This is a genomic window from Edaphobacter sp., from assembly GCF_028283685.1.
In the GTDB taxonomy this organism is placed as follows: Bacteria; Acidobacteriota; Terriglobia; order Terriglobales; family Acidobacteriaceae; genus Edaphobacter.
Window position 1 is genome coordinate 285,898 of record NZ_JAPWKF010000008.1, and the last position, 115,343, is coordinate 401,240.

General features: G+C 61.0%; 86 protein-coding genes, 2 tRNA genes, 3 rRNA genes and 1 pseudogene (2 of these 92 only partly in view). 48 read left to right on the forward strand and 44 right to left on the reverse strand.

Going from position 1 to position 115,343, the window contains the following annotated elements:
* Positions 1-827, forward strand: the 3' portion of a protein-coding gene (locus PW789_RS16225; protein ID WP_299378503.1) for an MBOAT family O-acyltransferase. The gene continues 460 nt to the left of window position 1, outside the view; 827 of the gene's 1,287 nt are visible here — the last part of the coding sequence; its start codon lies off the left edge, out of view; the stop codon is at positions 825-827.
* A gap of 146 nt (positions 828-973) precedes the next feature.
* On the opposite strand, the gene PW789_RS16230 is transcribed toward PW789_RS16225, so the two are convergent.
* The gene (locus tag PW789_RS16230) at positions 974-2,488 is read right to left on the reverse strand and encodes an O-antigen ligase (protein ID WP_299378505.1); all 1,515 of its coding nucleotides are present in this window, start codon (positions 2,486-2,488) and stop codon (positions 974-976) included.
* Positions 2,489-2,690: 202 nt separating this feature from the next.
* Here PW789_RS16230 and PW789_RS16235 point away from each other — a divergent pair, with 202 nt between their 5' ends.
* Genes PW789_RS16235 through PW789_RS16245 form a run of 3 tightly spaced genes read left to right on the forward strand, consistent with a single transcriptional unit; the run spans position 2,691 to position 6,249 of the window.
* On the forward strand, positions 2,691-3,728 hold the full coding sequence (locus PW789_RS16235; RefSeq protein ID WP_299378507.1) for a hypothetical protein: 1,038 nt from the start codon (positions 2,691-2,693) through the stop codon (positions 3,726-3,728).
* A complete protein-coding gene (locus PW789_RS16240; RefSeq protein WP_299378509.1) occupies positions 3,725-5,077 on the forward strand; it encodes a glycosyltransferase in 1,353 nt (450 codons plus the stop codon). The genes PW789_RS16235 and PW789_RS16240 overlap by 4 nt, the downstream gene beginning before the upstream one ends.
* Positions 5,074-6,249: a glycosyltransferase gene (locus tag PW789_RS16245; RefSeq protein WP_299378511.1), complete on the forward strand. Its 1,176-nt coding sequence runs from the start codon at positions 5,074-5,076 to the stop codon at positions 6,247-6,249. The genes PW789_RS16240 and PW789_RS16245 overlap by 4 nt, the downstream gene beginning before the upstream one ends.
* A gap of 100 nt (positions 6,250-6,349) precedes the next feature.
* Here PW789_RS16245 and PW789_RS16250 read toward each other — a convergent pair whose 3' ends face one another.
* Complete coding sequence (locus tag PW789_RS16250; RefSeq protein WP_299378513.1) at positions 6,350-7,447, reverse strand: sigma-54-dependent Fis family transcriptional regulator; 1,098 nt, start codon at positions 7,445-7,447, stop codon at positions 6,350-6,352.
* A 558-nt stretch (positions 7,448-8,005) separates the two neighbouring features.
* Here PW789_RS16250 and PW789_RS16255 point away from each other — a divergent pair.
* Together PW789_RS16255 and PW789_RS16260 are read left to right on the forward strand one after the other, a co-directional pair.
* Positions 8,006-9,385 carry a sigma-54 dependent transcriptional regulator gene (locus tag PW789_RS16255; protein ID WP_299378515.1) on the forward strand — a complete coding sequence of 460 codons (1,380 nt, stop codon included), beginning with the start codon at positions 8,006-8,008 and terminating at the stop codon, positions 9,383-9,385.
* 8 nt (positions 9,386-9,393) lie between these two features.
* The gene (locus tag PW789_RS16260) at positions 9,394-9,894 is read left to right on the forward strand and encodes a hypothetical protein (RefSeq protein ID WP_299378517.1); all 501 of its coding nucleotides are present in this window, start codon (positions 9,394-9,396) and stop codon (positions 9,892-9,894) included.
* Between the two features lie 169 nt (positions 9,895-10,063).
* Here the strand turns inward: PW789_RS16260 and PW789_RS16265 are convergent, their stop codons facing one another.
* From PW789_RS16265 to PW789_RS16280, 4 genes are all read right to left on the reverse strand, one after another.
* Complete coding sequence (locus PW789_RS16265; RefSeq protein WP_299378519.1) at positions 10,064-11,014, reverse strand: NAD-dependent epimerase/dehydratase family protein; 951 nt, start codon at positions 11,012-11,014, stop codon at positions 10,064-10,066.
* 193 nt (positions 11,015-11,207) lie between these two features.
* Complete coding sequence (locus PW789_RS16270; RefSeq protein WP_299378521.1) at positions 11,208-11,969, reverse strand: SGNH/GDSL hydrolase family protein; 762 nt, start codon at positions 11,967-11,969, stop codon at positions 11,208-11,210.
* Between the two features lie 410 nt (positions 11,970-12,379).
* Positions 12,380-12,910, reverse strand: a complete 531-nt coding sequence (locus PW789_RS16275; protein WP_299378523.1) for a PEP-CTERM sorting domain-containing protein — start codon at positions 12,908-12,910, stop codon at positions 12,380-12,382.
* A 314-nt stretch (positions 12,911-13,224) separates the two neighbouring features.
* Positions 13,225-14,166, reverse strand: a complete 942-nt coding sequence (locus PW789_RS16280) for a branched-chain amino acid transaminase (RefSeq protein WP_299378525.1) — start codon at positions 14,164-14,166, stop codon at positions 13,225-13,227.
* A 216-nt stretch (positions 14,167-14,382) separates the two neighbouring features.
* Here PW789_RS16280 and PW789_RS16285 point away from each other — a divergent pair, with 216 nt between their 5' ends.
* The 8 genes from PW789_RS16285 to rrf all read left to right on the forward strand — a co-directional run bounded on the left by PW789_RS16285 (position 14,383) and on the right by rrf (position 24,356).
* Complete coding sequence (locus PW789_RS16285; RefSeq protein ID WP_299378527.1) at positions 14,383-15,378, forward strand: exostosin family protein; 996 nt, start codon at positions 14,383-14,385, stop codon at positions 15,376-15,378.
* Positions 15,379-15,441: 63 nt separating this feature from the next.
* A complete protein-coding gene (locus PW789_RS16290) occupies positions 15,442-16,146 on the forward strand; it encodes a MarC family protein (protein ID WP_299378530.1) in 705 nt (234 codons plus the stop codon).
* A 52-nt stretch (positions 16,147-16,198) separates the two neighbouring features.
* Complete coding sequence (locus tag PW789_RS16295; protein ID WP_299378532.1) at positions 16,199-17,698, forward strand: M48 family metallopeptidase; 1,500 nt, start codon at positions 16,199-16,201, stop codon at positions 17,696-17,698.
* 1,131 nt (positions 17,699-18,829) lie between these two features.
* Positions 18,830-20,329 (forward strand): 16S ribosomal RNA (locus tag PW789_RS16300).
* Between the two features lie 296 nt (positions 20,330-20,625).
* Positions 20,626-20,702 (forward strand) — tRNA-Ile (locus PW789_RS16305).
* A gap of 36 nt (positions 20,703-20,738) precedes the next feature.
* Positions 20,739-20,814 (forward strand) — tRNA-Ala (locus tag PW789_RS16310).
* A gap of 324 nt (positions 20,815-21,138) precedes the next feature.
* Positions 21,139-24,088: ribosomal RNA gene (locus PW789_RS16315) — 23S ribosomal RNA — on the forward strand.
* Positions 24,089-24,239: 151 nt separating this feature from the next.
* Positions 24,240-24,356 (forward strand): 5S ribosomal RNA (gene rrf / locus PW789_RS16320).
* The 16S, 23S and 5S rRNA genes sit together here with 2 tRNA genes alongside, the layout of an rRNA operon.
* Before the next feature lie 91 nt (positions 24,357-24,447).
* On the opposite strand, the gene PW789_RS16325 is transcribed toward rrf, so the two are convergent.
* The 3 genes from PW789_RS16325 to PW789_RS16335 form a co-directional block, all read right to left on the reverse strand.
* Positions 24,448-25,413: a DUF6607 family protein gene (locus PW789_RS16325; protein ID WP_299378534.1), complete on the reverse strand. Its 966-nt coding sequence runs from the start codon at positions 25,411-25,413 to the stop codon at positions 24,448-24,450.
* An 80-nt stretch (positions 25,414-25,493) separates the two neighbouring features.
* A complete protein-coding gene (locus tag PW789_RS16330) occupies positions 25,494-26,762 on the reverse strand; it encodes a DUF2961 domain-containing protein (protein ID WP_299378536.1) in 1,269 nt (422 codons plus the stop codon).
* 126 nt (positions 26,763-26,888) lie between these two features.
* On the reverse strand, positions 26,889-27,167 hold the full coding sequence (locus PW789_RS16335) for a hypothetical protein (RefSeq protein WP_299378538.1): 279 nt from the start codon (positions 27,165-27,167) through the stop codon (positions 26,889-26,891).
* Between the two features lie 38 nt (positions 27,168-27,205).
* Between PW789_RS16335 and PW789_RS16340 the strand changes: the two genes are divergently transcribed.
* Positions 27,206-28,093, forward strand: coding sequence for a hypothetical protein (locus PW789_RS16340; RefSeq protein ID WP_299378540.1), 888 nt, complete (start codon positions 27,206-27,208; stop codon positions 28,091-28,093).
* 49 nt (positions 28,094-28,142) lie between these two features.
* On the opposite strand, the gene PW789_RS16345 is transcribed toward PW789_RS16340, so the two are convergent.
* The 7 genes from PW789_RS16345 to PW789_RS16375 all read right to left on the reverse strand — a co-directional run bounded on the left by PW789_RS16345 (position 28,143) and on the right by PW789_RS16375 (position 35,976).
* Positions 28,143-28,517 (reverse strand): MGMT family protein, encoded by a 375-nt coding sequence (locus PW789_RS16345; protein ID WP_299378542.1) that lies wholly within the window; start codon positions 28,515-28,517, stop codon positions 28,143-28,145.
* 11 nt (positions 28,518-28,528) lie between these two features.
* Positions 28,529-30,031, reverse strand: a complete 1,503-nt coding sequence (locus tag PW789_RS16350; protein ID WP_299378544.1) for a sulfatase-like hydrolase/transferase — start codon at positions 30,029-30,031, stop codon at positions 28,529-28,531.
* Between the two features lie 139 nt (positions 30,032-30,170).
* Complete coding sequence (locus PW789_RS16355) at positions 30,171-32,144, reverse strand: DUF4097 family beta strand repeat-containing protein (protein ID WP_299378546.1); 1,974 nt, start codon at positions 32,142-32,144, stop codon at positions 30,171-30,173.
* A 4-nt stretch (positions 32,145-32,148) separates the two neighbouring features.
* The gene (locus tag PW789_RS16360) at positions 32,149-33,450 is read right to left on the reverse strand and encodes a B-box zinc finger protein (RefSeq protein WP_299378548.1); all 1,302 of its coding nucleotides are present in this window, start codon (positions 33,448-33,450) and stop codon (positions 32,149-32,151) included.
* Positions 33,447-34,379 carry a zf-HC2 domain-containing protein gene (locus PW789_RS16365; protein WP_299378550.1) on the reverse strand — a complete coding sequence of 311 codons (933 nt, stop codon included), beginning with the start codon at positions 34,377-34,379 and terminating at the stop codon, positions 33,447-33,449. The genes PW789_RS16360 and PW789_RS16365 overlap by 4 nt, the downstream gene beginning before the upstream one ends.
* A 61-nt stretch (positions 34,380-34,440) precedes the next feature.
* Positions 34,441-35,058, reverse strand: coding sequence for a sigma-70 family RNA polymerase sigma factor (locus tag PW789_RS16370; RefSeq protein WP_299378552.1), 618 nt, complete (start codon positions 35,056-35,058; stop codon positions 34,441-34,443).
* A 390-nt stretch (positions 35,059-35,448) separates the two neighbouring features.
* Positions 35,449-35,976: a superoxide dismutase family protein gene (locus PW789_RS16375; protein ID WP_299378554.1), complete on the reverse strand. Its 528-nt coding sequence runs from the start codon at positions 35,974-35,976 to the stop codon at positions 35,449-35,451.
* Positions 35,977-36,105: 129 nt separating this feature from the next.
* Between PW789_RS16375 and PW789_RS16380 the strand changes: the two genes are divergently transcribed.
* A complete protein-coding gene (locus PW789_RS16380; protein WP_299378556.1) occupies positions 36,106-37,677 on the forward strand; it encodes a tannase/feruloyl esterase family alpha/beta hydrolase in 1,572 nt (523 codons plus the stop codon).
* 11 nt (positions 37,678-37,688) lie between these two features.
* Here the strand turns inward: PW789_RS16380 and PW789_RS16385 are convergent, their stop codons facing one another.
* The 5 genes from PW789_RS16385 to trpD form a co-directional block, all read right to left on the reverse strand.
* Positions 37,689-39,044 carry an energy transducer TonB gene (locus tag PW789_RS16385; protein WP_299378558.1) on the reverse strand — a complete coding sequence of 452 codons (1,356 nt, stop codon included), beginning with the start codon at positions 39,042-39,044 and terminating at the stop codon, positions 37,689-37,691.
* A 17-nt stretch (positions 39,045-39,061) separates the two neighbouring features.
* Entirely contained in the window at positions 39,062-39,685 is a 624-nt protein-coding gene (locus PW789_RS16390) for a thymidine kinase (RefSeq protein WP_299378560.1), read from the reverse strand.
* An 89-nt stretch (positions 39,686-39,774) separates the two neighbouring features.
* On the reverse strand, positions 39,775-40,173 hold the full coding sequence (locus tag PW789_RS16395; RefSeq protein WP_299378562.1) for a VOC family protein: 399 nt from the start codon (positions 40,171-40,173) through the stop codon (positions 39,775-39,777).
* 378 nt (positions 40,174-40,551) lie between these two features.
* Positions 40,552-40,920: a YbjQ family protein gene (locus tag PW789_RS16400; protein ID WP_299378564.1), complete on the reverse strand. Its 369-nt coding sequence runs from the start codon at positions 40,918-40,920 to the stop codon at positions 40,552-40,554.
* Positions 40,921-41,017: 97 nt separating this feature from the next.
* Positions 41,018-42,061: an anthranilate phosphoribosyltransferase gene (gene trpD / locus PW789_RS16405; RefSeq protein WP_299378566.1), complete on the reverse strand. Its 1,044-nt coding sequence runs from the start codon at positions 42,059-42,061 to the stop codon at positions 41,018-41,020.
* A 119-nt stretch (positions 42,062-42,180) separates the two neighbouring features.
* Between trpD and sucC the strand changes: the two genes are divergently transcribed.
* From sucC to sucD, 4 genes are all read left to right on the forward strand, one after another.
* Positions 42,181-43,353, forward strand: a complete 1,173-nt coding sequence (gene sucC, locus PW789_RS16410) for an ADP-forming succinate--CoA ligase subunit beta (RefSeq protein ID WP_299378568.1) — start codon at positions 42,181-42,183, stop codon at positions 43,351-43,353.
* A 25-nt stretch (positions 43,354-43,378) separates the two neighbouring features.
* Positions 43,379-44,191 carry an FAD-dependent monooxygenase gene (locus tag PW789_RS16415; RefSeq protein ID WP_299378571.1) on the forward strand — a complete coding sequence of 271 codons (813 nt, stop codon included), beginning with the start codon at positions 43,379-43,381 and terminating at the stop codon, positions 44,189-44,191.
* A 10-nt stretch (positions 44,192-44,201) separates the two neighbouring features.
* Positions 44,202-44,543 carry an FAD-dependent monooxygenase gene (locus tag PW789_RS16420; RefSeq protein WP_299378573.1) on the forward strand — a complete coding sequence of 114 codons (342 nt, stop codon included), beginning with the start codon at positions 44,202-44,204 and terminating at the stop codon, positions 44,541-44,543.
* 93 nt (positions 44,544-44,636) lie between these two features.
* Positions 44,637-45,512, forward strand: coding sequence for a succinate--CoA ligase subunit alpha (gene sucD / locus PW789_RS16425; protein ID WP_299378575.1), 876 nt, complete (start codon positions 44,637-44,639; stop codon positions 45,510-45,512).
* A 169-nt stretch (positions 45,513-45,681) separates the two neighbouring features.
* Here sucD and PW789_RS16430 read toward each other — a convergent pair whose 3' ends face one another.
* Positions 45,682-45,843: a hypothetical protein gene (locus PW789_RS16430; RefSeq protein ID WP_299378577.1), complete on the reverse strand. Its 162-nt coding sequence runs from the start codon at positions 45,841-45,843 to the stop codon at positions 45,682-45,684.
* 118 nt (positions 45,844-45,961) lie between these two features.
* Here PW789_RS16430 and ndk point away from each other — a divergent pair, with 118 nt between their 5' ends.
* On the forward strand, positions 45,962-46,378 hold the full coding sequence (ndk, locus tag PW789_RS16435; RefSeq protein WP_299378579.1) for a nucleoside-diphosphate kinase: 417 nt from the start codon (positions 45,962-45,964) through the stop codon (positions 46,376-46,378).
* A 68-nt stretch (positions 46,379-46,446) separates the two neighbouring features.
* Here ndk and PW789_RS16440 read toward each other — a convergent pair whose 3' ends face one another.
* On the reverse strand, positions 46,447-46,908 hold the full coding sequence (locus PW789_RS16440; RefSeq protein ID WP_299378581.1) for a GNAT family N-acetyltransferase: 462 nt from the start codon (positions 46,906-46,908) through the stop codon (positions 46,447-46,449).
* 276 nt (positions 46,909-47,184) lie between these two features.
* Between PW789_RS16440 and PW789_RS16445 the strand changes: the two genes are divergently transcribed.
* Complete coding sequence (locus tag PW789_RS16445) at positions 47,185-47,934, forward strand: hypothetical protein (protein ID WP_299378583.1); 750 nt, start codon at positions 47,185-47,187, stop codon at positions 47,932-47,934.
* Here the strand turns inward: PW789_RS16445 and PW789_RS16450 are convergent.
* Positions 47,924-49,132 carry an SGNH/GDSL hydrolase family protein gene (locus PW789_RS16450; protein ID WP_299378585.1) on the reverse strand — a complete coding sequence of 403 codons (1,209 nt, stop codon included), beginning with the start codon at positions 49,130-49,132 and terminating at the stop codon, positions 47,924-47,926. The genes PW789_RS16445 and PW789_RS16450 overlap by 11 nt on opposite strands.
* Before the next feature lie 375 nt (positions 49,133-49,507).
* Here PW789_RS16450 and PW789_RS16455 point away from each other — a divergent pair, with 375 nt between their 5' ends.
* The 4 genes from PW789_RS16455 (at position 49,508) to PW789_RS16470 (ending at position 52,533) form a co-directional block, all read left to right on the forward strand.
* A complete protein-coding gene (locus PW789_RS16455; protein ID WP_299378587.1) occupies positions 49,508-50,785 on the forward strand; it encodes an RNA polymerase sigma factor in 1,278 nt (425 codons plus the stop codon).
* Positions 50,786-50,914: 129 nt separating this feature from the next.
* Positions 50,915-51,283: a YciI family protein gene (locus tag PW789_RS16460; RefSeq protein ID WP_299378589.1), complete on the forward strand. Its 369-nt coding sequence runs from the start codon at positions 50,915-50,917 to the stop codon at positions 51,281-51,283.
* Between the two features lie 107 nt (positions 51,284-51,390).
* Entirely contained in the window at positions 51,391-51,792 is a 402-nt protein-coding gene (locus PW789_RS16465) for a YciI family protein (protein ID WP_299378590.1), read from the forward strand.
* 159 nt (positions 51,793-51,951) lie between these two features.
* On the forward strand, positions 51,952-52,533 hold the full coding sequence (locus PW789_RS16470) for a dihydrofolate reductase family protein (protein ID WP_299378592.1): 582 nt from the start codon (positions 51,952-51,954) through the stop codon (positions 52,531-52,533).
* A gap of 92 nt (positions 52,534-52,625) precedes the next feature.
* On the opposite strand, the gene PW789_RS16475 is transcribed toward PW789_RS16470, so the two are convergent.
* Complete coding sequence (locus tag PW789_RS16475) at positions 52,626-54,371, reverse strand: oleate hydratase (protein WP_299378594.1); 1,746 nt, start codon at positions 54,369-54,371, stop codon at positions 52,626-52,628.
* A gap of 316 nt (positions 54,372-54,687) precedes the next feature.
* Between PW789_RS16475 and PW789_RS16480 the strand changes: the two genes are divergently transcribed.
* Genes PW789_RS16480 through PW789_RS16490 form a run of 3 tightly spaced genes read left to right on the forward strand, consistent with a single transcriptional unit; the run spans position 54,688 to position 57,206 of the window.
* A complete protein-coding gene (locus PW789_RS16480) occupies positions 54,688-55,767 on the forward strand; it encodes an aldose epimerase family protein (protein WP_299378596.1) in 1,080 nt (359 codons plus the stop codon).
* Between the two features lie 24 nt (positions 55,768-55,791).
* A complete protein-coding gene (locus PW789_RS16485; protein ID WP_299378598.1) occupies positions 55,792-56,517 on the forward strand; it encodes a CoA transferase subunit A in 726 nt (241 codons plus the stop codon).
* Positions 56,514-57,206, forward strand: a complete 693-nt coding sequence (locus PW789_RS16490) for a 3-oxoacid CoA-transferase subunit B (RefSeq protein ID WP_299378600.1) — start codon at positions 56,514-56,516, stop codon at positions 57,204-57,206. Before PW789_RS16485 ends, PW789_RS16490 begins: the two co-directional genes overlap by 4 nt.
* Positions 57,207-57,292: 86 nt before the next feature.
* Here PW789_RS16490 and PW789_RS16495 read toward each other — a convergent pair whose 3' ends face one another.
* Both PW789_RS16495 and greB read right to left on the reverse strand, forming a co-directional pair.
* Positions 57,293-58,294: a polysaccharide deacetylase family protein gene (locus PW789_RS16495; protein ID WP_299378602.1), complete on the reverse strand. Its 1,002-nt coding sequence runs from the start codon at positions 58,292-58,294 to the stop codon at positions 57,293-57,295.
* A 168-nt stretch (positions 58,295-58,462) separates the two neighbouring features.
* Complete coding sequence (greB, locus tag PW789_RS16500; RefSeq protein ID WP_299378604.1) at positions 58,463-59,032, reverse strand: transcription elongation factor GreB; 570 nt, start codon at positions 59,030-59,032, stop codon at positions 58,463-58,465.
* Between the two features lie 830 nt (positions 59,033-59,862).
* Here greB and PW789_RS16505 point away from each other — a divergent pair.
* On the forward strand, positions 59,863-60,822 hold the full coding sequence (locus tag PW789_RS16505; RefSeq protein WP_299378606.1) for a hypothetical protein: 960 nt from the start codon (positions 59,863-59,865) through the stop codon (positions 60,820-60,822).
* A gap of 201 nt (positions 60,823-61,023) precedes the next feature.
* On the opposite strand, the gene PW789_RS16510 is transcribed toward PW789_RS16505, so the two are convergent.
* The 5 genes from PW789_RS16510 to PW789_RS16530 all read right to left on the reverse strand — a co-directional run bounded on the left by PW789_RS16510 (position 61,024) and on the right by PW789_RS16530 (position 65,475).
* On the reverse strand, positions 61,024-61,551 hold the full coding sequence (locus PW789_RS16510) for a hypothetical protein (RefSeq protein WP_299378608.1): 528 nt from the start codon (positions 61,549-61,551) through the stop codon (positions 61,024-61,026).
* Positions 61,481-62,263, reverse strand: coding sequence for a hypothetical protein (locus tag PW789_RS16515; RefSeq protein WP_299378610.1), 783 nt, complete (start codon positions 62,261-62,263; stop codon positions 61,481-61,483). The genes PW789_RS16510 and PW789_RS16515 overlap by 71 nt, the downstream gene beginning before the upstream one ends.
* A gap of 116 nt (positions 62,264-62,379) precedes the next feature.
* Positions 62,380-62,697, reverse strand: coding sequence for a hypothetical protein (locus PW789_RS16520; RefSeq protein ID WP_299378612.1), 318 nt, complete (start codon positions 62,695-62,697; stop codon positions 62,380-62,382).
* A gap of 140 nt (positions 62,698-62,837) precedes the next feature.
* On the reverse strand, positions 62,838-63,815 hold the full coding sequence (locus PW789_RS16525; protein ID WP_299378867.1) for an NAD(P)-dependent oxidoreductase: 978 nt from the start codon (positions 63,813-63,815) through the stop codon (positions 62,838-62,840).
* Positions 63,799-65,475, reverse strand: a complete 1,677-nt coding sequence (locus PW789_RS16530) for an L-lactate permease (RefSeq protein WP_299378614.1) — start codon at positions 65,473-65,475, stop codon at positions 63,799-63,801. Before PW789_RS16530 ends, PW789_RS16525 begins: the two co-directional genes overlap by 17 nt.
* 148 nt (positions 65,476-65,623) lie before the next feature.
* Here PW789_RS16530 and larA point away from each other — a divergent pair, with 148 nt between their 5' ends.
* Both larA and PW789_RS16540 read left to right on the forward strand, forming a co-directional pair.
* Positions 65,624-66,898: a nickel-dependent lactate racemase gene (gene larA, locus PW789_RS16535; protein WP_299378616.1), complete on the forward strand. Its 1,275-nt coding sequence runs from the start codon at positions 65,624-65,626 to the stop codon at positions 66,896-66,898.
* A complete protein-coding gene (locus tag PW789_RS16540; RefSeq protein WP_299378618.1) occupies positions 66,895-68,217 on the forward strand; it encodes a DUF4147 domain-containing protein in 1,323 nt (440 codons plus the stop codon). Before larA ends, PW789_RS16540 begins: the two co-directional genes overlap by 4 nt.
* 12 nt (positions 68,218-68,229) lie before the next feature.
* Here the strand turns inward: PW789_RS16540 and PW789_RS16545 are convergent, their stop codons facing one another.
* The 3 genes from PW789_RS16545 to PW789_RS16555 form a co-directional block, all read right to left on the reverse strand.
* Positions 68,230-69,471 carry a PepSY domain-containing protein gene (locus PW789_RS16545; protein WP_299378620.1) on the reverse strand — a complete coding sequence of 414 codons (1,242 nt, stop codon included), beginning with the start codon at positions 69,469-69,471 and terminating at the stop codon, positions 68,230-68,232.
* A gap of 5 nt (positions 69,472-69,476) precedes the next feature.
* On the reverse strand, positions 69,477-72,575 hold the full coding sequence (locus PW789_RS16550) for a TonB-dependent receptor (protein ID WP_299378623.1): 3,099 nt from the start codon (positions 72,573-72,575) through the stop codon (positions 69,477-69,479).
* A 326-nt stretch (positions 72,576-72,901) separates the two neighbouring features.
* On the reverse strand, positions 72,902-73,612 hold the full coding sequence (locus PW789_RS16555; protein ID WP_299378625.1) for a hypothetical protein: 711 nt from the start codon (positions 73,610-73,612) through the stop codon (positions 72,902-72,904).
* Between the two features lie 172 nt (positions 73,613-73,784).
* Here PW789_RS16555 and PW789_RS16560 point away from each other — a divergent pair, with 172 nt between their 5' ends.
* The 6 genes from PW789_RS16560 (at position 73,785) to PW789_RS16585 (ending at position 86,780) form a co-directional block, all read left to right on the forward strand.
* Positions 73,785-74,216 carry a BlaI/MecI/CopY family transcriptional regulator gene (locus tag PW789_RS16560; protein ID WP_299378627.1) on the forward strand — a complete coding sequence of 144 codons (432 nt, stop codon included), beginning with the start codon at positions 73,785-73,787 and terminating at the stop codon, positions 74,214-74,216.
* Entirely contained in the window at positions 74,213-76,321 is a 2,109-nt protein-coding gene (locus PW789_RS16565; RefSeq protein ID WP_299378629.1) for a M56 family metallopeptidase, read from the forward strand. Before PW789_RS16560 ends, PW789_RS16565 begins: the two co-directional genes overlap by 4 nt.
* Positions 76,322-76,346: 25 nt before the next feature.
* Positions 76,347-79,439: a TonB-dependent receptor gene (locus tag PW789_RS16570; RefSeq protein ID WP_299378631.1), complete on the forward strand. Its 3,093-nt coding sequence runs from the start codon at positions 76,347-76,349 to the stop codon at positions 79,437-79,439.
* Positions 79,440-79,468: 29 nt separating this feature from the next.
* Complete coding sequence (locus tag PW789_RS16575; RefSeq protein ID WP_299378633.1) at positions 79,469-81,613, forward strand: VWA domain-containing protein; 2,145 nt, start codon at positions 79,469-79,471, stop codon at positions 81,611-81,613.
* Between the two features lie 167 nt (positions 81,614-81,780).
* Positions 81,781-83,007 carry an ROK family transcriptional regulator gene (locus PW789_RS16580; protein ID WP_299378635.1) on the forward strand — a complete coding sequence of 409 codons (1,227 nt, stop codon included), beginning with the start codon at positions 81,781-81,783 and terminating at the stop codon, positions 83,005-83,007.
* Between the two features lie 407 nt (positions 83,008-83,414).
* Positions 83,415-86,780 (forward strand): TonB-dependent receptor, encoded by a 3,366-nt coding sequence (locus PW789_RS16585; RefSeq protein WP_299378637.1) that lies wholly within the window; start codon positions 83,415-83,417, stop codon positions 86,778-86,780.
* Between the two features lie 111 nt (positions 86,781-86,891).
* On the opposite strand, the gene PW789_RS16590 is transcribed toward PW789_RS16585, so the two are convergent.
* Positions 86,892-87,914 (reverse strand): LLM class flavin-dependent oxidoreductase, encoded by a 1,023-nt coding sequence (locus PW789_RS16590; RefSeq protein WP_299378639.1) that lies wholly within the window; start codon positions 87,912-87,914, stop codon positions 86,892-86,894.
* 148 nt (positions 87,915-88,062) lie between these two features.
* Between PW789_RS16590 and PW789_RS16595 the strand changes: the two genes are divergently transcribed.
* The gene (locus PW789_RS16595) at positions 88,063-88,875 is read left to right on the forward strand and encodes a hypothetical protein (RefSeq protein WP_299378641.1); all 813 of its coding nucleotides are present in this window, start codon (positions 88,063-88,065) and stop codon (positions 88,873-88,875) included.
* A gap of 5 nt (positions 88,876-88,880) precedes the next feature.
* Positions 88,881-89,669, forward strand: coding sequence for a tetratricopeptide repeat protein (locus PW789_RS16600; protein ID WP_299378643.1), 789 nt, complete (start codon positions 88,881-88,883; stop codon positions 89,667-89,669).
* Positions 89,670-89,820: 151 nt separating this feature from the next.
* Here PW789_RS16600 and PW789_RS16605 read toward each other — a convergent pair whose 3' ends face one another.
* Genes PW789_RS16605 through PW789_RS16615 form a run of 3 tightly spaced genes read right to left on the reverse strand, consistent with a single transcriptional unit; the run spans position 89,821 to position 95,703 of the window.
* Positions 89,821-91,314: an efflux transporter outer membrane subunit gene (locus tag PW789_RS16605; RefSeq protein WP_299378645.1), complete on the reverse strand. Its 1,494-nt coding sequence runs from the start codon at positions 91,312-91,314 to the stop codon at positions 89,821-89,823.
* The gene (locus tag PW789_RS16610; RefSeq protein WP_299378647.1) at positions 91,314-92,534 is read right to left on the reverse strand and encodes an efflux RND transporter periplasmic adaptor subunit; all 1,221 of its coding nucleotides are present in this window, start codon (positions 92,532-92,534) and stop codon (positions 91,314-91,316) included. The genes PW789_RS16605 and PW789_RS16610 overlap by 1 nt, the downstream gene beginning before the upstream one ends.
* A gap of 1 nt (position 92,535) precedes the next feature.
* Positions 92,536-95,703, reverse strand: coding sequence for an efflux RND transporter permease subunit (locus PW789_RS16615; RefSeq protein ID WP_299378649.1), 3,168 nt, complete (start codon positions 95,701-95,703; stop codon positions 92,536-92,538).
* A gap of 282 nt (positions 95,704-95,985) precedes the next feature.
* Here PW789_RS16615 and PW789_RS16620 point away from each other — a divergent pair, with 282 nt between their 5' ends.
* Positions 95,986-97,008 carry an ATP-binding protein gene (locus PW789_RS16620; protein WP_299378651.1) on the forward strand — a complete coding sequence of 341 codons (1,023 nt, stop codon included), beginning with the start codon at positions 95,986-95,988 and terminating at the stop codon, positions 97,006-97,008.
* Positions 97,001-97,642 carry a response regulator transcription factor gene (locus PW789_RS16625; protein ID WP_299378654.1) on the forward strand — a complete coding sequence of 214 codons (642 nt, stop codon included), beginning with the start codon at positions 97,001-97,003 and terminating at the stop codon, positions 97,640-97,642. Before PW789_RS16620 ends, PW789_RS16625 begins: the two co-directional genes overlap by 8 nt.
* Positions 97,643-97,763: 121 nt before the next feature.
* On the opposite strand, the pseudogene PW789_RS20215 reads toward PW789_RS16625, so the two are convergent.
* From PW789_RS20215 to PW789_RS16635, 3 genes and pseudogenes are all read right to left on the reverse strand, one after another.
* Positions 97,764-97,955, reverse strand: a pseudogene (locus PW789_RS20215) (DoxX family protein); the annotation flags it as partial.
* 106 nt (positions 97,956-98,061) lie between these two features.
* Complete coding sequence (locus PW789_RS16630; protein ID WP_299378656.1) at positions 98,062-98,781, reverse strand: LamG-like jellyroll fold domain-containing protein; 720 nt, start codon at positions 98,779-98,781, stop codon at positions 98,062-98,064.
* A 122-nt stretch (positions 98,782-98,903) separates the two neighbouring features.
* The gene (locus PW789_RS16635) at positions 98,904-100,118 is read right to left on the reverse strand and encodes an MFS transporter (protein WP_299378658.1); all 1,215 of its coding nucleotides are present in this window, start codon (positions 100,116-100,118) and stop codon (positions 98,904-98,906) included.
* Between the two features lie 199 nt (positions 100,119-100,317).
* Between PW789_RS16635 and PW789_RS16640 the strand changes: the two genes are divergently transcribed.
* Positions 100,318-100,998, forward strand: a complete 681-nt coding sequence (locus PW789_RS16640; protein ID WP_299378660.1) for a GAF domain-containing protein — start codon at positions 100,318-100,320, stop codon at positions 100,996-100,998.
* A gap of 136 nt (positions 100,999-101,134) precedes the next feature.
* Here the strand turns inward: PW789_RS16640 and PW789_RS16645 are convergent, their stop codons facing one another.
* Positions 101,135-103,342, reverse strand: a complete 2,208-nt coding sequence (locus PW789_RS16645) for a hypothetical protein (protein ID WP_299378662.1) — start codon at positions 103,340-103,342, stop codon at positions 101,135-101,137.
* A 106-nt stretch (positions 103,343-103,448) separates the two neighbouring features.
* Here PW789_RS16645 and PW789_RS16650 point away from each other — a divergent pair, with 106 nt between their 5' ends.
* From PW789_RS16650 to PW789_RS16670, 5 genes are all read left to right on the forward strand, one after another.
* Positions 103,449-106,922 carry a TonB-dependent receptor gene (locus tag PW789_RS16650; RefSeq protein ID WP_299378664.1) on the forward strand — a complete coding sequence of 1,158 codons (3,474 nt, stop codon included), beginning with the start codon at positions 103,449-103,451 and terminating at the stop codon, positions 106,920-106,922.
* A gap of 29 nt (positions 106,923-106,951) precedes the next feature.
* Positions 106,952-107,884, forward strand: a complete 933-nt coding sequence (locus tag PW789_RS16655) for a tyrosine-protein phosphatase (protein WP_299378666.1) — start codon at positions 106,952-106,954, stop codon at positions 107,882-107,884.
* The gene (locus PW789_RS16660) at positions 107,884-108,027 is read left to right on the forward strand and encodes a tyrosine-protein phosphatase (RefSeq protein WP_299378668.1); all 144 of its coding nucleotides are present in this window, start codon (positions 107,884-107,886) and stop codon (positions 108,025-108,027) included. Before PW789_RS16655 ends, PW789_RS16660 begins: the two co-directional genes overlap by 1 nt.
* Positions 108,028-108,720: 693 nt before the next feature.
* Positions 108,721-111,114, forward strand: coding sequence for a TonB-dependent receptor (locus tag PW789_RS16665; RefSeq protein ID WP_299378670.1), 2,394 nt, complete (start codon positions 108,721-108,723; stop codon positions 111,112-111,114).
* A gap of 21 nt (positions 111,115-111,135) precedes the next feature.
* A complete protein-coding gene (locus PW789_RS16670; RefSeq protein ID WP_299378672.1) occupies positions 111,136-112,299 on the forward strand; it encodes a PepSY domain-containing protein in 1,164 nt (387 codons plus the stop codon).
* Between the two features lie 110 nt (positions 112,300-112,409).
* Here the strand turns inward: PW789_RS16670 and PW789_RS16675 are convergent, their stop codons facing one another.
* Positions 112,410-115,343 carry the 3' portion of a cobaltochelatase subunit CobN gene (locus PW789_RS16675; RefSeq protein WP_299378674.1) on the reverse strand. 1,053 nt of this gene lie beyond the right edge of the window, so the window shows 2,934 of its 3,987 coding nt (coding positions 1,054-3,987); its start codon lies beyond the right edge, outside the window; the stop codon is at positions 112,410-112,412.

Genomic DNA, 115,343 nt, shown 5'->3' on the forward strand with positions numbered 1-115,343 from the left:
TCTACGAGATCCGCAACGGCGTCGCGCCCATGCCCGACTTCGCGGAGTACCTCTCCTTCGCCTTCTTCGTGCCCACGCTCTCCATCGGCCCCATCAATCCCTACAGCGCCTTCCACAACTCGCTGCATAAGCCCGACCGCACCGTCACTCCCATCGGCCGCAGCTGGGGACGCATCCTCATCGGCCTCACCAAGTACATCTTCCTCGGCAACCTCGCCAACCAGCTCTCCTACGACGGCCTGTTAGCCGACGGCCTGCCGCATCACTGGATCGACTTTCCTATCGCCGTCGCCGGATACACCGCGTACCTCTACCTCAACTTCTCCGGCTTCTGCGACATCGCCATCGGAGTCTCAGGCCTGCTCGGCATCCATGTGCACGAGAACTTCGATCGCCCCTTCTCCAAGCGCAACCTGCAGGAGTTCTGGGCGCACTGGCACATGACGCTCACCAGCTACATGCGCGACATGGTCTTCGTGCCGCTCTCGAAGGCGCTCATCCGCCGCTTCGGCCCGGCCTCCGCGCCGCACTGCATCGCGCTCGCCATCGCCATCGTGTTTCTGCTGATGGGCATCTGGCATGGTGCCGGATGGAACTTCGTCCTCTACGGCCTTTGGCACGCCGTCGGCGTCGTCATCGTCCACTACTACACCTTGTTTTTGAAGAAGCGCCTCGGCAAGCAGGGCTTTCAGAAGTACCGCGAAAACCGCGTCATCTATCACATCGCCAACGCCGTCACACTGGCCTACTTTGCCCTGGGCCTGATCCTCGTCTGCAACTCGATGCATGGCCTTGGCATGATCTTCCGCACCTTCAGGCCCATGTAGGCAGATGCGGCATCAGGAGAGGCGAGACCGCCGCACCCTCAAAATAAATGCTGCCAGTCTCACGCTCAGTAGCTCAGTAGCTCAGTAGCTCAGTAGCTCAGTAGCTCAGTAGCTCAGTAGCTCAGTAGCTCAGTAGCTCGCTCAGCTCAGTACTGGCCCATCATGTGTTCCACGCGCAGCATCAGGTACACCACGAAGATCAGTCCCACCGCACCGATCGCCGAGTACTGCGCAATCTTGAACGGCTTCCAGCGCGGCGGCGCCAGGTCGCGATCCAGCGCCCAGCGATAGATCACCTGCACCATGCCGCCGTAGATGAACAGCGTCATAATGTACGCGCGCGAAAGAAACCACCCTGCGACGAAGTAGCCCACCATGCAGATCGGCATCAGCGCCGCGATGCGGTGAATCTCTTCGTTTGGCAGCTGCTCCTCGTCCTCGCCGAATCCGCTCATGTACATCGGCGCTGCATCCGCAGCTTCTAACGCCACAGCCGAGGAGGACTTGCTATCGGTCATCGCATCGGCGGGATACCCCGCAGGCTGCCAGCGCAGGTCGACCACCTGCTCGACAACGCGCCCCGCGACCGGTTCCGTCATCTGCTTCGGCCCACGCTGGCCGTAGGCCATCTCGTAGGCCAGCAGGCCGTCTTCTTCCTGTTCCTTCTTTTCACTGCCCGTTGACGCCACATACGCATCGCGGATCGTCGGCAGCACAAACATCACCCACCAGAACAGGCCGAACATGCCCAGCTCCGCCGCGCACACCACCACCGTATTGTGCGCCGTGATGTAGAAGTATTCGCCGAATCTCTGAAAGCCCACGCCGAACAGCGGATGCGCCTTCAGAAGGTCGATACCCGTCGCCCACGCCTCCATGCGGCCCGAACCCGCCTCCACCGAGACATCGCGTCCGCCCGACCATCCCACCACGCTCGCGCCCGCAAATAACGCCGCCGCGATCATCGCCGCCGGAATCGTGCCGATCTTCTTCCGCGAGGCAAACAGGATCACGGCCAGCAGCGCCAGCATGCCGCCGCGCGAGTGCGTCAGGTACATGCCGAAGACCAGGATGCACGACGGCACCAGCACCAGCGCCATGTTGCGCAGGAAGCTCGACTTGCGCCACAGCAGGAACAGGCAGGGAATCAGGCTCACCATTACCTGCGCGAAGTCGTTCGGGTCGTTGATGAAGGCCAGGCCGCGCAGGCGGTAGAAGCGGCTGCCCTCGTCATCGCCCTGGGAGATCAGGTACGGACTCAGATAGTTCTCTGCCCGCAGCGCCATGTAGCCCCGCGCGATCGTAAACAGGCAGATAAACAGCATCGTCCCCACCAGCATCTGCAGGTGAATCCGCTTCCGGCAGTTCAGGATCACCAGGAAGAACGTGAAGACGTTGGGAATGAAGCTCAACACCGCCACAGGCACCGATCCCAGCCAGCCGGTGAACAGCATCGACATAAACACCGAGACCACCATGCCGCCCAGCGCATAGGTCTGCGGAATCGTGAAGATCTTCGAGCGGTTAAGCCCGTGCAGCGAGGCCAGTGTCGCCAGCGCGGCGAGGATGATCTCGATGTGAAACTCGTACAGCGGCCCCCAGATCGTCTCCGGTCCAAGGTACGCCGTCAAAATGTACAACAATGTGAGGAACAGTCCCATACAATGACTTCTGTGCTGCCGCCAGTTGCCATCTTAGTTCATCGAGGGCAGCCGGACCGATGGCCAATCGGTGTCATAGCCCTCCGGTCGCATTCTGGCAACACTGGTCGTGTCACCGGACCGGCACCTTTGAACTGTCATGAAACTTCCTCGTCACGCTGAGCTCTGGCTCCCTGGTTACCTGCGAGACCGTGCCCGGCGCATGACCGGCCGGCCGAAGCCGAAGCGCCTCTGGGTCGCCATCACCGATCACTACGAACCCCTCGGCGGCAAAGTCTCCATGGATGTCGCTAACGCCCGCGTCGATCGCTGGACCGAGGCCTGGCCGCGCATCGCCGCCGCCGCCCCCCGCGACGCCGCCGGAAAGCAGCCCTGCTACAGCTTCTTCTATCCCCAGGAGGAGTACCGCTACGAGCTGCTCGCCCCTCTCGCCGAGATGACGCGCTCCGGCATCGGCGACGTCGAGGTCCACATCCACCACCGCAACGAGACCCGCGACGGCTTCATCCAGAAGATCACCGACTTCTGCCGCACCCTGCGTAACGATCACGGCCTGCTCCACGACCACAACGGCCAGATGGTCTTCGGCTTCATCCACGGCAACTGGGCGCTCGACAACTCCCGCCCCGACGGCCTCGACTGTGGCCTCACCGGCGAGATCGCCCTCCTCCGCGACCTCGGCTGCTACGCCGACTTCACCATGCCGTCGCTGCCCTCGCCCACCCAGGGCCACACCGTCAACCAGGTCTACTGGGCCTCGCAGCGCTACTCCAGCGGGCAGACCCCCACACCCAAGTCCTTCGACCACGGCATCGAGGCTACTCCCGGCGGCGGCTGCCAGGGCGACCTGCTTATGATCACCGGCCCCGTCGCGCTACGCTTCGCTGGCCGCCTCGTCCCCCGCGTCGAGATGGGAGAGATCGCCCACAACGACATCCCCACCCTCGAGCGCGTCCGCCTCTGGCTCGACCACGCCCCGCAGGTCGGTGAAGACGCCTTCGTCAAGGTCTACACCCACGGCGCGCGCGAGGATAACGCCGACACCCTGCTCGGTACTGCCACCAAACCCAGCGGCCTCGCCGGAATCTTTCAGTGGTTCCATCAGCTCGCCGACGAGCGCGGCATCGAGCTGCACTGGGCCAGCGCCTATGACATGTTCCGCGCCGTCGAGGCCCAAACCGGCCCGCTCACCCCCGGCCCCCGGCTCGAGACCGCGCCCGCCGGAGCCATCCGCGCTTGAACCTCCTGCTCATCACCTTCTCCTTCCCGCCCGCTGGAGGCGTCGGTGTGCTGCGCGCCCTCTCGCTGGCCAAATATCTTCCGGGAAACGACGTCCGCGTCGATGTGCTCACCGCCCGCAACGCCCCCGCCGTCGGCAAGGACCGCACCCTTCTGCAGCAGGTTCCTGCCGAAGTAACCGTCCACCGCACCTGGACCCTCGACCTCCCCTTCTGGCTCCGCAAGTCGGTCAAGAAGATCCTCACGGGCGGCAAGGCTCGCTCCTCTGCTCCCGCTGCCGCGCCAACGCAGGCACCCAAGCCGCCCAAAGGCGCAGGCAATCCGTTGAAGCAGTTCATCGCCAACCTGCTGCTGCCCGATCCGCAGGTCGGCTGGCTGCCCTTCGCTCTTCCGGCGGCCATCAAAATCATCCGCAGCCGCAGCATCGACGCGGTCATCATCACGGTGCCGCCGTTCTCCAGCGTCCGTCTCGCCACCCGCCTGCGCAAGGTCTTTCCCTCGCTGCCCATCGTCGTCGACTTCCGCGACGAGTGGCTTACCACCACGCTCGACCTCGTCAGCTTCAACAACAACAGCCGCGCCCGCATCGTCGCCCACAAGGCCGAGGCCGAGGCCGTTCGCGATGCCTCCGCCGTCGTTCTTGTCACCGAGGCCGCGCGCCGCGAGCTGCAATCCCGCTACCCCGGCCTGCCCAAAGACAAGTTCGTCACCATCCCCAACGGCTACGACACCCCGCCGCCCCAGCCGGAAGCAGCTCCGGCCGTCATCCATAAAGAAAAGATCACGCTCACCTACACCGGCACCGTCTACGGCTCCACCGCCCCCGGCAGCTTCGTCGAGGCGATCAAACTCCTGCCGCCGGACGTTCGCTCACGCCTGCGCATCCGCTTCATCGGCCATATCGAGACCCCGGCCTACCGCGAGCAGCTCCTCTCCCTGGGAGATGTTGTTGAGCTGCGCGGCTTCGTCCCCCAGGCCGAGGCCCTCGCCGCCATCCGCGAGACCGACTACCTCCTCCTCATCACCCACGACCGCATCAACGTCGCCGCCAAGTTCTACGACTACCTCGGCGGAGGCCGCCCCATCCTCGCCGCCGTGCACAAGGACGGCGACGTCCGCCGCCTGCTCGAAGAGACCCGTGCCGGGCGCTGGGCCGACGTCGACTCGCCCCAGGCCATCGCGCAGATGCTCACCGAGGCCGTCACCGGCTCCGCCACCCCTGCGCTTCAGCCCGACTACGACCGCATCGCCGCCTATCACCGCCGCCCCATCGCCGCCCGCTACGCTGCTCTGCTGAAGACCCTCGCAGGCAAGGGAAGCGGCACGCCCGCAGGGAGCGACGCACAATGAGAGTCGCCGTCATCACCCGCTACTTTCCCACCTCGCCCGAGCCCTGGGCCGGCCACTCCGCCTACCAGACGCTCAAGTTCCTCGCGCAGAGCTGCGACGTCAAAGTCTTCTACCCCGAGAGCGAGTACCCTCCGCTGCTCAAGCCCAGGAGCCGCGCAGGCCGCCAGATCGACTACAGCTTTCGCCCCGCAGGCGTCGACGTCGCCTACATCCCCTATCCCGCTCTGCCCGCCATCTCCCGGCCGCTCAACGGCTGGTCGGCTGCGCGCAGCATCTTTGGCATGGTGCGCGACTGGCAGCCCGACGTCATCCTCAACTACATCGTCTACCCCGACGGCGACGCCGCCCGCCGTGTCGCCCACCGGCTGAAGGTCCCCTTCGTCGTCACCGCCATCGGCTCCGATCTCAACGTCATCCCGCCCCTCTGCGGCGGACTCACCCGGCACGTCCTCCACCAGGCCGACTTCACCATCACGGTCTCCGGCGACCTGCTCAGGACCGCCCGCGGACTCGGCGCACCCGAGGCCAGAAGCCGCGCCGTGCTCAACGGCTGCGACACCGCCATCTTTCACCCCCGCGATCGCAACCAGGCGCGTACCGCGCTCAGCATCGCCGCCGACGAGCAGGCCATCGTCTACATCGGCCGCCTCGACATGGCCAAGGGCCTCGGCGAGCTGGTCACAGCCGTCGCTGCGCTGGCCAAAAAGCGCTCCGCCCAAAACCTCCCTGCCGCCCGCTGCTACATCGTCGGTGATGGCCCCGCCCACTCCGCGCTCGCCGAATCCATCGCCGCGCTCAACGCCGGACAGCACATCAGGCTCGTCCCCGCCTGCGCCAGCGACGGTGTCGCGCAGTGGATGGCCGCCTCCGACCTCGTCACCCTGCCCAGCTACCGCGAAGGCTGCCCCAACGTCGTCATCGAGGCCCTCGCCTCCGGCCGCCCCGTCGTCGCCACCGACGTCGGTGGTATCCCCGAGCTGATGAGTAACGCAGACGGACGCCTCATCCCCGCCCGCGACGCCGTCGCGCTCGAACGCGCCCTCGACGAGGTGCTCAGCCAGAGCTGGGACGCCCAGGCCATCTCAAAGAAGCACAGCCGCGGCTGGGCCGACGTGGCCACCGACGTCGAAACCATCCTGATGGGCGTCCTCAATCGTCAGCCGCAACCTTAGCCCCGCAACCCTCAGCTCCAAAGCAGCAGCCCAAAAACAAAGCCGGCGGATCCGAAGATCCACCGGCTCGCCAGTCCGTGTTGCTTAATGTCCGTGTTGCCTAATAGAGCCGTGTCCGCGTGATCGGCGCCGAAAGCTCTGCCCGTACCGTGCCGTCGGAGGGCTTCTTCGCACCGCTCGCGCGCAGCGGCCGCGGCGGAACCTCCGGCATGCCTGCCTCGCTCAGCTTGTACAGCAGCGAGCGATAGCTGATCTGCAGCCACTTGGCCGTCTTCTGCCGGTTCCAGCTGTTGGCCTGCAGCACCTTCAGAATGATCTGGCGCTCCAGGTCATGCGTCGCCTGCCGCGTAATGTCCTTCAGCGAGATCGGCTCGCTCAGGTCGATCTCCGCCGTCACCCCGTTGCCTCGCTGCTCCGGCATCAGCTCGGCCACCAGGGCCTCCTCGCTGCCGATCAGCACATAGCTCCGGATCAGGTTCTCCAGCTGCCGGATATTCCCCGGCCAGTGATAGTTCTGCATCAGCCGGATCGCGCTCTTCGACAGCAGCTCCGGCGTATGGTGAAACATCTTCGAGTAGTGGTCGATAAAGTAATCGATCAGCACCGGCAGGTCGGCGATGCGCTGCCGCAGCGGCGGCAGATTGATCGTCACCGCGTTGATGCGGAACAGGAAGTCCAGACGGAAGGTCCCCGCCTCCACCTGCGTCCTCAGATCGCCGTTGGCGGCTGTCACCAGGCGCGTCGCGATCGACCGCGATTCGTGCCCGCCCACCCGCACAAAGGTTCCGTCCTGCAGCACCTGCAGCAGCTTCGACTGCACATTCAGGTCCAGGCTGCCTACCTCGTCGAGAAAGAGAGTGCCATTGTGCGCCTGCTCCACCCGGCCCAGCTTGGTGTTCAGCGCCCCCGTAAAGGCGCCCTTTTCATAGCCGAACAACTCCGTCTCCAGCAGGGAGTGGGGAATTGCCGGGCAGCTTACCTTAACCAAAGTTCCCCGTGAGCGAAGAGAAAGCGCATGCAGCATCTGGACGCAAAGTTCCTTGCCCGTTCCGCTCTCTCCCTGGATCAGTACCGGTACGTCCGTCTCCGCAACTCGTTCAATCTTGTTTCGTACAGCCTGCATGGCTGCTGTCTTACCGAAGAGGATCTCCATCGGTGGCAGATGATGTGAGGCAGCGGACTCAGCGTTATAACCCAAGGTCGTTTTTCCTTGTCACAGGCAGAAAGATGCAAAATGATGCAATGTTGTGCATGCACGTCGAGAACCAATCTCCTCCCATATCAGGCGGGATTGTGGAAGAAGTTAGTGCCCAGATCGTTAACCCCCTGAACTGGTTACTCGGGCCATAGGGAAATTCCCAAGCATTTCAAGGAAATTTCATCGTTTTGGAATCAGAAAAAATCCGCATAAAACAACTCTTTTTCGCCTCGCACAACGGAAAGGCAAACCGGGATCATCCAATGACGAAAAAGCTGCCGTGCAGAAGAGTGGCAAATATTTATCTCTTTTGTCGGCAAAATTATTAACATTATTTGTGCACGAGTTGCATGGTTCCGAACTAGAATCGGCAGAGTAGAGGGTCGTGAAGCACTCCCCACTTCAGGGCTCGCTCTCTTCCATAAGGTCGCAAAGTTCGGATTCCGGTATGCAGTCGGGCCTGAACCAGTTCCAGTACGGTCGGACTGGCACCAAATAGGGGTATTTATGTCCGCTTCGCTGTCTTATTCAGGGTCTGTTGTGAAGTCGAATACGAAAATGCGGGCTCAGGTTCTGATCTACGAACCAGATCTCGCTATCTTGGAATACCTCCGGCTTACACTTGGAGACCGCTACTCCCTCAATCTCTATTCCGAGGAGCAATCCCTGCTCGATCGTCTCGATCAGGAGAAGACTCCCGACCTGCTTCTGCTGGCTCTGCAGCCCGGCAAGGATTCCATGCCGCTGCTGACGCACATCCGCTGTGCCAAGCCCCAGCTTCCCGTCATCGTCATCTCCTGCTCGGCCGAGATGCGCGACCTCGAGATGACGATCCGCCTCGGCGTGCGCGCCATCGTCATGAAGCCCTTTGTGGGCAGTGACATCGAAGAGGCCATCGAGGAGCACCTCGTCTCGCCCGACAAGCAGGCCGCCGTGCCCGATTCCCCGCGCGAGATCCCGCTCAACGAGTCCCACTCCTTCGTCCGTTCCAGCAAGCGCATGCGCGACCTCGAATCGCAGGCCGCCCTGGTCGCCCGCGCCGACATTCCGCTGCTTATCCTCGGCGAGAGCGGCACCGGCAAGGAGATCCTTGCCCTCTATACCCACAAGATGTCGGCCCGCAGCCAGAACACCTTCCTCAAGGTCAACTGCGCCGCCGTCCCCGCCGACCTGCTCGAAAGCGAGCTCTTCGGCTACGAGCAGGGCGCCTTCACCGGAGCGGTGAAGACCAAGCCCGGCAAGTTCGAGATCTGCACCGGCGGCACCATCTTTCTCGACGAAATCGGCGAGATGCCCGCCATCCTGCAGGCCAAGCTTCTCCAGGTGCTGCAGGACGGCACCTTCTCCCGCCTCGGTAGCCGCTCGCCCATGAAAGTGGATGTGCGCGTCATCGCGGCGACTAATATCAATATGAAAGAGGCCATGGCGAATAAGACCTTTCGCGAGGACCTCTACTACCGTCTCAACGGCTTTACACTGAATATCCCCGCGCTGCGTGACCGCAAAGAGGAGATTCCGGTGCTGGCCGACTACTTTATGCGGAAGGGTGCGCGCCGTTACGGTCGTGAATCCCTGCCATTCTCCCAAAGACTGCTCGATACACTCATGGCTCATAACTGGCCGGGGAACCTGCGTGAACTCGAAAATGTCGTCAATCGCTATCTCGTCCTAGCCGAGGAGCGGTCGATCATCGAGGAGCTCGCTCCACAAACTGCGTCACAGGTATCTGCGAATGTTCCTGCTGAAGCAGCAAATGGTACCGGGCTCAAGGCGCTGGTAAAAAATCTAAAGGGTGGCGCCGAAGCGGCTGCGATCGCACAGGTGTTGGAGGGGACTGGATGGAACCGCAAGGCGGCGGCAAACGATCTGCAGATCAGCTACAAGGCTCTGCTCTACAAGATCAAACAGTACGATCTGTCTCCGCAAGATCGCGCATAGCCGCCAAGGTGGCTGCGGTCGCGGCTGCCTCATCCGAGGGCATCTACCGCGTCGTCGTCCGATTTGAAGATCGCATCGTGCGCGGAACCGTCAAGCTGGAAGACCTGGGGACCATGGAGCAGCTGCTCCTGAACGACCCCCACGCTCCGCTCGACGTCATGCGCCTCACCATGATCGACACCGGCGAGGTCGAGGAGATCTCCACGCGCGACGCCAAGGCCGTCTTCTTCGTCAAGACCTTCGACGGCGACACCAGGCACAAGGCGCTGCACTTCCATCAGAACGTCCCCGTCGTCCCCGGCCTGTGGGTCCGCATCCACTTCCACGACGACGAGATGGTCGAGGGCATCATCAGTAACGGAAGCGAGTACGTCCTTGAGGACGGCTTCTTCCTGATCCCCACCGACCCCAACGGCAACAACCGCCTGGTCTACGTCAACAAGAGCGGCCTCAAAGACTTCTGCATCCTCGGCATGCGCAACCCGCCCAAGAACCTGCACCGCATGTAAGCGGCAGGTTGTCATCATTGCCAGTTCCCAGCTAACATTTGTCATTCCGAGAGAGCGCAGCGAACCGAGGGAACCCCGCATCTCGCCTCATGCAGCACTCCAGTCGCAGGAAGTCCAGGCGGCAAACCCGCAACAAAAAACTGACAACTTCACGAGCCGACAACTTCGCTTAAGCCACCGGCGCCGTCTCCCGCGCCCACTCGATCGTCTTCTCCAGCCCATACCCCAGGTCGGCGATCACCTCGTACCCAAACGCAGCCTGCGCCGCTGAGATATCCGCGCCGGAGTGCTTGATATCGCCGTTGCGCTCCTCCTCGTGGATCACCTCGCCCGGAAAGCCGAGGATGCGCTTGATCTCCGCGAAGGCATCGAGCAGCGTTACGCGTCGCCCCGTCGCCACATTGAAGATCTTCCCCGCCACATTCGCCGCCGGAGCCTTGGCCGCCAGCAGGTTCGCGCTCACCACGTTGTCGATGTAGGTGAAGTCGCGGCTGGTCAGCCCGTCGCCATAGATCGTCGGCGTCTTGCCCGCCAGCATCAGCGAGATGAACCGCGCCAGCACGCCCGAGTACTGCGACGAAGGATCCTGCCGCGGCCCGAAGATGTTGAAGTAGCGCAGCGACACCGTCTCCAGCCCATAGACCTTGTAGTAGCTCGAAAGATAATGCTCGCCCGCCACCTTCTGCACCGCGTACGGCGAGATCGGCTCCGGCAGCATCGCCTCGGTCTTCGGCAGCGCGGGGTTGTCGCCATACGCCGCCGAAGAGGCCGCATACAGCAGCCGCTTCACACCCGCCTGCCGGGCCGCTTCCAGCACCGTCAGCGTTCCCGTCAGGTTCGGCCCATTCGTACCCACCGGGTCGTTCACCGACTTCGGCACTGAAGGGATCGCCGCCTCATGAAAGACGTAGTCCACGCCCTTCATCGCCGCGCTCACCTCGTCCTTGTCCAGGACGTCGGCATAACGGAAATCGATCTTCTTGCGGATCTCCTCCAGGTTCACCAGCGACCCGCTTGAGAGGTTATCGATCCCGCGCACAGTCGCGCCCTCAGCCACGAGCGCGCGTGCAAGGCTCGACCCGATGAATCCTGCGATTCCAGTAATCAGTACAGTGGACATTTGCTCTCCGGAAAAGACGGCAAGTCGTTCGGCTACAAGGTTACCGTACCCACAGCCGGTCAGCCGGCAGGCGCGCTACACCGAAAGTGGAATCAGCCGGGTACTTAATCTCGAATTCGTAATCTCTCAGATGCAGCCAACCGGCGCGGAGCAATGGCCTCGTCTCGCATTCCTCCAGAGAGTGGTCGCGCGATTACTTCTTGCCCCCCGCCAGCGCCTCCCGTATTGCCTCCTCCGCCAGCGGAGCCATCACGGCGTATCCCTGTGCCGTCGGATGCACACCATCCACACTCAGCCCCGGCTTGAAGCCACCGTCCGGCCCCACCAGGGCGGAGTAGTAGTCGACGTACACCAGCCCGTTTTCGGCGGCATAGTTCTTCTCCCACAGGCTCAACGCCCGCAGCGCCTGCTCCGGGTGCGTTCCATGGTTCCACGGGTAGTCGATGGTCGGCTGCTGCGAAGCGAGAATGACCTTGATCCCGTTCGCCTTCGCGATCGCCACCATCGAGCGGAGATTGTCCTCGATCATCGGCAACGTCGCCTGCCCGGTGTTGCCCGCAACATCATTCGATCCACCGAAGATGACCACCGCCGCTGGCTTCAGCGCCACCACATCCTGCTGAAAGCGGATCAGCATCTGTGGCGTCGTCTGTCCGCTGACACCGCGATTGACGTAAGGCTCTCCCGGAAAAAAGACCGACCCAAATTTGCTGCCCCAGTTCTCTGTCGTCGACGAGCCGAAGAAGACCACGCGCTGTTCACCATCCTTCGGTGCCTCCAGCCGCTCGTTCGCCGCGCGATAGTGATTCAGCTGTGCCCAGTCATTCAGCCGTCCGCGCATCTCTTCGCAGGAACACGATTGCGCCGCCTTCGCCCCGGCCACGGGAGTTTGTCCGGCACACGCTGCGGCAACACCCACGGTCGCCGCCAGGAACACACTTCGCAATACAAACATCGCTCACGTCTCCGCCCTGCAGATAAAACAACATTGTCCCTCTTCAATGCTGTAAGAGACAACGTCGGTTGCCACTGCCGCTGGTCGTTCTGATGAGTGCAGGCAATCCGATGCAGGCGCAGATCGCGGGAAGCCGATAAGGCCGATGCCAGTAAGAAGGACTCGATTGCCTTCGAGAACAGCGATGCCCTCACAGGCAAAGTTCCTCACGCCGAAGGTCTGCTGTCTCGTCAGTGCCTACGTGGAGATCACGAGCTTCCACATGCCAGCCTGGGCTGATGAGCATTGGAGCATGTGTAGCACCGGGCGTCACGGCCAGCCAGCGAAGCGCCTTTTGTCGATGCTGATCACTGCCCGCAAAAAAGGGAGTCGCCCCGACAGAAGAGGCGACTCCACAATTGAGGCAGTCGTTACAAGCGGACGAAGCGGCGACGGGCTACGTTGAAGGCTCCGACCAGGCCGGTGCCGAGCAGCAACAGCGACGAGGGCTCGGGAGTAGCAGCCGTGGCGACGCTGAAGGTGCCTACGCCGAAGCCCGAACCGGTGCCGCCCAGAATCTCGCCATAGTTGTTGCCGGGCGTGATGTCGATGGAACCTGGGGCATAAAAGCTGAAGATGTTGGCCTCGACGCCGCTGGCAGTTGCAAAGGACACGCCAGAGGGATCGAGCAAGGTGGACTCCGGAAAGAACAGGTTGTCGTTGCCCTGAAAGCTGATGAGGCCGGTGATGGCGCTGCCGCCGAGCGTTCCGCTGATGGAATCGATCGTCCACTGGCCACCGGCTTCGGTTGCGGTCAGCGTGCCGCTGCCGGTCTCGACAAAGCCGCCGAGCGAGGCTGCAGGACCGGTAAGGGTCCAGTCGAAGGTGTCGGCGTGCGCGGTGAGAGAGGCGACGGCGAGTGTAAGTGGGAGCAATGCAAAACGAAGGGAACGTACGAGCATGATCTGGGCTGACTCCTTAGTAAGTTAGCGGTGCATGGTCGTGAGAAGTTCTGAGGTACTTACAGGAGATAACCTGCTGAGTCCGAAGGAGGGCCTGGCGCTGGTGCGCTCAGATAAGTCTTGCGGTGATGAGTGATGCAGAGATAACGGGACAATTACAGAAAAGTAAATATATCGTTTGGGTAGGCGGCGTCCCTGTTTCGGGGGATAGTCTTTTCTCGCATCGCATGCTAATCGATACCTCCTTCAGCTCGCGCAAACGCAACAAGAGCAGCCCGAAGGCTGCTCTTGTTGTGTAAAACCGTTGTCAGGCGTTAGGCGCCGACAGGCTCCGCGACCTTCACGTTCACCGGCGTCAGCCAGTTGTACTTGTCGGCCTTCAGACCGTTGACGATGCCAAAAAACTCCTCGTGGATCGCCGAAGTGATCGGACCCATCGTGCCATCGCCGACCAGGATGCGGTCGACCGAGCGCAGGTGCGTGACCTCGGCAGCCGTGCCGGTGAAGAAGGCCTCGTCGCCGATATACAGCATCTCGCGGGGCATGGCCTGCTCGATCACTTCGATGCCCAGCGACTTGGCGATCGTGATCACCGAGTTGCGCGTAATGCCGTTCAGCACTGAGTTCGCCAGCGGAGTCGTGTACAGCACGCCGCCGCGCACGATGAACAGGTTCTCGCCCGAGCCCTCGCTCAGGTAGCCGTTCACGTCCAGCGCGATACCCTCGGAGTAGCCGTTGATCTCGGCTTCCATGCGGATCAGCTGCGAGTTCATGTAGTTCGCGCCCGCCTTTGCCATCGAAGGCATCGTGTTCGGCGCCAGGCGCGACCAGCTCGAGACGCAGACATCGGCGCCGTCGTTGCCCGGAACATACTTGCCCCACGGGAAGTTCGCGATATAAACCTCAATCGGCGACTTGATCGGGTTCACCCCGACCTCGCCGTAGCCGCGGAACGCGATCGGGCGAATGTAGCAGGGAGCGACGCCGTTGGCCTCGATCACATCGACGACGGCCTGCGATAGCTGATCGACCGTGTAATCCAGCGGCATGCGGTAGATCTTCGCGGAGTCTACAAGGCGCTGCATGTGCTCCTGCAGGCGAAAGACGCCTGCGCCGTTCGGCTGTGTATAACAGCGGATGCCCTCGAAGACCGAGGACCCGTAGTGGACGACATGGCTCATGACATGGATCTGAGCCTGATCCCAGGGAATTAATTTTCCGTTATGCCAGATGTTCGCTGTGGGTGTGACGGGCATGGTCGCTCCTTAGCTGAAACTTTGATTATAGAGGCACCGGCATGGGACGGAACAGGAGGAATTTTGCCAATCGCCTCTGAAAATGCGGGAAATCGGTGATGTGAGACAGCACGCCGAAGTGCGATCCTCCATTCCAGGCCGCCGGGCCGCAGCAAAAAAAAATGTCAGACTCGAACCTAAAGAATCCCGTCTATTGCAGCAAGGATCAGAAGCCTGATGAAGATTCACCTCGTTTGCCTGCTGCAGCGTACCTACGACGCCGTGCTGCAGCTCCACCGGCAGGCATCCCCGTCGCTGCACCAGCTGGTCGACGATCCTCACCAGGCAGACATGATCCTCTTCGTCGGCCGCTGGTCTTTTTATGGCGGCGAGGTCGTCGATCACCCGCTGCCGCGCCTGTATCCCGAAAAGACCTTTGTCTACAGCGACGACGACATCTTTGCCCCGCTTCTGCCCGGCGTCTACGCCAGCGCCCGGCGCGGCCGCTTCTTCGACCTCGGCCGCATGGCCAGCCAGAAGTTCATCGACTGGCAGAATCCCCACATCCAGGCCATCGACTGTCCAAAGCAGTATCTCTTCTCCTTCGCCGGACGCTCCAGCTCGCTGCTGCGAAAGCTCCTCTTCCGCATCAATTACCGCCGCTCTGACGTCTTCATCGAGGACACGTCCTACTACGACCACTGGACGATCCAGCCCGATCGCGAGGCCAACCAGCGCCGCTACGTCGAAACCATCGCCGCCAGCCACTTCGCCCTCTGCCCCCGGGGAGCCAGCTCCGGCTCCTACCGTCTCTTCGAGGTCATGCAGATGGGCATCGCGCCCATCATCCTCTCCGACCGCTACATCCTCCCCGAAGGCCCCGACTGGGAGAGCTTCGCCCTGGTCGTGCCCGAACGCAAAATCGCCAGCCTGCCGCAGATCCTCGAGCGCCACGTCGCTGAGAGCGAGCAGCGCGGCCGCCTCGCCGCCCAGGCCTACCGGCAGTGGTTCGCCGACGAGGCCGTCTTCAACCACATCATCGCCCTCTGTCAGCAGCTGCGCGAGCGCCGCAAAGTTCCCGAGCGCTGGGTGCAGCGCCTCTGGCCGCTCATGCTCTGGCGCCTGCGGGCCATCCGCACGGCAAGGGAGGCAGTTCGCTCCACCGCCCTGCTGGCCATGCGCCTCGCCGGTCGCGGAGGCGTTCCCGCCGCCGCCCCGCCCCGCAACGACTAGCCGCAACTCCTTATCTCTCCGTGAGAAGGCCTCCTTTTCTCCAAGTTGTGGGAAAATCGTGGCGTGTACTTCGAGCCGCATGGCGTGAGCTTCTCCGAGCTGCAGCACTCCGTCTACGTACGTTTTTCCGTGCTCGCTCTCAGCTCCATCTTCTTCCTCGTCGATCCCTTCGCCGCGATGCCCACCTTCCTGGCCATCACCGCAGGCTCCGACCCCGCGCGGCGCCGGCGCATCGCGCGCAAGGCCTCGCTCACCGCGCTCATCTTCCTCAGCATCTTCGCCCTCGCCGGGCAGTACATCTTCAAGATGTTCGGCATCACCCTGCCTGCCTTCGAGATCGCCGGCGGCGTCATCCTCCTGCTCATCGGCCTCGATATGCTCGAAGCCCGCCGCTCGCCCACGCAGGAGACCAGCGGCGACACCGAGGCCGCCACTGCCAAGGACGCCGACGACGCCGGCATCGTCCCCCTCGGCATCCCCATGCTCGCCGGTCCCGGAGCCATCGCCTCCGTCATGGTCCTCGTCGGCCAGGCCCGCACCAGCTGGCAGATGGCCGCCATCCTCGGCTCCATCGCCGTCACCGCCGCCATCTGCTATCTCGTCCTCGGCAACTCCGACAAGGTCGCCCGCGTCCTCGGCGAGACCGGCATCCGCATCCTCGTCCGCATCATGGGCTTGCTGCTGGTCGCCCTCGCAGTGCAGTATTTTGTCAACGGGATGGTCGACCTCGGCGTGATCGCAAAGCCCGCGGTTGAGAGCCTTCCATAAGCTCTGCTGTACCTCTGTACGCCTGATTACTGGATCTTCTGAGAGGGACTTCATGTTGTGCGATCGTTGTCGGCAAGCTGGCCACCGCCGTATCGGGCCGGTCATCACTGTTCTCCTGCTGCTCTGGGGCCTCGCCCCCGCTGCCTGGGCGCGTTTCCAGATTCCTCCGCCCTGCAAGAACGCCTACACCGTCGAGCAGGAGCAGACCGAGGGCGCCAAGTTCGCCGCCGAAGTCTTCAAGCAGATGCCGGTGCTGCCCGACAACTCTCCGCTCTCGCAGTATGTGCGCAACCTCGGCGCGAAGCTGGTGGACGTAACCCCCGGCCATCGCTGGCCCTTCAACTTCCACGTCGTCGCCAGCGATGAGATCAACGCCTTCGCCCTGCCCGGCGGCGCAATGTTCGTGAACGTCGGCGCTATTAATGCTGCGGAGACCGAAGCCCAGCTCGCCGGAGTTATGGCCCACGAGCTCTCGCACGTGGTCCTGCGTCACTCCACCTGCAATCTCACCAAGCAGCAGGCGCCCAAGATGTGGGCAGGCCTCGGCCAGCTGGCCGCCGGTGTTCTCCTCGGTGGAGGCGCGCTCAGCAACATGGCCGCGCAGGGCATCGGCATGGTCACCGGCCTCGGCTTCCTCAAGATGTCCCGCGAAGACGAGAAGCAGGCCGACCTGCTCGGCACCGACATCCTCTACGACGCAGGCTACGATCCCCGCGGCCTGCCCCAGTTCTTCGAGACCATCCAGGCCAAGTACGGCGCTGGTGGCTCCGAGTGGCTCAGCGATCACCCCAATCCCGGCAACCGCATGCAATATGTCACCGCCGAGATCGCCTCTCTGCCGCCCCGCTCCAAACCCACCGTCACCACCGCCGAGTTCACCCGCTCCAAGGCCCTCGCCCTCAAGGAGAAGGTCTATAACTCCAAGGAGGTCGAGGCCGGAGCCTGGCGCAACTCCGGCAGGTACGCCCTGCTCCCCGGCGGGCCGCCCACCATCATTCCCGCCGCCGCCGGTTCCCAGACCGCAGCCGGAGCCTCCGGCCGTCTCGCCCAGGCCTCGCTCGGCCTCAAAGACAATCTCTCCGCCTACCAGGGCAAGACCTTCACCATGAGCGTTCCCTCCTCCTGGCAGAAGGGCGAAGGCGATAACGGCAGCGTGGCTTTCATTCCGCCCAATGGCTCAGGCCAGTCCGGCATCGCCTACGGTGCCATCGTCGAGGGCGCACGCTTCAAGACCGCCGTCAGCGATCAGAACGCGCTCACCCAGGCCACCTCCGCCATCGCCCGCCAGCTCAGCCAGGACAACGGAGGCATGCAGCAGGTCAGCGACATGACTACGCTCACCGTAGGGGGCCAGCCCGCCACCGCCGTTGAGCTGCGCGGCCGCTCACCCATCTCCGACGGCAACAACGCTCTGCCCGAGCGTGATCTGCTCATCACCATCACCCGGCCCGACGGCGCAGTGAACTACATCATCTTCATCGCCCCCGAGGCGGACTACCCCACCCTGAAGCCGCTCTACAACTCCATGCTGCAAAGCTTCCGTGTCCACTGATCCTGTAAGCCATAGCTGGTCTAATAAGCCAGCTATAGAGGCAAGGGCAGATACAGAAGATGCAGGGCTATCAATCCAGCGATAGATAAACCAGCTATAGATACAGCAACACCAGCTACAAATACAGGTGCCCCACCTCTCGTTTCCGAGATGTGGGGCCTTTCTACATTCCCCTGTGTCCTTTCAATGGCTCTTTTTGCGGGGCATTTCCCGCATGGCGCACCATAAATAGTGCAGAACCCACTTAAAATCAGGAATTTAGCCGAAGATAAATACCGCGTCATTATTGGATGAAACCGACTTTTCTACAGTTTAATCCTGTTTTTAACAGGCCATAAGCCTTGCGCCACCCCACCCCCACTGTTACTCTCAGGAAGTCGCAGTGAGCTGACAGCAACCGACAGTGAGTCGGGCGCAGCGAAACGGCAACAAAGCAAAGAGTTAGAACTTGCAAAAAAGCAAAAAGTTCGATACTCTTAGCAAGTAGCAAAAATGCTTCGCACCTGAGCCGACAGTAAGGCGGTCAAGGAAGTTGAAGCGCAGTCCAAGCGTTAGATCGCGGCAAATGAGCCACTGGCCAGCCGAATCAAACCCAAGTCACTGCAGGTTATATAGAATAGAAGCCCAGGCTTCGCGGCGTTTTATGCGTCGTAACGGTATTTTGAAATTTGCGCGTAGCGAAGTGTCGAAATTGACTCTGCTTTCGCTTCTGAATGGCAATAGACCTTTCCGATAGATTCGGGGTTGAGCCTGAAAGAAAGTTGAAAAATAGAGGTTGACACGAAACGCTAAGATTGATAATCTTAGAAAGTTCGCTAAAACGTCGAACGCTGCTGAGAAGTAAAGAGTAAGGCTGAGTGAGTCGCCTGAAAGCAGCGAAAACAATGACGAAAACAGCGCATCAAGTTCGAGGACACTGTCCTGGCTTTGAGCCGGATATGTCCTTGATCCAAAGCTGCCCGCCTAGTGTGGATGCAGTTGGGATCTTTGACAACATAGTTGAACGTGCCAGTCGTGAGATGATACGGAATTTGGTTTAGTCATTCTCACTAGTTATATCCTTCGCTCCTTTCGAGCGAGCGAAGGCGTCTGATCTCACGGACCTCCGTCCTGTGAGCAGACACACCAAGATTAAACGAGAGTTTGATCCTGGCTCAGAATCAACGCTGGCGGCGTGCCTAACACATGCAAGTCGCACGAGAAAGGGACTTCGGTCCTGAGTACAGTGGCGCACGGGTGAGTAACACGTGAATCATCTACCTTCGAGTGGGGAATAACTGAGAGAAATCTCGGCTAATACCGCATAATACCTACGGGTCAAAGCAGCAATGCGCTTGAAGAGGAGTTCGCGGCAGATTAGTTAGTTGGCGGGGTAATGGCCCACCAAGACGATGATCTGTATCCGGCCTGAGAGGGCGCACGGACACACTGGAACTGAAACACGGTCCAGACTCCTACGGGAGGCAGCAGTGGGGAATTTTGCGCAATGGGGGAAACCCTGACGCAGCAACGCCGCGTGGAGGATGAAATCCCTTGGGATGTAAACTCCTTTCGATAGGGAAGATAATGACGGTACCTATAGAAGAAGCCCCGGCTAACTTCGTGCCAGCAGCCGCGGTAATACGAGGGGGGCAAGCGTTGTTCGGAATTATTGGGCGTAAAGGGCGCGTAGGCGGTTTGACAAGTCTGATGTGAAATCTCTGGGCTCAACCCAGAGTCTGCATTAGAAACTGTCGGGCTTGAGTATGGGAGAGGTGAGTGGAATTTCCGGTGTAGCGGTGAAATGCGTAGATATCGGAAGGAACACCTGTGGCGAAAGCGGCTCACTGGACCATAACTGACGCTGAGGCGCGAAAGCTAGGGGAGCAAACAGGATTAGATACCCTGGTAGTCCTAGCCCTAAACGATGATTGCTTGGTGTAGCAGGTACCCAATCCTGCTGTGCCGAAGCTAACGCGATAAGCAATCCGCCTGGGGAGTACGGTCGCAAGGCTGAAACTCAAAGGAATTGACGGGGGCCCGCACAAGCGGTGGAGCATGTGGTTTAATTCGACGCAACGCGAAGAACCTTACCTGGGCTCGAAATGTAGTGGAATCCGGTAGAAATATCGGCGTCTAGCAATAGACTGCTATATAGGTGCTGCATGGCTGTCGTCAGCTCGTGTCGTGAGATGTTGGGTTAAGTCCCGCAACGAGCGCAACCCTTATCTTCAGTTGCTACCATTTAGTTGAGCACTCTGACGAAACCGCCTCGGATAACGGGGAGGAAGGTGGGGATGACGTCAAGTCCTCATGGCCTTTATGTCCAGGGCTACACACGTGCTACAATGGCCGGTACAAACCGCTGCAAACCCGCGAGGGGGAGCTAATCGGAAAAAGCCGGCCTCAGTTCGGATTGGAGTCTGCAACTCGACTCCATGAAGCTGGAATCGCTAGTAATCGCAGATCAGCATGCTGCGGTGAATACGTTCCCGGGCCTTGTACACACCGCCCGTCACATCACGAAAGTGGGTTGCACTAGAAGTCGGTGCGCTAACCGCAAGGAAGCAGCCGCCCAAGGTGTAATTCATGATTGGGGTGAAGTCGTAACAAGGTAGCCGTAGGAGAACCTGCGGCTGGATCACCTCCTTTCTAAGAGAGAACGTCATGGCACTCGGATACGCCTCGCGACCGCGAGCAGCTCTAGTAGCTGAGTATTCCGGGACGTTGTCATGTACCATCTTGAGCTATCAAGTCTGCTCAAGATGAGCCTGAACTAAACCTTCTCTTTGCCGATATCGATCAACATCGATGGTCAGGAGCGGCGTAGCCGCTCCGCACGTTCAACTGTGTCCTCGAAACCTTTTCGAGAAAAAGCCAGCTAGTAGCTCCTAGCCGTTAGCTTTTTAGCTAAATGCTAGGGGCTAACAGCTAGAAGCCGCTGTTACGGGCCTGTAGCTCAGTTGGTTAGAGCGCACCCCTGATAAGGGTGAGGTCGGTAGTTCGAATCTACCCAGGCCCACCACCTTTACGCAAAATTCTGCTATACTGGCAGAGCGATGGGGCTGTAGCTCAGTTGGGAGAGCGCCTGCTTTGCAAGCAGGATGTCATCGGTTCGATCCCGGTCAGCTCCACCATCCTCTCTCGAATAAGGATAGTAAGCCTGCTAAAGGTTGAAATTCTGCGCAAGCGGAGTTTGAACCTTGAGCAGGAATGCTCGAGCCGCCTGAGGGCGCGACAGCGACGTAAGTCGCTCGACGATTTTTGACAACTGAATAGATTGGGTAAATATAACTACAAGGCTGAGCCCACCGCCTACTGCGAAAGCAGGAAGCGAGTGGAACAGTTATTGAGTGTCTTTAGATAATTCGTATCAACATAATGATACAGGCGAATGGACAAACGTAGATTGCTTGAAATGGGTAGAGGTTGTTTCTCTACTGCGTGCGAGTAAATTCTATGGTCAAGCTACTAAGGGCGCACGGTGGATGCCTTGGCAGAAACAGGCGATGAAGGACGTGGCAAGCTGCGATAAGCTTCGGGGAGCCGCACACAGGCGTTGATCCGGAGATTTCCGAATGGGGAAACCCACATACGTAAACCGTATGTATGTCTCACTGAATTCATAGGTGAGAACAAGCGAACGGAGGGAAGTGAACCATCTCAGTACCTCCAGGAGGAGAAAGAAACCTCGATTCCGAAAGTAGTGGCGAGCGAAATCGGAACAGCCCAAACCCGTACTATTTAGGTAGTTCGGGGGTTGTAGGGCCTGCAACAGTAGAGTTACCAATCTGGTCGATAGTCGAAGCTTCTGGAAAGAGGCTCCAAAGAGGGTGACAGACCCGTAGACGAAATTGATCCAGACTCGAAGCAGGTACCTGAGTAAGGCGGGGCACGAGAAACCCTGCTTGAATCCACGGGGACCATCCCGTAAGGCTAAATACTCGTTTCTGACCGATAGTGAACCAGTACCGTGAGGGAAAGGCGAAAAGCACCCCATTGAGGGGAGTGAAAAGTACCTGAAACCGTGTGCCTACAAGCAGTGGGAGGACTATGCCCGTAAGGGAATGTCTGACCGCGTGCCTATTGCATAATGAGCCGGCTAGTTATTCTTGTCAGCAAGGTTAAGCGTGAGCGAGCCGCAGCGAAAGCGAGTCTGAATAGGGCGATAAGTTGGCAGGAATAGACGCGAAGCGGGATGATCTACCCTTGGCCAGGTTGAAGGTGAGGTAACACTCACTGGAGGACCGAACCGGTGTTTGTTGAAAAAAGCTCGGATGAGCTGAGGGTAGGGGTGAAAGGCTAATCAAATTCCGTGATAGCTCGTTCTCTCCGAAATAGCTTTAGGGCTAGCCTCGGGTGATTTGGATTGGTGGTAGAGACATGATTGGACTAGGGGGCTTTCCGGCTTACTGAATCCAGCCAAACTTCGAATGCCAATCACAACCAGCCCGGGAGTCAGACTGTGGGGGCTAAGCTTCACAGTCAAGAGGAAAACAGTCCAGACCGCCTGCTAAGGTCCCCAAATTACAGTTAAGTGGGAAAGGAAGTCGGAACTCTCAGACAGCCAGGAGGTTGGCTTAGAAGCAGCCATCCTTTAAAGAAAGCGTAATAGCTCACTGGTCAAGAGGTCCGGTGCCGACAATACAACGGGGCTAAAACTGTATACCGAAGCAGCGGATGCACATCTTTGATGTGCGTGGTAGGAGAGCATTCTCACGGCAATGAAGTCAGACTGAGAAGACTGATGGAGCTTTGAGAAGAGACCCTGCCGGCATAAGTAGCGATAAGGGAGGTGAGAACCCTCCCCGCCGAAAGTCTAAGGTTTCCTGAGGAAGGTTAATCCGCTCAGGGTTAGGCGGTCCCTAAGCTGAGGCCGAAAGGCGTAAGCGATGGACATCCGGTTAATATTCCGGACCTCCCAGTTTTTCGTTATCACGATGGGGTGACGCAGAAGGATAAGCAGGACCTCCTATGGCTATGGGGTTCGATGCGCGTAAGCTGGTTTTCCTAGGCAAATCCGGGAAGACTTAACAGTGAGGCGCAAAGCAGTAAGCCGAATGGCTGAAAGCTGCTGATTTCATGCTGCCAAGAAAAACCTCTAAGGAGAGAAATTGGGAACCGTACCACAAACCGACACAGGTAGACGAGGAGAATATCCAAAGGCGCTCGAGTGAAAGCTTGTTAAGGAACTCGGCAAATTAGACCCGTAACTTCGGGAGAAGGGTCGCCACGGAGGTGCATAGCCTCTCGTGGCCGCAGCGAAATGCGAACGGCGACTGTTTAACAAAAACACAGGTCTCTGCAAAGTCTAAAACGACGTATAGGGGCTGACTCCTGCCCGGTGCCGGAAGGTTAAAGGGAGAGGTTAGGGCGCAAGCTCGAAGCTTCTAACTGAAGCCCCGGTGAACGGCGGCCGTAACTATAACGGTCCTAAGGTAGCGAAATTCCTTGTCGGGTAAGTTCCGACCTGCACGAATGGAGTAACGATCGTTCGACTGTCTTAACGAGTTGCTCGGCGAACTTGTAGTACCGGTGAAGATGCCGGTTACCCGCAGCTAGACGAAAAGACCCCGTGCACCTTTACTATACTTTTACAGTGGGTTACGGCAATTGCTGCGCAGGATAGGTGGGAGGCTTTGAGACCAGATTCTTGGATTTGGTGGAGCCAACGGTGAGATACCACCCTGCGATTGTTGTGATCCTAACCTCCTCCCATGATCTGGGAGAGGGACATTGTAAGACGGGTAGTTTGACTGGGGCGGTCGCCTCCTAAATTGTAACGGAGGCGCGCGAAGCTACACTCAGGTCGTTTGGAAATCGACCGTCGAGTGCAAAGGCATAAGTGTGGTTAACTGTGAGACCTACAAGTCGAGCAGATGCGAAAGCAGGCCTTAGTGATCCGGTGGTTCTGTATGGAAGGGCCATCGCTCAACGGATAAAAGGTACGCCGGGGATAACAGGCTGATCATTGCCAAGAGTTCATATCGACGCAATGGTTTGGCACCTCGATGTCGGCTCATCACATCCTGGAGCTGTAGAAGGTTCCAAGGGTTAGGCTGTTCGCCTATTAAAGTGGTACGTGAGCTGGGTTCAGAACGTCGCGAGACAGTTCGGTCTCTATCTGCTGTGGGCGTAGGAGATTTGAAGAGGGCTGTCCTTAGTACGAGAGGACCGGGATGGACGAACCTCTTGTGTTCCAGTTGTCATGCCAATGGCACGGCTGGGTAGCGAAGTTCGGTTGTGATAACCGCTGAATGCATATAAGCGGGAAGCACGCTCTAAGATGAGATCTCCCAACCCGTAAGGGAAATGAAGGGCCCAGGAAGACCACCTGGTTGATAGGCTGGATGTGGAAGCGCAGCAATGTGTGAAGCTTACCAGTACTAATCGCCCGTTCGGCTTGTCCATAGAATTTACTCTGCGCAGTGAGATTCATTCGCGCTAGAGAGACTCAATACAAGCTTTGTAGTTATAAAAGACTACGTAATACGCAAATTTGGTAAATGTCTGCTCAATCTATTCAGTTGTGAAGTATCGCGCGAGCGAATTTCTCAAGTTTGCCGGTGAGTTTACCGCGAGGGTCACACCCGTTCCCATCCCGAACACGGAAGTTAAGCCTCGTTGGGCCGATGGTACTGCACGCGTAAGTGTGTGGGAGATTAGGTGATCGCCGGCATTACATCGAAAAGCCCCATCTTCGGATGGGGCTTTTGCTTTTAACTTCACTCCTGCCTCTCAAATGCCAAAGGAAAGGCAAGAGCAAGCCCTTACTTCCTGGCCTGAGTCTCTTCGATCACCTTCTTCACCGCTGCCTTTGCTGCCGCACGGTTCTCCGGCTTCGTCAGATCCTTTTTGATCCACGTCTCTTCAAGATCCGAGATCATTCCGTAGCGCGAGTCCTTCCCTTTCGGCGTTAGAGCATCGGTCCAGGTCCTTGCCCCCTTCAGCTCCTCGTCCCAGGCCTCCCGTGTAATGTCCCAAAAGATCATTCGGTCCTTCGAGGCAAAGTCCCGCGCATCTTTGCACTCATTGTCGGGGAGCCGAACGTACCAGGTTTTACCTAACTCCTTGACCAGAGGCGTCTTGGTCCCAGCCTCGTCGATCATCTTGGTATTCTTCTCGCGCTCCAGCCAGCTTCGGTCATAGACCACAAGCTTGCTCCCGCGCTCCAGATCCTGATAGTCCTTTCGCTTCATGTCGCGGTACTCGCGCCCCGGGATCGGCGCTATGTCGTCGCAGCTCCAACTGGCATACTCGGTATCGGTCGACCATGCCGCCGCGCATTGATAACGCAGCCCGTCGTCCAGCGAGGTCACCCGCCGCAGCCAGAGGTTTGGCGTCGCCGAGAGATCCTTCGCCACCCAGGTATCCTTCCCCTGGTAGTCAAACAGCGACTTCGCATTGAACTCCCAGTCCTCGCCCGTATGCCGAATAATGCCGCCCGGCATATGTTCCCCCTTCAGGTCGACCCCCTGCAGTACATGCTGCAGCTTGATCCTTGTCGGTGAGATCTCCGTAGCGACGATCCACTCCTTGATCGACTTGTTCAGGTTCACGTCGTAAACGCGGTTGTCCTTCGTATACCCAGGCTTCAAAGCCTCCGTCTCGACGAAGCTGTAGTCCACCAGAAAACAGCCGGTCCGGTCTTCGATCGCCTTCTTCCCGCGCTCCAGCTGCGCATCCTGCGCCAGAGCGGTCGTTGCTGCCAGCACAAATGCGGCACACTTCTTCATCGTCTTCGTTCCCTTCAAATTTCAATGGTGCAGACGAAGACAGACTAATTTAGTCCTATATTGAGATTCAAGCCCGGTGCTCAATGAGGCTGCTGTGCTGCGGGAGGAGTCGTCGTTGGATCGCTCGTCCGGCTCGCCGCTCCGGGGGGCGTCGCCACCGATGGTGGTGCCTGCGGAGCCTGCGTTGGAGCAGCCGGAAGTGGTGGCGCGTCATTCTTCTGCGGCCCGTTGCCCGGCCCGCCCGTCCCAAAGATCGCCGGAAGCCTCGTCTCTACCGGCGGCAGCGGAGGAAACGGGGTATGCGGCTCAGCCTGGTACCAGTAGCTCTCCGAGTAGTAGTTGTCGGTGCGATGGTTGGCATGGCCATGCTCGATCGTGCCCTTGAAGTACTTGGAAAACGGAACCGGCGAATCCAGGTGGAAGCGATAGACGATCGTGCGGCTGCCTGCCAGCTCGTCGCCCTTAATTGGTGCGCCATAGCTCTGATACGAGAAGCGGTTGGACCCGAAGCCCCACGCACCCAGAATGTAGTCCTCCGCACCCGTGCCGACGATAGCGGGCGTTGTCGGGTCGTCGATGAACAGCATATCGTCGCCTTCGCCCCACCATCCATCCTGGTTCTGCAGCACGCCCAGCGTCAGGCCCACGTAGTGGCCGCGCCCATTGGCCTCCATGAAGACGTAGTTGTCCTTGCCATCCTTGTTCGGCCGGTTGTTGATCGCGGGATCGCCGTTGGCGTACCAGTCCGTCGTCCACGCGGAGTTTGGAGCCGCCTGGCGATACTGCGCATGAAAGTAGAGCGACTCGTTGTCCGCCGTCTTCGACCCCATGCGGTAGTCGATGTTGAAGTACACATTCTGCGCCGCGACCCTGCCTTCGTTGGTCAGCGTGATGCGCGCATGCTTGCGGAACGGCATGGGGAAGAAGCAGTTCATGCCGCGGTCGTTGCCGACGGAGAGCACCGCCGACTCCCAGTTGTGATAATCCCCCAGGTTCAGGCCGAAGAAGTCTCCCACCGGCGTCTCCACGCTCGGCGAGCTCTCGTTGTCCCAGTAGATGCGCAGGACGATCCGCTTCAGGTGGTACTTCTCGCGATCGCTGATGGTCATCCAGATATGCGAGACCAGCCCCGGCCCATCCGTATCCAGCAGCGTCATGGTTGCCGCAGGCTGCAGAATGCGTGAGTCGGCATTGCCGCCCAGCGGGTCCGTGCTCGAGGCGCGATGCAGCGTGTAGTTCTGCGGCCGGGTGAGATCGACGTTGGGCCGAATCTCCTGCGCGAAGCAGGGAAGGCAGCAAGCTGCGAACAGTAGTGCCAGGGAAGATGATGCGACAACGGGACGCTTCATGAAAGTTGCTCTCCTCGAGGAATGGAATCTGTGACTTTTCATGACGGCATGGCTATCGTGGAGCGTATGGAATCTCGAAGTGACGTCCGCAGCATTCTTACAGGAGAGATGCGAAACGCTCAACGTCTACCGGCGATCGAGTCTTCCTTTGCCCGGGATCGAGGGGAAAAACGCTGATGGTGCGAAACCTTCGCGGCCTTCTTCTTCTGCTGCTTTGCGGCGCATGCTCCAGCTGCGCGCATCGGCGCGTTCGGCCAGTCGTCCAGAGCCTGGTGCTCGAAGAAAAGACAGGCTATGCCTTGTTAGTCCCAGGTGCCGCGACCGCGAACGCTGCAGGATATCAAACCACCAGTGTTCCGCTGCTCGCAGGCAGGCCCGCATCAGCAGGGCAATCTTCTTCATCATGCGCCATCGCGGGAGAGGTCTTCTCGCTCAATCCGGTCATGGCGGAAGGCGTCCTGCGCTGGACGATTCGCAGCCCCTCGGAACAGGGATGGGCTGCTTCGGCAACAAAGTATGACATTCATGCCGAGTGGTCACAGTTCATTCACGAGCTGTTGCGGCTGCAGGATCAGTCATGCTTTCCTGCCAACCTGCCTTTCTTCACCATCCGCCGTCTCATCGCCGAGAGCATGCCTCTACCGGCAGCAGAGGTCGCGTTCTTCCTCTACTCGTTTGGCGGAACCGGATATGTGGACCTCGTTCCGGGGATGGAGTTGAAGCTGGAGCGGCCACTCCGGGAGAAGGAGCTATCCTCCACCCACGGCAAGCTGACCTCGGTCGAAGCTGTCTATCGCGTCGTCTCCTCATCGGGCCGGAACGTGGGCCTGCGCCAGGTCTCGGCAATGGGCCGCAAAGAGGCCAGCATCAGCCGCGAACAGAAACAGTCGATCTTCGATCTGCCCTCTCTTCTTCGCGACAAGCCCGCATTGCGTCTGTTTCTCGCAGAGGCGGGCGATCACGACAATCTGCCCGGGATCATCGCCGCCACCAGCACCGCAACGGAGATGCCCGAGCTGACAACGGCGATCGTCCACGAACCGAGGAGCTGTCCGCGATCGATCCCTGCAGGGGAGGCCTGCGTCTTCTTCAATGGAACCGCCGTGAATCTGCTGTCCTCCATTGAGATCAACGGAAAGCAGGAGCTGCTTCCGTTCGGCACCTCGCTTGGATACGTCGTCGACGTCAGGGCGAAGGGCAACGCGTTAACGTCGTTTTCTCTGAAGCGCCAGCTTGCGACAGGGGATTACGCCGAGGTGAAGTTTGCACCGACGCTCGACGCCATTCAGCAGATCGTTCTGTTGCCCGGCGATCTGTTGCGCTGGAAATAATTGGGGAGGCAGGATCTCGCGGACCTCGACTAGAGAGTCCTCTCAGCTGCTACAAGGTCTCCCAGCTGCGCAGCTCGTGCTCGTAGCGATCCATGTCGATTCGTTTGCCGGTAAAGCGGATGCCCTCCATCTCCAGTCGCATCCGCTGCTCGCGTGCGGCCTCTCCGCGCAGCTTGATCTCTCCTCCTGCGCCGACGATGCGCTGCCACGGCAGCACCTGGCTCAGCTCCGAGCGCAGCAGCTTTGCCACCGCGCGGTGATACAGCGGATAACCCGCCGCTGCCGCCACCTTGCCATAGGTCGAGACCTTGCCCTTCGGCACCGAGCGGATGATGCGGCAAAAGGCCTCATCGCGCTCCTCGTTCCTGCGCAGATTTTCTCTGAGGAAGCGCCTCCTCATATCCTGTGGAATCGGTAGAGACATCCGATCGCTCCTTAATGCTTCAGCGAGGCCAGCCACGGACTCGCCGGTGTCGCCATCGGCTGCCGTTCCAGATGCAGCCCATCATGTTCCGCGACGCTATAGGACGTAAAGTACTCGTTCAGCCGCTGCTCCATCGCACGAATCGTGGCTGCATGCTCCGGGGCGCTGTACACGTTTTCGGTCTCGCGCGGGTCCGCCTTCAGATCGTAGAACTCATTGGGAAACCTCACGCCCTGGTACGGATAGCGCACGATCAGCTTGTAGCCGTCGAGGCGAATCATGCGGGCATTCCCATACTCGCAGAAGATCGCGTTGTGGGCAGTCGAGCCTCGATTCCCGTCTCCCTGAAGCAGCGGCAGATAGGATCGTCCCGGCGAATGAATTCCCTTCGCCTTCTTCGCATCTGGAGCGGCCCCGGCCACATCCAGCAACGTGGCAAACAGATCGCAGTGGTTCACCGGTGCATCGCAGCTCAAGCCCTGGGCCAACCCACCTTTCGGCCACGAGATCGTACATGGCACGCGAATCGATTCTTCGAGAAAATTCTGTGGAATCGTCGCATTGCCCTTCTCCCACATGCCGTGATGGCCTGCATTCAGGCCGTGGTCGCCGGTGTAGACCACCAGCGTGTTCTCAAGCTCGCCCGTACTCTCCAGCTCGTCGAGCAGCCTCCCCACCTCTCGATCGATGGTCGAAGCGGCCGCGTAATACTGTTCGTGCTTGCTACGCTCTGCCGCCGCATCGCCGGTGACGGGAATCAGTGGTGTGCCATGCTCCTTACAGAAGACTTCACGCGGAATATCGCGGAAGCTCGCCTTCTTATACGCGGCGACCATCTCCTCCGGCATCTGTGCATGGGGCGAATGCGTGTCGGTGTAGCCCACAAACAGGAAGAACGGCTTTTCCTTCTTCGTCCGATCGGCGGCGTGACTCCGCAGAAACCGCAGCGCCTGATCCGTCAGCAGAGCAGATTGCAGGCCCTCCGCCGTCACGTGCTTTCCATTGTCGGAGAAGTTCTGCGTGCCGTTGTGCGGGTACTGGTTCTCCCAGTAGCAGAACCACTCATCAAAGCCTGGATGCGGGTCGCGCTCAAAGCCGCAGTGCCACTTGCCGACCAGTCCTGTGTGATAGCCCGCGTCCTGCAGCAGCTCGGAGATCAACGTCTGTCCCTTCAGCCAGGGCGCGGCATAGGCCTGCGTCTTCTCTTCAATCCAGTCATGGATGCCGTGCTGCGACGGCATGCGTCCGGTAAAGAAGCTGGCACGCGCGGGCGAGCAGACCGGGCAGGTGGTAAAGGCATTGTCCATTCGCACACCATCGCGTGCCAGGCGGCTCATGTTCGGTGTGTGCACCTCGGAGTTCCCATAGGCCTCCTGCAGCCACTGTCCATGATCGTCCGTGAGGAAGACAAGAATGTTCGGCCGCTTCCTGCTGGTTGGATTCGAGGCTGCCTTCTGTGCATTCGCCGGGACGGTGACGGCTGCCGAGGCAGAGATCGCTGCCAGGGACTTCAAGAGTTCTCTGCGTTTCAAACCTCTGCTCCTCGGTCGCGGGACATTTCAGTATGGTACGTAACTTCGCGCCTGCACCGCGCTCGCAAAATGAAGAGGGCCGGCATGCAGCCGGCCCTCTTCGTGAAACAGGCTTTCTGGACTACCGTTCCGCTTTGGCGCGGTCGCGTTCTGCTGCGGCCCGTTTCACCATGGCATCCGCCTGCGCCAGCCGGGCCCTGATCTCGGGCTCGGTCAGCGAGTGGCCGCCGGGGCTCATGGCATTCTGCGTGCCGTCGGCGTTGATGGTGATACGCGTGCCGTCGCGGCCGATGTAGATCTTCGATCCATCCGCGTTGGTGGTGTAGCGTGTGCCATCGCTGCCACGATAGATCTTCGATCCGTCAGCGTTCGATACCAGGCTCGTTCCATTGCGGTTGTATACGCTGGAGCCGTCCGGGCTGGAGTTGATGCGCAGACCGTTCTTGTCGATGATGACCGAGTTGCCATCGGAGGACTGGATGTTCAGGCCTTCCTTGCCGAGATCGATCGAATCGCCGCCATCGTGCACAGAGAGCTTGGGCGGCTTCGGCGGCGGAGGAGGCAGGGGAGCGATCGACGCCTTCTGCAGCTTGATATCGTTCTGCGTCGTCGTGATGCGAACCAGCGGACCGCCCTTGCCCACGGCGCCGGAGTACGACTTGTGGCTCGACTCGTCCGATCCTGTCTGCTCCAGACCGAAGTCGTTCGAGAGGTCGCCGTTGGTGGTCTCGGCCTGCACGTTGAAGCCAACGTTCTCAGGCACCGTCAGGTCCACCGAACCGCTGCGATTCTCCACCGTGATATTGCCCATCGGCGGCGCTGCCGTGATGTCCACCGAGCCGTTGCGGTTGGTCACCGAGATATCGCCCGAGATCCGCTCCAGCGTGACGTTGCGGTTGCGCGTCGCCAGCGTCAGCGGTCCGGCTACCTGGTCGGCGCTCAGATCAGCGTTCGGGCTGATCTCGACTTCGCCGTCCAGCCGTCCCATCCGCAGATCGGTGCGGCTGGTGTGGAAGCGGGTGTTGGAGGTGATGTGCTGCAGATGCGTGGTGCCGAAGAACTCGCCATCCATCGTCGCCGTGCCGTTCACCTCGGAGAAGCTCAGGTCATGCGCCCGTCCCTGCACCGAGACCGGGCCGGTAACGGAGTGGACCGAGAGCGACGAATCGCCGTTGTTGATCCGTGCATTCACCGGTCCGGTGATGCCCGTGACCGCCACGTCGCCGTGGTTCGAGGTCACATTTACCGCCGCACGGATCGACGAGATATGCACCTCGCCGCGATTGGAGAAGACAGTGGAAGGCGTTCCCGCCGGAAGCGTGACGGTGACGTCGGCGCGGCTGCCCTCGATGGTCGGCATCGAGATCTTCAGCTGGCTGCCGTCGTTGTCCACCTTGGGCGAAAGATCCTGCGCCCTGCGGTCGGCCTCGGAGTCCGAGCGGGTGTACACCTGTTTGTGGACGTCGATGTGTACCTGGTTGTCGTCGCTGGTGCCGTTGACCGTCACATCGCCGCGAGGGTTGTCGATGGTCACGCCGTAGCCCGCGGGCAGAGCCTGCACCAGCGTCTGATCGCTCTCGTGCTTGTCGCCCATGAACTCGTCCATGCTGTCCGGGTCCATGTTGAAGGCATGCCCGAAGGCGCCGGTGTGCATGCCGTTGAAGACCACGCCGCACAGGCCGAGGATCAGCACCAGGGCGAAGACGCCTCCGCCAAGCGAACGGCGGCGCATCATCGGCTCATCGGTGTGGAAGTAGCTGTCCCATCCCCACTCCAGCAGCATCACGATGCCGATGCCGACCAGAAGCAACGGCCACCAGCGGCCGTACCAGGCCCAGAAGAACGTGGAGGAGATGCGTCCCGTCTGCACCAGCAGGAAGATGACTCCGGTGGCGATCATCAGCAGCGGACCGACGATCGAGGTGCGGCGCAGACCGCGCTGCTGCGCGCGATAGGCCTGTTGCTGGGCGCGGTAGTAATCGCGCTGCATCCTGGCCTGCTGGCGCATCACGTCGCGCTGATAGCGCCAGTCGCCCTGGGGTGGCGGAGGGTAGCCTCCGGGCTGGTTGAATGGAGGAGGTGGTTGGCTCGCCATGTGTCTACCGACCTTCCTCGTTCTGCTGGCTGGATGGCTCTGCCGGAGTGCTTGGCGGAACGACGGAGCCGCCCGGTCCCGGATACGGTGCCGCGGCGTATGCCGCAGGAGCATTGGCCGGGTTGAAGGCCGTGCGCTCGAAGATCGTCATCAGGCCGGCGGCGATGATGAACAGCGGCCAGCTGTGTCCCCAGCCCAGGATGTGAAAGTTGGCCAGCAGGAACATGACGCCGGTAAGAATCACCCAGATCGAGCTGCGCAGGGCGCCGAACAGACGCACCCGGTAGAAGGCGGTGCCATCGTCGGACAGTGTCGCTCCGGTCGAGGTCATCTTGTGCATGAAGATCCACACGCCGAGGCCGATCAGGAGTGCAGGAAGCATCAGCCGTCCGGCGAAGCCGTGGAGGATGCCGGCGTTGCCTACCAGGAAGACCGCGCCCAGGCCGATCAGCCAGATCGCGCCCATCGGAAAGCGGCCGCGCGCTCCGGGAAGCGGTGCATTGGGATCGAAGGCAGGCGGAGGAACCACATACGGGTTGGCCGACGGTGGAGCGTAGCTGTTCCACGGCGCATCCCAGCCCGGCTGCTGCGGAGGGACCGCCGAAGCAGCAGGAGGGGCGTAGGCGTTGGGCGGATTAGCCGGGGCCGCATAAGACGGAGCTACATACGGATTGACCGGTGGCGCATAAGGCTCGCCCGCCACCGGGACTGGGCCGCCGGGGGCCGTGCCCCAGCTCTTGCCGAAGCCCAGGCGCTCGCCAAGGTCGTTCAGGCCGAATGGGTTCGGCAGCGGCGTGCCGTCACGACGGGCACGGGCCGTGCCGTAGGCCTCGAAGACCTGGTAGAAGACCCAGCCCGCGACGAAGATGCCGAAGACATCGTGCTGGTCGGACAGAGAGACCAGGATGGCGAAGATGATCAGGTGAACGATGCCCTTGGCGTATTGGCCGTTGTACATCGCACCCACGCCGGGGATGAAGCCCAGCATGGCCGCGAGACCGGGATTGGGCGCGCCGGTCGGTGGCGGCGGGGGAATCGGGCCGCTGGCAGTGTACCCGGTGCTCGGGTCCGTATAGGTGTAGCTGCCGCCGTTGGGGCCGGTGGTAAAGTTCACACCGCTGACGTTGCCGGAGGCATAACCCGCTCCTGGGGGTGGCGGTGCGGAGGCCCCGGCGAGCCGGGCCTCAAGGCATGGTTCGCAGAAGACGGCCGAGCCGACGGTGCGGGTGCATTCCTGGCAGAGAGGTTTGCCGCAGTTCTGGCAGAAAGCGATCTTTTCGCGCTCTGGATGGTTGGCGCAGTTCATGCCTGTCCCCCTTGGTGGTGCCGAATGACGTTGGGTGTGACGAACGAGACCTGGGTGAGCCGCACAGCAGGCTGGGGGGAGCCGGGCTGTACGGAGTGGTTGTGATTGGTGACCGAAGCGGTGAACTGCCTCGAATTGCCGGGAACGTTGCTGCGGCTCGAGCCCGAACGCGGACGCGGAGCCGGCTGCTTATGTTCCTCTGGAGTCTTCTGATCGTTCTGCTGATCGCCGGAGGGTGCGGCCTGGCTCGCCGGTGCGCTCTCTTCGTTGTCGTGCTGCTGCAGATCGCGCACCCGCGACTCCAGCTCATAGACCACGCGCAGGTTGTCGATCGAACGGGCCACGCGCGCATTGGTGTCGTAGAAGCTGCGCCGGATGCTCGACGGGGTAAAGTCCGAGGCGCGCAGCTGGGTGAGGTGTATGCCGGTCAGGTTCATCGTCAGCGCAATGGAGAAGAACGCCATCGCCGCCGTCATCGCCAGCCGGGGCTGCATGAAGGTGTGGCGCAGCGTCTGGATGTGGAAGGCGTTGACGACCCGCTGACGGAAGGGAAGAACCTTTGCGCCATAGGCGGCTGCCGGCACGGCCTGGGGAACAGCCACTGGCCGGCCCAGAAGAGTGTTCGGCTCGAAGCTGGTCTCCGGCTCGGAGACCTCGACGCGGGGTCCGGTCGTGGCCAGGATACGGGCCAGCAGGTCGCCTCCCGGCTCCGGCTGCGCGTCCTTCAGCATCACCAGCCAGTCCGCGCCGCGGCGGGCGTCCATGTACATCCGCGAGCAGTCCGCGCAGGTGGTCAGGTGCAGGTCGAAGACCGCCTGCTCGTCGGCCGAAAGAGTGTGGTCCAGCGCATCGGCCAGCAAGGCCTCGCAGCGTGCGCAGTCGGCTTTACTCCTCGACCCGGAGGGCTGCGCGCTCCCGAACTGATTCATCTCTGCCACCTGAAACCACCTCTCTTCCTACCATCTCATCCTGAAGCGACCTTCTATGCTTCTAAACCTGTCGTTGTATACGTTGTAACAAACGTGCAAGTTCCCCGCGACCGCGACTGATGCGGCTTTTTACCGTGCCCTCGGGGACGCGCAGCACCTGCGCGATCTCCTTGTAATCCATGTCTTCCAGATCGCGAAGAATCACGGCCTCGCGAAGCTCCGGCGAGAGCTGCTTCAGCGCCTCCTGGATGCGGCTCTTCATCTCCAGCGAAGCCACGTGCTTTTCCTGGTTGTCGCGGGTATCGGCCAGCCGGTCGGCCATCGTCGGGCCGTCCTCTTCGCCGTCGAACGTCGCATCCAGCGAGTCAGAGGCGCGGTCCAGCCGCGTGCGGCGGAAGTGATCCACCAGCAGGTTGCGCGCCAGCGTTGTAATCCACGTCTGGAAGCTGCCCTTCTGCAGGTCGAAGCTGGAAAGATTGCGGTAGAGCTTCAGGAAGACGTCCTGCGTCAGGTCCTCGGCGTCGGTCGACGACCCGGTAAAGCGATAGCAGATGGCATAGATCCGGCGGTGCTGGGACGTGACAAGCTGCTGCCATGCCTGGCCGTCGCCAGCGATACATTGGCGAACAAGCTTGGCAAGAGCCTCCTGTGCAGCATCCTGTTCCGGGGTTCGCTCCAACGTAGCCTCAAATTACCCTTGACGACGGTGGTACGAGTGTATCGCGTTGCGGAGCCGTTCGAGCGGCTCCGGAAGCGCGGTTATCCGGCTTGGAACGAATAACCTGCACCTGTTGGGATGACCTGCGGGCGGGCTTCGGCGAGAGACTGGTGCCGGATACTGGAATCGCCATGTGAAGAACGCCCATGGGGTGCTATACGCAGGCTTGCGGGAATTGTTCACAGGCTTTCCGCAGCCCGGAAATCCTGCCGGAACATGCAGATCGCGGGCCTGACGTCATGTAGCCGACAGTCTGGCCGAGGGGCAACAGTAAAGGGGAGGCGCCACTGGCGCATCCCCTTTACTGTGTTTCATTTGCTGCTGTTTGCAGATGTGTTTCGGTTCCGGGATCTACTGTGCCGGAGGAACAATGACGCCGCAGGCGATGCGGTTACCCGCGTTGCCGGTCGGGTCGGTCTTCATGTCGTCGGCCTTCTCGTGCACCATGACGGACGTACCGCCGTTGGCGAAGATCGAGTTCGACGCGGCCGGGTCCATCGAGAGGTAGTCCACCGTGAAGGTGGCGTGAGCCGTTCCGTCGCCACCAACCTCAAGATTCTTGGGCATATCGCCGTCGTGGTGACCCATCGGGTTGTCGGTGCCGTGCTGCTTGGTGGTGGGGTTGAAGTGGCCACCGGCCGACTTGAAGTCCGGAGCCTCGCACAGAGGCTTCTGGTGAATGTGGATCGCGTGCTCCCCCATGGGAAGGTTCTTCAGGTTGACGCGGAGCGTTACCTTGTCTTTCTTGGAGCTGAAGGCCACAGTGCCGGCGTCCTTGCCGTCGGCGGTCTTGAGGTTGACGACGTAAGGCTTGGTCTTGGCTGCGAAGGCGGGGGTAACCGCGAAACTGATCGCAAGGATGGCTGCTGAAAGGCGCATCGTGCTTTTCTCCTGAATAAGTCGCTGGTGATTCGCTAATGTGTTCAGATGCCGGAAACGTGGCGCAGGGAAAAGAATAAACGACTGGCGCTCGAATGATTTAATGTGGGGCGGTATTCGGAGGCCGGTATGAGGTTGTTTTGGATCGGTTTAGCGATAGTGGCAGGTTCGACGGTGGTCTGGGGACAGCAACCGGCTGCCAAGTGCACGGCCCTCACCGGCGTAACGCTCGACCATGCGAAGGTGGTGCAGGCAGAACTCGCGCAACCATCGTCTCTCGAAGCACTTAAGGTCCACGATGCCGCAACCCTGCCCGCCTTCTGCCGCGTGCAGATCGAAGACCGCCCCTCCGGCGACTCCCGGATTCACACCGAGGTCTGGCTTCCCATGACCGGCTGGAACGGCAGGCTGCGCGCGCAGGGCAACGGCGGTTTCGCCGGAACGATCTACTACGACGCGATGGCCGAGACCGTCCGCCAGAGCTACGCCACCGTCGGCACCGACACCGGCCACACCGGCGGCACGCCCGACTTCGCCCTCGGACACCCGGAGAAGGTGAAGGACTTCGGCTGGCGCGCCGTGCACGATATGACCGTCCAGGCCAAGGCCGTCATCGCGGCCTTCTACGGTCGGCCGCAGCAGAAGGCCTACTTCACCAGCTGCTCCGACGGAGGCCGCGAGGCGCTCATGGAGGCGCAGCGCTTTCCCGGCGACTACGACGGCATCCTCGCCGGTGCCCCGGCCTACAACTGGACCGGGCTGATGGTCGGAGCCGCCGAGATCGCGCAGTGGATGAGCGCCGCCGAGGCCAACTTCCTGCCCGCCTCCAAAATTCCCGCACTGGCCCGGGCTGTCAACGCGGCCTGCGACGCCAAGGATGGCGTCAGGGACGGCATCATCAACGACCCGCGCACCTGCAACTTCGATCCGGCGACGATCGCCTGCAAGGCGGGCGATGACGACGACTGCCTGCTGCCCGCGCAGGTGGAGACGGTCAAACGCATCTATCGAGGCCCGGTGAATGACTCCGGCAAGGTCGTACTGAAGGGCCTGGAACCGGGAGCCGAGGACGGTCCGCAGGGCTGGTCGCACTGGCTCTCCGGCCACGACGCCGGATCGAACATGTCGTTCTTCGGCGAGGGCTTCTTCTCCAACTTCGTCACCGACGACCCTGGCTGGAAGGCGGCAAGCTTCTCCTTCGACCGCGACTACCGTGCCGCGCGCGAGAAGACGGCTATGGCGCTGAACGCCACCGAGACCAACCTCGAACCCTTTGCTCTGCGCGGCGGCAAGCTGCTGATGTACCACGGCTGGAACGACCCAGCGATTCCGGCGACGATGTCGATCAGCTACTACGAGGACGCGGCGCGGCAGCTCGGCGCGGCGACGACGGCCAGCACGCTGCGACTGTACCTCGTCCCCGGCATGCAGCACTGCGGCTTCGGCCCCGGCGCGACGGAGTTCGGACAGGGCATGGCCCCACGCGGCGACGCCGAACACGATATCTTCACCGCGCTCGAACAATGGACGGAGAAGGGCACCGCTCCGTCCACGCTCACCGCCGTCAAAGCCGAGGGCAAAGGAGCAGACCGCAAGGTCGTAATGACCCGCCCGCTATGCCCCTATCCACAGATAGCGAAGTACAACGGCAACGGCGACAGTAATCAGGCGAGCAGCTTTACCTGCTCCTTGGCCAGGTAGGCGGTCAACGCCTAATATCCGACGATGTTGTAGTGGACCGTGATAACGGTGGAAACCTTCTGGGGAACACCATTGAATAGATATGGCTTGTACTTCCACTGCCTGACCGCCTCCATTGCTGAATCGGTAAGCAGAGAAGAGGCGGAATCGATCACGCCGAGTTTTTCTATCGCGCCCTTCTCATCAATCTGCGCAGAGAGATAGACCGATCCCTCGACATGTTGCGCCCGTGCCTGTGGAGGATATTTAGGCACCACTTGGGTCATGAGGTGTACCTTGGCCTCGTTTTCAGAGATCGATCCATCGGGCATTTTGGATAAAGCAGTGGGATCGATCTTGGTCTCAAACGGGAGTTGCAGCAGTGTGGTCACCTGTATCGGCGTGCCTTTTACCCCGGCGGGTGCCCACTTCATCTTCAGAAGCTGATCGCGTGCTGCATCGACCAACCGAGGATTATCGGAATCCAATGCCTGTATCTCTCTCACTTGGCCAGTGTTGTCGAGAGATAGATAAAACAATATGTTTCCCGAGGTTTGTCCTGAGGGAACTGGTGGCCAGTCGACAGAGATGGAGCCTTTCGCGAGCCGTTTCGCTGTATCAGTACCGACCATCGTCGAACCCAGCGGATCAATTGCTTGCGCCCCTGGTGGCGCTACCACAGTGTCCTTCTTTGAAGGTCTTTCCAGAAGATTGATTCGGCCGATGAATAAAAGGCCATGTGCCTGCGAGATGAAGAGACGCGGCACATCTTTGTCTCCAAATGGAGCGAATTCATTGAACTCCATCACGTAACCGGGATAGTTGATTTCATGAAGGAGGTAATTGTTGTAAAAACAGATGCCGGCTGGCGCTGCAGGCGAATTGCTAAAGCCAAGGCTCAGGCTGGCGCATGGATTGCTCAATTCTCCGGAGGGACTGGTCAGCTGCTTCAGGTGCAGCTGTTGGTTGTCACGGAATGCAGCCGGGATGGGATCGTCGATAGCCGTAATGAACTCTTTGATCCAGATAGGCATGTAATCGCCGGTCGATTCGACATGACGCCCGGCTGTATCAACAACCGTGACGTGGTTCAAATTCGGTGCTGTGATGACGCGCTTCCACTGCGTTGGCGAGACCCAGACCTCTTCGATCTCAGCGTGCCGATCCGAATTCCGATCAAAAGCATCATGAACCGTCATCTTTAGATGAAATGGATGGGATCCCGGTGCGGTCAGAGCAGAGTGCTGTATCGCAATGGCCGAGGCATCAGCCAATGTCTTTGGATTAGGCGTTTCCGCGAAGAGGCAGGCCGAAAGAGACAACAGCAGTAAGAGTCCAGCAGAGTTGCGCAGCATGGCCGCTATTTTAATATCGGTGCCGAGTGGCACGCTCTGCCACCTTGGTGTCAGCCTGCCGTTGCGGTCGGCAGCTCCAGCTGTTCGCTGTTGTGCTCGTCCACGTATGGCTGGAAGTGGGCGCGGCAGCGGGCCTCGTACAGTCCGGCGGCTCCTACGACGACCAGCTCCTGGCTCTGCCCCAGCCGCTGCGTGTGGATGGCGGGTTGGCCGCAGGTCATGCACACGGCGGAGAGCTTGGTGACCTCGTCGGCCAGCGCCATCAGGTTCGGCACCGGGCCGAAGGGCTCGTTGGAGAAGGTCGTGTCGAGGCCCGCAAGGATAACGCGTTTGCCCAGGTGCACCAGCTCCAGCGCCAGCGGGATGATGTCCTGGTCGAAGAACTGCGCCTCGTCGAGGCCGATGACGTCGACTTCGTCGATCTTGCCGTTGGAGAAGAGGTCTTCGCGCAGGTGCGCGCTGGTCGGCGAGACGGTCGAAGCATCGTGCGTCTGCGAGCTGTGGCTGGCGATCGCGGTGCGGTGGTAGCGCAGGTCGATGTCGGGCTTGTAGCAGGCCACGCGCTGCTTCGCGATGCGCGCGCGCTTGAGACGCCGGATCAGCTCCTCGGACTTGCCGGAGAACATGGGGCCGGTAATCATCTCGATGCGACCGATGGGAGTAGGCTGCTGCATTACTCCTATATTAAATCGCAGCGGCGCCGTTAAATCACGACGGCACGACAGGGCACGGTGGATAACGTGGGAGAAACCGGCCTTCACGCCTACTTCTGAGGCTCTTCGTCCTTCTCCACAAGCGGCTGCCATAGCTCGACGCGGTTGCCCTCCGGATCGACGATCCAGGCGAAGCGCCCGAAGCCATACTCGTCGCGCTTCGGATCGATCGTCACGCCCGCCGCGCTGAGCTGCTCCAGCAGCGCATCGAGATCGTCGACGCGATAGTTGACCATCGCCTGCTGCGTGACAGGGAAGTACTTGCTGTCGGCTGGAAAGAGCGACCAGCTGGTTAGGCCCGTTCCGGCCGGGACCTCGTCGCTCCACTCGAAGCTGACGCCGCCGTAATCCGAGAGCTTTACGCCGAGATGTTCGACATACCATGCTGCCAGTGCCTTGGGGTCGCGGGCGCGAAGAAAGATGCCGCCAATACCGGTAACGCGTGCCATGGGGGTGTCTCCTGTAGCCGCGATCTTACACGAGCCGCATCCCCGCTCTATAAAGAGAAGAACGCGCCGCACCGCCTACGTTTTGACCGCCTCGCCGAAGAGACGCAGGTAGTTTCCTCCGCCGATCTTGCCGATTTCGTCCGGGGTAAAGCCGGTCTTCAGCATCGCGTCGACCACCGTATGGCCGCAAGGCCCGACCTCTTCATTTCGCCGGAGAGGTCGATGTCCCGGCCGGGCATCGTGTCGGCGGTCATGGGGATGTCGATGTGGTTGTGCGTGAGGAGAGGGTTGGATAGAGGAGCAGCGATGCCCCTCTATTCATTCACAGGCTTTGCAATAAGCAATCACAGTTTTGCGAAGGAAGCGAAGTCCGTTCGATCAGACGATCCGCTCGACCACCACAGCCGTGCCGTAGGCCAGCACCTCGGTGACGCCGTTCATCAGCTCGTTGGCGTCGTAGCGGAAGGCGATCACGGCATTGGCTCCCAGCTGCGAGGCGTGCAGCGCCATCATGGCGAAAGAGTCCTGGCGGGTCTTCTCGCACAGCTGGGTGAACAGCGTGATGTCGCCGCCCAGCATGGTCTGCAAGCCGGCGCCGATGGTGCCGAAGATATTGCGGGAGCGCACCACGATGCCGCGAACGACCCCTATATTGCGGACAATCTTGTATCCGGGGAGTTCCAAAGCGGATGTAACCAATGCAGGGTCGATAGTGAGGTGTGGTGGTGGGTAGGTCGAACTCGACATGCGAAGTGCGCTCCTTTTCCGGAAGATGGCGGATGGCCCATAAAGGTTGCCAGCGTCATCGCCGAGGACAGCGAACCTGGTTCGCCGTCTTCCGATATCAGCTGGTACGCGCGATGCGGGCGATCAGTTCCGTAACCGCGCCGGAGTCGATCGCCTTCGCCGCGAGTGCGACGCCGGTAGGAACGTCGGGTGCAAGATCGGCGGCGACCAGCACGGCGGCAGCGTTCAACAGAACGATGTCGCGGCGCGGCCCGGGCTCGCCGCGGAAGATCGCGGTGAGAATCTCGGCGTTGGTCAACGCATCGCCTCCGGCCAGCGCCTCGATGGGCGCCGGGGTGAGGCCTGCGTCTTCGGGGGTGAAGGTCGAGAGCGTGACGATGCCGTTGTGTACCTCGGCGATGTCGGTGGGACCTGAGATGGAGATCTCGTCCAGGCCGCGCACCGTGCCGTCGGACGCAGGAGCGGTGCCGTGGACCACGAAGGCGTGCCGCGTGCCGAGCAGCGCCATCGCCTCTGCCACCAGCGGCACGGCGGAGGCGGCGTAGACGCCCATCACCTGCGCCGAGGCTCCCGCAGGATTGGTCAGCGGGCCCAGCAGGTTGAAGACGGTGCGGATGCCCAGCGCCTTGCGCACCGGCATGACGGCCTTCATCGCCGGATGCAGTGAGGGAGCATGCAGGAAGGCGAAGCGATGGCGGCGCAGGGCGTCGGCGGCCTGTTCGGGCGTGTGGCCAACGGGAATGCCGAGGGCTTCGAGCACGTCGGCCGAACCGGTCTGCGAGGTGATGGCGCGATTGCCGTGCTTGGCCACCGACGCTCCGGCGGCGGCGGCGACCAGGGCCGAGGCGGTGGAGATATTAAATGTCCGTGAACCGTCGCCGCCGGTGCCGCAGGTATCGACCAGCGGAAGACGTTCGCTGTCGTCGAGCGGGATGGGGATGACGGCGGCGCGCATGGCGTCGACGAAGCCGGCCAGCTCGGCGGGCGATTCGCCGCGCGCGGCCAAAGCGCCGGCCATGGCGGCGATCTCGATGTCGGAGAGCTCGCCGCGCAGGATTTGCTCCAGCAGGGCGCGGGCGTCGTCGCGGGTGAGCGTGGAGCGGCTCTCGATCAGGTGCCTGAGGTGCGGCTGTGCGGGCATCTATTAAACGTATCAGGCGTGGGCGGCTCGATAACCGCACCGTTGTTCGCAATTCGCATTGCGGGGCGCCGCGACGGTTCGCTACACTTCTCGCGCGGGTGGAGTTTGAAGAGACATCTATGAAAATTCACGAATATCAGGCAAAAGAGATTCTCCGGAAGTACAGTGTGCCGGTTCCGAACGGCGTCATGGTTCAGACACTGGAAGAGGCCGATCGTGCCGCCAAGGACCTGTTTGACGCGGGAAATGCGGTCGTCGTGGTCAAGGCGCAGATCCACGCCGGAGGCCGCGGCAAGGGCGGCGGCGTGAAGGTGGTCAAGACGCTCGATGACGCCTCGAAGGCCTCGAAGGCCATCCTCGGCATGCAGCTGGTGACGCACCAGACCGGGCCGCAGGGGCAGAAGGTGCAGCGCCTGCTTGTCGAAGAGGGCTCGGCCATCGACCGTGAGTTGTACCTCGGCATCGTGCTCGACCGCGCCGCGGCCAGGCTGGTCTTCATGGCCTCGCAGGCAGGCGGCATGGAGATCGAGGAGGTCGCGCATGCCACCCCCGAGAAGATCTACAAGGAGTACATCGACCCGGCGCTCGGCCTGCAGGCTTACCAGGCGCGCCAGCTGGCGTTCAAGCTGGGCCTGAAGGCGACGCAGATTAATGACGCGGTGAAGTTCATGCTCGGCCTGTACAAGGCCTTCGTCGAGACCGACTCGACGCTGATGGAGATCAACCCCTTCATCACGACCAAGGACGACAAGCTGGTCGCGCTGGACTGCAAGATCAACTTCGACGACAACGCGATGTTCCGCCACAAGGACCTGAAGGAGCTGCGCGACCTGAGCGAGGAAGACCCGCTCGAGGTGGAGGCTTCGAAGTTCGCGCTGAACTACATCAAGCTCGACGGCTCCATCGCCTGCATGGTGAACGGCGCCGGTCTGGCCATGGCGACGATGGACATCATCGAGTACGCGGGCGGCAAGGCTGCCAACTTTCTCGACGTAGGCGGCGGAGCCAACCAGGAGCAGATCGAGAACGCCTTCGGCATCCTGCTGAGCGATCCGAACGTGAAGGCGATCTTCATCAACATCTTCGGCGGCATCCTGCGCGTCGACGTCCTGGCTACGGCCGTGGTCGCAGCGGCGAAGAAGCTGAACGTGCAGCTGCCCATCATCCTGCGCCTTGAAGGCACCAACGTCGAAGAGGGCCGCAAGATCCTGCAGGAGTCGGGTCTGAAGTTCTCAGTCGGTTCAACCATGAAGGAAGCCGCAGATCTGGCGGTAGCAGCCGCGAAGGCTTAACCTTCCAATTCACTGGATGTCACGCATGAGCATTGAAGGAAAGAAGATTGCCATCGTCGGCGGAGGTCCGGGAGGACTTACGCTGGCGCGGCTGCTTCAGATGCGTGGTGCGGACGTTGCAGTGTATGAGCGCGATCACAGCCGCGAGGCGCGCGTCCAGGGCAGTGCGCTGGACCTGCACGAGGACTCCGGGCTGGCGGCGTTGGAAGAGGCCGGTCTGATGGAGCCCTTCTGGGCAAACCATCGCTCCGATCTCGACCGTCTTCGCCTGACCGATAAGAACGGAACCATCCTGCACGATCACATGCGGCAGATGTCGGGCGCAGGCAAGCGTCCAGAGATCGAGCGCGGTCCTCTGCGCGATATCCTGCTGGACTCGCTCGCTCCCGGCACCGTTCACTGGAACCGCAGGCTGGAATCCGCTGCGGCCCACGGCGATCAGGTCGTGCTTCACTTTGCCGATGCCGACAGCGTCGTCGCCGATATCGCGATTGGGTGCGATGGTGCGAACTCACGGCTTCGTGCGCTGGTTACGCCTGTGCGTCCGGAGTACGTCGGGGTCACGCTCGTCGAATGCGTAGTTCCGGCGGCGAAAGACACTGTGCCCGAGGCGTGGAACCTGCTTGGTGGCGCCGCACTGATTGCGCTCGGAAGCGAACGCACCATCGGCATGGGAACCAAGCCCGATGGAAGTCTCCTGTTCTACGCCGGGTCTGAAGTGCAGCGATGCAGACGGCAAAAGACTGCTGGACGAGGCCGCCACCGCAGACAAGCGTGTGGCCTGGTTTCATACGAACTTCGCAGGCTGGAGCAAGCTGTGGGAGCCGCTGTTCGCTAAGGCGACATCGATGGTCTGGCGACCGCTTCTGGTCTGTCCCGCCGATCAGCGCTGGGACTCGAAGCCCAACGCGACCCTGATCGGAGATGCCGCGCATGTGATGCCGCCGTATGCCGGTGAAGGTGTGAACATGGCGATGCTCGATGCCCTGGTGCTGTCTCGCGCGCTCCTCAGCGCAACGGACATTGCCAGCGCGATCGCCTCGTACGAGGCCGAGATGTTCGCACGCATGCAGCACATGACCGAAGACACGATGTCGAACACCGAGATGTTCTATGCGCCTGATGCTTCAGAGCGCGTCGTCAACATGTTTCGCAGTTTTGCGGGAGCCGCAGCGGTGACTTCCGCGTAGTGCATGGACATCCGGCATCCGGGTGCATGCGTAGAAGAAGGAATTGGGAACGAAATACGTCGCGCATTGCGTGGGATTGGATAGGAGAGCGAAATGGCAGTTTTGGTCGACAAGAATACGCGTTTGATTGTGCAGGGAATTACAGGGAGAGAAGGCACCTTCCACGCGAAGGCGTGCCAGGAGTACGGCACCAAGGTCGTCGGCGGAGTCACGCCGGGTAAGGGCGGCACGACGCATGAGGGCTGGCCCGTGTTCAACACGGTCGAAGAGGCGGTCAAGGAGACTGGCGCGAATGTGTCGGTGATCTTCGTTCCTCCTCCGTTTGCTGCGGACGGCATCCTTGAGGCTGCTGCGGCGGAGCTTCCGCTGGTCATCTGCATCACCGAGGGCATCCCGGTGCTGGACATGGTGAAGGCGTGGGAGATTGTGCGCCAGTCGAAGACCCGCCTCGTCGGCCCCAACTGCCCCGGCGTTATCTCGCCGGGCAAGGCCAAGGTGGGCATCATGCCGGGCCGCATTCATAAGGAAGGCTCCATCGGCATCGTGTCGAAGTCGGGCACGCTGACCTATGAGACTGTCCACCAGCTGACGCAGCGCGGCATCGGCCAGTCCACCGCCATTGGCATCGGCGGCGACCCCATCATCGGCACCACGCACATCGACGCTCTGAAGCTTCTGAACGAGGACCCCGAGACCGAGGCGATCGTCATGATCGGCGAGATCGGCGGCACCGCCGAAGAGGCAGCAGCCGAGTACATCAAGGCCAACGTGAAGAAGCCGGTGGTCGGCTTCATCGCCGGACAGACGGCGCCTCCCGGACGCCGCATGGGCCACGCTGGAGCAATCATCTCCGGTGGCGAAGGCACTGCAGCCAGCAAGATGGCAGCCATGGAGGCCGCAGGCATCATCGTGGTCAAGTCGCCGGCAGAGATCGGCGAGGCCATGGCTCGGGTGCTGGGCAAGGCGTAAAGACAACCCGCTACGCGCGGGGCGGTCACTTCGTGACGCGTGTACCCCCTTCGGGGCGCAGCTCCCGTTGGTCGCATGAAGACGTATGTGCCGACCAGCGGGAGGCCCACGCGAAGCGGTATACAAGTCACGAAGTGACCGCCGCCCGCGCAGGGCGCACTCCCAAGCTTTAACGCTGCTGTTTACGGTAGAAGAAGCCTGCGGCGAGAAAGACCATCGCCACCAGGAACGAGAGTTGCGCGTGCTGCAGGGAGTTCTGACGCAGGGCGATCACGCCGCTGACGACCCAGGCGACGCATCCGGCAAACCAGATCCACGCGACATTGCGCATACGCCTATGATGCACCAAGCCGCCCCGCCCCGGTACGGTGTTTTCGCCGGATTTTCACCGCCATTTAGTACACTGGAGGGAGAAGATTTTTTAGCGGTTAGCCGCAAGGAGAACTACGTTGTCACAGCGCACATTCAGCATCATCAAGCCGGACGCGGTCAAAAAAGGCCACGCTGGCGCCATCCTGGCCGAGATTGAAAAGGCCGGATTCAAGATTGTTTCGATCAAGAAGGTTTCGATCTCCAAGGCTCAGGCCGAGGGTTTCTACTACGTTCACGCCGAGCGTCCCTTCTTCGGCGAACTCACCGAGTTCATGTCGTCGGGTCCGATCTTCCCCATGGTGCTGGAGAAGGACAACGCTATCGCCGACCTGCGCAAGCTGATGGGCGCGACCAACCCGGCCCAGGCCGAAGAGGGCACCATCCGCAAGAAGTTCGCCGCCTCCATCGGCGAGAACGCCATCCACGGCTCGGACGCCGAGGAGACCGCAGCGTTCGAGATCGGCTACTTCTTCGCCGGTTACGAGCTGAAGTAGTTTCACGGTTCGACAGAGGTACAGAGACGGCAGCGGGGATCATTCCGCTGCCGTTTGTTTTTGCGGTCTTATCCCCGGAGCGGCTTGCGGAAGTGAACGCAGCGGTCGACGATCTCGAAGCCCAGCGCCTGGTGCGCGTCGATGGAGACGATGTGGTCGATCCAGGTATCGGAGGCCATCTCCTTTGCCCCATGCTCGCGGGACCATGCCTCGGCCGCGTCCATCAGCGCACGGGCCATGCCATGTCTGCGTGACGCCTCGCGTACGTAGAGGCCCTCGATGAATCCCACGGGCTGTGCGGGATCGCAGCCGTCGGCGTGCGAGCGCAGCCCAATCTGCAGAAAGCCTGCGCCGTCCTCGGAGAGAAAGATGGCGGCAGGCAGTGTTCCGCAGAGGCTGGTTGTTAGGAGGTCGAGTATCTCGGCGGAGTGCTCCTCGCGGCTGCAGTCGGGCCACAGCAGGCAGCAGAGATCGACGATGGCGTGCAGGTCTTCCGGGCGAGCCTGGCGAATCCGGTGCGCTTGTCTCATGCCAATCCTCAAAGCCCCAGAGGATTCCCTCAGGCAATCAGATGATTGCAGAAACATCCTCCCCGACGAAATCCACAGGCAGTCTGTCAAGCCCCTTCAGTGGCTAAGTGGCTGCAGTGCATGGAGATCCATTTGCCGATCAATTCCCGCCGCACACCTACAATAGGAATAGAGCCTACTGCGGCCCGGCACACATCCTGTGCCGGGCCGTTTACTTTTGCGCCGCCGTTTCCTCGGAGCGCTGCGCCGGGCCAGCCCATCACAGGAGATTCCCCCATGACCGCCAACCATACCCGCCGCGCTGCAAAGACGAGCAGCGCTGCCGCTGCCTCGTACGCCGACGAGAGATCGCAGCCGCTCGACCTGCCCCGGATTCACGATGCCTGCTCGGTGCTTGAGGCCATCTCGGCCGTCGTCGCTGCACTGGGCGCAGGCACGCTCGAACCTGCACGCGCGCGGGTGTTGCTGTACGCGCTGCAGGTCGCCGGGGTCAACGCGCATCGCGTCGCGCAGCTGCCGGAGAAGAAGAGTCCGGCCCCGGCTCCGCGCGTCGAGCCGCCCGCGGCACCGCTGTGGGAGACCGATCCGGAGCAGTGGCGGATCGAGCAGGATGCCGAGGAAGAGCAGCGTCTTTACGAAGAACAGGAGCGGCTGCACGAAGAGCAGCAGCGTCAGAAGGCCGAGGAAGAGGCGAAGGGCAGGCGGGAAAGGAGTGCCGCTGCCATCGCTCCCGGGCCGCAGCAGATCGTTGCGATGGTTCCGGAGCAGCCGACGATCGATGAGGTGAAGCAGGAGGTGGAGGAGGAGAAGGCTTCCGGTGCAGCGTCGCCAGAGCTGCCGCAGGAGCGCATGACGACGGAGGCGGCATCTGTCCCGAACGGAGAACCACTGCCTGCGCCGCCCGTCGCAATGGAAGCGAAGAAGGCCCCGCTACCCGCTGTCGTCAACATCGTTCCCGGGTACCACAGCAACGCGCGCGAGCGTCTGCTCGCGCAGCGCCGCCGGGGTGTCGGGATTACTTTGTGAACAGCTTGAGATCGATGGAGTCACCCATCGACTTGTAGCCAGCATCGCCGGGGTGCAGATGATCGCCGGAGTCGGAGAGCAGCGAGAAGACGGCGGGATTGTTCATGTCCTGCGTGGCCTTTTCGAAGTCGACGAAGCCGTCGAGCAGAGGCGAGGTGCGGATCCACTTGTTGACGGCCTGGCGCATCTGCTCGCCAGCGGGCGAGGCGTACTTGGCGCCGACGTAGGGCGTCAGCGTGGCACCGAAGACCTTGATGCCGTGGGTGTGGGCGCGTGTCGCCAGCTGGCTGAGGCCCTGGATCAGGTCGTCGGCGGTGACGACGTCGTAGGGCTTGACCGGGTCCTGCGCGTGGCCGATGTCGTTGATGCTCTCCATGATGACGAGGTACTTTACGCCGGCCTGCGCCAGCACGTCGCGGTCGAAGCGGGCCAGCGCCGAGGGGCCTGCGTTGTCGTGCAGCACGCGGTTGCCGCCGATGCCCTCATTCAGCACGCCGAGGTTGCGCAGCTTCTTGTCGGCCTGCAGCCGCTGCGCGAGCACGTCGGGCCAGCGCTTGTTGGCGTCTTTGGTGCTGTGGGCTCCGTCGGTGATGGAGTCGCCGAAGGCGACGATCGCCGCCGCGTCATCGTTGTTGGCGCGCACGTCGATGCCCTTCAGGAAGGGCCAGTTGGTGATCTCCGTGGGCGAGGTCAGGGACTTCGCGCCGGCGAGGCTGCCCGCGGCGGTGTAGCTGGTCGTGTCGGCGAAGCCGTGCGCGGTGGCCTGGTGGATGGCCTGCTCCGGAACGACGAAGCTGACCGCAACGTCGGAGAGTGGCGCCAGCTTGAGCGCGACGGGATCGGAGACGGCGAGCGCGCCGGCGGGAATGGTGATGGAGGTGCTGCCGCCGAAGGTCAGCGGACGGGCGGCGGCGGGGTCGATCTCGCTGCCGGTGGTGCGCGGCGCGATGGAGGCGGAGCTGATGGTGAGCGACTCGGTGCCGAACTCGTTGGTGAGGATGATGCGGGCGGCGTCGCCGCCGATGGAGATGTGCGTGATCTCGCGATAGGTGGTCTCGGCGGTGCCGTATTTGCCGTCGTTGTTGGCGTAGGCCATCGGGGAGGTGGCCCAGGTGCCGACCCAGTGCTCGGCGGCGATGGCAGGCAGTGTGATGAGGAAGGCGAGGCCGAAGGAGAGCAGACGTGTTGCGGGTTTCATGTACTTCCTTTCGCAGAAGAGATCAGCCCGATCATGGTAGCGCAGTGCCAGCTCATGATCCGATACTCGGACACGGTGAGTGAAGCTCCTATGGCTGGCAAATCAGAGTTTGATGAATCTCGATCAGGTGCTGTTTGTGAGCTGCCCGGAAAGCAACTTCTTGTTATTGAGTTCCTAATGAAGAGAGCTCAGAAACTTACTCATCTCGTCGGTGACTTGTCGTTGGTTCGAGCGGTATACGTAGTGGTCGGCATTAGCGATTCGCACCACTCGGGCGCCGGGAAGTCCATGTTCCAGTGCATCAGCCTGGGCAGTGCAGCGAGCAGTATCCGGGCGCAGTTGTCTCCAGCGCCTCCCTTTGCTAGGTTGTCGTACATGCCGCCGCCCGTGCCCGAACAACTCGGCAGATCCATTGAGACGCTCTACCGTTCGGAATCGGGCCGGGTTCTGGCGACACTCGTGCGCCTACTCGGAGACCTGGACCTGGCCGAAGAGTCGATGCACGAGGCGTTCGCTGCCGCGCTCGAGTCGTGGACGCTGACCGGTATTCCGGAGAAGCCTCGCCCCTGGCTCATATCAACGGCACGTTTCAAGGCCATCGACGCGATGCGCCGGCGCGCGCGCTTCGATGGCGTACAGAGAGATCTTGTCGCCCACTTGGAATCGCTCGTCAACGACGCTCCCACCGGCAATGGAGAGATCGGCGAGGAGGAGATCGAGGACGATCGCCTGCGTCTGATCTTTACCTGCTGCCATCCCGCTCTTCCTCCGGAAGGACAGGTTGCGCTCACTCTCCGCGAAATCTGCGGCCTGACCACGGAGGAGATTGCCCGCGCATTTCTGGTGACGCCGGCGACGCTCGCCCAGCGCATCGTACGCGCCAAGGCAAAGATTCGAGAGACACCCATTCCATACGAGGTGCCGACGCCGCAGGAGTTGCCGGAGCGGCTGGCCGCGGTCCTTCAGGTCATCTATCTCGTCTTCAACGAGGGTTACTCCGCCGCGGCGGGAGCGGAGGTAACGCGGGCCGAGCTGACCGGCGAGGCGATTCGGCTAGGGCGGCTACTGACCGAACTCCAGCCAACGCCGGAGATTCCAACGCCGGAGATCAAGGGGCTGCTTGCCCTGATGCTGCTCCAGGAATCCCGTCGCGCTGCCAGGACCTCTCCCGCCGGAGAGCTGATCCTGCTGGAAAATCAGGATCGCTCGCTCTGGAACCGGGAGCAGATCGCGGAGGGCGTGACACTCCTGGAGCAAGCCCTGATCTCCCGCCGCTTCGGCTCTTACACACTGCAGGCCGCGATTGCGGCCGTCCATGCGGAGGCGGAATCGGTCGCCGCGACCGACTGGCGGCAGATTGTCGCGATCTACGACCAGTTGGTGCGAATTCAGCCCTCGCCGGTCGTCCATCTCAATCGTGCCGTGGCCATTGCCATGCGTGATGGCCCGGAGGCCGGTCTGACGCATATCGACGCGGTTCTGGAGCATGGAGAGCTGACAAACTACTACCTCGCGCATTCAGCCCGCGCGGAGATGTACCGCAGGCTGGGCAGGCTCGACGAGGCCCGGTCCGCGTATGAGAAAGCTCTGGCGCTGACCCAGCAGGAACCGGAGCGGCTGTTCCTGCTGGAGCGGATTCGGCAGTTGAAATAAAAAATCGGATAGCTGTCGATTTTCCATCTCCCCAGCGACTATATGGCAAAAGAACGATGATCTGCGGTTCCCGGGGAACAGGAAACGAGTCATCGGAAGCAAGTTGCAGGAAGCAAACAAGGAGAAGTCATGCCACAGTATCTGGTTGCCATCTATCACCCCGACGATTACGACTCGTCCCTCGAAACCGAAGAGATGATCGAGAATATCCACGCACTTAACCGCGAGATGATCGCTGCCGGCGCCAGAAAATTCGCCTGCGGCATCTCCCCGGCACGCAGCGCAAAGTCGCTGCGGACGCAGCCCGATGGCACCGTGCACATCACCGACGGGCCGTATACGGAGACCAAGGAGCACATCGGCGGTTTCTGGATATTGGAAGCCGCCGATATGGACGAGGCGCTGGCGTGGGCACACAAAGGTGCCGTAGCCTGCCGGACGTCGGGCGAGGTGCGAGAGCTTCTCTCCAACCCGGCCCCGAAGCAGGCGACGGAGTAGTCTGGACGCCGCGACTTCGGACGATGCACCGTCCTGATCACACCCGCAATGAGCCTGCGCGAAGCTGCGCCGCGGGCTCCCCACCCGGAGCGAAGAGGAGAAGAGCCGTGAAATATCTCTGTTTTGGCTACTACGACAAAGGCCAGTTCGATGGCATGACCGAGAGCGACCGAAATGCCATGTTCGATAGCTGTTTTGAATATGACGACCATCTTCGTGCCAACGGGCACTGGGCCGGTGGAGAGGCGATTCAGCCCGCGGAAACCGCCATGACCCTGTATTGGAAGAACGGCAAAGTGGCGACGACCGACGGCCCTTATGCCGAAACCAAAGAGCAGCTCGGCGGCATTCTCGTCCTGGAGGCGCGGGACATGAATCATGCCATACAGCTCATGGCGCAACATCCGGCGCTGACGTATGGCAACAGTTTCGAGATTCGCCCAGTGGCGGACCTGAACGAGATGATGAAAGCGAGTGAGCAGCGCCGGAGACAGGCCGTCGCTCCCTGAAGACGGCAACGGTTTGGGGCGGTCTCAGAACATTCGTTCTGCTAAACACTTCTTGTTCGTTGAACAGTCGCTGCCCACAAGCCGACGTATTCTTACCGATGCTCGAGCGGGGCACCGCCAACAGAATATAAACTGCCACCCCGGAAGACGGAGACGCAAATGAGAAAGCTCAGAATCATGGAACACATCTCTCTGGACGGCGTGATCCAGCACTCCGCCGATGACGACAAATTCCCTTACAGCGACTGGACCGCGCCCTATCGAACCCCCGCTGGCAGAGATGCAATCCTCGCCGTGTATGGCGAGAGCTTCGATCTGCTGCTTGGCCGTCGCACCTACGATATCTGGTCGGGCTTCTGGCCAAAGGCGCCGAGCAGTCCGATGACGGACGGCATCAATGCGGCGAAAAAATATGTCGCGACCCACCGTCCGGAGAGTCTTGCCTGGGGCCCGTCCGAGGCCCTGGGACCGGACCTCGTCGAGGACATTCGCCGCATCAAGTCACAGGATGGTCCGAGCCTTACTCTCTCGGGCAGCTCCACGCTGACATCGACGCTGCTTGAGCATGGGCTTGCGGATGAAGTCCTGCTGATCGTCTACCCGGTCCTGCTGGGCACGGGGAAGCGCTTCTTTGCGGAGGGAACCCCGGCACGCTCCTTCGAGCTCGCCAGCACGGAGGCATTCCCGTCCGGCATCATCCTCAGTACGTACAAAGTCGCCGGGCCGTTGAAGACCGGATAAGTGCCGAACAGTCACTTGCATTGGCCGCAACCCTGTCGTTCTCTCCATCCGGAATCGTTCAAAAGAGCAGTTTCATTTGAACGATTCCGGCACTAGATAACGCCGTACTCTTCCAGCAGTCTGCCGATGATGGTCTTCTCGACGTACTTTTTTGCGAGGAAGGGGATGGACAGCTTCTCACGATCGCGGAGGAACGCCGTCGACTTGATCAGCTCGCGCACATCGTAGACCGAGCCGAAGACCTCCGGAACGCCGCGATCGATGTTCAGCAGCTGATACACGGCCTCCATGCCGGTGCGCACGGAGTACTCCGTCGTAAAGATGCAGTCGCGCGTCGACTCCGCAAACTGGCCGATGAAGGCGAAGTTCTTGACACCGTCCGGCACGACTTTAGGGCGATCCGTACCGTTGCGCGTCAGGAAAAATGCGGTGATAAAGGGCATCATGCACGGACGTGTGATGGCACCGGTTGCGGCCATCTCGTCGATCTCGTTCAGTGGCACTCCCATGTGAAAGAGCCACTCCTGGGTGATCTCTTCGCCCGTGCAATCGCGCATCGGCTTCTTCACATAATCGCCGGGCCTGTCGGTGAAGAGAGCATAGAACCACACGACGGTCTGATCCGGTGGCTGCTGCTTGAAGTGCGGCTGACGATTGACCGTCCAGCTGAGCAGCCACGACGAATCGCGCACGCTGACGATGCCGCCCGTGACCACCTTGCCGGAGCGCGTCGGCCGCTTTGCGATCTTCTCGATGTATGCGGGAATGCGTGCGTCCAGCGTTGTGATCGAAGCGGAGGCCCACTGCGACTCCTCCGGCCTCATGCAGAACTTGTCGGGACGGCCGAAGGATGGGTCTTGTGCCGCGATGTTGCGCCACAGATGCCAGCTTCCGCCATCGTGCACAATCGGGTCGAACTTCGCCGGTGTGTGATGGTCGCCCCACTCGGAGTTCTCTACCAGTGAGCCATTGGTGACGAAGACGAGCTCGTTTTCTGTGAGGTCGAGTCCGCCGACTTTGCCTTCGTGAATCCAGTCGATGCGTTTTGCGACCTTCTTCTCCGGCGTGATGTCGAAGACCACGTTCATCACCTGCGTGTCGAACTGCACCTTGACGCCCTGCTTCTGCAGCCAGTTGATCAGCGGAAGCACCAGCGACTCATACTGGTTGAACTTCGTAAACTTCAGCACGCTGAAGTCGGGCAGGCCCTCGATGGCATGGATGAAGCGCTGCACGTAGAGCTTCATCTCGAGCGCCGAGTGCCACTCCTCAAAGGCAAACATCGTCCGCCAGTAGAGCCAGAAGTTGGACGCGAAGAAGTCCTTGCCGAAGACCTCGTTGATGCGCTTGTCGTACAGCTGTTCGGGAAGCGCCAGCACCAGCTCGATGATCTCCTTGCGGGCCTTTCCGGTCAGCGTGAAGTCCGCGCCCGTCTTGGCGTCCTGGCCCTGCTCGATGGTGGCGCGCTGGAGCGAGTAGTTCGGGTCGTCCTTGTTCAGCCAGTAGAACTCGTCCAGCACGGACGCGCCCTCCACCTCGAGCGAAGGGATGGAGCGGTACAGGTCCCACAGGCACTCGAAGTGGGCTTCCATCTCGCGGCCGCCGCGAATGAGCCATCCGGTCTCGGCGTTGCCTGCGCCGTCGAGAGCGCCGCCGCTGATCTTCGATGCTTCCAGAATCGTGATGCGGTCGCCCGGCATCTGGCCGTCGCGGATCAGAAATGCCGCAGCTGCCAGCGAGGACAGACCTCCGCCCACCAGGTACGCTGACTTTTCCTCGACTCCCGCAGGTTTCCGCGGACGAGCAAACGCCTCGTAGTTTCCCTTGCTGTAGTACATGAAGGACCTCCGGTTGCTCGGAACATGGAAGTGGTTCGAGCGGCGCTACGCGCAGTTCAGGTATACCTCATGCGAGTGTATGCGGCATGATCCTGATTCGAAAAGTCCAGAACACACCATGAAGGTGTCCTCAAAGCTGGCTTTTGGCGGTTGTGCGGAAGAAAATCGTCCGGAGAAACGCTCGCGTATCTGCCGATGGGCAGGAGTGACACGCGTTGTTCAGGTAAGTATATTGGCTTGGTCGGGCAACAGGCTTCGGTGACGGGGCATTTTGCGAGAGCGGGAGAGAAGAGTGACGATACGGTGGCTAGGGATTATGCTGCTTAGCATGACGATGGCGGCACAGGCACACGCAGAGGTTTCAAAGGCATCGTTCGGCAAGATGCCGGATGGTACGGCGGTGGACATCTACACACTGAAGAGCGACGCGATTGAGGCGAAGATTACCACCTTCGGCGCGCGCATTGTGTCCATTAAGACGGCGGACAAGGCCGGCAAGGTGGACGATGTCGTGCTTGGCTACGACACGCTCGACGGCTATCTCGCCGACAAGAAGACCTACTTCGGCGCGGTGGTGGGCCGCTACGGCAACCGCATCGCGCACGGCAAGTTCACGCTCGACGGCAAGACCTACCAGGTGCCGAAGAACAACGACGACAACTCGCTGCACGGCGGCACGGTGGGCTTCGACCAGCATGTCTGGACGGCGAAGGAGATTCCCGCAGGCGTGGAGATGACGCTGGTGTCGAAGGACGGCGACCAGGGCTATCCCGGCACGCTGACCGCCCATGTTCGCTACACCGTGCATCACAACGCGCTGCGCATCGACTACAGCGCCACGACGGATAAGGATACGGTGGTCAACCTGACCAACCACTCCTACTTCAACCTCGGCGGCCTGGGCAGCGGAACGATCCTCGACGAGGAGATCATGCTGGCGTCGGATAAGTACACACCCACGGACGCGGGGCTGATCCCCACCGGCGAGCTGGCGACGGTCGAAGGCACGCCGATGGACTTCCGCAAGTCGACCGTGATCGGCAAGCGCATCAACGACGACTTCGAGCAGTTGAAGAGAGCTGGCGGCTACGACCACAACTGGGTGCTGCGCGGGGCGACCGGCGAGACCAAGACCGCGGCGAAGGTTCACGATCTGAAGACGGGCCGTGTGCTGACGGTGACGACGACGGAGCCGGGCGTGCAGTTCTACACCGGCAACTTCCTCGATGGCAGCTTCCACTCCAACGGCGTGACGTTCAGCAAGCGCACCGGCCTGTGTCTGGAGACGCAGCACTTCCCGGATTCGCCCAATCATCCGTCGTTTCCGACGACGGAGCTGAAGCCGGGCGAGGCGAGGCACTGGACCACGACGTTTACCTTCACCACCGAGAAATAAAGCACGGGAAATAAAGGCACGAGTATGAACAAGGTCGTCGAGTCGGCGGATGTTGCGGTAGCGGACATCCTGCCCGGCTCGACGATTATGCTTGGCGGCTTCGGCCTGTGCGGCATCCCGGAGAACCTGATTGCGGCGCTGGTGAGGCGCGGCATCACCGGGCTGCATACCATCTCCAACAACATGGGCGTCGACGGCTTCGGTATGGGGCTGATGCTGGAGGCAGGCATGATCGCCTCGCACATCGGCAGCTACGTGGGCGAGAATCGCCGCCTGGAGAAGCTGGTGATCGCCGGTGAGCTCGACCTGACGCTGGTGCCGCAGGGCACGCTGGCCGAGCGCATCCGCGCGGGCGGCGCGGGCATTCCGGCCTTCTATACGCCGACCGGGCTGGGCACGATCGTCGCCGAGGGCAAGGAGACGCGCGAGATCGACGGACGCAGCTATGTGATGGAGACCGCTCTCAAGGCCGACGTGGCGTTGATCAAGGCATGGAAGGGCGACCGGCTCGGCAACCTCGTCTACCGGCGCACGGCGCGCAACTTCAACCCGGTGATGGCGACGGCGGCGAAGCTGACCATCGTCGAGGTGGAGGAGCTGGTGGAGCCCGGCGAACTCGACCCGGATGCAATCGTCACCCCGGGCATCTACGTAAAGCGCATCATCGTCGGCGAGCACTATGCGAAGCCCGTGGAGTCGCGCTTCATCGCGGAGATGAAGGCGAAGCAGCAGCCGGGAGGCGTCGCATGAACGCCAAGGAGTTACGCATAAGCCCGAAGGAGTTAATTGCGCGGCGCATCGCTCGTGAGGTCCAGGACGGCTTCTACGTGAACCTCGGCATCGGTCTGCCGACGATGATCGCGTCGTATCTTCCTGCGGGCATCGATGTGGTCTTTCAGTCGGAGAACGGCATGCTGGGTGTGGGGCCTCCGCCGGACGAGGCGACCACCGATCCCGACCTGGTCAACGCCGGCAAGCAGCCGGTGACCGAGCTTCCCGGCTGCGCCTACTTCGGCAGCGAGCAGTCGTTCGCGATGATTCGCGGCGGCCACATGGACATGAGCGTGCTTGGCGCGATGCAGGTGGACGAGCTGGGCAACCTCGCCAACTGGATGATCCCCGGCAAGATGGTCAAGGGCATGGGCGGAGCGATGGACCTGGTCGCCGGAGCGCGCCGCGTGATCGTCGCGATGGAGCACACGACCAAAGAGGGCGAGCCGAAGATCCTGCATCACTGCACGCTGCCGCTGACCGGTATGGGCGTGGTACACGACATCGTCACCGAGCTGGGTTGGATCGCGGTGACGAAGGATGGCTTGCTGCTCACCGAGATCGCCGAGGGCGTCACTCCCGACGAGGTGCGGAGCAGAACCGAGGCGAGGCTGCAGGTATCGCCGGAGCTGAAGCGCATGACCGTGGAAGGAATAAGCGCAGCCTGATTTTTATTGAAGCGAGTGTGTCGCGGCGGACCTGATAGTCAAGCGAGGCTGCGCGGATGAGGCGTAGCCTCGCTTGCAGGCGAGTCCTAGTACGGCAGCGAACCGAGCCGCGAGAGCAGGACGGTCTCGGCGCGGAAGAGCAGCCAGTCGGGGTTGGTGGAGATGCGCAGCAGGTTGGTGGGCTGCATGTGCTCCGGCGTGTTGACGCCGCCATAGAAGGAGAAGCCGACGTTGTAGCCCAGCTCGCGCGTGATGCGTTCTGTGTGCTCATCGAAGGCGCCGCGAATGCCGACCGGGTAGGCGACCGAGGTGACGGGCGCGCCGATGTTCTCTTCGATGACGCGCTTGGACTCGGCCAGCTCCCAGTGCTGCTCCTCGGGCGTCAGCTGGCCCAGCAGGCGATGCGTCTGCGTGTGCGAGCCGATGGTCATGCCCGCCGCGCGCATCTCGCGGGCCTCCTCCCAGGTGATGAAGCGGCGGCCGACGTGGGGAAGCTCGCATCCAGCCTGCTCGCGCAGCTGCTCCAGCAGGATGTTGCCGTCGTGGTTGGAGGGCAGCTTGTAGTGGCGCAGCACGGCGACGATGGCGGCCTCGCGGTCGGTGCCGATGGTGACGGTCAGCGGCGCGGGATAGGTGAGGCTCAGCGATGTTCGCGCCGTGTTGCGGACGAGGTATGCGATCTCATCCCACCAGGGCACGGTGGCCGTGCCGACGTACTCGGGCACCAGGAAGAAGCTGCCGGTGCAGTCGTTGGCCTTGAGGATGTCGAAGGTGGTGCGGTAGTCGTTGACGTAGCCGTCGTCGAAGGTGAAGGCCACGTGCATGCGCGTCAGCTTCTGGCGCCCGGCGGCGATGGCCTCCAGCTCCTCGCCGCCGATGACGCTCAGATGACGCTTGAAGTACTTGACCTGCCGATCGAAGGCGTCGGCGGAGGCGCTGAAGATGGCGCGGTCGAAGCGGGATGCGGCGGCGTTACCTACGCGGTGGTGCGTGACGATGAGCAGGCCGGGTTTGGAGCGCATGTGCTCCAGCAGGGAGAGGGCCCCGGTGCGGCGCAGTGCTTCGGCGGCGAGAGATCGTTTCGACATGCTGTGTATGAGGGTAATCGATGCGGAAGGGTTGGGGCGACGCTCGCCAGCATCCTCCCGGAGCGAAGCGACTCGCTCTCAAGGGCTTGCTGCCGACATCAATGTTGAGAAGGACTCGCGTCGTTGGGGCAAACCATGCATCGGCTATTCGGAGGATTGTTTTGCAGCTCAGGATCCCGGAGGCTCACGGAAGGGTTCTACTGCAATGCGCTCGTAACGAACCTCCAGGACCGTCAGAAGTTCTTTGCCGCCCGGCGCATCGAGAACGACGCTGTCTCCCTCAGCCGACCGCATGAACGCGCGGCCCAGGGGCGACTCCCAGCTGACGTGGTTACGGTCGAGGTCGATCTCGTCGGTGCCGACGATGCTCACCTCCCGCTCCACGCCCGCGGCGTTGGCATAGAGCACCGTGGCACCGAAGTACACCTTCGACGCCCGCAGATCCGATCGCGGAGCCTCGGGATCGACGACCTCGGCGGCTTCGATTCGCTTGGAGAGAAAGCGAATCCGCCCATCGATCTGCCGCAACCGGCGTTTGGCGTACTGGTAGTCGGCGTTCTCGCTGCGATCACCATTGCTGGCCGCCCACGCGACGACCTCCGCCACAGCCGGGCGGTCCTTGAAGAGCAGAAACCGGTGCTCCTGCTTCAAGCGCTCCAGTCCAGCGGGCGTAATGTAGTTTTTGACCTGCACCGCCGGCGAGTCGTCCTGCGGCCTTCTGGTAAACCCTTTACGCATCTCGTTATTATCCCAGCCCGAATGCCAGCGGCCCTATAAGAGCATGCGTTAGGATGCGTTTCTTCCGGGAACGGCGTTTATGAGGATTCATGTGCCGACGTCAGCTCAATATTGTTCGATGAGTGCGTTGGTCTGATATCGTCATTTTGAGCTGGCTGTCGTAGAACTCACTGACTGACATGGATCTACTTGAAGTCGCAGAGGATCGAGGGTGGTCAACTTTTCCCGGTGTCAACGGGTCGTCTGACCTAATGAGACTAGCCATGAGTCTGGGCAAGCCGGTCGAGAACGCTCGCCACGAACTGATCAGTGAGCTGCGGGTAACGGCAAGTGCCAAGGCTCGGCAACTGACCTTGAGCGCTACCTTTGGCACAGGAGCTTTTCCGCTGCACACTGACACCGCATTTTGGCCAACTCCAGCTAGGTTCCTCGTTATGTTGGCAGAGGGAGACCTCAGACGCACGACTCCCATTTGCGCAATGAGAAAAATCCTAGACTCAGGCGGGGATAACTTGTTGCGATTGATTGAGAAGTCCGTCTGGATTATCAGAGGGAAAGACGGAAGCCACTACGGGCAGATGACCCTGAGCACAAAGGGTGTCCGCTCAGGCGTCAGATTTGACCAGCAGTGCATGAAGCCCGTCAATGCCTCTGCGAGAGATGTGGCGGCTTACTTCGACACGGGCGACCGCGCGGTCCCCATCGAACATCTGGAATGGAGACCGCACACAGCGGTAGTGATCTCAAATTGGCATGCTCTACATGGCAGGGGAGTACAACCTCCAAACGAACAGGAACGAACCTTACGACGAATTTACGTGGAGTAATTGATGATCTGGGAACGTGATCCCCTGTGGGCAAAAGCAAAGCTTTTCTTCGAACGGGCTTCTGAACAACCTGCTGATGACCCTCAGTATGGTCTCTGGTGTTCGCTTGGGCTTGAGCTTCTCGCTCGCGCCGCGCTGGCCGCGGTCAGCCCCACCTTGTTGGCCGAGCCCGATCCAAACCATCAGTACCTATTGCACGCTCTGGGTGTGGGGCCAAAGATGTCCTCTCCGGTCTCACTTGGAGCATCCAAAGTTTTTGCGCTTTGCCAAAGCCTTTTTCCAGGGTTCACCAAAGAAGATTTCGTTTCATCAATGGCACTGATAAACCGCCGGAATGCCGAACTGCATTCTGCCGAAGCCGCCTTCGACAATTACCCGTCCAAGCAGTGGCTTCCAAGTTTCTATCATTCTTGTTCGTCCCTTGCTGCCGGACTAGGAGAAACGCTAGAAACCTTGTTTGGGGCTGAACAAGCACGGATCGCCAGTGACATCCTGAAACAGTCCAAAGAAGGCGCAGAAAGTCGAGTAAAGAACTTCATTGCAGCTCATAAGAAGGTCTTCGAGGCAAAGTCCGATCTTGATCGCATTGCTGCTACGCAGGCTGCTGCGCTGCAAACAGTCCAATTGGTCACCGAGCGTCACCACAAGGTGAGCTGTCCGGCCTGCGGATCAGACGCCACGGTTGAGGGAGACCCATTTGGACCTGAACAGCTGGATCATGAAAACGGCGAGATAGTCGTACGCCAATCGGTCTCACCTCGCATATTCTCCTGCAAGGCATGTGGATTGAAGCTCACAGGCTACGTGGAGCTAGATGTTGCCGATTTGGGTGGCACATACACGAGAAGAACGACCTTCTCACCTGAAGACTATTACGGCCTTATCGATCCGGAAACTGCCGATATGTCGGAGTATGGCGAACAGTACATGCGAGATATGGCAGAAGAATACGACAACGAGTGAGGCTTACTGGCGCAAACAATGACAGTCGAGGTCCCCCAACTGCGACGACAGTAAGTGCAAAATCGTCGATGCACTAATCAGATCGAGAGTAGAAAAAACCTTCGACTGTCTCGATCAGGCCAATGCCTTGGTTACGGCGTTTCCGCTGAAGTGCAATTTCATCGTGATGGCTTGATTCGAAATCGCTGAGGCGAGTGGTGCTCAGTCCAGCTTGCGCAGCAAGCCCATCACGCGCAGCAGGGTGCCTGCGGCGACGCGGGCGCAGCCTTTGAGCGTCTGCAGGGTGGGCTTCATGTCGTGGCGGTCGAAGTCGAAGTAGGCCAGCTTGCCGGAGTAGGTCGTGCGCACCTGCTGCCAGGTGAGCAGACCCTTGTCGATGTAGCGCGGAATGGCGGGGATGTCGCGGCGCAGGACGACGTGGCGGAAGTTGAAGCGTGAGGCGACGAGCGGTTCGACGTGCTGGCCGATCAGGTCGAGGTAGTGCAGCCAGCCGATCTCGACCCCGGCGTAGGGTGCGGCGTCGGCGGTGACGGAGTAACGCGGGTTGGCCTCGATCAGGCGGACGACACCGTCGCGGGTATCGCGCTTCACCTCGATCTCGCAGATGCCCACGTAGTTTGCGCCGCGCAGGAACTTGTCGCAGAGCGTGGCGATCTCTTCATCCACCACCGGCTCGACGATGGAGCCGGAGCCGAAGAGGATGGGATGTGCGCGCAGTTCGTGTACCACGCAGTAGCCGATGCGGCCGCGAGCCTGCGCCGTAGACGGAGAGATAGCAATACTTCGCGTCGTCGCCGCCGGCGATGATCTCCTGCACGACGGCCTCGGGACGCAGCGGCTCGGCGAGGGCGTAGTCGGCCATGAGCGATGCGGCGTCGTCGGCGGTGATCAGCTTGAGGCCGCGCAGCTTGTGGCCCTCGGGCAGGGCATCCCACTCGCGCTGATGGCGCGGTTTGATGAGGCAGGGAAAGCGCGCGGTGGCGCAGAAGGCGGCGAGGTCGCCGCTGGATTGCACGTAGGCGGTGCGCGGGATGGGCAGGCCGTGCTCGGCGGCCAGCGCGTACTGCTGCTCCTTGGTGGCGAGCGCAGCCTGTGTTGCGATGGAGTCGCGCGAGAAGATGTAGTGCCCGGCGAGGCGGTCGGCGTGGCGGCCCAGCGCGGAGACGAAGATGTCGGCGGCGGGGATGATGACGGCTTTGCCGCCCAAGCCCTCGGCGAGACCGATCATGAAGCGCACCCACTCCTCGGGATGCGTGTCCGGGTTGGGGCAGAGATGCGATTCGCCGTAGCTGGAGATGAAGCCTTCGTGGCTGGCGTCGCAGTCGATGCCGACCGTGCGCACGCCGTGACGCAGCAGGTCGCGCATCAGGTTGAGGCCGGTCTGAAAGACGCTGGCGACGACGACGGGAGGCCAGCCGGGTTGGACGCGGTCGGGGGTCACGGGACAGGGTCCGTTGCGGCAGAGTCCGTTGTGGATACAGTCGTCATCGGCGTGCTCAGGATATCAGTTGACGGTGCAGAGGAGCGTATGCCGTCCGTGGCGGCGCTGGTCCCACGCTACGGCTGCTTCGAGCGCTCCTTGATGCTCTTGGCCAGGCGCTCGATCTCCTGCGCCTTCTTGACGACGGAGACGGAGAGCGTGTCCTTGTTCGATTTATCCACCTCAGCCTTCAGCTCCTGCGTCAGCTTGTAGAGCTTTTCGGTGTCGGCCTGCAGATCGGCCTTGCGCTTCTCCGCAGGCGTCATCGGCGCGGCGGGAGCGCTCTCCGCCGCCGCCGGTTTTGCTGCATCGTTTGTCGAAGACTGGGAGAGAGCGGAAAGCGTAAGCGGAAGAAGAAGGATGGCTGTGCCGACGAGTTTTGAGGGGTAGACCACGAAACCGCACCGTCCTGATTGCAGCATAGGGCCCGATGCGACGATTCAAACAGATTCCGGGGAGCGGCGTCCAGAGGAAGTGTGAGCGCCCGACGCAGATTCATCGGGCGCTCACAGGGTGATCCGTCTCTATCTCGTGACTAGCCCTTGACGGTGGTTCCGGTGAGGTCCTCGAGCAGCCGGATGGAGCCACAGATGTCGTCTTCGCCGTAACCCTTGGCGATCGCCGCGCGCAGCATCTGCGCCGAGAGCGCGGTGATGGGGGCGGGTACATTCTGTTCGCCGGCGTGGTCGAGCATCAGCTGCATGTCCTTCTCCAGCCACTTCACCGAGAAGTTGGTGGAGAAGTTGCGCTTGAAGACCATCGGAGCTTTGACCGAGATGAAGGTCGACTTCGCCGCGCTGTTGTTGAGGATGTCGAGCATCTGGTTGGGATCGACGCCGGACTTGACGGCCAGCACCATGCTTTCGTTGAAGGCCTGCAGCAGCGAGCCGAGGATCATGTTCTGCGAGAGCTTGGCGCTGAGGCCCATGCCCGCCGCGCCGCAGTAGTAGAGCAGCTCGCCCATGTTCTTGAAGAAGGGCTCGACCTTGTCGAAGATCTCCTTCTTGCCGCCGATCATGAAGGTCAGCTTGCCGTTCTCGGCCCCGGCCTTCGATCCGGTGCAGGGAGCGTCGAGGAACTCGATCCCCTTCGCCGCGAGAGCCTCGCCGATGCGCTTGCTCTCGGACGGAGAGACGGTGCTGCAGTCGACGATGATGGTGCCCGGCTTCGCCTGTTCAATGAGGCCGTCCTTGCCGAGGATGACCTCGCGCGACATGGCGGTATCGCCCACGCAGAGGAAGATGATGTCGCTCGCGGCGGCGACCTCGGCTGGTGTGGCTTTGGGCTTGCCGCCCGTAAGCTTCTCGGCCTTGCCTGCGCTGTAGGACCAGAGCGCGACGGTGTGTCCGGCGTCGATCAGGTGTTGAGCCATGGGGCCGCCCATGATGCCGAGTCCCAGAAATCCAAGGTTTGCCATGCGGTGTGTCATCCCTTCCATTGCTGCTGGTTCGAAAGCTAGTGCTTCCTGGTTCGAAGCTGCTTGTGATTGCCGTGCGCTAGTAGTGCGAAAGATAGGCGTAGGCCAGCGCGATACCGCCTGTCACCATGATAAGCAGGATGCTGTGGCGCAGGGTAAAACGGAAGAGGCGCACCTGCTGCGCCTCCGTCAATCCGGTGGAGGCCGCGGCGACGGCGATGGTCTGCAGGCTGATCATCTTGCCCACCACGCCGCCTGCCGAGTTGGCCGCCGCCATCAGTACAGGCGAGAAGCCGAGCCGGGTGGCGGTGATCACCTGCAGGTTGCCGAACAGGGCGTTCGACGAGGTGTCGGAGCCGGTGAGGAAGACGCCGATCCAGCCAAGAACGACGCTGAAGAAGGGGAAGAGTACGCCGGTGGCGGCGAAGGCGAGGCCCAACGTCGCGGTGGCTCCGCAGTAGTTCATCAGGAAGGCCGTGGCCAGGACGGAGCTGACGGTCGCCACCGGCAGCCGCAGCTGACGCACGACGGAGCCGAGGACGATCAGAAAGTCGTAGAACGGCATGCCCAGCGCGACGACGGAGAGCAGCGTCGCGGCCATGCACGCGGTTCCGGCTGCGGCCAGCCAGTTGAGGGTGAACAGTGCGTGATACGGCGCCTCGGTGGCGACGATGGGCGGCATGCGATGCACGACGTCATGCAGGCCGGGCCAGCGGAGGACGACGGTGGCGCGATTCAGCAGCTTCTGCAGCGGCTCCCACCCCCACAGCAGCACGCAGCCGACGACGAAGGCATACGGCATCCAGGCGCGCAGCACCTCGGAGAGCGGATAGTCGGGCAGGATGCGCTCTTCGATGACGAGGCTGGTGCCGTCGCCGTCGCTGCCACGGCGGGAGAAGTAGTGCAGCATGGCCACGTGGGCGATGGGTGGCTCGGTCTCGTCGGGCGCGGTAAGCCGCAGGTAGACGATCAGTACGCCGAGCGTCAGCAGCGCGGCCAGCAGATCGGTGAGCGCCGGGCCGATGAAGGTGGCGATAAAGAACTGCGCTCCGCCGAAGACCACGCCCGACAGTAGCGCGGGGACCCATACGCCGCTCAGCGAGGTGATGCCGCCGACGGCGAGGATCATGTACGCCGGGATGATGAGTGCGATGGGAGTGCAGATTGCAGCGATGGCGGCGCTGAGCTTGTCGAGCGGAAGGCCGGTGGTTCCGGCGAGGGTGTAGACGGGGATGCCGATCGATCCGAAGGCCACCGGTGTGGTGTTGGCCAGCAGGCATAACGCAGAGGCGGCGAAGGGCGAGAAGCCCAGGCCGATCAACATGGTCGACGCGATGGCGACCGGCGTGCCGAAGCCGGAGGCGCCTTCGAGGAAGCCGGCGAAGGTGAAGGCGATCAGCAGGGCCTGCAGGCGCGGGTCGGGTGTCAGGCGGCCGATGGAGTCCTTGATGACTTCGAAGCGGCCCGTCTCGACCGTGACGCGAAACAGCGTGATGGCCCAGAAGATGATCCAGCAGATAGGGAAGAGGCCGAAGGCCGCGCCATAAAATGCCGCGCTGACCGCGGCCCCCGCGGGCATGTGATAGCCGCCGATGGCGAGCGCAAACGTAACGGCCAAGCCGCAGAGACCCGCCAGCCACGCGGGTTTACGCATTACGCCGAGCAGCAGCAGCATGGTGAGGATCGGCAGCGCCGCCAGCAGGCACGAGAGGCCAGGCCCAAGGCCAAAGAGGAGGTAGGTCTGTTGCCAGGTCAACGACGGATCTCCGATGGTGTTGGTTTGTGGTGCTCTCGTGCAGGCGTGGCGAGAATCGCAGACATTCTATGGAGTCCGTCGTACAACGGTCAAAGCGAAGTGGGCGAAGGTGCTGCGTTTTCACTAGAATCGTGGGCGAAGGAAGCGAATGATGCAGACGACGATTGCATTTGGAAGGACGGGGCTCACGCTGGAGCTTCCCGAGGGGCCACGATACAAGGTACTGCGCGCGCGGTCGGCTGCGCCGATTGGCGATGTCGCCGCCGCGCTGGAGGCTGCGCTCGATGCGCCCATCGGCTCGGATTCTCTGGCGGATCTGGCGAAGGGCAAGAAGACGGCGGCGATCTCGGTCTGCGACATCACGCGGCCTGCGCCGAACGCGGTGACGCTGCCGCCGCTGCTCGCGCGCCTGCACGCCGCGGGAATGCGGGCGGAAGACATTACGATCTGCATTGCCACGGGGCTGCATCGCGAGGCGACCGAAGCGGAGCTGAAGACGATCCTGGGGCCGGAGATCGCGGCGAAGTACCCGATCGTCAATCACGATGCGAAGGACTGGACGGCGCATCGCGATCTCGGCGAGACGCGGCGCGGTACGCCGGTGGCGGTGCATCGCAGCTTCTTCGAGGCAGACCTGCACATCACGCTCGGCTTCATCGAGCAGCACCTGATGCTGGGCTTCTCCGGCGGTCGCAAGCTGATTGCGCCGGGCCTCGCGGCGCAGGAGACCATCAAGGTCATTCACTCGCCGCGCTTCATGCGCGAGGCGCTGGCGACCGAAGGCTCCATCGAAGAGAATCCGCTGCACGCGGAGCTGCTGGAGATTGCGCGGATGGTGCGGCACGACTTCATCCTCGACGTGACGCTGACGCACGAGCGTGAGATCTCGGGGATCTTCGCCGGCGATCCGGTCGAGGCGCATGCGGCGGGCGTGAGGTTTCTGCGCGAGACCTCGCTGGAGTCGCTGCCCGAGCCGGTGGATGCCGTGATCACGAGCGCAGCGGGCAATCCGCTGGACCTGACGTTCTACCAGACGATCAAGGGCATCACGGCGGTGCAGCATATCGTGAAGCCGGGTGGAAAGATCCTGGTGATGAGCGCGTGCACGGAGGGCATCGGCTCGCCGGAGTTTGCGGAGAAGCTGCGCAACTACAGCGGCCCGCAAAATTATCTCGATGCGATTCGCGATACGCCGGTGATCGCCGATCAATGGCAGCTGGAGAAGATGGCGATGGTGGAGCTGAAGCATCCGCTGCTGGTCTATGCGCCGGGCACGCGGACTGACGAGCTGGGCAGCCTGGGGGCGGCGAGCTTTGCCACGCCCGAAGACGCCATGCGTGCGCTGGTGGCGGGGCTGGGTTCCGAGGCGACGGTGGCCGTTGTGCCCGATGGGCCGTATGCCTTTGCGCGGGTGACTGCTTGAGCGAGCTTCGTGCCGTCGCCGAGGCGATCTTTCGTGAGTCGCTGGAGGCGTGCTCGCTGGAGCAGGCCTTTCGCCGCAAGGTGCGCGCTGTCTCGCACGATGTGCTGGAGCTTGAGGGCGGAGGCGCGGTCGATCTTGCAGGAGTGAAGCGGGTGCTGATCGTCGCGATGGGCAAGGGCGCGGCGACGATGCTGCGCGGCCTGATGAGTTACGCGGCGGTAACGGATGGCCGCGAAGGGACCGGCGATGGCCGCGAGGTGAGCGGCGTGCTGATTGCGCCGGTGCGGCCTGACGATCTGCCCGATGGTGTGACGTACTTTGCGGGCGGGCATCCTTCGCCGAACGCGGCTTCGATGGAGTCGGCGCGCGCGGTGCTGTCGCTGCTCGAAGCTCATCGTGACGATGCTTCAGCCTTCTGCTTCTTTCTGATCAGCGGCGGAGCCTCGGCGATGATGGAGTTGCCGCTCGATGCTTCCATCGGCCTCGATGAGCTGGTCGGCTTTCATCGCGCGCTGGTGCACAGCGGAGCCTCGATTACGGAGATCAACTGCGTGCGCAAGCACTTTTCGGCGGTGAAGGGCGGCAGGCTGGCGCTGGCTGCGGGGGCGATGCGCAGTGTAACGTTCGCAGTGTCGGATGTTCCTGCGGGACGACTGGACGTGCTGGCCTCGGGGCCGACGCTGCCCGACCTGTCGACGGTCGAAGAGTGCAGGGAGATTCTCGCCCGCTACGATCTTCTGCCACGATTTCCGGAGCGCGTGCGGGAGTTCTTTCTGTCGAAGCTGGTGGAGTCACCGAAGCCGGGCGACTTTGATCCGCAGGTCTATGCGCTGCTCTCGTCGGACGACCTGGCGGCTGCGGCGAAGGCCGCGGCGGAGCGTCGCGGGTTTCATGTCGTCATCGATAACAGCTGCGATGACTGGGAGTACGACGGTGCGGCGGACTATCTGCTGGAGCGTCTGCGCACGGCGGATGGCAAGCGTGTGTGCGTGATCTCCGCGGGCGAGGTGACGGTGCGCGTGCCTGCCTTAGCCGAGGGGCAGGGCGGGAGGAACTCGCACTTCGCCTTGTACAGTGCGTTGAAGCTGCGGGAGGGCGAGGCGGTGTTGTCGGCTGGTTCGGATGGCATCGACGGCAACAGCCCTGCGGCGGGTGGTGTAGTCGATCGCGGCGTGATTGCCGGTTGTGAGGCTGACGCGCGTGCGGCGCTGCAGAACTTCAGCTCGTATGACTTTCTTGCTGAAGCAGGTGCTGCGATTGTGACCGGGCCGACGGGGAATAATCTGCGTGACCTGCGGGTGCTGCTGGCGGAGCGCTGATTCCTTCTGCCGCTACGCCTTCATCCTGCGCCACATCGGATGCAGCTTGCGGTTCCAGTACATGATGAGGCCGGTGACGGCGAGCAGCGCGGGAGCGATGCCGACCAGCACCCAGAGAATGCGGACGACGATGCCGAGTGCACCGTCGCCTCCGAACGAGCCGAAGTGCACGGTGAAGAAGTACTGCACGGCGCGTAGGCCGCGGCTCGATTTCGTGGAGTCGCTGTAGTCGAGCACGCTGCCGGTGTGCGGGTCGAGCGTGACGCGGATCAGCTGCGAGTAGGGCAGCGCGCCGCGATAGTAGCCGGTGACGAAGAAGGGGCCGCCGGGCTTGTAGGGCGTTGCGAAGTAGCCTGCAGGGGCTTCGGCGGGGAGAGCGCGGCGTGCGGCATCGATGGCCTGGTCGACGGTGAGCGCGGGAAGCTTCGAGGGCGCGGGCTTCTTCGGCGCGGCCTCATCTTCGGCGGCGGCCTTACGGGGATCTTCGCCTGTTGCAAGCACAGTGATGTTGCGCACGGTTTTGGGGAAGGCAAAGTAGATGCCGGTGAAGCTGACGGCCAGCAGCGCGAGCGAGCACCAGAAGCCGACGACCGAGTGCATGTCCCAGTTGAGGCGCTTCCAGTTGAGCGTGTCGCGATGGCGATTGCGATGCAGGCGCAGGATCAGCGCTCCGGCCCAGCGTTTGACTCCCGGCCACCACAGCACGACGCCGCTAAGGCAGAGGATGAGGAGGCCGAGCGCCATCCATCCGCTGATCATGATGCCGGGCTTGCCTGCGAGCAGGTAGAAGTGCAGGTTGGTGATCCATCCCAGCACGCCGTCGAAGCGCATGCGGTCGCGCAGAATCTGGCCGCTGTTGCGGTCGAAGATGACGGCGCGATAGTTGGGGGTGGGCGGAGCGCCGCGCCTGCCCATGAGCGCGGTGACGGGCACGTTGCCCTCATCGAAGTGCTGCAGGCCCGAGACGCGCCAGCCGGGGCGGTCGGCTTCGATGCGATGCACCATCTGGTCGAGCGTGACGGTGCGCGGCGCGGTGGAGGCACGGTACAGCTCCGGCTCGGTGGCGTGCTGAATCTGCTCCTTGAAGACCAGTGCCGAGCCGCTGAGGCCGATGACGATGGAGTACAGGGCTACGACGATGCCGAGCCAGAGATGTACCTGGAAGATGACGCGGCGCAGCCAGACGCGCTGCGGAGAACGCAGCCACGAGGGCTTCGCCGCGACCTTCTCGGTTTGTGTGACGACTGTCTGCATCGTGGTTAGAAGTGCAGCTTGAGCGAGACCTGCATCGAGCGCGGGCCACCGACCTGGTAGAGCGAGGAGAGGCCGCCGAGCTGGTTGTTGAGCGTGTTGTAGGTGCGTCCGAAGAGCGACGCGCCGGTGGAGAGTGAGTTGTAGATGGAGCCGTAGATCGGGTGGTTGAAGACGTTGTAGGCTTCGGCGCGGAACTGCAGGCCGACGCGCTCGGTGAAGGGGAAGTCGCGGCGCAGGGTGAGGTCGGTCTGGGTTGCGCCGAAGCCGCGTGCGAGGTTGCGTCCCGCGTTGCCTTCGCCGGTGCCGTCGGGATCGAAGGCGTCGTAGTTGATGGCGCGGCCACCGGGGTATTGATTGCCGTAGACGTACAGCGGCTTGCTGCGGTCGTAGTTGGGGTGGAAGCTGATGGAGGTGCCGCTGGAGGTATCCTGCGTCGCCGCGCGCAGCACGTCGACCGGCAGCGCGGTGCGTGCGGAGATGCGTGCATCGGCCGACCAGTGCTTCAGCACGTAGCTGGCGAGCGCGTTGTTGTAGTGGCCGCCGATGTCGTAGCTGAGCGCCGCCTGAAAGCTTTGGCGGATGTCGTAGTCCGAAGGGCCGCGCTCCAGCTCGTAGACGGTGAAGTTGGTGGTCGCGGAGTCGAAGCCGTGCGCCCAGGTGTAGGAGATCAGCGCCTGCAGGCCGTGCGAGAGCTTGCGGTCGAAGCGTGCCTGCAGCGCGTTGTAGTCCGACGTGGCCGCGTTGTTGGTGATGTAAAGGCCCTTGCCCTGGCTGAACGCGGTGTTGCCGTATGCCTCGGGGTGATAGAAGCGCTGCACCAGCAGGCGTCGCCCGGCGCTGGCCACGTAGTTGACGGTCAGCGACTGCCTGTCGCCGAGACCCTGCTCGATGGCGAGGTTCCACTGGCCGGTGTAGGGCTGCTTCAGGTTGGGATCGTAGGCGTAGATGGGAGCGTTATACGGCGCGTTTGCGTTGGGCGTGGGCGCGGCCTGCACCTGTTGCAGCGTCGCCGGGAAGGGCGCGGTGTAGCTGGCGAAGCCGGTGGTGCCGATGCCGTAATAGCCCTGCGCGCTAAGCGCGGTGCCGGTGTCGTAGAAGAGGCCGCCGCCGACGCGCAGCGTGGTCTCATAGCCGGGATTCTGGTGAATCTGGTAGGCGATGCCGATGCGCGGAGCGAAGTTGCCGTAGGTCGTCTTCCACAGCGCCGTGCCCTTGGGAGCGGCCGTGGTGGTGGCGAGATCGGTGATCTGGTTGACGGTGTACGGCGTGTTGCCGTTGGCGTCGGTCGGCGGCGGGTTCAGGTCCCAGCGCACCCCGGCGGAGATGCTGAGGCGGTCGGTGGCCTTCCACTCATCCTGCACGAAGGCGGAGAAGTTATGCGCCAGCGACTTCATGTTGACGTTCTGCGTGTAGACGTAAAGGCCGTCGGGCGCGTTGTTGAGGACGGAGGCCTGGTTGTAGAAGAAGGCAACCTCCCACAGCGGCGGCAGCTTCTCGCTGGTGATCAGGCGGCGGTAGTCGACGCCGTACTTGAGGTTGTGACGGCCGATGGTCTGGGTCATCGAATCGACGAGGTTGAACTGGCGCTGGCGGTTGCTCTGCGGCTCGATCAGGTAGTACGGGTAGAGGCCGTAGAACATGAAGAAGGTCATCCAGTCGCCGTTGCTGAGTCCGGGCGCGGTCGAAAGAGCAACCGGCGTGGCTCCGCCGAAGTTGTCGAGGTAGCGGTTGGAGTTGTAGTCGTTGCCGGTGAGGCCGACGCGAAATTCGTTGGCCATCGAGGAGGTCAGCACGGCATCGGCGCCGAAGACGAAGGTCTTCACGTTGCGGATGGTGTTATTGACCTGCGAGAGCGAGCTGGCCTGTCGTGAGAGGCTCTGCGAGGGCACATCGCTGTAGCGGCCGAAGATCTTGAAGCGGTCGCCGAAGCTGTGGTCGATGCGGATGGAGGTCGTGTTGAGGCTGCTGGGGGCGGAGTAGCCCGAGGTGAAGTTGGCCAGACCGTTGCCGAGGTCGGCTCCGTTGGGCACAGGGAAGGCGTTGAGGAAGGGCTGCAGGGCAGCGGGTGCCGAAGTGCGCAGCGCATTGCTGGGCACGTTATAGAGCGTCGACGACTGCGGGCTGGTGAGGCGGAGGCCCTCGTACGAGAAGAAGAAGAAGCTCTTGTTGCGGCCGTCGTAGAGGTGCGGGATGCGGATGGGGCCGCCGAGCGTGCCGCCGAAGTCGTTCTGGCGCTCGGGCAGCTTGGTGGTGTCGAAGACGTTCATCGCATCGAGCACGGTGTTGCGCAGGTAGTCGAAGGCCGATCCGTGCCAGTCGTTGGTGCCGCTGCGGGTGGAGAAGCTGAACTGTCCGCCGGGGGTGCGGCCGTACTCCGCCGAGTAGGAGGAGGTGGTGGCGCGGAACTGCTCCAGAGCGTCGATCGACACGATGCTCTGCGTGGTGCCGAGAGCCGAGCCCTGCGGCGTGGAGCCGGAGAAGCCTGCGCCGGGGGTGCCCGAGGTGGAGACGGTGGCTCCGGTGTTGGCGCTGATGCCGTCGATGGTGTAGTAGTTGGCCTCGGTGCGCTGGCCGTTGACGCTGATCTCGCCCGAGGAACCGGAGCCGGCGGAGGGGACGACGGTGACGCCGGGCGCGAGCGTCATCAGGGACTGGAAGCTGCGGCCGTTGAGCGGAAGGTTCTCGACGAAGCGGTGGTCGATGACGGTGGAGACGCTGGCATCGACGGTGTTCATGGTCATGCCGCTGCCGTCGACGGAGACGGTATCGGAGGCAGCGCCGATCTTCAGCTTCACATCGCGCGTGACCTTGCCCGCCACCTCGACGGTGATGCCGGTGACGGCCTCGCTCTGAAAGCCGGAGGCGGAGACGGTCAGCGTGTAGATGCCGGGCTGGACGCTGGAGAAGACATAGAGGCCGGAGCCGTTGGTCTTTGCGGCGGAGGTGTCGGAGGTCTTCTGATTCTTGAGAGTGACGGAGGCGCCGGAGATGTTGGCGCTGGAGGTGTCGCGGACGACACCGGCGAGCTGGGCGGTCTGAGCCAGGCCAAAGGCTGCTCCCCCGATAAGGAGAAGAATGCCGAAGAAGATGCGCAGGGATTTCAAGATGTACTGCCTTTCCATACTGCTGCGACCAAAGTGATCTTCAGAACCAGACGGCTGCCGCAGGCCGCGATCCGGGAGCCGTCGCCGCGTATCGCCGAAACGATCGCCGCGTGGGGCTCAATCTCTTTTATGAATTCAATATACGACGAATTTGGTCGTGATTGGGCGATATAAGACGAATATCGTCCGATTTCGCCCGGAGGGGGATATTCCAGCGGCAGCCTTATTAAGAAAAAAGCCCCGGAGCGTTGGCTCCGAGGCTTTTGGGTAGCAGGAAATGAGGGCTAAAGGGTGTGGCATCGGGCGACGGCAGTTCGTGGCCGCTGTCAGTTGCCGCTCATCTGCATCTCGTGGATCTGGTGCTCCTGCTCGACATCGGTGCGGCGGATGACGGTGAGGCCATCGCTGCCGAGCAGGAAGGTGGTTCCCGTCTCCGGGTTCGTCACCTCGTGCTTGACCTGCCGGATGGTGGCGATCTGTGCCGGCGCAGCCGGGGTGGAGAGATCGACGACCTGGTAGTCGCGAGGTACGGCGGGAACGTAGGCGTTGTTCTGCCTGGTGCCGAGATACACCGCGTCTCCGAGAGGATGGTCGAGGCTAAGGCTGCTGAGACCGCTGTCATCAGCCAGGGGATGCAGCACCGGAGTCTTGATCTTTGTCAGATCCAGGACGGCGAGGCGGTTGTCTTTGCGGAAGCGCACCAGCGCAGCCTTGTTGCCGAGCGGCCGGACGAAGTCGAAGGCGTTCGCGCCCGTCAGACTGACGGTCGAGATGGCTTTGATGCTGGCGGGGTCGGTCACGTCGAAGACGACGATGCGGGCGCCCTGCTGCTGTTCGACATAAAGCAGCGCGCGGGCTGCGTTGTTGTAGTAGAGGAAGAGCGAGTTGCCGCCCGACTGGGCCTGCTCGGGAAGATTCTGCGGCTCGAGAACGACGATCTCGTGATGGCGCGAGTGAAGCTGGTCGGCCAGAGAAAACGGGCTAGAGATGAGTAAGAGAGTGAATGCTGCAGCGAATAAGGAGCGAATGGTCTTCATGAAGCACCTCCATGTCCTCTATGCTGCGAGCGCCGATGGCTGAAGTCGAATAAGTAGTTCTAATCGCTCATAAGACGTGGCGGAGAGGCGGGCTGCGGCTCTCATTTTCTGGCCTGTGAGAGAATTCTGTGACGAATGGTCGGATTCCGACTATTTTTCTGTTGCGGCATCTATGACGCGTGTAGTAGATCTTGTGTCACACATGATGTCGCAGCCAAAACTATCGAAGCAGGAGTTTCGGGTGATGGAGTTCCTCTGGACCTGCAAGGAGGCTTCGATCCGCGAGATTGCGGAGGCGCTGGCGATCGGCGATTCGCCCCGGAGGCCGCTTGCGTATACGACGGTGCAGACCGTGGTGTACCGCCTGGAGGAGAAGGGCGTCGTGCGGCGCAGCGGCAAGGTGGGAAACTTTCATGTCTTTGCGCCGGTGGTCTCGCGCGACAAGGCGCAGCGGCGTCTGCTCGACGATCTGCTGGGATTCTTCGGCGGCAAGGGCAAGCTGGTGATGGCGCACCTGATCGAGTCCGGCGAGCTGACGCTGGACGATGTGAAGGAAGCGGAAGGCCTGTTGAAGCAGTCGGCAAAGCGGAGGAAGCCTCAATGATGTTTCCCTTGGTCTGGAGTGCAGGATGGGCCGCAGTTCTGATGGCGCATCTGTGGCAGTCAACGATGGTGTGCGCGGCGTTATGGGGGTTGAGCCTGATGCTGCGGCGCAACGCGGCGCGGATGCGCTTCCGGTTATGGATGCTGGCCTCAGTTAAATTTCTGCTTCCCTTCAGCCTGCTGATCGCGGCTGGAGAGAGCTTCTCGGTGAAGAGAACAGCGGCGCCCGATGTGGCGCCGTTTTTTTCCATGATGATCGAAGGCCCTTCGGATGAGGTAACGCTGAAGCCGCATCAGACGGCATCTGCGGAGAGTGCTGCCGCGCACGCGAAGTCGGCGGCTGCGGTGGCGAAGCGGCAGAACATCATGCCGTGGGTTGTGCTCTTCGTGTGGGCTGCCGGCGTGTTGTGGATCTCGGCTGTGTGGCTGCGCCGCTGGCTGCAGCTGCGGGCGATGGTGCGGCGCGGAACGCCGGTCGGCGAGATGTTCGGCATGCGCGCGGTGATGGTTGCAAGTGCTGCTGAGCCCGGTGTCTTCGGAATCGTCCGTCCGGTGTTGATGCTGCCCGAGGGCGTGACGCGCAACCTGACGGCGACTCAGATGGAGACGATTGTGGCGCATGAGCTGTGCCATGTGCGGCGCAGGGACAACCTGACGGCGGCGCTGCACATGATGGTCTCTGCGATCTTTTGGTTTCATCCCCTGGTGTGGTGGATTGGGCGGCAGCTGATCGCGGAGCGCGAGGCGGCGTGCGATGAGGCCGTGCTGGAGCAGTCGCACAGCGCGATGGAGTATGCCGAGGGGATTCTGAATGTCTGCAAGTTTTACCTGGAGGTTCCTGTGACGTGTGTCTCTGGTGTTACCGGTGCGGATCTGAAGAAGCGGATCGCGCACATTCTCTCCGGCAGTACGGCGGAGCGGCTCTCGATGGCGAGAAAGCTGGTGCTGAGCGCAGCAGGCGTTCTTTCCATCGGCATTCCGGTTGCGTTCGGCGTATTGCATGCCTCGCGAAGCTATGCGCAGGCTCCGGCGAAGACGAATCCCGATGATACGTGGCAGGGTTCGCTGCATCTGCCGCAGCGTGATCTGCGCACGGTGCTGAAGATCACGAAGACGCCGGATGGAAAGCTGAGCTCTCTCTTCTACAGCATCGACCAGGGCGGCCAGCCGATCACGGTGAAGGAGACGACGTTCCAGAACAGCGAACTGAAGCTGAACGTCGAGGCGATCGACGGCGTGTACACCGGCAAGATGTCGCCGGATGGGACGACGATCACGGGCGAGTGGAAGCAGGGCGATCGTCCGCTTCCGCTGATCCTGGTGCGCGCGACGGCAGACACGGCGTGGGCGATTCCGGAGCCGCCTCCGAAGCTTCCTCCAATGGCGGAAGACGCCGATCCGAGCTTCGAGGTGGCGACGATCAAGCCGACGGCGCCGGACTTCAAGGGCAAGGGATTCGGCGGACCGCCACGCCACTTCAATACGCGGGGTACGACGCTCGAAGACATCATGGCGTTTGTGTATGGCGTGAATCCAAAGCAGATCGTCGGCGCTCCGTCGTGGGCAGAGACGGACCGCTTCGACATCACGACGGGGCAGCCGGATGCGCCGGGCGCGCCCAGCCAGAAGCAGGATAAGTTAATGCTGCGCAAGCTGCTGGAGACGCGCTTTGGGTTGAAGTATCACAAGGACCAGAAGGAGATGTCGGCCTATGTGCTGGGTGTAGCGAAGGACGGCCCCAAGATGACGAAGAGCACGGCGGACCCGCATTCGCCGCCCGCCTTCTTCTTCACCAAGCTGGGTCATCTGACGGTACGCAACGGGACGATGGAGGACGTGGTGCAGGGCTTCCAGGGCGCAGTCTTCGACCGGCCGGTGGTGAACCGCACGGGTATCGAGGGGCATTGGGATTTTTCGCTGAAGTGGACGCCGGACGAGACGCAGTTCCAGGTCTTCGGCGTGAAGATCGTGCCGGATGAGTCGGCCGATGCACCTCCGCCGATCTTCACCGCCATCCAGGATCAGGTTGGCCTGAAGCTGGATGCGACGAAGACCATGGTGGACGTGATGATGCTGGACCACGTGGAAAAGCCAAGCGAGAACTGAGTCGATGCGTGGAAAGCACGGTGGTGTGAGAGCTTGGCTTTGCCCTGCACTGCTGCTGCTGGCGCTGCATGCGTCGGCGTTTGCGGCGGAGCATCATGGACGGGTCCTCTTTCATGGGGCGCCCGTCCCCGGTGCGGTCGTGACGGCGACGCATGGGGCGCAGCAGCTCCAGACGGTAACGGACGGGCAGGGGATCTTTCAGTTTCCCAGTCTCGCAGATGGCGAGTGGACGATCCGCGTCGCGATGCAGGGCTTTGCGATGCAGGAGCAGAGCATCAAGCTGGACAAGAGCACGCTGGCGAGCAGCTTCGAGCTGAAGATGTTGTCGGTGGCGGATGTGCTGGCGCTGGCGACGATGGTGATGCCGCCGCCGGTTCCTCCTCCACTGGTGGTGAGGCCGAAAGAGAAGAAGGCGGAGACGGTCGATGCTCCCGCACCTGCTCCAACGGCGGCAGGCGGCGATGCGGAGAAGAGCGCGGATGGTTTGCTGATCAACGGCAGCGAGAATAATGCGTCGACATCGAAGTACTCGATCTCGCAGGCGTTCGGTTCGCGCAGGCCGGGGGCGAAGGGGCTTTATACGGGGAGTGTCGGCGTGCAGGTGAGTGCGTCGCCATTCGATGCTCGGCCTTATTCGGTGACGGGCCTGGAGGTGCCGAAGGCGTCGTACAACACGATCAACGGTGTGGCGACGCTGGGCGGGCCGCTGAAGATTCCACACCTGTTGCGCGATGGGCCGACGTTTTTTGTGGGTTATCAGTGGATGAGAAGCACCACCGCCAGCACGCAGTCCGGGCTGGTGCCGACGGAGGCGCAACGCGGCGGCGATCTTTCGAATACGCTGACGGCGCAGGGAACGCCGGTGAGTGTGGTCGATCCGGCGACGGGGCTGCCCATCACGGGGCCGGTACCGGTGAGCGCGCAGGCGCAGGCGCTGCTGAAGCTATATCCTCTGCCGAATCTTGCGGGGAACACGCGGTACAACTACCAGACGCAGACGCTGACCAGCCTGCACGCCGATTCGCTGCAGTCGAAGATGGATAAGAGCATCGGCCGCCGCGACCAGGTGTATGGCGGGTTTGCCTTTCGCAGCATGCGTTCGAGCAGCGAGAACCTGTTTCACTTCGTGGATGCAACGAACACGCTGGGCATCGACAGCAATGTGCACTGGTCGCATCGTTTCCCGCATCAGGTGCTGCTGGATACGGCGTATCGTTTTACGCGGCTGCGGACGCAGGTACGGCCGTTCTTTTCCAATCGCGAGAATGTCTCAAGCGATGCGGGCATCACGGGCAATGAGCAGAGCCCGGAGAACTGGGGCGCGCCGGATCTCTCGTTCTCGAGCGGCATCGCAGGGCTGAGCGAGGCGAAGAGCGCGTTCAATCGCAACCGCACGGATGCGTTCTCGATGGAAGCGACGTGGGTGCATCGCCGGCACACGGTGAGCTTTGGCGGCGATCTGCGCTGGCAGCAGTTCAACCAGTTCGGACAGGCGAATGCGCGCGGCAACTTTACCTTTACCGGAGCGGCGACGCAGGGCAGCGGCAGTACGGGATCGGACCTGGCGGACTTTCTGATTGGCGTTCCGGACGCGAGTCAGATTGCTTACGGCAACGCGGATAAATATTTCCGGCAGAGAGTCTACGACCTGTTCGTCAACGACGACTGGAGGGTACGGCCGGAGCTGACGCTGAGCCTGGGGCTGCGCTGGGACTACGGCTCTCCGATGACGGAGCTGAAGGGCAGGCTGGTGAACCTGGACATCGCGAGCGGCTTTGCGGCGGTGGCGCCGGTGCTGGGAAGCGATCCTACGGGCTCGCTGACGGGCTCGCAGTATCCGTCGTCTCTGGTGCGGCCGGACAAACGCAACTTTGAGCCGCGCATCGGGCTGGCGTGGCGGCCGCTGCCGACGACGCCGCTGGTGGTGCGCGCGGGCTATGGGATCTACGTGGACACGTCGGTGTATCTGTCGAGCGTGCAGACGATGGCGCAACAGTCGCCGCTCTCGACCAGCCTGAATGTATCGAACGGGCCGGACTGCGCGCTGACGCTGGCCGATGGATTTCACAGTTGCTCGGGGACGACCGAGAATACGTTTGCGATGGACCCGAATTTTCGCGTGGGTTATGCGCAGGTGTGGAGGCTCTCGGCACAGCAGGATTTGCCGGGATCGATTGTGGTGACGGCGTCTTACCTTGGCACGAAGGGTACCCGCGGGCCGCAGGAGTTTCTGCCGAATACGTATGCGCCGGGCGCAACGGAATATTGTGCGACGTGTCCGCGCGGGTTTACGTATCGCACGTCGAATGGAAACTCGATTCGCCATGCGTTCGATCTGCAACTGCGGCGCAGGCTGCGCGGCGGACTGACGGCGACGTTGAACTATGAGTATGCCAAGTCGATCGATAACGATTCGGCGCTGGGCGGTGCGGGATATGCGACGGCGTCCACGTCTTCTTCGTCGTCATCGGGGTCGGGATCATCGAGTTCATCCGGTGCTTTGACCACGGCATCGAGCGCCGCTGCGGCCGATATGGTCGCGCAGAACTGGCTCGACCTGCGGGCGGAGCGTAGTCGTTCGAGCTTCGATCAGCGACACCTGGTGAAGTTCACTTTTCAGTACACGACGGGCATGGGGCTGCATGGCGGCAACTTCTTCAACGGTAAGAGCGGCGCGCTGTTGAAGCAGTGGACGATCTCGTCGGTGCTGACGGCAGGAACGGGATTGCCGCAGACGCCGATCTACCTGGAGACGGTGCCGGGCACGGGTGTGACGGGCACGATTCGCCCGAACCTTACGGGCGCGGATGTCTATGCGGGCGGCGCGGGATATCACCTGAACTCGGCTGCGTTCGCCGCGCCTGGTGCGGGGCAGTGGGGCAATGCGGGGCGCTACTCGATTGAAGGGCCGGGGTCGATCACGCTGGACTCTTCGGTGGCGAGAAACTTCCGGCTGCGCGATCCGTTCACTCTCAATGTGCGAATGGATGCGACGAATGTTCTGAACCACGTGGTCTACACGGGGTGGAACGCGATCACCAACAGCACGACCTTCGGTCTGCCGACCAACACGCAGGGGATGCGCAGCCTGCAGATCAGCGGGAGGCTGCGATTCTGATGACGATGCGGCTCTCTTTTGGATGTGCGATGTTGGCGGCGATTGTGTGCGCTCCACTTGTGGACGCGCAACAGATTGGGACGAACGAGACCCAGGGCAAGGACACGACGTATACGCTCAGCGTGAAGTCGCAGCTGGTGACGGAGAGCGTGGTCGTCAAGGACAAGCAGGGCAAGTTCGTCCCGGGGCTGACGGCGAAGGACTTTGCGGTGACGGAGGATGGAGCGGCACAGACGATTCGCGTCTTCGAACGCGAGTCGCTGCCGGTGGATGCGACGCCGCTGCCGGTGACTTCGGAGGACGAGGAGAGCATTCACATCTACAAGACGCTGGGGCGTACGAAGTACGCAACGGAGGATAAGGCGAGGAGCTATAAAGATCGCCGCCTGCTGGCGTTTTACTTCGACATGACGGCGATGCCTCCGGAAGACCAGCTGCATGCGTTGCAGGCCGCCGAGAAGTTTGTGCGCACGCAGATGACGGAGGTGGATCTGGTGTCGGTGCTGCGCTACCAGGGCGGCTCGGTGGATGTGTTGCTGGACTTTACGGCGGATCGCAACAAGATTCTCAGCATTCTTGAGACGATGGTGGTGGGCGAGGGGCAGGGCTCGGCGGAAGGTGTGGACGACAGCAGCAGCGCGGATGCTGGCGCGGCCTTCGGTCAGGATACGAGCGAGTTCAACATCTTCAATACCGATCGGCAGCTGTCGGCGCTGCAGACGACGGCGCACATGCTGGAGCAGATCAACGAGAAGAAGAGCCTGCTGTATTTCTCCAGCGGCCTGCGACTGAATGGCAACGATAACCAGGCTCAGCTGCATGCGACGGTGGATGCGGCGATCAAGGCGGGGCTGTCGTTCTGGCCGATCGACGCGCGGGGGCTGGTGGCGCAGGCTCCGCTGGGCGATGCAACGCAGGGATCGTCGGGCAATTCGAGCATGTACAACGGAGGCGCGGCGCAGGCGGCGAACGATCGCCTGCAGCAGTCGCAGGACACGCTGTACTCGCTGGCGGGAGATACGGGCGGCAAGGCGTTCTTCGACAACAACGATCTTGCGCTGGGGATTGTGCGGGCGCAGCGAGCGATCTCGGACTACTACCTGATCGGCTACTACACGACGAACACGGCGCAGAACGGGCGGTTTCGCAAGATCAAGATTACGGTGCCGGGGAACCTGAATGCGAGCCTGGACTACAGGCAGGGGTACTACGCGAACAAGGAGTTCGGCAAGTTCAACGGCGCGGAGAAGGAGCGGCAGCTGGAAGACGCACTGCTGCTGGGCGATCCGATTACGGACCTGACGATTGCCATGGAGGTGAATTACTTCCAGCTGAATCGGGCGGAGTACTTTGTGCCGGTGACGGTGAAGATTCCGGGGCGCGAGCTGGCGCTGGCCAAGAAGTTCGGCAATGAACATACGGTGATCGACTTTGTGTGCGAGATCAAGGACGAGATGGGGTTGACGGTCTCGAATCTGCGCGACAACGTGGACGTGAAGCTGAGCGATGCGTCGGCGACAGAACTGGCGAAGCGGCCCATCGAGTACAGCACGGGCTTCACGCTGCTGCCGGGGCACTACACGATCAAGTTTCTGGCACGCGACGATGAGACGGGACGCATGGGGACGTACCAGGGGGTCTTCGTGATTCCCAACCTGAGCAAGGCGACGAAGCAGCTGCCGATCAGCTCGGTGGTGCTGAGCACGCAGCGCGTGGATACGAAGCAGGCGCTCTACAACACGATGAAGGGCAAGGAGCAGGCGAAGAATGACGCGGCCAATCCGCTGGTGAATGGCGACGGAAAGCTGATTCCGAGCGTGACGCGGGTGTTCCGCAGCGACCGGGAGATCGAGGTCTTTCTGCAGGCTTACTGGGGAGGTGCGACGGCTACTGCCGCAGGAGCGCAGGGGAGCAGTGCTCCTGCCCAGCCTGCGGCGGAGGCAACAAAGGTCGTGGCGTTCGTGAGCCTGTATCGCAATGGCAGCAAGGTGGTGGATGGGCAGGCGGTGCAGGCGATGGCGCTGCCGGAGAATCGCCTGGGCGCGGTGCCGATCGACCTGAAGCTTCCGCTGAGGGGCGTGGAGGCAGGCGAGTACCAGTGCCAGGTGACGGTGCTCGATCCATCGAAGGACCGGGCGGCGTTCTGGCAGGGGCCGCTGGCGATTGTGCCCTGAAGGCCGTGTCATTACTGCCCACTACGATCTGTTGGGCGTGTACGATGGAGCGCCTGGCTGATCTCCGGTTTCGCGGAACGATCCCCGGAAGGCATGTGCGGTTCTATGGGACGCTAAGCTGTGGAGTGGCATGGGCAGAGGTTTGCGAATAGCATCGATGTCACACGATGAGTAAAGAGCGAGTACTAATAGGGCGTCCTGAGTTGATGCGGCAGACCAATGCGCGCACGATTCTCACGCTGCTGAAGAAACGCAGCCCATGCTCCCGCGCGGAACTTGCTCGAGAGACGGGGATGAGCGCGCCGACGGTGGGAAATGTGATCGCCGAGCTGACCGACTTTGGCCTGGTGGAGTGGCTTGGAGAGGGTGTTTCAGGTGGTGGCGGCGGCCGGCGACCGGAGAACCTTCGCTTCAAGGCGGAGTATGGCTATCTGGCGGGGGTGCATATCTCCGCCGGGTCGGTGCAGTTCATTTTGACGGATCTGAATGGGGACGTCGTCGAAGACCGGCGCGAGCCGCTGCGCAGCAACGGCAGCAGCCCGGAGGATGTCGTCACACTGCTGCACGAGCAGCTGAAGGCGATTATGAAGCAGCACTCCCTGCCGTGGAAGAAGCTGCTTGCGCTGACGGTCGGTATGGGTGGAATTACGAACGTCGACGAGGGGGTTGTGCTCTCGGTCAACAACCTGAGCTCGTGGAGGAACGTTCCTCTCAAAGAGATGCTGCAGCGGCATTTTTCGTGTGCGCTGCATGTGGAAAACAGTACGAACCTTGCGGCAGAGGGCGAACGCTTTCGCGGCGCGGCGCAGGAGGAAGATAGCTTTATCTTTGTCGGCGTCGGATCGGGTGTGGGAGCGGGGATCATCCTGAACGGGCAGCTGATCCACGGCAGAAGCTGGTCGGCGGGGGAGATCGGCTATCTGCGTATCCCGAATGTCTCGGGCGCCAATCCTGCGCTGTACGAGTATGGCCGGCTGGAGCAGATTCTTGGCGCGCAGGGAATCCTGAAGAGCTGGAATGCTGTCCAGGAGAAGGCGGGAGCGACGAGGAAGGTGCGCAAGGCAAGCGACGTGCTTGATCTTGCGGCGGAAGGGAACCAGGAGGCGCGGAAGATTGCCCGGCACAGGGCGCGCCTGCTGAAGGACGTGGTGATCAATCTTTCGCTGACGCTGAACCCGGCTCTCTTCGTCTTCGGCGGAGAGTTTGGGGGCCATCCGATGCTGCTGGAGCCGACGATCGAGATGCTGCGGGAGAGCGAGGTTGCGGCGGCACGGATTGTTCCCAGCGGCCTCGGCAGCTCGTCGGTTGCATGGGGCGCTGTCGCGACAGCCATGCAGGAGGCGGAGAAGACGATGTATCGCTTGCCGGTAAATTGGCCGAAACAGGCAGGCTAGACCGTGTTCCCGGTGGATTGTCCTTTCGTCGGTAAAAGTAGCCTGCGGCCTGTGAAAGTGTCCTGGCGGCGCATTTTTCGCTGCTGGAAGGCCGTATGAAATGACTGTCAAAATGTCGTTGACAACATGAGTTGGTAACGATAGATTCCTAAGTAATTTCATACCAGTACGTGATTTCTATTCATTTCCCGTCGTGCCACGCAGCATGACGGTTTTCCGAGTTCAGGTGCTTTAGGTCTGGCGCGCTCTGCGCGTCCTCTTCCAGGAGATATAGATCTGGAGGACTCGCGGACCTGCGTCTCCAGGCAGATTTGGATGACGAGGTCAGGTTCGCGTGCTAACGCGCAGGACAACGGAATAGCACGAAATATCGAAGCAGATACCAGAGAACGGGGTAGGGCTTATTTATGCGAATCACTTTGTGGAAGCTATGTGTCGCAGGTCTAATTTTGTTCTGCGGATTCAACGCCGCCAGGGCACAGGAGTTGGCCGCCAGTCTGGCGGGAACTGTTACGGATGCCTCGGGTGCCGCTTTGCCGAACGCAACCATCCAAATCATCAACGTCGCCACCAGGAGTGCGTCGCGTACCGCGACGACAGATGCGAGCGGAAGCTACACGGTGACGAACCTGCAGCCCGCGACGTACAACGTCACCATTGCGGCAGCAGGTTTCAAGAGCTTCAGCGTGCAGAACGTCGTTCTGTTCGTTGCGCAAAAGCGTACGGTCAACGCCGCGCTGCAGACCGGTTCCGTCGACCAGGCGGTAACGGTGCAGGCGGACGGTATGGCGGTTGAGACGCTGAGCAGCGAGCAGGCGGGAACGATCAGCGGAACGCAGGTGCGCGAGCTGGAGCTCAGCAATCGTAACTTCGAACAGCTGGTAACGCTGCAGCCGGGCGTGGTGAGCGGGCTGGGCGATGAGACGGGCTTCGGTCTGAACAACACGACGACACTCTCGGTGAATGGCGCTCGCGCGAGCTCCAACAACTGGATGGTCGACGGTGCGGACATCAACGACAGCGGATCGAACACGACGCTGCTCAACGTGCCCAGCATCGATGCGATCCAGGAGTTTACGCTGGAGCGCGGATCGTACGATGCCGGTTACGGACGCAGCGGCGGCGCGCAGGTACTGGTCGCGACCAAGCGCGGAACCAACGAGTTCCACGGCGATGCGTACGAGTTTGTTCGCAACGACATTTTGAACGCCAACACCTACTTCGGCAATCAGACGGACACGCCGCGAGGCATCGAGCGGTATAACAACTTCGGCTTCACGCTGGGCGGACCGCTCTACATCCCTCACCTGCTTGATCGGGCCAAGAGCAAGACCTACTTCTTCTGGTCGGAGGAGTGGCGCAAGGTAAGCTCGCCGACGACGAACAGCGTTACGGCGGCCACGCAGGCTCAGCTGAACGGTATTGTCTCGGGCCAGGTGACGGGCGCTCCGGCCGGATGCGTGACGTACGATTCAACTCTGAACCAGAGCACCATCAACCCTTCGTGCTACAGCGCGAATGCGAAGGTGTATCTCACCAATGTCTTCAATAAATTCCCGGCGAACAACTCGGGCAACTATGTTTCGACCTTCTCTTCGCTGAACAACTTCCGCCAGGACATCGTCCGTATCGATCACGATTTCGGCGAGAAGCTTCACGTCTTCGCTCGCGGCATGGAGGACGATACCCCGGAGAACTTCCCGACCGGTCTCTGGACGGGGGCGAACTATCCTGGCCTGGTCAACACGTCGGTGAACGCTCCGGGCTACAACGTCGTTGCCAATGCGACGTATACCATTACGCCTTCGATGGTGAACGAGCTTGAGCTGGTGTATGCGCAGGGTTCCATTCGCGCAACGCTGAACGGCGCCGCGAACGATCCTTCGGTTCTCGGCAGCCTGACGCAGAACACGGCGTATGCCGATCCGTACGGACGTATTCCGACGATCACCTTCACCGGCGGAACGATCACCGGCCTGTCGCAGGGTTCTGCTCCTTACAACGAGCGCAACCTGGACCGGACGCTGTTCGACAACTTCTCGCTGACGAAGGGCAGGCATTCGATCCGCACCGGATTCACGGTGTCGCAGATGCTGAAGACGGAGAACGCCTCGGGCGGAAATCCCAGCTTCAACTTCAATACCTGGAGCGACTTTCTGCTGGGCAACGCCAACCTGTACCAGCAGGCCAACCGCGATGTGGTTCCCGATCTGCGCTACTACAACCTGGAAGCGTATGCGCAGGATGACATCAAGATCAACCGTCGTTTGACGATCAATCTTGGCCTGCGCTGGAGCTACTTCCCCTCACCGACGGACGCGAAGGATACGCTCAATAACTTTGTTCCGAGCCTGTATAACGCATCGCTCGCTCCGGCGATCGACAGCGATGGCAACTTTGCGGCGAACCAGACGATAGTTCCTTCGACCTACACCAATGGCCTGATCTTCCCGGCTGGCTCGGCGTGCACCGCGGCGCAGGCGGTCTCGTCGGGTGTGACCTGCTCGCCTTATGGAAGCCGCGTCAATCCGAACTCGAACAAGAACTTCGCACCTCGCGTCGGCTTCGCGTTCGATCCGTATGGCAACGGAAAGACCTCGATCCGCGGCGGCTTCGGCATCTTCTTCGATCGCACGCTGAACGGCATATGGGAGCAGAATGCTTTTGGAAATCCTCCGCTGGTGCAGACGACGACGATGAACGATACCAGCTTCGATCATCCGCTGCAGGGAACGTCGGTCCAGTCCCTTGCGCCTAACCACCTGACGCTTACGGGAAACCCGATGTTCAAGGTTCCGTCGTATGCCTCGTATAACCTGTCGCTGCAGCAGGAGATTTTGCCGAGCACGATTCTTGAGATCGCGTATGTGGGTTCCATGGGCCGTCACTCGCTGGGCGAACTGGACATGAACCAACCGACGCTGGCGGCTCGTGCTGCTAACCCGACGGCGAATGTGAACGCGGTACGTCCGTATCTTGGCTACTCGTACTTCCAGGCACGCGTGCCGATGTTCACGAGCAACTACAACTCGCTGCAGATCTCGGTGAACCATCGCATCACGCATGGCCTGACTGCAGGGCTCGCGTACACGTGGTCGAAGAACCTGACGGACCAGTCGACCGACCGTGGAGCCGCGAATACGAACACCTATAACCCCAAGATGGACTATGGTCCTTCGAGCATGAACACACCGCACATCTTCATCGCGAACTATGTCTACCAGTTGCCGTTCTATAGCGAGCAGCATGGTTTCAAGGGACGCGTGCTGGGCGGCTGGGAGATTTCGGGCATCACGACCTTCGAGTCGGGTCAGTCGGCTTCGGTGACACAGGCGGTCGATCCGTTCGCCTGCGTTACACCGGACAACAGCACGACGGGCTGCGTTGCAGGGACGTATCCTGGCGGTCTCGGTATCAGCACGCCGAACGCCGATATCGCTCCGCGCGTCGACCAGATTGCTCCGGTGCAGCTGACCAAGAAGGTCGGTCAGTGGTTCTCGACCTCATCGTTTGCGCAGGCGTCCGGACACTTCGGTTCCTCGCGCAACGGTATCTTCCTGGGACCGGGGCTTGAGAACTGGGACCTGGGTGCTATCAAGAACCTTCGCATCAGCGAGCGGTATCGCTTCCAGCTGCGCGGCGAATTCTTCAACGCTTTCAACCACACAAACTTCGCGGGTGTCGATACCAGCATCAGCGACGTGAACTTCGGCCAGGTGACGAGCACGCATCTTCCGCGCCGTATCCAGCTTGGAGCGAAGCTGTACTTCTAACCGCTGCTGCACAACTGAAGCTGAACAATGAAAGAAGCCCGCCGATGAAGCGGGCTTCTTTTATTTGCAGGCTGAGTGTGGCCGACGTATTGATGGAACGGATTGACTGATCTAGCGCCAGCCGAGTGCGGGAGCAACCGTCGTCAGGATTGCTTCCATAACGTGCACGTTGTAGGCGACGCCAAGCTGGTTCGGGATTGTGAGCAACAGAGTATCGGCCTCGGCGATGGCCTCGTCCTTTCGTAACTGTTCGATCAGGGCATCGGGTTCGGCGGCGTAGCTGCGGCCGAAGATCGCTCGCGTGGTGGCATCGATGAAGCCGACCTGGTCCTGGTCATTTCCGCTCTGACCGAAGTAAGCGCGATCGAGGTCATTTACCAGCGCGAAGATGCTGCGGCTTACCGAGATGCGTGGCGTGCGAGTGTGGCCAGCCTCTTTCCAGGCCGCACGAAAGGCGCGGATCTGCGCTGCCTGCTGGATATGGAAGGGCTCGCCGGTCTCGTCGTCTTTGAGCGTCGAGCTTTGCAGGTTCATGCCCAGCTTTGCTGCCCAGATTGCAGTTGCATTGGAGCCTGCTCCCCACCAGATGCGTTCGCGCAGGCCTTCAGAGTGTGGCTCGAGGCGAAGCAGACCGGGCGGGTTGGCGAACATCGGGCGAGGATTGGGCTGGGCGAAGCCTTCGCCGCGCAGCAGCTCGAGAAACGTCTCCGCGTGCCTGCGTCCCATGTCGGCATCACTCTCTCCTTCTGCCGGACGATAGCCGAAATAGCGCCAGCCCTCGATGACCTGCTCGGGAGAACCGCGGCTGATTCCCAGCTGGAGGCGGCCTCCTGCGATGAGATCCGCTGCAGAAGCATCTTCGGTCATGTAGTGAGGATTCTCATAACGCATGTCGATCACGCCGGTGCCGATCTCGATGGTTCGCGTGCGCGCTCCAACCGCTGCGAGCAGAGGAAATGGCGAAGCCAGCTGTCGCGCGAAGTGATGAACCCGGAAGTAGGCCCCATCTACGCCCAGGCGCTCGGCCTCGACGGCCAGGTCAATCGACTGCAGGAGAACATCAGCGGCCGACCTCGCTTGCGATTGTGGTGAGGGAGTCCAATGGCCGAAGGAGAGGAAGCCAATTTTCTTCATAGGAATAAGTTTATCGCTGCGCGATGCCGTCGTGCCGTTCTCCGCCGGGCCGCTCCGGTTGTGGCAGAATGGCCGGCACATCTACGAAGTGTTTAGCCGACGAAGTGTTTAGCCTGCGAAGTGTTTAGCCTGCGGTGAGACGGAGGCGGTGGCTCCGCTAAACTGGAATAACGGAAGCCGTATGTCAGCCGAGATCATTCTTCAACAAACCCCGGACCACGTCGCCCTCCTTGGCCAGCGCGAGCAACTTGCGTCCGTGCGCAACACGCTCGCCGAGCGTGAATCGGAGCTCGCCCAGCTCCGCGCCCAGCTCAAGACCTTCGAAGGCCGTTACTTTCGCCAGGTCGGCGTGCTCTATGCCGAGCTCGACGATCTCGAAGCCCGCATCGCCGAGATCGAGGTCGTTCTCTACGACTCCGAGTCCGCCCGCACCCGTGCCGAAGAGGCCCGCCGCCAGGCGCAGGAGACCCATGCAGCCGCCTTCAGCGAAGCCCGCGATGCTGAAGAGTTCGACCCGCCCCCCAGCCTCAAGACCCTCTTCCGCGACGTTGCCAAGCGCATCCATCCCGACTTCGCGCGCGACGACGCCGAGCAGAAGCACTTCACCCTGCTGATGGCACGCGCCAACCAGGCCTACAGCCGCGGCGACACTGAGGCTCTGCAGCGGCTCCTCGACGACCACCGCGAGATCAACGCCTCCATTGCAGGCGAAGGCCCCGCCGCCGAGCTTCTCCGCATCACACGCCAGATACGCCACGCCCAGCGCGACATCGCCAACCTCGACGCCGAGCGCCACACTCTGCTCGACAGCGAGATCGCCCAGCTCCACCTCGACGCCGATGCCGCTGCCCGGGAACACCGCGACCTCCTCACCGAACTTGCCGCCAGCCTTGCCGACCAGATCGCCGACGCAAAATACCGCCTCGCCTTCGTTGACCGGCAGGTCAAGGCGCAACGATAGCCGCCATGGACGATCAACCCAAAGGCGGCTTGCAGCACATCCCTACAGGCACTGCGCTGTCGCTCAGCTCCTCGCGCTCCGGCATCATCGCCCGCGGCCGCCGCGATGCCTCCAACGCCTCCTCCAATCCGCACTACCGTCAGGCCGTCGCGGACTACAACGCGGGCAACTTCACCTCGGCGTCAGCAGCCTTTCAGCTCGCCGCGCAGCAGGGTCATGCTGAATCGCAGTACCTCCTCAGCACCCTGTACGACGAGGGGCAGGGCGTTGCGCAGAACGACACTGAGGCGGCGCTCTGGGAGCGCAAGGCCGCGGAGCAGGGCCACGCCTACGCGCAGGCCAACCTCAGCTTCCGTTACTACGCCTCCGGCAACTTCGCAGAAGCCTTCGCCTGGTGCCAGCGTGCGGCGCACAGCAACCTCGCCTGGGCGCAGTACAACCTCGGCCTCATGTATCGCAAGGGCGAGGGCGTCGCACCCAGCAACACCGAAGCCGCCCACTGGTATCGCCTTGCCGCTAATCAGAACTTCGCCGAAGCCCAGCAGAAGCTCGCTGACCTCTACTACTCCGGGCAGGGTGTGCCGCACAGCTACACGCAGGCCGCGCACTGGTATCGCAGGGCTGCGGAGCAGGGCAACGCCGAGGCACAGTTTCAGCTCAGCCATCTCTACGCCATCGGGCAGGGTATCGAACACGACTACACGCAATCCCGCCACTGGATTCGCCAGGCCGCGCAGCAGGGTCACGAACAGGCCATCCGCGAACTCAAGCGCCGCGAGTATCGCGACCCGTAGATCTTCTGGGCGGCAATCCGCTGCGTGTCTTCCGTCAGATCACATCGTAGCGGAGAGCAAAAAAAAGAAGGAGCCTCGGGAGGGCTCCTTATCAATGGATGACGCATTGTTCTCGCCATTGCGATGATGGCGGCTCGCACACCCGGTTCCTTTATGGAGCCGGATGTCCAAGGTTTTTGTACTGCAGGGCCTTCATCGGAGCCAGATGGTCCTGTGCCGGGATCTCGGCTGTATCCCAGCCTCCGCCCAGCGAACGCACCATGCCGACAGCGCCCTCGAATCGTGCCGTCTGTACCTCGACCGCGGAGAGCCGGGCATCGAGTGCGGCGATCTGCGCGACCACCACGTCGAGATAGTTCGTCAGGTCGCCCGTGTAGAGCTGCATCTGCATCTTCTGCGTCTGCAGCGCCGCGGTGGTTGCTTCCTGGCGCTTCTGCTCCTCGCCGCTCAGATAACGAAGACGGGAGAGGGAGTCTTCGACCTCGCGGAAGGCGTTCAACACCGTGGAGCGATATTCGTCGGTCGTCTGGCGATACTCCGCGTAGCTGCGTTGCAGTTCGGCACGCCGCTCGCCGCCCTCGAAGAGGGGAAGCGCGCCGCTCATGCCATAGCTCCACAGACTGTTGGCGAGGCTCGTCAGGCCAAAGCCGTCATCGGAGAATCCGGCCATCGCGCCGAGGCGGATATCGGGATAGAACGCAGCCTTGGAGATGCCAATGGCAGTGTTGGATGCGGCCATATGGCGCTCCGCCGAGGCGATGTCCGGGCGGCGCTGCAGCAGCGTCGAAGGAACACCGATTGGAATCGAAGGAAGATGCAGGTGGAAGGTATCTTCCGGTGCGATGTGGAAGTTCGTCGGCGTCTGGTTGATCAGAATAGCGATGGCGTGTTCCAGAAGCGAACGCTCCATGCGCAGGTTGATCTCCTGTGCCTCCGTGCTGCTCAACTGATTCTGCGCACGCGTCACGTCGGAACGTGGAGCGATATCTCCGTTGAGACGCAGCTGCGTGATGTTGACAGCGTTCTTATATGAGGCGATCGACTGACGGTAGACCGCGTCCTGCACGTCGAGACCGCGCAGGCGCATGTAGTCTTCTGCAAGCTCGGCCTGGATGCTGAGGCGCGTAAGGGCCACGTCCGCGGCGTCTGCCTGGGCGAGCTCTTTGCGCATGTCGGTCGTGTTGCGGATCTTTCGCCAGATATCCGGCTCCCACGATGCCTCGGCACCGTAGCTCTCGTCGGTGCCGTACAGCGGATCGTACGGAGAGCGGAAGAGTCGATTCTCCGAGCTCTTGTTATCCGAGGTTGCAGCACCCAGACCGATGTGCGGCAGAAGGCGCGAATGAGCCTGCGTGATCAGGTAGCGGGATTGTGTGAAGTGCTCTCCCGCGGCCTGAAGGTCAGGATTCGCAGCAGCGGCCTTCACCTCAAGATCGTTGAGCTGCTGATCGCCGAACAGTGTCCACCAGTCCTTGCGCAGAACGCCGTCCTGCGGTGTGGCGACCTTGAAGACTCCCTCACCGCTCCAGGTTGGAGCCAGGGCCATCTTCGGTGGTGTGTACTTCGGCGGCTTGTTGCACCCCGCCAGAACGACGACGGAGAACACGGAGGTGATCGCTAATTCGCGAGCGAATCTTCTCATCATCACTGTCCCTCGCCTGCTGTGGGGGTGGCTGCGACCGCCGGAGTGGGGGTGGCCTGGTTGTAGCCAGGAGTGGAGGCGACGACATGAACGCTCTCTCCGCTCAACAGGCCGGCGGAGGGATTGTTGATGACACGATCACCTGCTGCGAGACCGGTCAGGATCTCGACGTTCTGTCCGAGATTGCGTCCCACCAGCACCTTCTTGAGCGTGACGTGATTGTTGCTGTCGACGACGGCCAGCTGCTCGCCCTGCTCCTGGAAGATGAGTGCATTTTCGGGAACCAGCAGGGCAGGGCGGTCGGAGGGAACGCGGAAGTGAACCTCGGCGTACGAACCGGGCCACACCTGGTTGCCGGGGTTGTCCATCACCAGCTCTGTGGTGACGGTGCGGGAGTCTTTATCGAGTGCGGTGGCATCGGTGAGGAAGGTCGCATGGAAGGTCTTGCCCGGGAACTGGGGCACGGTGATCTCCGCGGTGACGCCCTTCTTGAGGATGTCGATGTAGTCCTGCGGCACGCTGACGAAGATACGCAGCTTGTGTACGTCGGCCACGGTGAACAGCTCCGTATCGTCGCCCTTGTCGCCAAGCTCGCCGCCGGCCTCGCCGACGTAGTCGCCTACGTTGACCTTACGTGCGGTGACGATGCCGTCGAACGGAGCGACGATGGCGCGGAAGCCTTCAAGCGCTTCGAACTGTGACATCTCGTGCTTCGCAGCCTCAGCCTCGGCGGCCTGCGTGCGGGCGTTGGCTGCCTGCACATCCACCTGCTGTTTGGAGACGGCTTGCGTGCCTTCGAGGTTCTTCCAGCGCTTTGCCGTCAGCTCAGCGAGAGCCAGCTTGGCGTTGGCGACATCGACCTTGGCCTTGGAGGCGCGATACTGGGCATCGAGCTTCGGCGTGTTGATTGTCGCAAGCAGATCGCCGCGACGAACGACAGCGCCGTAGTCCTTGTTCCACATCTTTACGTAGCCGTTGACCTGGGCGTAGATCGGAGCTTCGTACCATGCGCTGATGTCGCCCGGGAGATCGAGGTTGCGCATCGAGTCGCCCGGCTGCGGCATCACGACACTCACATCCTCAATGGAGCTTTCATCGGTTCTTTCGCGCAGTGCGGCGAAGGCGTGCTTCCGGGAGCCGATCCCTGTCACCACAAGCGTGATGACGACACCAAGCAGAACCACCGCAAAGAGGACAATCATGCGTCGGCGTTGATTCATCATGTTAGGCCACCTTTTCCATTGTTGACTTGTTGTTGTGGTGAAGCATTGCGAAGACGCAGGGAACGAACAGCAGCGTTGCGACCGTTGCCAGAGCCAGGCCGCCGATGACAGCGCGTCCGAGCGGTGCGTTCTGCGAGTTGCTCATCGACATCGGCAGCATGCCGATCATCATCGCGAGGGCGGTCATGATGACCGGACGGATACGGCCATAGCCTGCTTCAATTGCAGCGCGCAGGGCATTTCCATGCTCTTCCAACCGCTCTCTTGCGAACGCCACCACAAGAATCGAGTTCGCCGTCGACGTGCCCATACACATGATGGTTCCGGTAAGGGCGGGCACCGACAGGGTGGTGTGCGTGATGAAGAGACTCCACACGATACCGGCCAGAGCGGCAGGCAGCGCGGTGATGATGATGAACGGATCGAGCCAGCTGTGGAAGTTGACGACGATGACCAGGAAGACCAGGAGCACCGAGATGGCCAGGCCGATCATGAGCTGGCGGTATGCGCCGTTCATGGTATCTGCCTGTCCGCGAACACTCATCAGGGAGCTCTTGGGCAGCTTGCTCTGATACTCGTCGACGATCTTCTGCACATCGCCGGCGACTGCGCCGAGATCACGTCCCTCGTTCGAGGCGTAGATGTCGATCACCGGAAGGATGTTGTAGTGCGAGACCTCGCCCGGAGTACCGACGGTCTTGATGGTTCCCATGGCACCAAGCATCTGAGGACGCTTGTTGTCAGGGTTGCCATCACCGGAGGTAACCGGAATCGTCTCCAGATCGTTCATCGACGTCAGCTCTTTCTGCGGCGTGTAGATGTTGATCAGGTACGAGAGACCGGACTTCGGATCGAGCCAGTAGTCCTGCTTCACCTGCTGGCTGCCGGAGAGCGAGACGAGTTCGTTGTTGGCGACATCCGCTTCCTTCACGCCGGTACGCAGAGCGAACTGGCGCTTGGCATCGATGAACAGCGTCGGCGTCGTCATGGTCTGTTGAATGGCGACGTCGGCGATGCCGTTGACCATGCGAAGCTTCTGTACCATCTCCTTGGCGAACTGGTAGTTGTTCTGCATCTCCATACCGGAGATACGGATGTCGATGGGTGCGGGCAGGCCGAAGTTGAGGATCTTATCGGTCAGCTCAGCAGCCTGGAAGGTGAATACCGTGCCCGGGAACTTGGCCGACAGCCCCTTGCGCAGCGTATTGCGGTAATCCCAGACAGGCGACTCCGGGTTATGCAGCGTGATCGACAGATCGCAGTCCTGCGCTCCGATGGAAGGCGTCGGAATGAAGGCCTGATTGTGAGGTCCGACCGGCAGACCGCAGTTGTCGAGCACGTCATCCACCTGGCCCGGCAGCAGCTTCGCGATCTCTTTGTTGACGAGAACAGCTTCGCGGTCTGCGACTTCGAGACGGGTGCCGAGAGGAGCACGCATGTGCATCTGCAGCGCTCCGCCCTTGATCTCCGGGAAGAAGTTGCGTCCGAGGAGCGGAATCAGAGCGAGCGATGCCAATGCCGCGCCCAGGAAGACGACGACAAACATGACGCGCCTGCGAACAGCAGCTTCCAGGATGACGCGATAGCTTTCGCGGAAGGAGAGGAAGCCCTTCTCGAAACCTTTCTGGAAGCGGGTGAAGAAGCCCGGCCTGTAGTTTGGATCGTGGCGCTTCTTATGCTCCTCGATCTGTTTGCCGAGCATCCAGTTGGCCATCGCGGGAACCAGTGTCTGCGAGAGCAGGAACGAAGGCGCCATGGCGAAGATGATGGCGAGCGCCATGGGCATAAAGAGGAAGCCCGCAACGCCGTCAAGCTGGAAGAGGGGCAGCCACACGATGCAGATACAGATCGTCGAGACCAGCGTGGGAAGCAGCATCTGTCCGGCTGCGTCCACGATGGCGGTGGCCAGCGGTTTGCCATGTTCGATATGGATATCGATGTTCTCGATCATGACGGTTGCGTTATCGACAAGGATGCCGACGGCGAGCGCCAGACCTCCGAGCGTCATGACGTTGATCGTCTGCCCCGTAATATGCAGCAGGATGATCGCCGAAAGGATTGAGAGCGGAATCGACACCGCGATGATCAGCGTCGAACGCCATGAGCCGAGGAACAGCAGCACGACGAGACCTGTCAGTCCTGCGGCCAGCGCAAGTTCGCGGACGACGTCGCTGACTGAGTCCTTCACGAAGATGGAGGCATCCGTCAGAATCTTGATGCGAACGCCAGGGGGCAGCGTGCGATTCATCTGCGGAATCAGCTTCTTCACGCCATTGACGACGTCGAGTGTCGAAGCTTCGCCACCCTTCATGATGACGATCATGACGGCCTGTTTGCCCTTCACCAGAACGGCGTTGGTCTGCGGTGGGCCGCCCTGATAGACCCAGGCCACGTCACGCAGTCGAACGGTTGCGTTGTCCACCTGCTTGATCGGCAGATTATTGAACTCTTCGATCGTCTGCGGTACGGCGTTGGTCTGCACCATCCAGTCGATCTTGCCGATCTTCTGATCACCGGCCGGAAGCACGATGCTCTGCTGATCGAAGGCGTTGGAGACATCCATTGCGCTCAGCTTGTGCGACCGCAGTCTCTGCTGATCGAGTGCGACCAGTACGGTGTTCGACGCACCGCCATAGGGATGTGGAATCACTGACCCCGGCACGGTCACCAGCTGGGGACGAAGCCGTGTAATGCCAAGGTTATAGAGCTGGGCGGGCGTCATATTGTCAGCCGTCACCTGCAGCGTCATAACCGGCACGGACGAGGCATCGAGCGACATAACCATTGGAGGCGAGATGCCTGGCGGCAGCTGCTGCACGATGGTCTGCGAGACGGAGGTGACTTCGGCCTCAGCCCTGCCGATCTCGGTTCCGGGCTGGAAGAAGATGCGCACTACGTTGCGACCGAAGTAGGAGTCGCTCTCGAGGTGCTCGATGTTCTCCACCGTCGAGGTGACGGCGCGCTCGTAGTAGTAGGTAATACGGCCTGATACGTCGTTTGGCAGCAGTCCCGTGTAGCTCCAGACAGCGGCAACAACCGGGATTTTGATGATGGGGAAGACGTCAACAGCCGTATTCATGATGGCCTGTACGCCGTACACCGCAATCAGAATGGCGAGGACAACAAACGTATAAGGCCGCTTAAGAGCGAATCGTGCAATAGCCTTCATCGACACCTGTCTTCTACGGCTCGGGAGAAGCCGTGATAGTGGGTCGTCAGGGCATGGCAGTAGGACAAAGAAACAAAGAAATGCGCGAAGGCCCGTTCTCCTGATACGGCACCTGGGACGACAGAACGATCAGCCATGCCCGAACTTGTTTTCACTATGACAGCCAACAGAAGCCCCTGATATCCCGGTTATTGGGGATATTTCCCCCGATCTTCAGGGGGGTACCCCGAATTTGCCCTTAGGGCGTAGCATTCTCAGCGGAGATACGTTCTGATTAACATCATGGGTAAGCTGGAAGTCGCTTCTACAGGTCCCGGTTCTGCTTCCTCCACGTACCTGGTTCGCTCGGTCTATGGAGGCTTTGCCGCGATCGTCCTCCTCATCTGCATGACGGCCGGCCTCGTCTTCGAAGGCACGGAACATATTCATGCGGAAGCCGCTCACTCGCTCTTCTCCCTTTCCGCCGGAAGCCTGACCCACAGCAATGTCGACCAATTGATTGCGGCGCAGTCGCGCAGGCTGCTTGGACGCGTCGAGTTGATCCTGTTTCTCTGCGGGGTCTCCGTGATTGCGTGCGGTCTGGTTACCGTCTGGACCGTGAGTTCCAATCTGCGCCGCATCCAGGCCCAGAGCAACGAGCTCAACCTCCTCAGCTGGCGCATGTCGCAGGAGCACGAGGTCGTTGCGCGCCGCTTCTCGCACGAGATTCACGACGAGTTCGGACAGATGCTGACCAGCATGCGCATGATGCTGCAGCAGACGACGCCGGAGCAGTTCGCGGCGCGTCGGCAGGAGTGTCTCGAACTGATCGACGAGGCCATCGGCAACGTTCGCGAGCTCTCGCAGCTGCTGCGCCCGGTCGTCCTCGATGACTTCGGTCTGATCGAGGCGCTCCAGGGCATGACGCGCAGGCTCGAGATGCAGACCGGCATCCGCATTACTTACACGTCGCACTTTCAAGGACGCCTGCCGGAGGAGATCGAGACGCAGCTCTTTCGTATTGCGCAGGAGTCGCTGGCCAACATGGTGCGGCACTCCAAGGCTACTGAGGCAGAGGTTCACATCTCCTCCATCAATCAATGGGTCACGCTCACGATCGTGGACAACGGTGTCGGTTTTCCTCCGCTTGGCCAGGCGACTTCGGCACGCAAAGGGATGGGGCTCGTCGGCATGAAGGCCCGTATCCGGCATATGGGAGGCATTATGAAGGCGGAAAATCACCAGGGAGGCGGCGCGCAGCTCTTCTTCTCGGTCCCCATTCGTCTCGCGGCCGATGCTCCGCAGCTGGAGGCGATCGATGCCTAGTGGAGTGACAAGAGTGCTGCTCGCCGACGATCACGCCATCGTGCGCCGCGGACTTGCCTTGATCTTAGAAGCGGATTCGACCATGGAGCTTGCCGGCGAGGCCCAGGATGGCAACGAGACGCTGCGCCTGACAGCTGAGCTGAAGCCCGACATCGTTGTGATGGATATCTCCATGGCGGGCATGAACGGAATCGAATGTACCCGCCTTCTTACAGAGCGGCATCCTTCGGTGAAGGTGCTGGTGCTGAGCATGCACCGCGATCCGGTCTACGTTCGCGAGGCCATGCGTGTTGGCGCACGGGGCTATCTGCTAAAAGACGACACGGAAGAAAACCTGTTGAGCGCAATCCGCAATATCGCTCGCGGCAACGCCTTCCTGAGCCCGGCTGTCGCCGGCGTCATCGTGACCGACTTCCGCAAGCACGTCGCCGATCCACTGGATCTGCTGACAACGCGCGAGCGCGAGGTGCTTTACCTGATCGCGGAAGGGATGACGAATAAGGAGGCCGCGAAGCGCCTGAACCTGAGCGTCTATACCATCGAGGCTCATCGCAGCCGCGTGATGGAGAAGCTGAACCTGCAGTCCTCGGTGGATTTAGTAAGGTTCGCAATGCGCCAGGGATTGATCCTGTAGGCATTCGCGTAAGTGATTTGAAGCTGTGGGATATCTCTAGAGCAGCCAGAGAAAGCAGCCGGGGCCGGTCAGGGGGTTGCTTTCGCTGCCTCTGATTGATGCGTGCGGGGATCACTGGCACTAACAATGCGACTACGCCCACCAGCTTTGCCCACGAAAGTTCGATGCGAAAGTAGGCTGGAAAGCCGAGATGAACAAATGCCTCTGCTACCTGGGGAAGCTTCAACTGCGCGTAAGCGGTGAACGTCATATGGAGTGCGAAAAGCGTCGTGGATATCCAGAAGCCGAGTGCACCTGTTTTGGATGACCTCACGCGACGCCTCCTTGCAGTAGCTGCTCCAACTTGCTGACGAACTTCTGCCAGCCATAGTTCTTATGCGGGATATTCGGTCGCGTTTGTCTCAGTTGATGCGCTTTGGCTAATGTTTCCCTGAATCAGGAACTTTCGAAAAATCTGCGGGTGAAGCGAGACCGGGTTGGAAGCGGGCTGAGTAGACATCCCCGGTGAAGAAGTCGCGCTTGTCGATTCGTGTGCCAACTGATGTGGTGCCGGGCGGGAGAGGCGCCAACGTGACGGCGATTTCACCCTGCAGTTTGCCATCGACGTATCCGCGGAGTGTTTTGCCATCGTAGGTCGCAGCGACGGCATACCAGCGATCGAGCGGATGGAGATGCGCGGTGTCGCAGACCAGGGTGACACCGTGCTGCTCGGTACCGTGATCGACATCGATGCCGACGGTGTCAAGGCACCACTGGCTGCCAACGATTCGAATCTCGAACATGCGACGTGATTGCGAGTTGTTGTCCTGCATATGGAAGAAGCGCTGTGCCGGTGCGCCTTTCGAGGACGGGCGAAAGATGACTTCGAAGGTGTAGGTCGCGTCGCCGGAGAGAGGAGCGACGTTGAGAAAGAGTGCATCGCCGACTGGGTTGCCGCTTTCGGGGTTACTGCTGTTGGTATTTCCGCGACCTTCGAAATGTATGGCCTTGCCGATAGGCGTGTCGATGACCTGCGGTGCGCCGACCGTAATGACCTGCGCGCCACCGATTTTGGTCAGGTTATCAAAGCGCCAGGTGGTGGCTTGCTGGGCGAGGCCAGGGACGGTGAGCGCGATGATTGCGGCGGCGAGGAGTTTCATGTGCATACCAGCATACGGAAACGCTTGCGTCGGTAGAGGTGACGATCGGAAGGAAAATCTGTTCTTTGCCTGAAAATCTATTTTGTATCGAGAAACGATCTTCTCGTTGCAATTGTTTGGCGTCAGGCCCGCGAGTATCGCTCACTTCCGCGGAAGATGGCGGCATATAAAATTGCGAGCCCGCAGAGAGGGGACAGCGCACCGAATACGCAAACAGCTTTGAAGCTGTGATGATCCACCCAGGAACCGATCAACGGAGAGATGACTGTCTGCATGAGACCGTAGCTGGCGGTGAGGAGAGAGAAGACAAAGCTGGCGTGGACGGTGCCGAAGAGATCCAGCGCCATGGCATAGATATTGATGCTGATGCAGAGGGTGCAGAAAAAGCTCAGGCTGATCGCAGCGGTCGCCCAGTCGGCAGTTGGCAAAACAGGGATGGTTGCGGTCAGTAGCAGGCCGAGAGCGGCCCAGAAGCAGACATTGAAACGCGCTTTCTGTACGGGGATGCCTCTGCGTGCGCCCTGGAGGGCGAACCAGCCGCCTGTGATTCCGCCCACCATGGCGAAGATCGGCGGAATCCAGGCGTAATGCAGGTTTGCGACTGTAGAAGACAGGCCGCGCTCACGCACGAGATAGACCGTCGTCCAATTGGTCCAGAGGCTATAAAGAGGCATAAGCAGCAGACTGGCGCTGATCAAAGCCCATAGGCCGGGCTGGCAAAGCAGCTGTTTCATCCCTATGGGATCGCCCTCGAAAGAGGAAGCAGGTCCCGCGTCCTGCGGGGTTTTCTGAGTCTTCCACCAAAGCGGAATCCATAGCAGGCCGAGGGTTCCTGCTATCAGGAAGGTACTTTGCCAGCCATATCTTGCTGTAAGGTTCCCTGCGATGAGAGTCGCTCCTACGGCACCGATAGTCAGTGCAATCTGTGTTGCCGCGGTTCCCATACTTCTTTCTGCCGGACGGAGATAGGTCACGTAAGCCTTGGCCACAGCTGGCAGCGAGGCAGACTCCGCGCAGCCAAGCAATATCCTGCAGAGCAGCAGAGCGTGGAAGCTGGAAGCGAATGCAGTCGCGATTCCAAATACAGACCACAGTGCCAGGGCGATCACGGCGACTTTTGTGAAGCCGAGCCTATCGACCAGCAGGCCTGAAAGCGGCGCACAAATACCATACGCAATGGAGAAGCCGGCCACGATGATGCCGTACTGGCCGTTCGTGAGATGAAGTTGCGTCTGGAGGATCGGCCACACTGCTGCAAGCAGGTTGCGGTCAAGTGCGGTAACGCTCAGTGACAAAGCAAAGATCGCAACGATCAAGGCGCGATGGCGACGAATCATGAAATGACCGATCCCTTTGGGGAGACACGGGTGGCTGCTTGCGCGTTTGCTGCAGGAGGCATGACTCGTTTCGCGGATACCATTTCGCGCCCCTTGAAATCATCGACATATGGATGCGCCGGTGATCGTACGGCAATATTCGATATCATTGTGCGGCTTGTTATCTCTATTAATTAATGTAATGGCCTGTGAATGAGATATGACCACAAAAGTTGACGGTACGGCGAGAACGCAGAACCGCAAAGGGGTGGACTTCCTCCATGAGATTGGAAGTCGCCTGGCGGCAGTCGACGAGCTGCATGACGTTTTGAAGCAGAGTGTCGATTTTGTCTCGTCTATCCTGCAGTGCGATTCCTGCTTTATCTATCTTCTCAGGGAACAGCGTTTAATTTTGTGCGCTTCGAAGAATCCGCACGCGGACATTGTCGATGTGCTGGGTATTGAGCAGGGAGAGGGCATTACCGGCTGGGTCGCGGAGCACCTGGAGCCGGTCGCCATTTCCTCGAAGGCGTTCCAGGATTCTCGCTTTAAGATGTTTCCATCTCTCCCTGAAGATCGTTTCGAAGCGTTTCTCTCGGTTCCTGTATTGTGCCGTGGAAAGCTTGTGGGCGTGATCAATGTTCAACACGAGCAACCATATTGCTACTCGGATGAAGACGTCCTGCTGATCTCGACCATTGGGTTTCTGGTGGGCGCTGAGATCGAACGCGCCCGCGGCTGGACGCAGAGAACGCAAAAACTGGCGGCGCAGCTCCAACGGAACAATATTTCAGAATCGCGCGATGAAGATTCTTCTAATCATGCTGAGATGATGCGCAATCACAAAGACAGTTCTTCCGCGAAACAGGTTTTGCAGGCCTTCAAAGACCGGCCTCTCTGATTCGTTCTCGAGCCTCGAGGTGGGCTTATCGATCTCTCGGTTCGAGTTTCTCGATACCGTCATATTCGGTTCAGCTTCTGGTGTTGGGGCTTTGATTCGCGTATCGAACATTTCGCGTCGTAAGAGGCGCGACGAATCAATGGTTTGTCGAAAGGATTGTTGTGTTGTCGTACTGCGTATGCGCAAAGATGAGCATTGCGTCGTCGGGGCTGACGGTAAAGCCGCCGATGGCGCCAGCGGTGGATGGCGCGGTCTCTGTAAGCGTGGCCGCAATCCGTGAGCTCTTCGTCTCCGGATCTACGGCGTAGATGGATGAAGAAGCGGCATTCTCTTGCGAGACCGCGACGTAGACGTTTCTCCGCGTGACCGCGAGGTTGTTATAGAACGTCGCTCGTCCGGGCAGCCGGAAGACTTCTTCCGTCGTGCCGTCGCTCAGGCTGCGTCGCAGGACAACCGGAGAGGTTCCGCCGCTCAGGGTGTACAACCACCTTCCGTCCGGGGAGAGGACGAACCCCATCGTTCCTTCGATGAAAAGAGGTTCCGGATGTTCTGCGCCATCCACAGCGATTCGCCAGATGCGTGGTGTTCCATCGTCGTTGGACGAGAAGTAAAGATATCGGCCGTCAGCGCTGTAGACCGAAGCGATATCGCGGTTCTGTGTGGAGGTCAGCATGCGTGACCTGCGCTGGGCGATATCGTAGATCACGATGTTTGTCATCCCATGCGTACGCAGACTGAAGCTGACTGTTCGCGTGTCCGGAGACCATGATGGAAACAGCACCAGCCCGTTGCCATCAAGATGCGTCAGCTGTTCTGTTGTGGAATCTCTGACGTGATAAAGCCAGAGTTCTCCCCAGCCCGTCTTTGTGCTCACATAAAGCACCGACTGGCCATCGGGTGAGTAGACAGGGCTGGATGCTGTGCTGTCACCGGCAAACAGAGTGTGCAGTTCCATCGGCCTGCCCGGTGTCAGAGGTGTCGACACAAGTTCCGTCACCACTTTTCTATGCCGCACGAGCAGATGATCTTCATTCGAAATGGAGGGATCGGATGCCTCAAAGTCATCACCGGTGACAGGCTCCGGCGTGCCTCCTTCGGCAGCGATTCTCCATAAGCTGAAGCTGAAGGAGTTGTTTCGCTGCGATCCGAAGACGATGGATTTGGAGTCCTGCGACCACGCGATGCCGCGCACGCCATGATTGTCGAAGGTCAGACGGCGCGCGGGTTCGGCCTGTTCTCCTCGAACCGATACGATAAACAGATCGCCCAGACCGCCGCGCCGGAACGCGACCCATTTACTGTCCGGCGAAAACTTCGCTTCCACGTCTCCACTCGAACTTGCGGGGGGAGACGTCAGGAAGCTTCTCTCGCCAGTTGCCGCATTCATTAGAATGATTCGGAGTGGCACTCCGGGGGTGGCCTGTTCCGTTGTCAACAGGTAACGCCCGTCATGCGACCAGTCGAGTGCCGGATGGTCGGACTCTACCTTCCAGAAATTAAGGAATCGCCCCATCGTGCGTTCGTGGTGTGAGGCCACCTGCACCCGCACCACATCGAAGTGATAGAAGTCGGTAAATCGAGCCAGCGCAATCTCTTTCCCATCAGGCGACCATGCCGGTCTCATCTCTTCCTGGGGCGCAGAGGTGAGCTGTACCGGTACGGCGCCGGGGCGCATGTCCTTCAGATAGACATGCAGGTGATGGTCGCGGTCGTCGCGGGACGTAAATGCGATTCGCTTTCCATCGGGCGCCCACACTACGTCCGAAGCATCGCGCGGCATGGTGTCCACCGGTTCCAGAGCCTTCAGCAGCACGGAGCGACGACGGCTTTCCTGCGTAGACCACTTCCACAACAGAACGGACGCGATGGCCAGAACAATCACCGCGGCGGCGAGCCAACGCCATCCAGTGCGGACCGCTGTCTGATTCGGTGAGGCTGGCATTGGAGCGGGTTCTTCGACCGCGACCGTTGGCTCGCTCCGTTGCGTTTCGAGCGGCAGGGATGGCTTTTCAGCTATCGAGCGAAGGATCGATGGTACATAGCCACCCTTCGGCAACTGGATCAGGATCGGATCTTCAGCGCCTACTGTGCGGTAGTACAGCTGCAGCTTTTCGCGAACACGCCGCGCATGCACCCGCACAATGGGGTCGCTCTTGGGATCGTAGTCGACCGCACGCAGAAAGACCTCAATGGCAATGGTCGTCTCTTTCAGGTGCGCTGTGTCGCCGTTCCGCGAGCGATTCACGCAATATTCAAGAAACTGTCGCGACCTCGCTGCTCCGGCAAACGCGGGAGATTGCAGGATGCGCTGTAGCTGCGCGTCGATCTCATCTTCACGAAGCATGGCTAGAGGTTAGTTATGCTGCGTTAACATTTGTTGAATCGGTGTAACCCCTTTTTACCGGTCGATACCGCTACGCCGGCCATCCTTTGCTGCCAGAGTCAAAGGCATGAAGCCCCGCAGTCTGCTGCTACCCCGCAAGCTTTCTCTCTGCCTCGCTCTTGCGATGCTTGTCTCCGCCGGCTCTGCCCTCCTGGCGCAGAGCACCCTGGTCAGCGGACACGTCACGGATTCCGACGGCTCCGCCGTCACCAACGCCGATATCGATATCAGCAGCACCTCCACCAACAAGGTTGAGCTGACGCACTCCAACGCAGACGGCTACTTCCAGTTTCCTCCGCTGGTCCCGGGTAACTACATCCTGCATGCCACCGCGCCCAGCTTTGCCCGCTACACACTCGAAGGCATCAAGCTCGAGGTCGGCAGCTCGCGTTCGCTCAACATCACCCTGTTGCCGGAGACCACCTCTTATAACGTCTCTGTCGCCGCGAGTGCTCCCGAGCTGGTTACGGATCATCCGGATCGCGGCAATGTCATCGAGAGCCAGTTCGTTCAGAACACCCCGCTCAATATCAGGAACCCGCTCCAGCTGGTGAACTTCGCCCAGGGAGTCACGGCTTACAGCAGCGAGTCCGGCAATAACGACCAGAGCCAGGCGTACACCAACACCTTCCGGATCAATGGCTCGAAGCTGGCCACCACCGAAAGCCTGCTGGATGGCGCGGCCAACACGACGCTGTACGATTACAACGCCGCCGCAGCCATCCCGCAGGTCGATGCCATTCAGGAATTCAAGGTACTCACCACGGCGTACGCTCCGGAGTGGGGGCGCACCAGCGGCGGCATCGTCACCTTCGCCACTCGCTCCGGCAGCAATACACTTCACGGCAGTGTCTTCGAGTACCTGCGCAACAGCGTGCTGGACGCCAATGGTTATAACGCCAATGCTGCCGGTTTGAAGAAGCCGCACTTTCAGCGCAACCAGTTCGGTTATGCCTTAGGCGGTCCGGTCCGGCTGCCTCACCTCTACAACGGTGAAAACCGCACCTTCTTCTTCTCGACCTTCGAGGGGCTGCGGCAGAGCCAGGCCGGTTCCTTCCTTGGCACTGTTCCCACCGCGCGCGAACGGCAGGGAGACTTCTCCCAGTCGCGCGACGTCAACGGCAACCAGATTGTCATCTACGATCCGCGCACCACCCGCCTCGACCCTTCCGCGCCTGCCGGGACGACACAGTACATCCGCACGCCCTTTGCCAACAACATGATTCCCGGCTCTGTCATCAATGCCACCGGGCTTGCGCTTCTGTCGTACTATCCGCTGCCAAACCAGGCAGGGCAGGGAGCCAGCACTACCAATAACTACTTTTCGAACGCCACGACCAGCAGCAACCAGAATACCGTCGGCCTGCGCATCGATCACAAGATCAGCGAACACCACTCCATTTACGGCCGCTTCAACTGGTTTCAGCGCAACAATGTGTTTCCCGATCCCTACGGCAACGGCCTTTCGCCTGAGCCCGGCAACCAGCGCCTGCCTGGCTACAACATGATGTTCGACCATACCTGGATTCTCTCCACCAACCTCGTCTTCGAGCATCACTTCGTCTATGCCCACCAGGAGTCCAACCGCGCGCCCACATCGGTCGGCTTCGATCCGACTTCGCTGGGTTTCAACGGCAACGTGGTCGCCGGTCTCTCCTCGACCACCTTCCCGGAGCTGACCGCGACTCGTATCAGCGGCATCGGCCCGCAGGGCGGGCTGGAGAAGGACTACGGCAGCCTCACCGAGTACGCCGCGTCGCTTACGCAGCTCAAGGGTAAGCATTCGCTCAAGTACGGCTTCGACTATCGGACCTTTCCTGTGGGCCTCAACATTGCCCAGCTGGTGACTGTCAGCGCCGCCAGCAACTTTACCGGCGGGCCTAATCCGCAGGCCGCGGCTGGAACGTCAGGAAGCGGTATCGCCGATCTGCTGCTTGGTGCAGCCACCGTCTCCAGCGGCGTCGCTCCCGCGTTCCGTGTGAATCATCCTTATTACGCTATCTACGCGCAGGATGAGTACCATCTGACCCCGCGCCTCACCCTTACCTACGGTCTGCGCTACAACCTCGAGCTTCCCGATCGGGAAGACCACAACCAGTATGTCTATCTCGACCTGACCACGCCGTCGCCGCTCAACGCCAATGTCAGTTCGCTCGGTCAACTTACTGGAGGCCCGGGTTTCGTGGGCACCAACGGGCAGGGTCGGCGCCTGCAGGTCGCGCAGAAAGAGAACTTCGATCCCCGCCTCGGCTTCGCCTATCGCATGGATGACAAGACCGTCGTCCGTGGCGGATTCGGTATCTTCCACGCGCCTCCGGCCAGCCTGGTCAACTCCTCGGCCGGTTTCGCCGTTGTCACCACCTCCAAGTCTGCGCTGGCCGACGGTGTGACGCCGCAGTTCAATCTCAGTAATCCCTTTCCGGCGGGTCTCAACCAGCCTACCGGCAGCTCCCTCGGACTGGACACTCTCGCCGGGCAGAACATCACCGGCGTCATGCGGCAACAGAAGATCAGCTATAGCGAACAGTGGTCCTTCGATGTGCAACGTCAGCTTCCATCGAACATCGTCGTCACGCTCGGCTACGTGGGCAACAATGGCCTCCATCTCTATATTCCCGTCAACTACAACCAGCTGCCTTCCAGCCAGCTAGCGCTCGGCTCCTCGCTGCTTACGACGGTCGCGAATCCGTTTTACGGCGTCATCACCGACCCGACATCTACCCTCAGCGCACCGACGGTTCAGCGTGGGCAGCTGCTGCGTCCACATCCGCAGTTTCAGAACATGACGGCGACCTCGGGTGTGGGCAACTCCACGTATCATGCGCTGCAACTCTCTGTGGAACGCCGCTTCTCGCAGGGACTCGCTCTCCTGTTCACCTACACCCACAGCAAGATGATGGATAACGTCGGCGACTACTTCAACCAGGCGCAGTTTCAGAACACCGACTGCACTCGCTGCGATCGTTCCATCTCGTCGCAGGACCTCACCAACGTCATTCGCCTCAGCGGTCAGTATGAGCTGCCGTTCGGACGCGGCAAGCACTTCTTCAACCAGGGAGCCCTCAGCGATATCTTCGGTGGGTTTACTGTCGGCACCTTCTTCACCTACGACAATGGCCTGCCCATCGCTGTCAGCTCTCCCAACTACTCGAACTCTTTCGGCGGCGGCACCGCGATGCGGCCTGACGTCACCGGCATCTCCACACATGTACCCGGCGGACGCCAGATCCGCAACGGCGGCCTCTATTTCAACCCTGCGGCGTTCACTCCCACGCCGTCCTACCAGTTCGGCAACGCGCCGCGCTTTCTTGCTGACGTCCGCGCGCCAGGCACCACGAACTTCGATATGCTCGCTGCACGCCGCATCCGCCTGCCCGAGCCATTCACTCTCGACTTCCGCATGGAGTTCTTCAACGCCTTCAACCGTGTCCAGTTCGCAGGTCCGAACACCAGCATCGCCTCTTCCAGCTTCGGGCAGATCTTTCTGACTCAGGCCAACACTGCTCGCCAGCTTCAAGCGGGGCTGCGGCTCAGCTTCTAACCATGCGGAAAATTACAAAGGACTCGATCATGCGCTCGAAACTCGCTCTCTGTCTCCTCTCGCTTGCGGCCTCAGCCGCTTACGCCGACGTCACGCAGCTGCAATGCGTGCAGAGCGGCTCTGCCACCTACAAGCTCACCTATACCTTTACCGGAGATACTCACGGCGTGCAGATCTTCGCGGCGGATACCCCCGACGTTCCCACCACAGCAAAGCCGCTCACCCATACGAAGAGCACCAGCATTACCCTCAACGCAGGCAAGCCCGGTCAGCGTATGTACTTTGTACTGAAGGCCGATACGGGTGAGGTTCGTGAGGTGTCCATCCGGCATCTCGATCTCGAAGGCACACCCAACTTCCGCGACATCGGTGGTTATGAGACCGCCGACGGACGCTTCGTTCGCTGGGGACTTTTCTATCGCTCCGGAGTTCTCAGCGGTCTCACTCCGGCCGACCTTCAGTACCTCGCACAGCTTAATATCCGCGTCGTTTGCGACTTTCGCACGAAGGAAGAAAACGATGTCGCTCCCGAAAAATGGGTCGACGATCCCAGCGTCCAGCGTGTGAGCCTTCCTATCGGCAGCGATCCGAATCGCAAAAGCAACAACGTCTCCCTGCAGCAGCTGCTCGCCGGCCATCCCACCGCGGAGCAGCTTCGTGAACGCATGCGCGCCACCTACGGGTCTTTCGTCTTCTCGTCCGGCGATCAGTTCGCAACCCTCTTCAGGCAGGTCAACAACGATCATCTCCCACTGCTTTACCATTGCACGGCCGGCAAGGATCGGACCGGTATCTTTTCCGCTCTCCTGCTGCTGACGCTCGGCGTGCCTGAAAAGACTGTGCTCGAGGACTACGCTCTCACCAACCAGTACCTGCACGATCCGGCGCAGATCAAGAAGATGACGGCGGCAGCGGCAACAGCGCAATCAGCAGCCTCACCCCGGAACAACGCAATGTTCTGATGGTTGCCGATCCCGCCTATCTCGAATCGACGCTGCGACAGATCGACAGCCGCTATGGCTCGTTCGCCAACTATCGCCGCCAGGTGCTCAAGCTCTCCGACGAGGATGTTTCACATCTGCAGCAGAAGCTTCTTCGCAAATAGCAGGGATGGCGGAGCATCCTTTGCCAGTGCGGTTCACGCGGGATGATCCATTGACAGGTCTCTGGCTTGAATCCGAACTCGTCCATCAGCACACCTTTCGGCATAATGGCGGCATCGTGGCCATAAAGCGCTAGTTCGCCAATTGTTTTACCGTTGAGATCTTCCGGCACACCCTGATGCCGCTCGCTTTATTGACGAAGATGGGCGGAGTGCCGGAAGGTGCGGTTTGGGAAGACCGGGATAGCAACGAAGGGCGAGACTGATTCGCCTCGAACTTGATCTTGCCAGCGAAGCGACGAAAGAATCATTTTGATGCGACGCTAAAGCTCCGTTTGGTCGACAGCACCGTCATCAAACAGCCGCTTCACCTTGCTCTGTTAATTGCTGCGACTTCATCAAGCTGGTCATAATCGCCACTGGATTCGGCCGGGAGCACAGGCTGGGACCTCTCGACCATACTGCGTTGCTCTATTCTGCGCGCCGGTTGCGGGTAGGTTCCCCGCATAGAGGACTAAATCTGTCGTATATTGAAGCTATGGCATAAAAGGTCTCCGCAGCAGTCTTTTGGCGAAGCACTGCGAAGACCGAGATCGGCAAGCGAAGGACCGGCAACCGTCTTTTCTAAAGACGTGCTCATGTCTGCCTTCGTTGCTTCAGAAAGGCAGTCACATGAACTTGTTTCACCGAGGGGTTTTGGCCCTGTCCTGTTTTCTCGCTCTTGGAGATTTTTCTGCTTCGGCTGCTCCTGCTCCGGCTGCGTCGATCCGCGCTGAGTTGAGTGGTGTCGTTACTGACGCCTCGGGCGCAGCCGTACCAAACGCCACGGTCTCCATCGAGACGCTGAGTGGGAAGAAGGTCGCGTCAACCGTCACAGATGCCAGCGGCCACTATCGGCTTGAAATCGTTGGGCAGCTTGACCCCCATTATCGTGAAAAGGTAACGGCACAGGGCTTCCGGACGGCGGTAGAGGAGAACCTTTCGCTGTCCGATAACGTAAATCGCGTCCATGACGTTCATCTGAACGTGGGCTCCGCCACAGATGCCGTAACCGTGAATGCCTACGAGACCACGGGCAATGGAGAGATCGGCACGGTCGCCCAGGCGGGTATTCTGGGCACGCTCAGCAAGCAGGACCTGCCCTTCTCCGTGTCGAGTTACACATCGCAACTTGTGCTTGATCAGCAGGCGCAGACCGTCTCGGATGTGCTTCGTAACGAGGTGGGTATTCAGGAATCGAACGGACGGTACTCCGAAAACCAGTACGTCACGTTGCGCGGCTTTGTACTGCCAGTGGGCCAGTCGCTGATCAACGGCATTCCCGGGCTGGTAGACCAACGCAGCCCGTCGATCGAAAACATCGACCGGATCGAAATTTTCAAGGGGCCAAGCTCGTTCCTCAACGGGGCAAGTGCTTACGGCGCGGTGGCCGGAACGGTGAACATGGTTACCAAGCATGCAGGCGATACCCCCTATTACCGCGTCGATGGCGGCTACTCGTCTGCGACTGAGAAGGAGGGCCATCTGGACATGGGCAGGCGCTTCCTGCCGCAGAATGCTCTGGGTGTGCGCCTGACGCTCGGCGGCCGCATGGGTAAAACGCCTGTCGACAACCAGGAGGAGAATGTCGGAGCTGGCGGCCTCGGCGTCGACTACCGTGCGCAGAAGTTCCACGCCAACGTTGACATAAGCGACCAGGCTCGCAGCATGCTTGGATTCCGCGATGCCATCTACGTCTATCCCGGCTTTGATGTTCCCAAGGCTCCGAAGATGACCAGCAACATCTTCGATCATTCCTCCAGCTACACGCATCACCAGCAGATGGCGTTGGCGCAGGGTGGTTACGACTTCAACGATCGCTTTCAGATGTACGGATCGTACGGCTATGCCCACGAGTTGGAGTCGTACCAGGGCCCCGGAGTGGCCTACCTCATTGATGCTCAGGGCGACGTCATCGCGCAGGATCTTACGTTTACCTCGGACATACACACCAACGTCGCCCGCCTTGGCACGCGGCTCAGCACCAATACCGGTCCTATCCATCACGACATCACGCTTGCCGGCGATTATCTCCAGATCGGGTCTGCCTATGCGTACGAATACGGCGACACGCATGACACGAATATCTACAACCCGGTCGCCCTCGCGCCGCTGGTGACTCGTATCGCTGGCCTCAAAGGCGTCCCGGATACCGGCCTCAACCGGCTGTCCAGCATCGCCCTCGCCGATGTCGCCACCGCGCTGCACGGCAAGCTCACGGTCATCGGCGGCCTGCGCGGGCAGTGGATCGGCGTGAAGAATTACGGCTCGATCGCGCGCGGCGCAAACAATACGCCGGACTTCATACCCTGCACGGACAGCTGCAGCTACAACCAGGGCAAGGCCAGCCCATCGGTCGCAGCGATGTACCATCTGCCCAAAGGTCTCTCGGTCTACGGCAACTACATCCAGGACCTGCAGCAGGGTCCTACAGCACCGATCGGTGCAACCAACGTGAATCAGGTCTTCGCGCCCTACGTTGCCACGCAGAAGGAAGTTGGCGCGAAGTATGAGCATCGCTCACTCGAAGCGACCCTCGCCATCTACGAGATTGGCAAGCCCAACGGCGTGCTGAACCCCGTGACAAACGTTTACGGCATCACCGGCAAGCAGCGCAACCGCGGCCTTGAGTTCACCCTCGCAGGCAACATCGTGCGCAGCATCCGTGTGAACGGTGGCCTCAGCCTTCTCGATGCACGCCAGAGAGGCACCGGCGACTCCACCACCGATGGCCAGCGTGCGCAGGGGATTCCGGGAACGCAGAGCACCGTCAACGCAGAGTGGACCGTGCCCCGACTCAAATCGCTGTTCCTCGACGCTCGCGTGACAGCATCGTCAAGACAGTCCGTGGACACGGCAAACACGCAGAGCATCCCCGCATGGGCTCGCCTCGACATCGGAGGTCGCTACGATTTTGAAACCAAGGTGCCCATCTCCCTGCGCGTCAATCTCGACAACGTCACCGGCAACAACTACTACGAGTCCAGCCTCCTCGGTCTCGGCTATGCCGCACCACGTACCGTGCGCGCCTCCGCAGGCGTACGGTTCTAACCGACCAGATGAGGCACAACCGTGAGCTTCTTTGACGACCTCATCCACCACCCGCGCAGGCTATTTCTGCGCCGGGTGGTGTTTCAGGTTCACCTCTGGCTGGGCGTCCTGCTTTCGCTCTACCTTGTGCTCATCTCCCTTTCGGGCGCGCTGCTGGTCTACCATGACACGCTCACCCGGATCACACTTCCATCCGGTTTCTCCACTTACGATTTGGCGCATACTGCCTCCGTCCCTACCGTGATGGAGGCGGCCCAGGCGGCCTTTCCCGGGGCGACGGTGACGTACCTGCATATGCCCTACGCAAGGTTGCCGGTCTTCCAGCTCCAGCTGCGTGATGCGGCAAAGAAGCAGTTCGCGGCTGTGGCCGATCCGCAGACAGGCCGCGTCGTTTTGCTACGACGCACCTGGGTGGACGTGGTGTACGACTTTCACACCGAGCTGCTGCTTGGCTCCTCCCACGGCGTGCAATGGAATGGCGCGGGCGCAGCAGGCCTGCTGATCCTGGCTCTCAGCGGCCTCCTTCTATGGTGGCGCGGACTCAAGACCTGGTGGCACGGCCTGGGCGTCTCACTTCGCCACAAGTGGAGACGCATCAACTACGACCTGCACCATGCCATTGGCCTGTGGACGCTGCTCATCGTCTCCTGGTGGGCGCTCTCGGGCATCTACTTCGCGTGGTACACGCCCTTCACCTCGGCCGTGAATGCCGTTTCGCCACTAGTGGGGATGCGGGAACCAAACGCGGAGCCTTCACCACACGATGACAAGCCAGCCAAGCTCGAGGTCATCCTCGACGCAGCGCAGAAAGCATCGCGGCACGGCAGGTTGACGTATTTTTTTAACCCCAGCCTGTCACAAGGAGAAGAGGTCATTGCCTACATGAACCTTCGAACGCCGGAGGACTTCGGTCACGCCGATATCGTGCGCTTCGACGCCAAGACGGGAACGATTGTGAGCCTCTGGCACTATGGCCAGAACCGCAGCGCGGGTGACTGGTTTCTCTGGGCCATGCAGCCCATCCACTTCGGGACACTCTGGGGACCATGGGTGCGCGCGCTTTGGTGTCTGTTCGGAATCCTGCTCGCCGTCCTCACAATCTCAGGGCTGCTGATGTACTGGAATCGTTACCTGCGATTTCGCTGGCGCTACATGGCCACGCTGCGCACGAAGCTCCCCTCTTAATCTCAGTAGTGAGCAAAAGCTTCATGCGTTACCTCTTTCGGTAGACACTGAGGTCGTTGCTGTTTAGCGGATGGGCTTCTCTTTGAGAAGCTTCTACTTGAGCATGGCAATCATCTCGGCAACAACTGGATCATCTGTTGCTTGATCCATCTCCGGCGAACTATTCCAAGCAGGACCCCACTGGCAATCGAGACAAGCCATACCAGGATGAAAGCTGTGAAATGCTCCGCTACGACCTGCCTGGAAGTTTGAAGGAGTTTGCCCATCTTGACGTAGGTGACACGGTATCCGTTGAGCGAAGGCGGCAGGGAAGCCCGATGAGATTCTGACTTGAGAGGAGTTGCAGGCGACGGTTTAGGGATGTGCGTGGTCCTGATCTCCGTTTTACGAAATGCCTGTTGCTCGTCACGCGTCAGCTGCAGTTGCGGGGCTCGTGCCACTTGCTGCGCAATCTCTTGCTTGAGTTTTTGGTTGCCGCAGGTGTTCGGATCACAAGCTAACCCATTCTTTGCGACATTCTGTGCATATTCCTTGATCATCTGTTGCCGCTCGGCGGCTTTGAACTTGTATGTGCCCTGGCGGTCGATCTCGAGCAACCGTCCCAGCATGGCCTGACGTGCGGCGGGATTCACCTTTTCCATGAATGGCTTCAAACCGAGGCTGTATTCGTCTTTGACATAGACGTCATACATCTTCTGCCAGACTTCCGGAGCGACTGTCTCAGGTGCGGTGGCTTTCCAGCCGTAAAGGAACTCTCCTGCACGCACCATCTCTCTTGCGCCGGAGTACCCTTCCTTCTGCATCTCTTTAATCCATTGCGGATTCCAGTTGCGTGCGTTGAGTTCGGTAGCAATAAAGTCGCGAGCGCCTTCCACCTTTTCGTGGCCGGCATGGCGCAGATTATTGATCACCAGATCGGGTTTTGCTCCCGCAACCTCTGAGGCGAGACGGAGGCCACCCATCGCCTGATAGACGTCGTCATTGTCTACTGCTCCGTAAAGGTTGGAGGAACGGCTGTGCATCACGACCTGATTGCCCTTCAACTGATGTTCGAGGAGCTTTGGCACATGGGCACCCCACGACTTTTCCGTGTAGGCATAGTTGGTCTTGGACAGGTAAAGCTCGGCCATCGTGGCGTGCTCTTCGATATCTCGTGACTGCTCGACCATGTTGGACAGACCGGTCCCATAGCTGCCAGGTGCGGACGAGAAGACGCGTGCACCTGCGGCATCCTCCGCCTCCGCATCACTCATGCCTTTTGACATAAGCGCTTTCTTCACGTCTTGATTCTGTCGGCTCAAGGCGTTGTCGCCAGCGCTCGCCGCGATGCGGGCCGCACGGTCCAGCATGATGATCTTTTCCGCCATGCCGTCACGGTAAAGTCCGCTCGCAGTAAACAGAACGTTGACGCGTGGATGCGTCATCTGCGTATCGGGCACAAGCGAGAGACGATCGACAACGTTGCGGTTGTTCCACTCCGGCTGCACGCCCATCAGATAGAGTGCTTCGGCTTCCATCGCCCCCTGATTGCGCCCGGATTCTCCCTGCCACAGAACCATGGAGATATGGTCAGGGTACGTACCGTGCTGCTTCTTATATCGTTCCAGCAGTTCATCTCCCATCCGTTTGCCCAGAGCCCATGCGGCCCTGGTTGGCAGGAGGTTCGGATCGCCCTGGTTCAGATTACGACCTGTCGGCAGAGCTTCCGGCACATTTAAGGGATCACCAACTGGCCCACTGGGGAGATATTCTCCGCGCAGGACCTTCGGAAGTTCGTCCAGCTCCCGTGCGGGCGAGATTCGCATATTCGCGATCCACGTCTTGCCCTCCGCCAGGCTTCGAGAGACCTTATCGCGCAGTTTGTCAGGAAAGACGGAAGGTGCTTCGATCTCTCGACTATCGAAGATGGCATCTCCCCATCCCTGCAAATAGGGCGCAACGATTTTGCTCTCATCAGGCAGGAAACCGCTTGCGAGGAACGTCTTCAATCCTATCCGCAGACGACCTTCCGATGGCATCTGCCCGACGGTCGCCAATCCAAGCGGCATAGGCGTCTCCTCGACACTATCGAGAAAAGCGATCGCCTTCTCCATCGTCTCGTCTGTGTTGGCGACATCGAGAGAAAGTTGCTTCACAAGTCCGAGACGATCCATCTCTCCGACTGCCTGCTTCGCATACTCCGCGGAAAGGGCGGGCGCTGTCTCGTGTGTCTCCTGCCAACGAGAGAGGGCTTCGTTGAGTACACCGAATCGCTCTTCGAATCCGCTTCGCGAAAGGATCGGCGTGAGATGCGAGATCAGTACAGCTGCGCCGCGACGGCGCGCCTGAATGGCCTCGGCATCACCATCCATGATGTAGTAGTTGATGTTCGGCAGGTCTCCTAAAAGCACCTCCGAGGTGTCCCATCCGGCCTGACCAGCATTCTTTCCGGGAAGCCATTCCAGAGTTCCATGACGTCCCATCTGGATCATGGCATCGACTTTCAGAATATTTCTATAGTAGAGAAAGGACGCAATATAGCCATGATGTGGAGGCAGCGTAGCACTGTGCTGAACATTCGTGTATTCCTCGGCTGACGCGCGCAATACCTGCGGCCCAAGAAAGACATTTCCAAGCTGCACACCTGGGATGACGAAATACTTTCTGCCTGCCGAGTTTGTCCATGTCATCAGCTTCGCATCACGCGGCTGGCCCCAGCGCTCAAGCACGTTTTTCTGAAACGGCTCCGGCAACTCTGCGAACCATTTTTCATACTCGGTGACGGGAACGAGTGCTACTTTGCCGGAGCGCGCCATGCGGTCCAGTTCGCCCGGCTCCCAGTTCTCCACGTTATGGCCGACGGTAGAGAGCAACTTAAGAATCTCATCCGTGTCTGGAATGATCGCTCCGGTCTGATAGCCGGCATCCTTCAACGTTTGCAGTACACCCTGGATACTTGGCGGAAGATTCATATAGCTTGCGCCAATATTCCCTTTCCCCGGAGGGTTGTTGTAATAGATCACCGCCAGACGTTTATCGGCGTTACTCTTTTCGGCGAGTGTCAC

Coding starts and splice junctions, on each gene's coding strand:
- PW789_RS16230 (WP_299378505.1), bottom strand. CDS start 2,488: ATGGGACTGTTCCTCACATTGTTGTACATTTTGACGGCGTACCTTGGA.
- PW789_RS16235 (WP_299378507.1), top strand. CDS start 2,691: ATGACCGGCCGGCCGAAGCCGAAGCGCCTCTGGGTCGCCATCACCGAT.
- PW789_RS16245 (WP_299378511.1), top strand. CDS start 5,074: ATGAGAGTCGCCGTCATCACCCGCTACTTTCCCACCTCGCCCGAGCCC.
- PW789_RS16255 (WP_299378515.1), top strand. CDS start 8,006: ATGCGGGCTCAGGTTCTGATCTACGAACCAGATCTCGCTATCTTGGAA.
- PW789_RS16265 (WP_299378519.1), bottom strand. CDS start 11,014: ATGTCCACTGTACTGATTACTGGAATCGCAGGATTCATCGGGTCGAGC.
- PW789_RS16270 (WP_299378521.1), bottom strand. CDS start 11,969: ATGTTTGTATTGCGAAGTGTGTTCCTGGCGGCGACCGTGGGTGTTGCC.
- PW789_RS16275 (WP_299378523.1), bottom strand. CDS start 12,910: ATGCTCGTACGTTCCCTTCGTTTTGCATTGCTCCCACTTACACTCGCC.
- PW789_RS16280 (WP_299378525.1), bottom strand. CDS start 14,166: ATGCCCGTCACACCCACAGCGAACATCTGGCATAACGGAAAATTAATT.
- PW789_RS16285 (WP_299378527.1), top strand. CDS start 14,383: ATGAAGATTCACCTCGTTTGCCTGCTGCAGCGTACCTACGACGCCGTG.
- PW789_RS16295 (WP_299378532.1), top strand. CDS start 16,199: ATGTTGTGCGATCGTTGTCGGCAAGCTGGCCACCGCCGTATCGGGCCG.
- PW789_RS16325 (WP_299378534.1), bottom strand. CDS start 25,413: ATGAAGAAGTGTGCCGCATTTGTGCTGGCAGCAACGACCGCTCTGGCG.
- PW789_RS16330 (WP_299378536.1), bottom strand. CDS start 26,762: ATGAAGCGTCCCGTTGTCGCATCATCTTCCCTGGCACTACTGTTCGCA.
- PW789_RS16335 (WP_299378538.1), bottom strand. CDS start 27,167: ATGATGAAGAAGATTGCCCTGCTGATGCGGGCCTGCCTGCGAGCAGCG.
- PW789_RS16340 (WP_299378540.1), top strand. CDS start 27,206: ATGGCGGAAGGCGTCCTGCGCTGGACGATTCGCAGCCCCTCGGAACAG.
- PW789_RS16345 (WP_299378542.1), bottom strand. CDS start 28,517: ATGTCTCTACCGATTCCACAGGATATGAGGAGGCGCTTCCTCAGAGAA.
- PW789_RS16355 (WP_299378546.1), bottom strand. CDS start 32,144: ATGGCGAGCCAACCACCTCCTCCATTCAACCAGCCCGGAGGCTACCCT.
- PW789_RS16360 (WP_299378548.1), bottom strand. CDS start 33,450: ATGAACTGCGCCAACCATCCAGAGCGCGAAAAGATCGCTTTCTGCCAG.
- PW789_RS16365 (WP_299378550.1), bottom strand. CDS start 34,379: ATGAATCAGTTCGGGAGCGCGCAGCCCTCCGGGTCGAGGAGTAAAGCC.
- PW789_RS16375 (WP_299378554.1), bottom strand. CDS start 35,976: ATGCGCCTTTCAGCAGCCATCCTTGCGATCAGTTTCGCGGTTACCCCC.
- PW789_RS16380 (WP_299378556.1), top strand. CDS start 36,106: ATGAGGTTGTTTTGGATCGGTTTAGCGATAGTGGCAGGTTCGACGGTG.
- PW789_RS16390 (WP_299378560.1), bottom strand. CDS start 39,685: ATGCAGCAGCCTACTCCCATCGGTCGCATCGAGATGATTACCGGCCCC.
- PW789_RS16395 (WP_299378562.1), bottom strand. CDS start 40,173: ATGGCACGCGTTACCGGTATTGGCGGCATCTTTCTTCGCGCCCGCGAC.
- PW789_RS16400 (WP_299378564.1), bottom strand. CDS start 40,920: ATGTCGAGTTCGACCTACCCACCACCACACCTCACTATCGACCCTGCA.
- trpD (WP_299378566.1), bottom strand. CDS start 42,061: ATGCCCGCACAGCCGCACCTCAGGCACCTGATCGAGAGCCGCTCCACG.
- sucC (WP_299378568.1), top strand. CDS start 42,181: ATGAAAATTCACGAATATCAGGCAAAAGAGATTCTCCGGAAGTACAGT.
- PW789_RS16415 (WP_299378571.1), top strand. CDS start 43,379: ATGAGCATTGAAGGAAAGAAGATTGCCATCGTCGGCGGAGGTCCGGGA.
- PW789_RS16420 (WP_299378573.1), top strand. CDS start 44,202: ATGGTCTGGCGACCGCTTCTGGTCTGTCCCGCCGATCAGCGCTGGGAC.
- sucD (WP_299378575.1), top strand. CDS start 44,637: ATGGCAGTTTTGGTCGACAAGAATACGCGTTTGATTGTGCAGGGAATT.
- PW789_RS16430 (WP_299378577.1), bottom strand. CDS start 45,843: ATGCGCAATGTCGCGTGGATCTGGTTTGCCGGATGCGTCGCCTGGGTC.
- PW789_RS16440 (WP_299378581.1), bottom strand. CDS start 46,908: ATGAGACAAGCGCACCGGATTCGCCAGGCTCGCCCGGAAGACCTGCAC.
- PW789_RS16445 (WP_299378583.1), top strand. CDS start 47,185: ATGACCGCCAACCATACCCGCCGCGCTGCAAAGACGAGCAGCGCTGCC.
- PW789_RS16450 (WP_299378585.1), bottom strand. CDS start 49,132: ATGAAACCCGCAACACGTCTGCTCTCCTTCGGCCTCGCCTTCCTCATC.
- PW789_RS16455 (WP_299378587.1), top strand. CDS start 49,508: ATGCCGCCGCCCGTGCCCGAACAACTCGGCAGATCCATTGAGACGCTC.
- PW789_RS16460 (WP_299378589.1), top strand. CDS start 50,915: ATGCCACAGTATCTGGTTGCCATCTATCACCCCGACGATTACGACTCG.
- PW789_RS16470 (WP_299378592.1), top strand. CDS start 51,952: ATGAGAAAGCTCAGAATCATGGAACACATCTCTCTGGACGGCGTGATC.
- PW789_RS16475 (WP_299378594.1), bottom strand. CDS start 54,371: ATGTACTACAGCAAGGGAAACTACGAGGCGTTTGCTCGTCCGCGGAAA.
- PW789_RS16480 (WP_299378596.1), top strand. CDS start 54,688: ATGCTGCTTAGCATGACGATGGCGGCACAGGCACACGCAGAGGTTTCA.
- PW789_RS16485 (WP_299378598.1), top strand. CDS start 55,792: ATGAACAAGGTCGTCGAGTCGGCGGATGTTGCGGTAGCGGACATCCTG.
- PW789_RS16490 (WP_299378600.1), top strand. CDS start 56,514: ATGAACGCCAAGGAGTTACGCATAAGCCCGAAGGAGTTAATTGCGCGG.
- PW789_RS16495 (WP_299378602.1), bottom strand. CDS start 58,294: ATGTCGAAACGATCTCTCGCCGCCGAAGCACTGCGCCGCACCGGGGCC.
- greB (WP_299378604.1), bottom strand. CDS start 59,032: ATGCGTAAAGGGTTTACCAGAAGGCCGCAGGACGACTCGCCGGCGGTG.
- PW789_RS16505 (WP_299378606.1), top strand. CDS start 59,863: ATGATCTGGGAACGTGATCCCCTGTGGGCAAAAGCAAAGCTTTTCTTC.
- larA (WP_299378616.1), top strand. CDS start 65,624: ATGATGCAGACGACGATTGCATTTGGAAGGACGGGGCTCACGCTGGAG.
- PW789_RS16545 (WP_299378620.1), bottom strand. CDS start 69,471: ATGCAGACAGTCGTCACACAAACCGAGAAGGTCGCGGCGAAGCCCTCG.
- PW789_RS16555 (WP_299378625.1), bottom strand. CDS start 73,612: ATGAAGACCATTCGCTCCTTATTCGCTGCAGCATTCACTCTCTTACTC.
- PW789_RS16560 (WP_299378627.1), top strand. CDS start 73,785: ATGACGCGTGTAGTAGATCTTGTGTCACACATGATGTCGCAGCCAAAA.
- PW789_RS16565 (WP_299378629.1), top strand. CDS start 74,213: ATGATGTTTCCCTTGGTCTGGAGTGCAGGATGGGCCGCAGTTCTGATG.
- PW789_RS16575 (WP_299378633.1), top strand. CDS start 79,469: ATGTTGGCGGCGATTGTGTGCGCTCCACTTGTGGACGCGCAACAGATT.
- PW789_RS16580 (WP_299378635.1), top strand. CDS start 81,781: ATGAGTAAAGAGCGAGTACTAATAGGGCGTCCTGAGTTGATGCGGCAG.
- PW789_RS16585 (WP_299378637.1), top strand. CDS start 83,415: ATGCGAATCACTTTGTGGAAGCTATGTGTCGCAGGTCTAATTTTGTTC.
- PW789_RS16590 (WP_299378639.1), bottom strand. CDS start 87,914: ATGAAGAAAATTGGCTTCCTCTCCTTCGGCCATTGGACTCCCTCACCA.
- PW789_RS16600 (WP_299378643.1), top strand. CDS start 88,881: ATGGACGATCAACCCAAAGGCGGCTTGCAGCACATCCCTACAGGCACT.
- PW789_RS16605 (WP_299378645.1), bottom strand. CDS start 91,314: ATGATGAGAAGATTCGCTCGCGAATTAGCGATCACCTCCGTGTTCTCC.
- PW789_RS16610 (WP_299378647.1), bottom strand. CDS start 92,534: ATGATGAATCAACGCCGACGCATGATTGTCCTCTTTGCGGTGGTTCTG.
- PW789_RS16615 (WP_299378649.1), bottom strand. CDS start 95,703: ATGAAGGCTATTGCACGATTCGCTCTTAAGCGGCCTTATACGTTTGTT.
- PW789_RS16620 (WP_299378651.1), top strand. CDS start 95,986: ATGGGTAAGCTGGAAGTCGCTTCTACAGGTCCCGGTTCTGCTTCCTCC.
- PW789_RS16625 (WP_299378654.1), top strand. CDS start 97,001: ATGCCTAGTGGAGTGACAAGAGTGCTGCTCGCCGACGATCACGCCATC.
- PW789_RS16630 (WP_299378656.1), bottom strand. CDS start 98,781: ATGAAACTCCTCGCCGCCGCAATCATCGCGCTCACCGTCCCTGGCCTC.
- PW789_RS16635 (WP_299378658.1), bottom strand. CDS start 100,118: ATGATTCGTCGCCATCGCGCCTTGATCGTTGCGATCTTTGCTTTGTCA.
- PW789_RS16640 (WP_299378660.1), top strand. CDS start 100,318: ATGACCACAAAAGTTGACGGTACGGCGAGAACGCAGAACCGCAAAGGG.
- PW789_RS16645 (WP_299378662.1), bottom strand. CDS start 103,342: ATGCTTCGTGAAGATGAGATCGACGCGCAGCTACAGCGCATCCTGCAA.
- PW789_RS16650 (WP_299378664.1), top strand. CDS start 103,449: ATGAAGCCCCGCAGTCTGCTGCTACCCCGCAAGCTTTCTCTCTGCCTC.
- PW789_RS16655 (WP_299378666.1), top strand. CDS start 106,952: ATGCGCTCGAAACTCGCTCTCTGTCTCCTCTCGCTTGCGGCCTCAGCC.
- PW789_RS16660 (WP_299378668.1), top strand. CDS start 107,884: ATGGTTGCCGATCCCGCCTATCTCGAATCGACGCTGCGACAGATCGAC.